The sequence below is a fragment of the Nostoc sp. CMAA1605 genome (assembly GCF_021596505.1).
In the GTDB taxonomy this organism is placed as follows: domain Bacteria; phylum Cyanobacteriota; class Cyanobacteriia; order Cyanobacteriales; family Nostocaceae; genus Trichormus.
This window is the reverse complement of the sequence record NZ_PJIZ01000022.1, coordinates 1-88,509: the sequence shown is the minus strand read 5'-3', so window position 1 is coordinate 88,509 and position 88,509 is coordinate 1. Positions and strand designations below refer to the sequence as shown.

Sequence of the window (88,509 nt, the reverse complement as noted above, 5' to 3'; positions counted from 1 at the left end):
TGGGAAGTCCAGAAATAATTAGCAAAGGAATTACAAGAAATACCACGACACAAATTAAGAAAGCATAATTCCTTTTCTTACCTCGCCATCTTTCGGCAATAAATCCGACGGGGGTAATGTTGTGTAGAATTGCAAGAACTAATAATGTCAGAGTGGCTGAAGCAAATATCCCAAATGACAAAAGTAAGCATAATATAGTTCCGAAAATTCCGAGCCGCCAGTCTTTTTTGGCTAATATTGGAATGACAAGAATAACTAGTGCTACTACACAACTTAATTCTAAAGTGATGCTTAACCAGGTGGGTATTAAACTCAATACTTGTAAACTTCGCAAACCAATGATGAGAATTAATAACTGACTCATCCGCCAACATAGATTATTTCCGAGACGTTGACGAAAGCGATTATCAACATAATGTAGTTCCGTTAACACATGAGTCAGCCCAAAGGCTGCTAGAGTACAAGTATAAGTAGCTAGAGGAAACGCTACTGATAATATGGCACTAGTTAATACTAGAGCAACAGCCGCAAATATTGACATCATCTGTAAATTAATTTTGATTTCTAAAAATTTTAGTGCGGCGATAAACTAGCATAATCCCAAAGATAGATATGCTCGGAATTATCAAGTTAAATAAATTAAATTTATGCTTGAGAGAAGGTGAAGGTCGATTATCTTGTGATTGATAAGGTTTTCTTTCGGAATTACCTTGTTGATAGGTGTAGATAATTTCCTGATATTTTAAATCCAGAGATTTAGGGGCAATAGCTGTAATTTTTAGGACTTCTGTTACTTGTTTAATGCCATATCTATCAGGTAATCTTTCTACAGGATTAATAGTATTTTTGGCAGGAATTAATTGAGATTTTCTGCTGTTAAAGTCTTTGAGTGATTCTCTATTTCCATTGATGATAATATCTTGAGATTTAACCTGAGATTTTCTGATGGCATAGATATTACTGTATTGTCTGTATCCATTTAATCTTTCACACTGCCCTGGTTTGAGAATTACATTGTATGTGCCTAAACCGGGATTGGCTGATTGTATATTAGCAATTAATAAGTAATTAGAATATTTGTTAAGATTTGCTACTTGAAAACAGTAATCTACGCGAGATGTTCCAGGGGATAAAACATCAGCCGAGGCTGTAGGTAGTTGGATAAAGGTAATAAAAGTTAGTAAAATTAAGCTTTTGAGGACGTTCTTGAGTAATTGCATAAGACTATTCAAAATAAATTCATCGTTAATAGTTATAACCTCCTCATTACCAATCGTCAGATACTCGAAACCAATACCAGTTTTCATCTAAGGAAAAGACTTGATAATTCGCCATCCCAAAAGGACTTCCTTCTCGATTAGGTTGATAAACAAAACCATAGGATGTGGTATCGGGACTAAAACCACTACCACCTGAGTAGACACGGAAATATACGCCTCCACGGGAATCAATGGCTAATTCATCTACTGTATATAAACCTAGTCGTCTATCTAGCGTCGTTTTCCTATTAACAGAGAAGGGAATTCGCACTCTGGTTTGTTCAAATGCTGATCGCGATATCATAAAAGCTAAACGACGCGGAATATAGAATTTGAGTAGGATATAAGAGACTAGAATTATAGTAGCGATCGCCCCTATCCTCCGCCAAGGAACTTGTATATCTCTCAAATTTATCCTTCGTCCTACCACTACTAAAAACATGATTCCGACGATGAAAAACCCAGGAATGCTAAGAATTGATACTAAGGTAACGATAAAAATTAGACTATCCAGTACGCCTGGATAGATGCTGATTATCAGCAGTGCGGTGCAAATGACGCAGATAATAAATAATGCTACATTAATAATAATTTTCATGTCATAAATATAAGTTTTTTAATAAATTTGGCATCATGCGAACGATAGTAGTTGGTGACATTCATGGTTGCTATGAAGAATTACTTCACCTATTAACCAAAGTCAAACTTACAGAGGAAGATTGTTTAATTTCATTAGGTGATATCGTTGATCGCGGTGTTGATTCCGTGAAAGTATACGAATTTCTCAAACAACGTCCTAACACAATTGTGTTGATGGGAAATCATGAACGTAAGCACCTACGTCAGACTCTCTCCTATTCACAGGAAATCGTCAAGTTACAATTTGGCGATCGCTATATAGAATTTTTAGAATGGGTGAGTCATTTACCCTATTATCATGAAACGGAAAACGCCATTTTCGTCCATGCGGCTGTAGAAGATGGTATACCCCTCCATCAGCAAAAAGAAGAGGTTTTATGTGGCTGTACGGCTGGGGAAAAGCATCTAGAAAAACTCTATGGTAGGACTTACTGGAGTCAGTTGTATACTGGCGCAAAACCAGTTATCTTTGGTCATCATGTTGTCGGAAATGAACCGTTAATTATCACAGGAAAAATATACGGTATTGATACAGGTGCTTGTCATGGAGGGAGATTAACTGCATTAATTTTACCTACCTTTGAGATTGTACAGGTACAAGCCCCTAAAGACTATTGGCACGACGAGATGATTAAATGGCAATTACCCGTGATGCAGGCTAAACCGTGGGGTAGTTATAAGTGGGATAAAATTCAAGCCATCTGTAATGATTTTAAAACCTCTTCTCATCGAGATGTAGCAGCTTTTATGCGTGAAAAGCAAAAGTGGGTAAATCATTTACTCAGCTTTGCTCCTACAATCATTCTGAAAGTAGAAGAAAAACTCACAGAATTGATTTCGCTTTATGGTCAAGATAATTTCAAGAAACCAGCTAGCTGTTTTAGCTACGCCACTCTTTTATATAAAGCTAACGCCAGTCATCTTACAGTAGACTTTCTCAAGGAAACATTACCAACACCAGATAAATGGTTGCAGGTAATGAATGATTTGGAGATTAGGTATTAAATCAACATAAACAGCTTCCTAATTTCTTACTTTTTTACTATAGGAATCCGCTTTGATTCCTGAAATTATTTGCGTAGGGAGAGAACAGGAAACAGGGAACAGGGAACAGGAAAGAAGGAATCAAAGTGTACTGAGTTCTTTTCAAAAATCAGATAGGAATCCTATATCTAAAACTTATTTATTTAATTACGCCTTGCTTAATCAAGAAGGTTTTAATAGTGGCATAAATTTGCTTTTTCTGCACCTTACTAAAACCTCCATGTTCTGCACCCTTAACAGTAAATAATTGATTTACTGTTCCAACGTGACGCAATGCTTGATGTAATCTAATTGCATGGCCGTAAGGCACAAAATTATCTTTTTCTCCATGTATAGTCAGAATTGGGGGTAGATTACGACGCACAAAGTTAATCGGAGAAACATTTCTAGCAATTTCCATTTCTCTTGGGGAATTACGATTACCAAACCACTGCACAGCAAAATACTTTTGATTACGACCAACTAACAAATCATTAACATCCGTAATTCCAGACCAATTAACTATAGCAGCAACTTTTGTTTGTTGACTTTCTGGACAATTTTGATTAAATTTTGTCACATCAGGCATCATTCCTGTAGTTAATGCTAAATGTCCCCCTGCGGAAAATCCAGTCAAAACAATTTTTTTCGTATCGAAGTTATATTTTGACGCATTACTCATCACCCAATTTAAAGCACATACAGCATCTTCCACGGCTGCTGGTGCTAGTGCGACATTTGCTAATCTATACTCAATATTGACTACAGAAAATCCCCAATCAAAATAAGGCTTAAAAAATAATTCATCTTCTTTTTTACCTTTGATCCAACCTCCGCCATGAATTACCATTAATGTAGGACGTAAGCCAGATTTTGGGTTTTTATAAACATCTAGTGTTAATTGATGAGAGTTGACTGTTTCGTAAGTAATATTACGCTCTAAAGCATAATTTTTTTGTTGCTTTACCTGTAAAGTGGTATTGGCAAATGCTTGTTCCCAATTCAAAAGCGTAATGGCTAGAGAGATAATGGCAGCAATTATATAAAAACGATAAGATTTTTTTTTCAGCATCATGAAACTAATTAACTTAAGAGAAGATTTTCAATTATTTTTGAGTCTGTGTTAGTGGTTTCGATTTTGGTCTTAAAACACCCTCTTCTATCATGTGTTTTTTGAGAATTTCCATCATAATTTTTGCTCCATGTTCAGTAGGGTGTAGCCCATCATTATATCTAACCCTTGCTTTTCTACCCGTACTATCAGCAGCTATAGGATAAAATTTACCATTGACAGCAAAGGTATTCCAATAATCAACAAATTCAATTTTAGGATGGACTAATGAGACTTTTTTATAAATCCGATTAAAAATTGGAAAGAACTTATTATATCTAGCCACATTAGATATAGGATGACCTATCCAGTAAACTTTTTTTACAGGATATTCATCCAGCAATTTAGCATATCTTTCCACACGCTCTTCATAAGCTTTTTCCCATCCTGGAGTTAATTCTTCGTGGAACTTCTTATTGGCATCTAAAATATTTTGATCGTCATTACCACCAAAAATTACTACCATAACATCAGGGTTATTCTGTTGAATAAGTTCTCGTGTGTGTGAATACCAATCATAAAAGTCGATGCGATTTAGTCCCGTAGAAATTTTATAAAAGACTTTGATTTGTTCCAATCCGTAATCTGATTTTTTGACGTTATTCTCAAATGCAACTCCCAGAAAACCCATAATAGAATCACCCAGAAATAAAAAACGTTTGGCTGGTTCTAGTTGCTTGACAGGCGGACTAGTCAATGATTGTTTTGGACTAGTAGTTACTGGTTTTTTCTGAATCTTAGTTTCAGTTTTGATATCCGAGGCTTTAGCTTGGGCAATTATTTGTGATTTACCGTTAATTTCTTTGATACTGTCCCAAAAATCAGATTCAACTTTACTAAACCCTTCTAACTTAATTTGTTGAGCAGCCTGTTTAATTTCTTTAGGAGCAATTTTACTAGATGCTAAACTCTTAAAAAAAGAGGCTTATTAACCATGATGAGACAGAATGAAACTAAACCACAAAGGGTTAAAAACTTTAAGTCTTGCATAATATTAGTAGAAAATAGCTAGAAACCAAAATAAACAAATGGTGGTACAGTATTTGGCCCTAATCTAAAAACTGTATAGAGAAGAGTAGATATCAAGATTGTTTGTATAATTAGATTAGATTTCGACAGGATATTTTGTAAGTAACCACTAAATTTATCTCCATAAAAGTTCATGATAAATATGATGATAAAGGTTATGTATAATTGCCAGACATTAAATTGCGATCGCACCTCTATATTTGATGACGTATTTACCATCTGCTGCAAGAACTTTAATGATGTTTCCCAGTTGGAAGTATTGAAGAATATCCAACATAAAGTCACGTAACTGAAGGTCAATATACAAGCAAATGTCGGTCTCAATATAGATGTAATTCTTTGAAAATAAAACCGTAGCCAACCAATAAATACTTGCCTGTGGCTAATCTTGGAGGCAACAATAATGTGATGATTTAATGAGTCTTGATGAGATTGTTTTTGTTTTTTAAAATTTTTAATTAAATCTTGCCAAAGGTGAGTAACAACTAAACCAATTCCGTGTAAGAATCCCCAAATTAGGAAATTTAAGCCCGCACCATGCCAAAAACCACCAATTACCATTGTCATCAGCAAATTAAAATACTTTCTCCAATAACCTTTGCGACTTCCACCCAAGGAAATATATAAATAATCTCGCAACCATTGCGACAGACTAATGTGCCATCTCCGCCAAAAATCCTGTAAACTTTGCGCGCAATAAGGCATATTAAAATTTGGAACTGGTGGAAATCCTAAGAGGCTAGAAATAGCATTTGCTAAATCAGAGTAGCCACTAAAATCAACGTAAATATAACAAGAATAAGCCAGTGCGGCGAGAATTAGGTCAAAACTGGAATATTGTTCTGGTATTTGAAAAGGTGATTGGGTGAAGTTAAACAGAAAGCTTGATAATGTATATTTTTTAAACAGCCCAGAAATTATTAATATCACGACTCTTTCTGTCTGATAGTTATATTTTTGATCACTGTTTAACTGCTGATAAAATTCTTTGGCTCTAGCTATCGGCCCTGAAGCTATTTGAGGAAAATAAGTAATATATACTAGATAATCTAAAAACTTTGGGCAGGGAAGTTGATTTTTGTAGGAGTCAATTAAATGGGAAATAATACGGAATGTGTAGAAAGAAATCCCGACTGGAACTAATACAGATAAAATTTGAATGTCGCTCGAAATTTTGAGTATATTAAAGATTTCTTGTAAAGAATCTATGAAAAAATTATAGTATTTAAAGAAGCCTAAATAACTTAGATTCAAAAGTATGCCAGAAATTAGAAACGGAAGTTTGTTTTTATTTGTATTTATGCCTTCAAGAATTAGATAATTAATGATGATGTTTATGATTAATAGTTCTAAAAATTTTAAGCCGAAAAAAGAATAAAAAATTATATTAATAAGAAGAACAAAGTATTTATAGGTATTTACGTGCTTTTTTAAAAGACTAATACAGGCAAATGTAATGATGAAGAAAACTAAAAATTCGTATGTAGGAAATAACATTTTTCAAGTGTGAATAGCTGGCTGTAATACTTAGAAAATTTAGAATAATCAAGTTACTCATGAATTATTATGAAAATTAAGTAACCGAAATAAGATAAAACTAGGTGTATCTTATTAAGAATGTATTTAATTGTATAATTAAGGATATTGCATACTAAACTTTCTATTCCTAAGTAAAATAATCAAATTATTTGAATATTCGTAGTTATCATTAGGAATGAAATGGAAGCAGGTAGAATACAAGAAATATTGCTTACATCGGAGGAAATTGGTAATTTTATGATGAAGCTATTAGTTAATATTAAGTATATTGTGATTTACACTAATAGATTTTGTCTTCCGTGTATTCACCTGATCGAAAATCACTAACTAATTAAATAAATAAATAAATTCTACTTTTGCGTGAGGATACTGCACCTATAGGATTCCTATTTGATTTTTGAAAAGAACTTAGTACACTTTGATTCCTTCTTTCCTGTTCCCTATTCCCTCCCTACCCAAATAATTTCAGGAATCAAAGCGGATTCCTATAGCTGTTGACAGTAAATATATTTAGATATAAATATATTTTTATACTAAAAAATGCGGTTTCGCTAGGGGAAAGCTATTGCCAGTGAATTTTTAATCAAGTTGTGCGTGAAAATTTCCTCAAGTCTGAACGACTCCGCAAAAATTTCTGGTGAAAAAACTGATCTGGTTGGGGAAGAAACCAGGATAATGAAGCATAATTAACCTTTATAGCTTGGAGTTGCCATCAGCCAAAATGGTTCATACTCAAAGCTTGTGATTCAACTTAATTAATTGACTATGAGTACAGCAAATATTGCGCCAGCTATACGTGTGGGAGTATTGGGTTTCGGTGGACTCGGACAAGCCGCCGCTAAGGTGTTGGCTGGGAAACGGGAAATGAATTTAGTCGCAGTCGCAGACCAAAAAGGTTATGTTTACGGGGCGACTGGTTTGAATTTTAAAGACTGCATTGCTAGCTATCAGTCTCAAGGTTCAGTGGGTTATCTAGAACCTATCGGCAATTTAACCAATAACAGTATTCAAGACTTAATCGACAGCGCGCAACCTGTAGATGGTTATTTTTTGGCATTACCTAACCTCCCCAATGATTTTATTCCTTCTGTTGCGCGTCAGTTTATCCAATCGGGTTGGCGTGGTGTACTAGTGGATGCGATTAAACGCACTAGTGCAGTAGAACAGCTAATTGCGATGAAAGACGAACTGCAAGCAGCCGGAATTACCTACATGACAGGCTGTGGTGCAACACCAGGGCTATTAACCGCCGCCGCCGCTTTAGCCGCCCAAAGCTATGGGGAAATCCACAAAGTAGAGATTACCTTTGGTGTAGGTATTGCCAACTGGGAAGCTTATCGTGCAACTGTGCGGGAAGATATTGGGCATATGCCAGGTTATACAGTAGAAGCTGCACGCGCCATGACTGATGCCGAAGTCGAAGCACTACTAGATAAAACTAACGGTGTGTTGACCTTAGAAAATATGGAACACGCCGATGATGTGATGCTAGAGTTAGCAGGAATAGTGGATCGCGATCGCGTCACTGTTGGTGGTGTAGTCGATACCCGCAACCCTAAAAAGCCCCTCAGCACCAACGTTAAAGTTACAGGACGCACCTTTGAAGGTAAGATTTCTACCCATACTTTCACTTTAGGTGACGAAACCAGTATGGCTGCTAATGTCTGCGGCCCCGCTTTTGGTTATCTCAAAGCTGGCATACAATTACATCAACGTGGCATTCATGGTATATTTACAGCCGCCGAAATTATGCCCCAGTTTGTGAAATAGATAAGTAGCATTGCTACATAAATGATGTTCTCTCCCGTTATACCGCTAGATTAACGGGAGCTTTTAATTTATGACATTTTATATTTGATTATGTCTGCCTACTTATGAGAATTCAAATAGTCAGAAAACTTAGTCGTTTTCATGAAGTAGATGGTTGACCAATTTTTAAATATCTACTTTTGTTATTTTTATTTTTTTGATAGGTGAGATGCACCTAAAGCTCGTAACGCCCTTTGCTTTGTATTTTTTGAATATAAATTAAATTGAAAAATAAAACCTCTACCTTTTGACTGGTTTAAATTTATTTTTTCATATAATTACGTCTGCCTTTTTATAGTGTTTTAAACATAGATATTTTTTTAACTTAAACGAAGTGAACACAATTATTTGGCAAATTTAATTTGGCGTTGACTTTTTTACTTAGTGAATAAAATTAAAAATGATTTGAATCCATAAAAAATTACATTTGCCTTGGTGACAAATTGATAATAGTCTTTTAGGAGGGCTTTATGACTTCTACCAATGTTAATCCCGTAGAACAAGCCGCAGCACATTTTCAGCAATTAGATATAGACGATCGCCTGGTAGTATTGGGTGCATTGTTCGACCAAGTTAGTGATACAATCTGCACCAGTGATATAGATAAATTACCCACACAAAAAGCTGCGGAATTAGTAGCCCAAATTCAGCAAGTTTCCCCAGAAGAACAGATTTTTGCCTTGCGTGATTTGCTACCGGCTACCAGAAATGATCAAGATGAAACCATGTTAGATCCCCATCCGAGTAAAGCGATGGTGGAACTAGCGCAGGGTGGCACAAAAATTCCCACAGGCGAATATGGCGCACTCAAAGCCGAAGAGAAATTAGCTTTTTGGTATTACTTAGGACAAAGATTAGGCAGCACCGTTATCGACATCCCAGACGACTACATCCCCTCAGACCAAGCTACAGAAGTTTTAAGCAGTCTGCAATCATTAGACACGGATGATTTAGTCTCTTTCTTGAAACAAGTGCTGCAAACTCAAGTCTAAACATAAAGAATTTCAGTGTTGCTGAAGACGGGGAAATTAGGTGCTTTACCTTGTTTCCCCTTTTTTTGGGCATGGGGCATGGGGCATTGGGCATTGGGCATTGGGCATTGGGAATATCATTCTTCCTTGTCCCCAGTCCCAGTCCCCAGTCCCCAGTCCCCAGTCCCCAGTCCCCATTCCCATTCCCTATTCCCTATTCCCTATTCCCTATTCCCAATCTTTTGATATTTACCCAGGGCAATTAAGGGGAAATATTGTTGGTAATAGTGGTATTTCAGATAAAAGTGACAGGGGAAGCCTGTACCTGTGAAGTCTGCTTCAAACCAGCTACCATCTGATTTTGAGTGGATACTAGATAATTAATTCCTTTGGCTAGAGATTCACGAGCAAATTTACCGGTGGCTTCTCCGGCTGCTATTAAACCAATAATTGCCCAAGCTGTTTGGGAGGCGGTGCTGCGTCCTTTGCCTTTGAGACTAGGATCATTGTAACTTTGGCAGGTTTCACCCCAACCGCCATCAGGGTTTTGACAGCTAACTAACCAAGCTGCACCACGTTCGATTTGACGTTGATATTTTGTAGGTGCGATGGTCGAAGACCCGCCTTTGGCGATCGCAGCTAATGCTGAAAGTACACCACTTGTCCCATAAATGTAATTTACACCCCAACGTCCAAACCAACAACCTTCTGCTTCTTGTTCGTTTAATAAATAATTTAACGCCCGTTCTAGGTTGTGCGGTGCAATAGATAAGTCGCATAAACCCAGCATTTCTAAAACTCTAGCGGTGACATCGGCTGTGTTGGGGTCAATCATTGCTTTTAAATCACCGTAGGGTATGGCGTTAAGCCAATCTTGGTCATTATTAATATCAAAAGCTGCCCAACCACCAGATTTACACTGCATTGACTCTACCCACTTCAAGGCGCGATCGCAAGCCATCTGTTTTAATTGTTCATTGGGTAGCTTGGCGGCGTACAGTGCCATAACTACTACAGCTGTATCATCGACATCGGGATAAAATCGATTGTCAAACTCAAATGCCCAAGCCCCTGGTTTCCCTTGGGGATTTTTCACCATCCAATCACCATAGTCGAGGATTTGCTTTTGTAATAACCATTCTCCTGCTTTAGCGATCGCTGGATGATCTGGGGCGATGCCAGAATCTATAAATGCTCGTATTACCCAAGCTGTATCCCACACTGGCGAAACACAAGGCTGCACACAGTAACTATCTTCTGTTTCAATGGCAAAGTTATCAATGGCTTGCAAACCCCGTTCCACAACGGGATCATTGACATGATAATTTAGACACCGCAAAGCCAACATAGAGTTAAGCATAGCGGGAATAATTCCCCCCCAGTCCCCTGTAGCTTCTTGGCGTTCTAAAATCCATTGTTCTGCGGCTTTGAGACCTTCTTCCCGGAAGGGAATAAAATTAAAACTTTCGGCTAATTTAAATCCTGCATCGAGAGTGAGAAATAAATCTGTCCAGTCATTATTGCGGGGTAACTCCCACTGGACATTTTCTACACCTTCGGCGTATAACTCATCAAGATTAATACTGGGATTAACGGCAAAAACAGGTTTCTGGTCAAAGACAATTAATAACGGCACAGTGCTAGAACGCGCCCAACTCGACATTTCATAGATATTCACCGGAAATTCTTTTGGTAATAGCATCACCCAAGCTGGGAGAGAAGGCAAACCACGCCAGTCATAACAACCCACCAAAGCCAAGTGAAACTTAGTAAAGATGCGAGTTTTACTAATGCCGCCCCGTTGGAGAATAAAATCTCGCGCCCGTATCATATCTGGGTCATTAGCCGGCACACCCAGCAACCGTAACGCCATATACGCCTCAACAGACGTACTCAACTCACCACCATCATCATAAAATAATTCCCAGCCTCCGTGCTGCCGTTGCTGGGAACGCAGATATGCTGCTATTTTATGCAGAGGTCTAGTTTGATCAGTTCCCCAAATTTTGTGGAGTAAAACCACCTCAGCCGTGATAGTAACATTAGACTCCAACTCAGCCCACCAGTAACCATCAGGATTTTGCAGTGATAGCAAATATTGTTGACTAGCTGCGATCGCTTCTGCAAGTTGATTGACTTGTACCCTGTCTTGTGTCTGCATTAAATACTACTCAATATTTTCGCAATGAATACGGCAGTACGGAGAAAAAATTTTTCCCGCATTTAGCAAATATTGTATTGTGTTTGAGGGATTTATTGGGGATTGGGGACTGGGGATTGGGAAGACAAGGGAGGAAAAAGTAATGAGTAATGAGTAATGAGTAATGAGTAATGAGTAATGAGTAATGAGTAATGAGTAATGAGTAATGAGTAATAAGTAATAAGTAATAAGTAATAAGTAATGACTAATGACTGTTGACTATTGACTAGGAGCAATATGGGTGCATTTATCTTGGGAATCACATTACTATCTTTATTGATTTGGTTGGGGTTGTTGACTTTGCGGGGGCAATTTTGGCGAGTAGATCCGCAGTTAGAAGCGGTTGAGGTTGTGTTAACGTCTTTACCTAAAGTGTGTGTAGTCGTGCCGGCGCGTAATGAGGCGGAGTTGTTACCGATTACACTGCGATCGCTTTTACTTCAAGACTACCCTGGGGAGTTTCATGTCTTCTTGGTAGATGATCATAGTACAGATGGGACAGCTGCTTTTGCTGAAGGGGTTGCCCATGCTGTTGATAAGGCGCAACAGTTACATATTATTTCTAGTGTATCTTTACCGCCTGGCTGGTCTGGTAAACTCTGGGCGGTAGAACAAGGGATTCAAAACGCTACAAAATTAGCACCAGATTATTTTTTCCTAACTGATGCAGATATTGAACATGATGTCAATAATCTGCGGCGATTAGTTGCCCAGGCTGAACAAGAAGATTTAGATTTAGCTTCTATTATGGTGAAGCTGAGATGTCAAAGCTTTTGGGAAAAACTGTTAATTCCGGCATTTGTTTTCTTCTTTCAAAAACTCTATCCCTTTCGTTGGGTAAATAATCCTCAAAATAAAACTGCTGCTGCTGCTGGTGGTTCTATTTTAATTCGCACTACAGCATTAGAGAGAATTGGCGGTATTTCAGCCATCCGTCAAGCTTTAATTGATGACTGTGCTTTAGCGCAAGCTGTAAAAGGGACTGGGGATTGGGGATTAGGGATTGGGGACTGGGAAAGAGGGAACAATACTCCCTCATCTTTCCCAACTCCCTCTAAAAAAATTTGGTTGGGTTTGAGTTCTTTGACTCGCAGTCTGCGCCCTTATCCATCTTTGCAAACTATTTGGGATATGGTGGCGCGGACTGCATATACTCAATTAAATTATTCTCCCTGGTTACTGTTGGGAACTATAGTGGCGATGACGTTGATTTATTTAGTTCCGCCTTTGGGTTTACTTATAGGTGCATTGCTAGGAAATCAACTTATTGCACTTACTGGTTTAATTACATGGTTGTTGATGACTTTGGCTTATTTTCCAACAGTGCGTTTTTACCGATGTTCATTTGTATTTGCTTTTAGTTTACCGGCGATCGCTTTTCTTTACACCCTCATGACTATAGATTCTGCCTTCCGCCATTGGCAAGGACGCGGCGGTGCGTGGAAAGGCAGAGTTTATCCCAGTTAACCCAAAATAATATTAATGGGGTTAGGGGGGATCAAAACCTTAACTGAACCGTATTGCCCTATGCCCGATTCCCCATGCCCAAATTATTAACCTCTAGATAGTAATTGGGCATTTAAGGCTTTGGTGATGCGATCGCTAGAAAATTGTAAGTGAGCTATTGTATAAATATCCAGTTGGGGGGCGAATTTTTGCAGTTGATAGTCAATGGCTCGTTGGAGTTGGTGTAGTTCATACCAAGCTATAGTACAAGCATCCTGGGGTAAATCATTTTGATGGAGGAGCATCGCTAGGAGAATATTCAGGTGTTCTCGTTGCAATGAACGACGCATACTAGAAATCTGCTTTGGTTGCGTGTTGTGGAAAACTTCTGTCCAAATACCCGTTTGTAAGCTGTCAAACAGTTCGGGAATAGACAAAGCTTGATTATCGGGGTTTTTTAATTCTAAATCCCGTAAGCGATGCAAGCGATCGCTAGCTAAGAGCGATCGTAACACCCTAGTTTGAAACTGCAAAATCCGTTCGTGAATGGGGTAGTCGAGGCGGTTACTAGGTGTCATGCTTCCCCAGTGTTCCCATCGTGACGGTGCTAACTGATTTAATAGTTGTGGTGAAAAAGTGAAAGCATCTTCAGCAAATACATACTCCTGTAGTTTTGTCAATGCTTGATGTTGTTTGTCTCGTGGAACTCCGACAAACGCCCAAGAATAATCATCATCTACATGGAGACGCTGAAAAGATTGTCCACCGATGTACTTTGAAAGTAAAGTGGCATTGCGAAAATAATATTGCAATATCTTATTAAATAAAACACCCAAATTACTATAACTTTCGCCCTTCGCCAAAGAATGCTCATTCAAATGCTGCCACATCACACGGGCGTTATCCATTTGCCATTGAGAATAGACTAAAACATCACTACTCATATCCCAAACATTAGCCAGGGGATTAATATCCCAAATATCTTCATCAGTAGAGTAAGATAATTCTGGTTGTGGTGAAGCTAAAGCAATCTGCTCTAAAAAATCTTTCTCTGCTTCTGGGATGTAGGGTTTAAGTGCTGCGTGTGGACTGGGTTTATAACCATACTCTATCGCCCACTCATCATAGGGGCCGACAACCCAAGGAAAATAGTCTCCCTGTTCTACTCCCTGGGGTGCAATATTCACAGGTACATAATCCATCACCGAAGCCACTAAACCTTTAGTATGGGTAATGGCAGTGTTATTTAATTCTTCAGGCGTTAACATGGTACTGCCTTGAAAGTTGTGGCGTAAACCCAGAGTATGTCCCACTTCATGCGCCACCACAGAACGCAGATATTGATGTACATATTCTTGCATCAGTTCTGGTTGCGGTGTTGTTTGAGGCAAAAGTGACAACGCCAAAGATCCAAACGCAGCTTGATTTGTAGATTCCATCCCATAGCAAAATTCTGAAGAATCCTGCTGTTTATCTAGAGTCGGACAGGAATTATCACCCAGGGATGTAGTTGTAGTTCTCAAGGCGCGATATTGCTGATTGACTGAACGCACCATATTGGCATCAATAATGATATCTGCGTCTAATATTTCCCCAGTCAGTGGGTTGACGCGAATTGGCCCCTTGGCAAAACCTGCATCTAGAGAATTAAACCAGCGAATCGTATTGTAGCGCACATCAGCAGGTTGCCAATCAGCATCATCAGGCATTTGCCGCACTTCCACCGCATTTTCAAAACCAGCTTTTGCAAAAGCTTTGTTCCACATCAGCACACCTTCGCGGATGGCATCGCGGTATTCTAAGGGAACAGCATTTTCAATCCAAAATACTATCGGTTGTTTGGGTGGAGATAGGGGTGCTTCAGAATCAGATGGTTCTAAATGCCAACGATTAATGTAGCGCACAAAGGTATCTAACCCGTCATTGTGCGAAAAATCTTGAAACGCTGTAATGAAATATCCTACTCGGTCGTCAGCCAGTCGGGGAATATAGCCGTTATTTTCTGGGAGTTGGGAAAAACTGTAATGTACCTTCAGCGTCAAGGCTCGACTATCAGGTAATGTAACTAAATTTGCTCCTTCTGCTGAGGAAAACCCATAAATGGCATCTATTTCTACATTCTCTGGAAAGCTGCTGATTTTACCAAAATAAGACTTATCGATTTCTAAACGGTAATCAGTTTGAAGTGAGTATTTTAATAAAGGTGTTAAACCTGGAAAATCCCGCATTAAAAGATCATGCAGGTTAATCAGAATATGATGATTGTAGGGATTAATACTATCTATAGGCAGGGAATACAGAACCGAATCACTAAAAGAACGAGCTAGCGATCGCTGTTCTGGTTTTGTAGCATCAGTGCGAAATTTAACATTACGCACCACAAAATGCAAGTGATTATTCACTGGGCGCAGGTAAAATAGAAAGTCCGCCAACGGTAAACCACTATAAATTCCACCTTCCCCAATTCCCGATTCCAAAGTTACCGCCGCAAGATAATTTTTATTTAACTGTTCAGGCTGAATTTCCCAGTAAATGTTTCCAGAATCAGGACTTTGATAAAAGTTAAACAGCCCCTCTTGTTTGTCTGTTGCTTGAATTATCTCCCGAAATCGCCAGAAATCACCCTTTCTACCTAACTCAAAAGCATCAGCAGCAACTAAATTTTCCTCCATTGCCATTGAATTTAGTTGCTGTGCATCAGGACTGGTAACTTCGTTAGCTACTGCATCATTAACATTAAATAGAAAACTACACAACACCAATAAGGTGTAGATTGCCAATTTCCTGAGCCAATTTTTCATATTAAGTCAAAATGTGGATTAATTTGCCAAAAATCCACCCTGGAAAGATTGAATTGCGATTTCACACTAAAAACGCCACCAGGCTTTCATTAGCGTTTATTTCATCATCGCTACTAGCGTTTTTGAGTAATTTTTTTCATAAATTAGCGATCGCTACATAGCAATATATATCTCTTAGGATAGATGAATAATTATATATAAAATTGTGTAACACATGACATTTATGGGGACTGGGGACTGAGGAAGGTAGGAGATGAGCAATGAGTGCTGAGTAATGAGTAATGAGTAATGAGTAATGAGTAATGAGTAATGAGTAATGAGTAATGAGTAATGAGTAATGAGTAATGAGTAATGAGTAATAACTGTTGACTGTTGACTGTTGACTATTGACTATTGACTATTGACTGTTGACTAATGACTAATGACTAATGACTAAATCCTAAAATTTTTCCTAGATTGCATAACATCACCCCTATTGAATGATACATAAGTAACAAACGCCCTCCTAGAAGTGAATCACCCCCTGATTTTCAGGGGGATTTTTGTTTTTTGGGTAATTTTCCCAATCCCCAGTCCCCAATCCCCAGTCCCCAATCCCCAGTCCCCAATCCCCAGTCCCCAGTCCCCAGTCCCCAGTCCCCAGTCCCCAGTCCCCAGTCCCCAATCCCTATTCCCTTGCACCACTATTGATTTAGGATTGCTATATCTTCACGATCCTCATTATGATTTTGCCTAAACCCGATTTAGAGGACATTGAAATTCAGTTGCTATTGCAAGGTTTATACCAATATTACGGTTATGACTTCCGTAACTATGCTCAGGCTTCTCTGAAAAGACGCATTCTGAGTTTCATACACTCTCAGGGTCTAAAGAATATTTCCGCACTACAAGAAAAATTACTGCACGATCGCACATCTTTGGAACAATTTTTAACTAACATCACCGTCAACGTGACATCAATGTTCCGTGACCCTAGTTTTTATTTGTGCTTTCGGAGTAAAGTTATACCATTACTCAAAACTTACCCTTTTATTCGCATTTGGCACGCTGGCTGTTCTACTGGTGAAGAAGTCTATTCAATGGCAATTCTCCTCCATGAAGAAAACCTGTATCATCGTTGTCGTATATACGCTACTGATACTAATGAAAAGGTACTGCAAACTGCCAAAAGTGGGATTTTTCCACTGAAATTAATGCAAGAATATACGCAACTGTATCTCAAAGCTGGTGGCAAGCAATCTTTCTCAGAATATTACACCGCCGCGTATGATCACGCAATTTTTCGCACTACATTAAAAGAAAATGTGATATTTGCCCAGCATAATCTAGCCACAGATAGTTCTTTTAATGAATTTAATGTGATCATCTGCCGCAACGTTTTAATCTACTTTAATCAGATATTACAAAAGCAAGTGCATACACTATTTCATAATAGTTTGTGTAATTTTGGTATCTTGGGTTTAGGTAAACAAGAATCACTCAGATTTACCCCTTATGAGCAATACTATGAAGAAATAGCTAAAGGTGAAAAACTTTACCGGAGGCTGAACTAGTGTGTTTTAAAATTGTTGTAGTGGGGACTTCGTTGGGGGGATTATCAGCTTTGCAAAAAATTCTGGGTAATTTACCAGCTAATTTTCCCACTGCGATCGCTATTGTGCAGCATCGTCATAAAGAATCAGATGCTACTCTCAAAGCATTACTGCAAACATATACATCATTACCAATTCAAGAGGTAGAGGATAAAGATGAAATCATCCCAGGTAGAGTTTATTTAGCACCACCTGATTATCATTTGCTAGTTGAACCTGGTTATTTTGCACTGTCGATAGATCAGCCTGTATCTTATGCTAGACCATCAATCGATGTATTGTTTGAATCAGCAGCCGATACCTACGGGGGACGCGTGATTGGTCTAATATTAACAGGAGCAAATCAAGATGGTAAACAAGGACTGAAAAAAATTCAGGCACGAGGAGGTATTACCATCGTACAAGAACCAAGTACGGCTGAAAGTCCGATCATGCCTGCCGCAGCTATGGCTGATCTGGCGGTAGATTGGATTTTGCAATTACCAGAAATTTCGGATTTACTCGTCAATCTTTGTTATTCCACAGGGAACTGAACTCATGCAGCCCGAACTCAAAGTTAACATCCTCTTAGTGGATGATAAGTTGGAAAATTTGCTCGCACTAGAGGCGATTTTAGAACGTTTGGGCGCAAATCTCGTGCGAGCTACCACCGGCGAGGACGCTTTAAGATGTCTGCTAAATCAGGATTTTGCCGTCATTTTATTAGATGTGCAGATGCCGGGAATGGATGGTTTTGAAACGGCGACAATGATTCGCAGTCGGGGGCGATCGCGTCAGACTCCCATTATCTTTTTAACAGCATTTAGTAGCAATGATCAAATGTTATTTAAAGGCTACGCTTTAGGAGCTGTAGATTATCTTCTAAAACCTATAGAATCTCATATTTTACTGTCGAAAGTGACAGTATTTGTGGAATTATTTAAAAAAACTCAAGCAGTCCAACGTCAAGCCGCGCAACTCACAGCCATGAATGCAGAATTGCGCCAAAGTGAGGAAAGATTCCGTTGTTTGAGTACCTGTTCTCCTGTAGGCATTTTTGAAACTGATACAGAAGGACATTGTAAATATACAAATCCCCGCTATCAGGCAATTTGTGGCTTGAGTGCGGTAGATACCTTACATACAAAATGGATCGATTCAGTTCACCTAGAAGAGAGAGCCAGAGCCGTCGCCAGTTGGAATGCTTATATTCAACAAGGTGGCGACTACTCAGAAGAATTTCAGTTTTATACCCATGATGGTAGCCTGCGATGGGTGCAGGTGCGCTCCTCTCCTATGCTTTCTAATCAGGGGGAATTATTAGGCTATGTAGGGACTTTAGAAGATATTACCGCCCGTAAACAAGCCGAAGAAATCCGCGCTCAAGTAATTCGGGAACAAACCGCAAGACAAGAAGCAGAAGCTACCAATCGCATGAAGGATGAATTTTTAGCCGTATTATCCCACGAACTGCGAACACCCCTCACCGCCATGTTAGGCTGGTCGAAAATCCTCCGCGCTAAAAAACTAGACGCAACAGCCACAGCCCGCGCCCTAGAAGCTATTGAACGCAATGCCAATACTCAAGTACAGCTAATTGAAGATATTTTAGATGTATCGCGGATTATTCGGGGTCAACTGCGCCTCAATTTATGTGCAGTGAATCCTGTTTCCGTCATTGAAGCCGCTTTAGAAGTAGTGCGCCCCTTAGCAGATACCAAAGATATTGAATTACACACTTTCTTGAATACACCCTTGGGTTCAGTGTGTGGTGATCCATCACGGTTACAGCAGATTGTCTGGAATCTCCTCACCAATGCCATTAAATTCACACCCCAAGGTGGTAAGGTAGAAGTCCATTTAACAGGGATTGAACTGGAAGGGGCTGAACTAGAAAATCAGAAAATTTCGGCTTCTATTCCTGTGGGTATTCCTAAATCTTCTATTTACGCGCAAATTCAAGTCATTGATACAGGAATTGGGATTAGTCCCGAATTTCTGCCGAAAGTCTTTGAACGTTTCCGTCAAGCCGATAGCACCACCACGCGATCGCACAGTGGACTAGGTTTAGGACTAGCCATTGTCAGGCATTTAGTAGAATTGCATGGTGGTACAATTACCGCCGATAGTCCAGGGGAAGGACAAGGTGCCATCTTTACAGTCCGACTCCCTTTAATCGGTGCAAATCAAGAGAATGTCAATCAGCCACAAGAGGTAAATTTTTGGCAAAGTTCTACACCCCTCCAAGGAGTCAAAGTCTTAGTAGTCGATGAGGAAATTGATACCTGTAATTTATTAGTTTGCTTATTAGAAGAATCCGGCGCGATCGCGGATGCCGCCAACTCTACAGAAGCAGCGTTAGCAATACTAGAAGAATCACAACCTGACATTTTAATCAGTGATTTAGCAATGGCAGACTCAGAGGGTTATAGTTTCATTCACAGATTACGCAACCTAGAAGCACACCAAGGCGGTAATATTCCCGCGATCGCCCTCACAGCATTGTCTCCTGAAGCCGCATCTCCTCCATCTATTCCACTGGGATTTCAGGAACATCTACTCAAACCGATTGAATCCGATAAGTTAATTACTACAGTCATCAATCTTTTGGAGTTAGCCGCAGTCGGGAAAATTTAATAATTTGTTTGGCTACTGTATTTTCATGTTTTAGTACAAATGTACTAAAAACTGTTAAAATGCCTAAAAAGCTTAGTAACATTGCGAACAACAATGAAAAAAATTGTAGCCAGCAACAAACAGCCTATTTCACTACCATTAGCACTATTACCAGCAAACTTAAATACTGCCATAGTGCCATTACAGCCACCACAAGACACAATCAGCACATGGGAAAGATTAAATACACTGGTACAGAACATTAATCAAATAGCAGCAGAATTAGAAGCCAAGATATTAGAATTGAAAGCGATCGCTAGCAATATCAACAGTCAAATCAATAGTCAAATCAGTTATTCGACAGCAAATAGTCAGCAGTCATATCAAAGTATTTGCCAGTATTCATCTGTAAGTATTCCCTGGGTAAGACAAAAGCCAGATTATTCCTTTCTGCTCACAACCAGAAAAATTGATTTATTTAAAGCCGAAAGAGAAGCCGCACTCCTCGCACAACAGCTGCGTCAACGCGCCCATAGGAAAAAATTAGGCAAGCAGCGTCGGAGGAGATAGGGGATTGGGGATTGGGGATTGGGGACTGGGGATTGGGAATAAAGCCACAGGGTTTTCAGCATATCCTTTATAATTTGACGGAGGAAGCAAATAGCAAATCGCTCGACGTATCTTAAGAGGATGAGAGAAGTTTTTAGGACACTTTTACTAATTACTATTGGTTTGTTCCCTTCCCTGTTTTCGCTATGGGTAATTCGTAAAACCCATTGGCGAATACGTTTACGGTTGCGCCAAGCCGCTATTAATGCTTCTAGAGCTAGGATACAACAAAGTCTTAGACCAGTAGAAGGCGATCGCTATTACCTAGAAGGGGTAGGCTTTCTCATTGGTGACATTAGTTGTAAATTTAATGCCCGTTGCGGTTATCTCCGTTGTGCAGTCAACCCCCACGGCCCCTGTAAAGGGTGTAGGTATTATGAGGCGAGGGATTAAGGGCATGGGGCATTGGGCATGGGGCATTGGGCATTGGGCATTGGGCATTGGGCATAGGAAGTAATGAGTAATGAGTAATGAGTGCTGTTAGCGGTAGAGGGGCGTTTAGCCAATGCTGACTAATGACTAATGACTAATGACTATTGACTAATAACTATTGACTATTGACTAATAACTATTGACCATCCTTGGTAGAGTGAGAATATAAGCAAAATATAAACTCGCCAGATTTTTACGGCAAAACATGGGCAGTATTTGGGAAATAGATTTTTACTCCCGTCCGATTTTGGACGAAAATCAGAAAAAAATTTGGGAAGTCTTAGTCTGTGAAAGTCCTTTAGATATTCGCACAAACTTAGATTCTCTATTCCGTTATGCAAAGTATTGTCCTAGTACACAGGTAAACTCAGTCTGGTTAAGGACAGCATTACAGGAAGCTATCGATAAAGCTGGGGAAGCACCAATCAAAATTCGCTTTTTCCGCCGCCAAATGAACAATATGATTACGAAAGCTTGCGAAGATTTGGGAATTCCTTCCCTACCTAGCCGCAAGACTTTGGTACTTAACCAATGGCTGCAAGAGCGTATGACTGAGGTTTATCCCCAAGAAGTCGGCTATCAAGGGGGGACAAATCCTTCAGTTAGGTTAGATAGTCCTTTACCCCAGAGATTGCCTGATGCACTAGAAGGACAACAATGGATATTTGTCTCCTTATCGGCTGGGGAGTTGGCGGAAATGCCAGAGTGGGAAATCGGCTTTAGTGAAGCTTTTCCCCTAGATTTGGCACAATTAGCCCCCGAAACCCGCATCCCTGGTATTTTGATTTTCTCACCCAGAGCTTTACCTTTAGCTGGTTGGATGTCTGGTTTGGAGTTGGCATTTTTGCGAATTGATGAGAAACAAGGCACGAGGTTAGTTTTAGAAACTGGTTCTACAGAAAGTTGGATTTTAGCCAATATCAAAAATTCCACCACCCTAGCGGAAGCAAAGGGTTTTGAAACTGCCAAGCAAAAAGCCAATGGTGTACATTTTCTAGGCGTACAATCTGATCCGCAAGCGGAAGCTTTCGCAGGATTTTGGCTGTTACAGGAGATTGGTTTGCCTTAAATGGGGCATGGGGCATTGGGCATGGGGCATTGGGGTTAAATCTGTTCTCATCTTTCTTGTGACTGTATTTACCGATTCCCAATTCCCAATTCCCGATTCCCAGTCCCCAGTCCCCAATCCCCAATCCTAATAAATGCAAAGAGATACCGATCATTTGGGATAATTATCTGCGTCCGTCTGCATTGCGAATTTATCAAATGCTAATTTACGCGGATAATTGCTAATGATTTGGGATAATGATCTGCGTTGAGTGGCGGTTCAAAATCCAAAATCCATCATTTACCGAGAGTCATGGGTTCTGAAAACTTGTTACAGGATACACTAGCAGAACGGCTACTGGAGTTAGCTATCAAATCGGGCGCAGAAGCAGCTGAGGTGTATCAGTCGCGATCGCTATCTCGTCCGGTTTTTTTTGAGGCTAACCGACTCAAACAACTAGAAACCAGTCAATCTGAAGGTACGGCACTGCGATTATGGCGCAATGGCCGGCCAGGACTCACGGTGGCTTACGGTTCTGTGGAACCACAAGCAATGGTAGAAAGGGCGATCGCTTTAAGCAAACTGAACCAGCCAGAAGTCTTGGAGTTAGTCAGCGATTCTCAGGGTGTTTATCCCAATTTAGGAACATCTGTACCTGTAGAAGTTTTAGTGGGTTGGGGAAAAGAAGCGATCGCCATCATCCGTGATGCTTATCCAGATGTGGTCTGTAATAGTGACTGGGAATGTGATTTAGAAGTAACAAGAATTGTCAACAGTAGAGGTTTAGACGCATATTATACTGATACTACTCTAAGTTGCTATATGTCGGCTGAATGGGTGAGAGGGGATGATTTTTTAAGTGTTTCCGATGGTCAAACCCAGCGCGACATTTTAGAACCGCAAAAATTAGCCCAGCAAATTTTACAAAGATTGACATGGGCGAAGAAAAATGTTTCGTCTCCTCATAGACGTGTTCCGGTGTTGTTCACATCGAAAGCGGCGGATATGTTATGGGGAACTGCCCAAGCGGCGTTAAATGGTAAACGAGTGCTAGAATCAGCCTCGCCTTGGGCAGAACGTATTGGTCAACAAATCATTGCTTCTAGCCTGACTTTATATCAAGACCCCTCAGCAGGCCCTTATAGCTGTCCTTTTGATGATGAAGGTACACCCACCAGTCCTTTAGTATTCGTCGAAAATGGCATCTTACAAAATTATTATTGCGATCGCACCACTGGAAAGAAACTAGGTACTGGTACAACTGGTAACGCCGTCCGTCCCAGCTTAAGTAGTTATCCCACCCCTGGATTATTTAATTTTTTAATCAAACCAGGTACAGCATCATTACAAGAGTTAATTCAAAATATTGATGACGGTTTAATAGTGGATCAAATGTTAGGTGGCGGCGGCGGTATTTCCGGCGACTTCTCCATCAACATTGAATTAGGTTATCGCGTCCGCAAAGGAGAAGTTATCGGACGCATAAAAGATACGATGGTAGCAGGTAATATCTATACTGCCCTCAAACAAATAGAATTAGGTAGTGATACTGATTGGAATGGCTCTTGTTACACTCCATCTTTGATAGTGGAAGGACTATCGACAACGGGGAGGAATTAGTGAGTGATGAGTGCTGAGTGCTGAGTGCTGAGTAATAAGTAATGAGTAATAAGTAATGAGTAATGAGTAATGACTGTTGACTAATGACTAATGACTAATGACTAATAACTAACAACTAACTTATGGACTTTCGTAGGTGGTTGCAGCCAAGAAAAGGGTTAGCGATCGCAGAAGCTTGTATTATCGGGGTGGTGGCTGCTTTCTCTGCGGTCATTTTAAAGGTGGGTTCGGGTTCGTTGGGTGCATTGCGGGTTCAGAGTTCTCATATTTTACCGGCGTGGGTGGCTTTACCTTTGGTTGGGGTGAGTTTTGGGTTTTTAGCTGGCTGGCTGGTAGAAAGGTTAGCACCACAGGCGGCGGGTAGTGGTATCCCTCAAGTTAAGGCGACTTTGGCTAATGTCCCGACGAAATTATCTTGGCGGGTAGCTTTAATTAAGCTGTTCACTGCCATTATTGTTTTAGGTTCGGGGATGACTCTAGGAAGACAAGGGCCGACGGTGCAAGTGGGTGCTGGTTTAGCGGCGGGGATGAGTCATCTAGTTCCGACTTCGCCAGATCATCGGCGACAAATGATTGCGGCTGGTGCAGGGGCTGGTTTGGCTGCGGCGTTTAATGCTCCCATCGCTGGGGTACTATTTATTATTGAGGAATTACTGCAAGATTTATCAGGCTTAACTTTAGGAACTGCAATTATCGCGGCGTTTATTGGTGGGGTGATGTCGCGGTTGTTGGGCGGTGGTAGTCTGGATTTAAGTATTGAATTAATGCACTATTCCAGTAGATTTTATTTTACAGAAATTCCCTTTTTTTTGTTGTTGGGTGTTTTAGCAGGGATACTGGGGGCATTATTTAATCAAGGCTTAATTTTAAGTATAAAATTATATCGCCGCTTGCATATCAGCTTACCCTTGAGGATGGCTTTAGCTGGCTTAATTTCGGGAATTATTGTTTCTTTATTGCCGGCTTCTTTTCGAGATAATACGGGATTACGAGAATATATTATTACTGGTGAATTACAGCCTACCATAGCCGCGATCGCTTTTATCTCTCAGTTCATTCTCACCTTAATTGCCTTTGGTTCGGGCGCGCCGGGAGGATTATTTGCACCAAGTTTGATTTTAGGTTCAGTTTTGGGTCACATGGTAGGGGTGTTGAGCTTCCAATTTGTTGATCAAGCTTCTCCCATTACCTATGCTTTAGCTGGGATGGGGGGATTTTTTAGTGCGGTTTCTAAAGTCCCCATCACCGCTATTGTGATTGTCTTTGAGATGACCACGGATTTTAATTTAGTGCTACCTTTAATGATTGTGGTAGTCACGGCTTATTTAGTAGCTGATAAAGTATTTCCTGGTTCGCTGTATGAAAAGCTTTTGCAATTAAATGGTATTACCTTAACTAAAAAAGTTTCTGTCGAAGGTATTTTAAATCAGTTAACCGCTAAAGATGTGATGCAACAACGGGTAGAAACCCTAGATGCAGACATGACTTTAGAAGAAGTCACCCAAGCCTTTTCTACTTCCCATCATCGCGGTTTTCCGGTAGTGGAGAATAGTAAATTGGTGGGAATTGTCACCCAATCAGATTTAACTAAAATTCAACATCGCCACTTACAAAAGGATACGGCTTTACGAGAGATTATGACCGCCAATCCCATGACAGTGACACCTGTGCATAGCTTGAGTAATGTGTTGTATTTACTAGATAGATATCAACTCAGTCGTTTACCTGTGGTAGAAGGGAAAAAACTAATTGGGATTATTACCCGTGCAGACATTATCCGCGCCGAAGCAGATCAATTGAACGGAAAAAACGCAATTCCAGGGCCACAACCAGAACCTTCCTATGTAGTTTACCAAACGCGATCGCCTAGTGTTGGCAGAGGTAGGTTATTAGTCCCTGTCGCTAACCCTGAAACCGCCGAAACATTATTAGAAATGGCCGCCGCCATTGCCCGCGATCGCCACTATGAAATAGAATGCGTCCAGGTTATTTTAGTATCTCGCCACAGTTCCCCCGCCGAAACACCAGTCAGAACTACAAAAAGTCGCCGTCTTCTCAGACAAGCGGAAGTTTTAGCCAAAAAATGGCACATTCCCCTACATACTCAAATTCGCGTCGCCCACGACACCGCCCAAGCTATTCTAGAAACCATCAATGAAAGCCATATAGACATAATTTTGATGGGCTGGAAAGGTAACACCTCCACCCCAGGACGAATCTTTGGTAACGTCGTAGATACCATCATTCGCCAAGCCACCTGTGACGTAGTGCTAGTTAAGCTAGGTACTAGTCCCCAGTCCCCAGTCCCCAGTCCCCAGTCCTTTAATCGTTGGTTAGTACCGATGGCTGGGGGGCCGAATGCAAGATTAGCAATTAAATTATTACCGGCTTTAGTCACCTTGGGAGATCATCCCCAAATTTGTTTAACACGGGTGTTTAAACCCTTGGAATTTCAGCCAGATATGACGGTGATAGAACAAGCTTTGCGTCAATTGATGCGCCGCCGTCAATTAGCGAGTACAGTAATTGCAACTCCTGTACAAGCTAATTCTGTGGCTGAGGGTGTAATTGAATTAGTAGAAAATCAAGGCTTTGATGTGGTGGTGTTGGGTGCTTCCCGTGAAGGCTTACTGCAACAAGCTATCCAAGGTAATATACCAGAAGCGATCGCCTCTGGTGTAGATAGTACGGTGATATTAGTGCGGGGAGCAATGACATAATTGTGGTATCACCGCATAATCAAAGATATTGATATTTAAACTTCTACATTTCCGAACAATACAAAACTATCAGCAGTTAAAGCTGCACGGTTAGAGAATAGACCAATTTGCACTTGTGCAGTCGCACCGTTACCATCGGCATCAAAGAACAGTTCACCCTTAGCTTGATTGTAGATGAAGCGATCGCCCGTCTATAAGAGCTACAACTTTCAAGTTTGCGTAATACGCCCGAAATCTTAACGGAACTGTATTATCCGATAAGCTACATATTTTGGTGGAATTACATTACAAAATCTTCGCTAAAATTCGTCTCACCTAAAGCTATTTGCACAGTAAATGCTTCTCCCACTGTACAGCTAAACTTGAGTTGGATATAAATGTCGGTGCATCTAGCTATAACTTCTCGCAATATATTACCAGAATTATCCAGCAGTATCAGTTTTAAATCAGGTGGTAAATAATTATGATTACCTGTGGGATAAATTTGTAAAAGTACGCTAACATCACCATCAATCTTGTGTAAAAATGCCACTGCTAAAGCTATATCTTTACCTGCAATCTCTATTCCTAAATCAATCAGTTTAATTCGTCTGATACCAGCAGCCTGATTTGCTGGATCAAGTTTTCGCAAACTTTCTACAGCTATCCATAATGTTTCATCATCAGCTGTGCTGCGTAACAAATTCACCAAGGCTTGAATTGCATCACTATTACCAACAGCAACCTCTCCTAAATCTTTAGCTGCTCGCTGGCGTTGTTTTTCGTCATTTGTAGATGATAATTGCTGAATAATTGCCGTAATTTCATCAGGGTTGAGGGGAGAGTGTTGTAATTCCCTAGCACTGCGGGTAGCAACTGCGAATTTTGGTAGTTGAGAAGAGTTTTGCCATTCGGGTTCAAAAATATTTTGTGTCCAGCGACTGAGAATAGTATGGGTTTTATTTAAGGCTGTCGCTAGTGAAGTGATGAATTTATGTTCAGTGGACTCAAATTCTGCTAATTCTTGCTCTATATCTATTTGCTCTTGCAGAATTTTATCAGTAAAGTTTACAGTTTTAATATAGGTATGATAAGCTGCTACGGATATTGTTAGAACGTCACTCCAGTCTTGTTCTTGTTGATGAAATAGAGTGATTTTATTGATGTCTAAAGATGTTGTAGCGTTTAATTTTAAACCTAATTTTTCAATATGATGATTTTCTAGTTGTTGATCAACTAAACCATGATAGTAGTCTCCTACTGTTAGTAAAACATCGTAAATCTTCCTTGATAACCTTTGACCAACTGGCTGTAATAAATTACTAACTAACATCGGTTGTACGTGCCAAGTTTCTGCTAATAAATCTTGTGCTGAACCAGAAATCTGAGCAGGAATTAATAAATTAATATCAGAAATAAAATTAGTTTCGGTAGACAATACCATGACAGAAACAATCTCTGCTTCCGGTTCTGTGATAATCATGACGTAACGAGGTGGAGTTTCCCCCCGTAAAAAGCTTTGAGCTGCGGTAGAGTAGAATTGATTTTCGGCAGTGGGGGAAAACTCACCATAATATTGTAAGTGGCGACTGATTTCCCAGATTTCTCCAGGTTGTGGTGCTGCTAAAGGTTTTCGCAGATTAGCAGATTGAGATTTTTCAGATTCTCTACGCATAGGTGAAAATTTCCCGATATTGAAGGGTTGTTAATTGTGTTAACAAGTCAGTGGATTATTCTATGCCAACAAATAATAAATTCTTCCAAATTGGCGAAAAAACTACCATGTGGCTTGTGAACGCTTGCGAGTAGCTTTGGTTTGAGTTTGTGCGTGTTTAATGGCTTCGGGTTGTAATAGTCCTAATTCCATAGCGACACGTCCAACTAATTCTTTCCAACGCTTGGAAACTTCACCTTGACTAATTCCTAATGCAGACGCTTGTTGGGTTTGGTTTTTTCCTGCAACCATTAGCTGCCATAATTTGAGATAACCGCGATCGCTATACCGCGAATCTAGATTGATAATTGCTTGTTTTGCTTGGATAATTAAATCGGCGCGGGTGACAACATCCCATAAATTACTATCATCAGCAATGGTATCAACCCAAAACAAATCTGTACCAGCGATAGTAGTATCGAGACTTTGGTAGTGACGCAGCTGTTCTTTTTTCACAAAGTTAATAATCTCATATCGCGCTACAACTGTAGCCCAACGCTGAAATTCTGCCATTCCCCCTTGGTGAAACTTTCCAGCTTTGACAGCTTCGTAAACTTTCATCATTGCAGTTTGCACCGCATCTTCCCAAGACATAGAAGTGCCTCTAGTATATTTGCGCGCAATCTTGGCGATTACTTCTTGATACTCGGCATCAATGATGAAATGTGTAACGGTATCTGCGATTGGTTTTGACTGCATAAGTATATTATCTCAACTTACATAAAAAGAGAGCAGATCATAAGAGGACGGCGATTGCAGATTACTCAATAGACTAATCCTTGATACGTCTGTTCCAAATGAAATTGCTATTTGTCAGATCAAAAACACTGACATATATAGGTTTGGGGATAAGATTTTATGCACCTGCTAAAGATTGCATGAGTAACGAAAAGCTTACTGAGTCTTGCTTTGCAGTCTTTTTATGATGTTGAGCAAAAATTTTTTAGCAAATTTCGGAATATTTTCTCAGCCTCACCTGTTATTGAAAGTGAGGACGAAATCAACTAACTCTCGTGATGGCAGAAAGTTAAGTAGGAGGAAATATCTATGAACAAATATATTAGATTTAAAAGCCTCATTCTGAGTTTACTTGTACCCACTACTGCTGTTTTGACTGTACAACAAAACAGTGCGATCGCGCAGCGACTCCCCTGGAGTATCGCTCAATCTCCCACAACAGAGGTTTCCGCTTTAGATGTAACCATTACTACTGGTGGTGATGATTTGCGTGGTGGTTCTGTTGTGTACGGAATTGTGGAATTAAGAGGTGGAAGGACAGAAAAAGTTAATCTAAATCGTGGTAGAAACTGGGGTAACAACTCCACCTACAGGGTTTCTCTACCTTTACCCACAGGTACAACACTTGGGGATTTAGTTTCTTTCACCCTAGAACATGATGGCGCGCCCCGGCGATTTCCTGATGGCTACGATAACTGGAATGTTGATACCCTCAAGGTTGCTACACCTAGAACCTGTTCTGCTGGGGTACAACTAGCAAACACATCTGGACGGCCATTGGTGCGTTTGACTGGAGTCAACACATTTCACGATATTACCCTCAATGCCCCATCCTCAGCCAGAAATACACCTATTTCATCCTTGCAAGTAGCCATTACCACTGGCGGTGATGACATCAGAGGCGGTTCTGTAGCCTACGGAGTAATTAAACTACAGAATGGCACAACACTGTCAAAGGTAAATCTTAACCAGGGAAGAAATTGGCCAAATAACTCCACCAATACAGTAACTATTCCTTTACCATCAGGGACAAAAATTGGTGACTTGGCTGGATTGAGAATCGAACATAGTGGCGCACCCCGCAATCCTTTTGATGGTTACGATAACTGGAATATAGATAGAGTCAGAATTGCGACACCTGAAAGTTGTTCTGCGGCGGTACAACTGGTTAATAGAACGGGACGGCCACTGGTACGTTTCACCGGCGGAGATACCTTTAGGAAATATCCCATTAACCTGCGCTAAGAAATTAGGGACTTACCACTAGAAAAATATACTATCACTTTGTAGGCAGAGGGGCAGGGGGCAGGGAGCAGGGGGAAAAATCACGATGTCTTCTCGCAGAAATTGGATAATTTATTTTTTGGAAGTCCATTAATCCTAATTGCAAGTTAAGTAAATAATCAAAGGTTTGTAGTAAGGACTAAAGTCCTTACTACGAACTAGCTTAAAAAAATCAGAGCCGCACAAGAAGGTCGTGGAGTTAGAATTCCCCAACCACAACCAGACCCATTTCCTCAATTGATTCCTGCTTCTACTAATCCCCGCAATTCTCGATAAATATATCAAGAAAAATCTCACTAATTTGCGTGAAATTTTCCGCCTGAAAATTACATGAATTTAATTGATTAGATGAGGAAAGTTAATATTTCCTCATCTTGGGTTAAGAGCGATCGCTTATTATTTATCTAACAGTTGTCTCCTGACTGTTCACAAGCTCCAATACTTACCCAGGTACTAGATAAAGCCCCATTTTCTGCACTGTACCATTCCTTTTTCCAAATGGGCGCATTGTGTTTTAAAGTATCAATTGCATAACGACAAGCATCAAAAGCTTCACTGCGATGCGGACAACCAATTGCTACTAAAACGCTAATTTCTCCTATTTGCAAACGTCCGATGCGATGATGAATAACTACACGATTTACATCAGTCCATTGATGGCGAATCTCAGCCGCAATTTGATAAAAAACTTGCAAGGCCATCGGTTCATACGCTTGATATTCCAGCGCAATCACTGGTTTACCATCAGTTTGATTGCGAACCGTTCCACTCATAATTACAACAGCACCATTAGCAGGATCATCGGCTCGATGATAGATTTCATCTATAGATAATGGTGCAAAGGTAATAGCAAAGCTATCTTCCTCTCTAGGTTTTTGAATAGCAATATGGTTAGATGTCAGCACTGATTTCATAAGTTTATTAAAAAATTATCCTAAATCTAAATCCCAATTACTAATTACTATCTCATAATTGGGCTACCATGATGATGCACTAAATACCACTTACCTCCCAATAATTGAAATATATTGGTAGCTATTGAGCGTGCCTCTAACCTTTTACCTCTAACCACTTGTAAGACATTTTCTATCACGCTTAAATAAGCTAAACTATCTACTAATTCTATATTCAGAATATCAGTATTAATTTCCATATAAGCCGTATTTTTAAATATTTGTTCCCAAGAAATGCTGATTTCTTGCCAACCCCGTAGCGCATCGCAACCAGGGTGAATACAGCAACTACCAGTACCTTTTGACCACACATTACTCATCGCATCTATATCTTTTTTTTCAAAAGCTCGATAAAAGGCTGTATTCGCTGCTAAAACTTCAGATTTTATAGTTTGGTTAGTTTGCATGACACCAGTATTCTAAGTGTTATTTCTGTTTGAAACTCCGAATTTTAGATTTTAAATTTTGGATTGAATCTAAAATTTAAAATTGATTGACTCTACTGATTGTTTGTAATAACTGACTAGCTGTATAGGGTTTTGCTAAAAAAGCTTGAATACCTATATTATGGGCTGCACTTACTTTATCACTAGTAGCCAGTCCACTGACCGCAATAATTTTGACTCCAGGGTTAATTTTTTGTAATGTGCGAATCGTCGTTAATCCGTCCATTGACGGCATGACCATATCTGTTAATACCAAAGATATTTCTGATTGATATTCTGCATATAAAGCTATAGCCTCAATACCATCACTGGCTGTGATAGCTTTGTAGTTGTGGCTTTCTAGGGATGTTTTAGTAATGTTTCTAATTGCATCTTCGTCATCTACAACTAAAATCAGTTCTCCATTGCCTAGAGGTGATTCTGCTTCTATTTCCTCCAGCGTTTCTTTAGCTTCTTGTGCTGGTAAATAGATTTTAAATTGACTACCTTTGGCTATTTCCGTAGTGACATTGATAAAACCCCCGTGACTTTTAATAATACCAAGAACAGTAGAAAGACCAAGCCCAGTCCCTTGATTTATTTCTTTGGTGGTGAAAAATGGCTCAAATATTCGGTCTAAAATTTCTGGACTAATACCGCTACCTGTATCTGTCACCGTTACCATCACATAAGAGCCGACCTTTGCATCTAAATTCATCCTGGCATAATTTTCATCGATGAAAAAATTCTCAGCCGCAATTTGTAATATCCCCCCATTTGGCATAGCATCACGCGCATTCACACACAAATTCATCAGCACTTGATGAATTTGTGTAGCATCAGCCGATACAGTCCAAAGATTTGGTAAGATTTTAGTAGCAACTTCAATTGATTTCGGGAATGTTTCTTTAATTATTTGTTGCACTTCTAGAATTAAATGCCTGAGTTGCAAAAGAGTGCGATCGCCTTCTAGTCCACGGGTAAAAGAAAGTACCTGTTTAACTAAATTTGCGCCTCGTTTAGCATTACTAATTAATATCGGCAGTAGTCGCAAAGAACGCTCATCTTGAATTTGGGATTCTAATAGTTGTGCTGTCATTAAAATAGGAGCTAAGACATTATTGAGGTCGTGAGCAATTCCACTAGCTAAAGTGCCGATACTTTCTAAACGTTGAGCGCGGAGAAACTGTGCTTCTAGTTGTTTTTTCTCGGTAATTTCTGTGTTGACTACAAGAATCGATTCGGTTTGTTCTCCAAATTCATTTACTAGCGTCCAACGACTTTCAACAATGATGTTTTTTCCAGTTTTAGTTTTTTGATTTAATTCACCTTCCCAATAGTGATTTTTTTTTAAATCTTCTAAAGCTGTATTTAATAGTTGTAAATTAGTTTCTTGCCACAGTTCATGTGTTTTCTTCCCAATAGCTGCTGCTTTCTCCCAGCCGTAAAGTAACTCGGCAGCTTGATTCCAAAATAAAATTTGTCCGGCTAAATTCTGGACAAAAATGGCATCTTTCGCAATATCAAGTAAAGCAGCTTGTTGCTTAATTTGTTTTTCTGTGTCTTTGCGTTCAATAGCATAACGAATCGCACGTTCTAATAAAGGTGCATTCAATAATCCTTTTTCTAAATAATCTGCTGCGCCTGCTTGTATTGCTTGCAGGTCGATTTCCCTGTCTCCTTGACCAGTCAGTAAAATTACGGGTGCTTTGCAACCATCATTAACTGCTTCACGAATTAATTCCAGTCCGCTATCTAGTCCTAAACGGTAATCTACAATATAGATGTCATGTTGAGCTTGAGCGATCGCAGCTTGAGCAGCTTGATAATTATCGACCCATTCTAGTTCACAGGTGATTATTTGACACTCACTTAACCAATCATGAGTGAGAACGTAATCATTTTCATTATCATCAATTAACAAGACTCTAATTGGACTCTTTTCCATTGCTTCCCATCGCTGCTAGTAGCAGTTCTTCAGTTTCCAACCAGCGTTTTGCTCTCAATTGTTTTATCCAAGCAAAATTATGAAAGTGTGTAGTTTGATAATGAAGGATTTTTAAAGTAATGATTAAATATGATATCTATATCCCTCTACTTTGATGCTGTCAAAACAATAAAAAATAACATTGCATCTTTGTCTATGAGGTCTAAATTGAGTCATCTTGAGATAAAAAATATATTTTGTCCTATGTCGTCAACAATTCTAAGACTTACTTTTACAATAAACCTTAATTTAGGGCGGTTTGGTAATCCCTCTACAGGAATAAAAGCGTTTAAACGAGGTAAAGAAGAAGACAGTTGGTCAATAGTCAATAGTCATTAGTCATTAGTCAATAGTCATTAGTCATTAGTCATTAGTCATTAGTCATTAGTCAATAGTCATTAGTCATTAGTCATTAGTCAGTACCTGCTAAACGCCGCGCTACCGCTAACAGCACTCAGCACTCAGCACTCAGCACTCAGCACTCAGCACTCAGCACTCAGCACTCACTACTCAGCACTCAGCACTTGCTGAATTAATAACCAATTAATTCCACTGCATCCTTACTGTCCCAATCTTGGAAATAAACTTTCACAACTTCCTCTTTGGCAGTGGGTAATTGCTTACCTATAAAATCTGGATGAATAGGTAATTCGCGATGACCTCTGTCAACCAGCACAGCTAAACGAATCACTTCTGGTCTACCATATTCATTGACAGCATTTAATGCAGCACGAATTGTTCTGCCTTTGAAAATCACGTCATCTACTAACACCACTGTTTTTCCTGTCAAGTCAAAGGGAATATTGGTTTTGGCTGGAGTTCGCAAACCAATTTGATCTAGATCATCCCGATAGAAAGTAATATCTAATGCTCCCACTGGTGTATCAATACCTTCTAGTGTCTCAATTTGACGGGCTAATAGTTCAGCTAACGGTACTCCACGGGTATAAATGCCAACTAATACCAACTGTGATAAATCGCGAGTTCTTTCGATAATCTGAGAAGCTAAACGCGTTACAGTACGGCGTAAATCTTCGGCAGAAAGGATTTCAACAATTTTGCTTGGTGTAGGCATAATTGGGGAATGGGGAATGGGGAATGGGGAACGGGGAATGGGGAATGGGGACTGGGGAATGGGGACTGGAGAGAATTTTTTACCTATGCCCAATGCCCTATACCCTATGCCCAGTGTATGAAATAATGACTAGTTTATTAGGATTGCGATCGCTATTCCTAACCATAGTAAAAAGCAATATCTGGTAAGCTGTAAGGCTTGGTTAATATGAATTGGTTGAATGGGATGAATGGGATCTCCTAATAGCGGCTTTGGCTTAGGAACTCCTCGATACCAATTTGTACCACCCATTTGCACACCCAAAATCGCTGCATAAACGCACTCACTCCAACCAGAATTAGGACTAGGATCAGCTTTAGCATCACGGCGACAAATGCGCCATACATATCCAGGTTTCCCTGATAATAAACCTAAAGTTAACACTGTGAGACGACAAGGCAACCAAGTTAAACAATCTTCTAGTCGCGCACTACACCATCCTATATATGTATAAGGAAGTTCTCGATACCCCACCATTGAATCTAGGGTACTACTAGCTTTGTATGCTAACGCTAGAGGTGCAGCTCCCACACCTGGAATGCAAGCACCGATGATAGCGTAAAACAGTGGAGATGTTACACCATCGGTAGCATTTTCTGTAACTGTTTCTAAAACCGCGCGTAAAATTTCTGATTCTGATAGATTTTCTGTGTCTCTACCTACATATTGACTTAATTTTTGGCGTGCTAACGGTAAATCTTTAGCTGTTAGTGGTGTTAAAACATCAACTGCTGCATTTCGCAAACTCCGAAAAGCAAAACAGCTAGCTAAAAGCATAACTTGAACAGCGATCGCTAATAATGGATGTAACCATCCCGCTATGTAAATCACCACCCAACCCACACCACCACTACCAATAATTAAAATCAAAGCCAAGATAATTCCTACTAATCTTTGGGTGAAAGGTTTATGGCAAAATTGCAGAAATAATTTACTCAAACGAGAAATCACCCATCCCATCACCTGCACAGGATGAGGCCAACCCCAAGGATCACCAATTAAATAATCTAAAATTGCCGCCAAGAGAAGGATGAGAGCAGATAGCACGTTTTTGGGGGGACTGGGGACTGGGGACTGGGGACTGGGGACTGGGGACAAGGTGGACAAGGTAGCAGAGGAGAAAAGCTAATGACTAATGACTAATGACTAATGACTAATGACTAATGACTATTGACTATTGACTATTGACTATTGACTATTGACTATTGACTAAACCACAAAACTCGCTTCTTCTCCTAAAGATGCTTGCCAACTACGAGCATCGTAATATAAATCTGCCAAAGTAATACTATACAAAGCCTCTTTCAGCTTTTGGTTGAGTCTTTGCCACAAGCTAAATGTTACCCAATCTTCTGTTTGCGCTGGTGTGGGGGTATGATGAGGTAAATTTGTGACTGTTTCTCCTACGGCTTCTAAAATTTGCCCTATCGAAATTTGCGCGGGTTTTTTTGCTAGTTGATACCCTCCTACACTACCGCGAATTGATTTGACAAGTCCAGCACGGCGCATTTCTATTAGTAATTTTTCCAGGTATGGAGCCGGAATATCTTGACGTTTAGATATTACTTTCACAGATGCAGGCCCATAACCAGGTTGTAAACTCAAGTCAAGTAATGCTTTGACGCTGTAGTGTCCTTTAGTAGTTAGTTTCATGGGGATTAGTCATTAGTCATTAGTCATTAGTCATTAGTCATTAGTCATTAGTCAACAGTCAACGGTATGTGAGTAAGTCATCGTTTCTTAGGAACTACCCTTTAGCAATTATCAGCACCATTTACCACATCTTCTATAAGCTAGCAACTGTATTGAGCGATTTACTATTGAATTTTGACTATTGACCCTCCTAATTTTAGATTTTGGATTTTGGATTTTGGATTTTTTAGGTTACAAGTCCCACCGTGGGTGGAAAAATATAAAATACTCGCTGCACTACGTCTGCTACCTTGGCGCAGCATCTCGTAGAGAAGACGGTCAATCTACAATCTCTAAGCCCCACACTCAACGAGTAATCGGTGTCAATCCGAAATCGCAAATCTAAAATCCAAAATGGGTTGACTAAGGATCAGTTTTGCTTATCACTTTTCACTCCAATGATCAATCTCAGTAAATAGACAAGTTTTTTTGCACCACTTTAGAAAACTTAAATAAATATAGTTTAGCAGTGATCAACAAACTAAAGATATTTATCATCATTATCTAAAATAGATGGTCTTAACAATATTGAAAAACTTGCAACATTTTTACCTTTGAATGTAATATACTTGGCTAGGCTGAGATAAAAACTAAAGGATAATGTTCCTATTAGCTTAAGTCAGCTAAAAGAAAATCGATTCAACTACTTTAACCATTGATTTTTGACCTAAGTTGATGCCTAAACAGAAAAAGATTGAACCCCTAGTCGGTGAAGAACTGCTCAAGAAAGTCAAAGAGCTAGAGAACCTTAGCAAAGAAGAAAAAGCAAAGCAGTGTGGCTACTATACCGTTACTAAAAATGGTGTAGAGCGCGTCAATATGATGAAGTTCTTGAATGCCCTAATTGATGCTGAAGGCATTCAGTTAGACAGCGCGCCCAATGCGAATGGACGCGGTGGACGTAGTGCTAGCTATAGAATTAGTGTGCAATCCAATGGTAACTTGTTAATTGGTTCAGCCTACACAAAACAGATGAACCTCAAACCAGGAGATGAATTTCTCATTACTTTAGGTAAAAAGCACATTCGCCTGCGTCAAGTAGATGAAGATGAAAAGTTAGGCGTAGAAGCTGAGGAAGCTACAGCATAATTAGTCAATAGTCAATAGTCAATAGATTTTAGACTCGATATTTGACTCATAAAATGAGTTAAATCAATGACTAAAGACTAAGGACTAATAACTAATGGCCATTGGCTAACCCATGAATTGCTTTACTTGTAACTGCCAAGTCATAGGTGAGTGCGATTTGCTCTCGATCTAATAAACCTAAAATCAATTCATGGTTATCCCGTGCTACCACTGGTAACTGATGCAAACCTCTGAGAGTCATTCGATCAAAAGCCTCAGATAAAGGTTCATCACGCCAAGCATAAAGTATTTCAGTGGTACAGATATCCATGATAGTTTGACTGGCAAAATTACTCTGGTTTTCGGTGGAAGAATTAGAGTAATTTTGCCATAGGGAAAGCGTGCGGTTAATGTCTTCTAGAGAGAGTATCCCAACTAATTGTTCTGCTCCATCAACTACTAAAGCACTACGGGTGCGATCGCGTGTCATTTCTTTTGCAGCTTCCAAAACTCCCAAGCTAGCAGGGAGTTTTTTCGGGCAAGAAAGCATTGCATCCTCTACTAAAATTTGCTGTAATAATTCCTCCTGTTCATCTTTCAACTCTGCTAGGCCAATTTGTTGCAGATTGGCATTAGCATCAGCATTGGGTTGAATGCGGTCTACTAGCCATACACTTAAACTGACAGCCGCCATTAAAGGCAAAACAATTCTATAGTCGCGCGTTAATTCAAACAACATTAAAATTGCCGTTAAAGGAGCGCGCACACTCCCAGCTAATACAGCCGCCATTCCCACCATTGCATAAGCTGGTGGTGCAGCCATATATTCAGCAAAACCAGGAGCAATCAGGGGTAAAATCTTGGCATAAGCTGATCCTAAAGAAGCACCCAGAAACATTGCAGGTGCGAACAAACCCCCCACAAAACCACTACCTGCACTAATAGCTGTCATCAACAATTTCACTAGTAGTAAAGCTAAAAGTAAATTGAGGGAAAGTTCTACATCTTGCAGCATTGCTTGGACTGTTTCATAGCCAGTACCCAAAATTTGCGGGAATTGCAAAGCCGCAACACCAACAATTACACCTCCGATAATGGGGTGTATGGGTTGAGGAATTTTGCCAAAAAAACTGAAGCCAGGAATTGAGCCAGCAAAACAAGCCTTTGCTAAACGAATTGATTGTGTGTATATCAGAGAAACTAAACTAGCACCCAAGCCCAAGCCCAAATAAATCGGTAACTCCAAAGGGCTACGGACTTGGTAAACCGGTAAAGCAAAAGCAGGTTGCGCCCCCAAACCAATTTGAGCAATTAAAGCTGCAACCACTGCGGCGAGTAACACAATACTCACCGCCGAAGTAGCAAAAGAAGTTGCTCCCATAACTACTTCTAGCGCGAAAAAGACTCCGGCGATCGGGGCATTAAATCCGGCTGCTAATCCCGCCGCCGCACCAGCACCCAAAAGTAAACGCCGCTTTTCCTGGGAAACCTGCAAAATTAGAGACAGCAACATCCCAAAATTCGCGCCAATTTCCACACTCGGCCCTTCTGGCCCCAAAGAAGCACCACTTCCCAAAGAAACCGATGCAGCCAACATTTTAGTCACTGGGCGTAATTGCCGTCTAATTTCTGTACCATCAGAAGCAGCAATTAAAGATGAAAGTCCGGGGCCAAAATCTTGAGTCCGCCAGCGCATCAACCCTACAACTAAGCCACCTAACATGGGGACACAAGCTAGAGTCCAAGAACCCCAAGCCCCAATTACACCCATCAAATTTTCTAGCATGAGCTGGTGAATCAACTCGATTAAATAATGAAAAGTCACCACACCCATACCAGTACCGCCGCCGATAATTAAAGCTAAAAACAGCACGACGGTTTCAGGAGAAAGTTGAAAACGGTTAATGAGATGCAATAAACGGTTAGGGGAGGAAGACAAGACAATTTGTTCCTTTGCCTTCCCCAGTTCAGCAGAGGGCAATAGAGTCATTGAAAAAACAGGTAAATCTAGGAAGAAATTTAAGTTTTTATCTGTTATCTCTTATTGTGAGACATTATTCATTCAGCAGACAAGTCAGAGTCAATGGTCAATAGTCATTAGTCAATAGTCATTAGTCAATAGTCATTAGTCATTAGTCAATAGTCATTAGTCAATAGTCATTAGTCAATAGTCATTAGTCATTAGTCATTAGTCATTAGTCATTAGTCATTAGTCATTAGTCATTAGTCATTAGTGTTTCTTACCTTCTGCCCTGTCTACCTTGTCTCCCATGCGCCATGCCCCATGCCCTATGCCCCATGCCCAATTCCCCATTCCCTAACACCTGGTTGCAAAGATTTAGTTAAAAAAATTTTGCGGCTCTAAATGTTTCTGGAGATAATGGTTAAATTAAAAGAGAAGCGATGGTTAATGAACAACACCAACATCAAGGTATGAATAATGACTACATTGATTCTCTCATAGAGAGAATATTGCCAATAGCAAATAATTATACTGCCATTATTCATATTAGAGATTCTTACCTATCTACAATATCCTTATGTTGCAAGCCTTGCATAACTTTCAGTATGGATAAGTAAGTATGTAATTAATGATTAAGTTATACACAAATTTTTAACTTACTCAGTATTGTTTGGGAATTTAATATCACCAGATCAAGAGAGTCAATTAACAGGATTAAGCGGAAGATGTAGATGAATACACACACCTTTGATCATCATTATGTTATTTGCCCTATCTGCCAAAGACATACTAGGGCAAAGGTATTGAAAACTTATATCGGTTTATTTAGTTGTCCGTATTGTCAAGAAAGACTAGTGGTTTGTCAAAGCGGACATTATGTGCGTGATCCGTTTGTGTTGAATCAAATGCTGATTTGTTCAGCAATCCGTCGTCAAAGCAGTCCTCTAGCTAGAATTATCCGTGATTTTGTTCTGTGTAAGCGTCCGTGGCTGGCTTTAGCTTTAGGGGGTGCGATTGTGTTTGGGGTGCTGGCTGTGACTCAAAAAGCTACTAATTATGAAGAGCAGAGGTTAACGCCAGAATTGGGAATGGGGGATTGGGGAACTAGGGATTTGAGGTTTTAAATTGGAGATTTTGGATTTGAGATTTTGGATTTGAGATGGAACAAGTTCCCAATCTCAAATCTCAAATCATTAAAAATCAAAGGTTGTACGTAATACTCCTACATATTGCGTATCGTTGTGACTGTTGTTTTCGGGGTTTAAAATCATCCAAACACCAGGAGTCACTGAGATATGATCGTTAAGTCGCAAGCGATAGAATGCTTCGATGTGATAGGAGTTATCCCCTTCTTCTCGGACATCACTGTGAGTAACACGGGGCGGTAAACCTAAGAGAATTCCTGGTAAGTTGCCTTTACCTCCCACATCTGGAAATGACATCCCAATCGCCCCAAACCAAGCGTTGGCGTTGTCTCCACTATTGACGAATAAGGAATCTGTGCTACCTCTACCGTTGGAAATATTACTGAAGCCAGAGTTCTTGGCAGTTGCCCAGATATAGCCGCCCCAAGCATGAACTTGGAAATTAGGAGAAAACCGATAGTATCCTTGTACACCAACCATACTATTAGAAGTGGCAATGCTATCACCAAAAGGTGCGCTAGATAAAGCACTACCTCTTCCGGCTGTGATATCTACACTGCCACCAGGGCTATATCCTTGGGAGTAAGCCACACCTACTGCACCTTGTTTACCGTAGTAAACAAGATGGGCTAAGGCGTTGTATCCGCCGTCAAATAAACCATTTTTTGGACTGGGGTTATTGGGACTGTTGGCTAAATAGCCGAGAGTTAAAATCAAGTCTTCGCTAATTTTCCAGTTAGCAGCAGCACCGCCGCCACCCTCTCAAACAGCAAACTGTTTTTCCCAAATAATGAAGGGATACCATTACCATCATCGGCGATCGCGGCGGGTGTGACATTATCTGTGATGTCGTTATAGCCGATACCTACAGGGCCAACAACGAAGGAGAGGGAATCACTGACGGGGAAGTAGTAACGAATGTGCGGCACGAATAAATCATTGTTACTATCATGATCAAAGTTTAGGCGTGTCATGCCTGTGCCTGTAGCTGTGGCTATTTGACTTGAGCCTGCATTGTTGGCAAAGTTGCCAAATTCTAATCTGACTCGCAATAAATCTTTGCCAGTAAAACTACTTTCTAAGTTGAGACGGCCACGGGTGGCAAAAAAGAGGTTAGATTCATCCCGTGTACCGCCGACTTTATTGCCAAATGTGTCGCTAACCGCAGTAATAATTTGACCACTCAGCTTGGTAGTGGTGGAAAACTGCTGCTGTTCTAACGTGGCGGTACGTGCCTCTAAACTATCTACTCGACCACGTAGGGTTGCTAATTCGGCTGCAAAGTCGGTTTGTAATTTTTGCAACACTGCTAGGTCTTCTTGATTGACTAAATTGCTAGTAGATGTGGCAATTAATTCATTGATGCGGTCTAAGCAAGCATTTATACCTGCGGCGAATTCATAACGAGTTAAAGCACGGTTGCCGCGATAGGTGGCGTTAGGATAACCAGCAATACAACCGTAGCGTTCTACTAATGATTGCAATGCGGCAAATGCCCAGTCCGTTGGTTGGACATCGGAGAATTGAGAAACTGAGGTGACTTGTCCTTGGTCGATATCTGCGGATTGAGAATTATCTACGGGTGCGGCTAGGACGGCTGGAGATGCCAACAATAGAAGCGGCAAACTCGATAAAAGGTGTTTCAGCATTGGGTGTAGTGTGATGTTTGGCTAGATATGGGTAAAAATCTGCATGAAAAATTAGAAATCTCTCGTTATATGTATCGGTGTTGGAGAGGTTTCAATTTTTGGCGTTGCTGATTGAGAATATGAATTGTCTCACGCAAAGGCGCAAAGGCGCGAAGGAACAAAGGAAAAGAAAAGTATTGTACAAGGACGGGGTTTTCAACCCAATTTTTCGATAAAAGTGCAGAGAGGAGAGAAGGAGAGTTATGAATGAACAGCAGGGGAGCAGGGGGAAAAATCACGCCACTTGCGGGTGAGGTACTTTTAGTTCCCCCTGCCCTCCTCACCCTGCCCTCTGCCTCTGATCAAACCCTCCTGTAACTGTGGTTTTTAACGTCGAGAACGTCTGCGGAGTCTGTCAATCATGACTGCGGCGATGATGACTAAGCCTTTAACGACTAGTTGCCAGAAGTAGGACATATTGAGCAGAGTTAGGCCGTTGTTGAGGACGGCAATGATTAATGCACCAAGGAGTGTACCGCCGATAGTGCCTATCCCACCTGTGAAACTTGTACCACCTAGAATTACGGCTGCGATCGCATCTAATTCATAACCCTGTCCTAAAATGCCTGTGGCACTATACAGGCGACTAGCACTCATAATTCCGGCTAAACCTGAGAGTAATCCACTCAAACCATAGACAAATAGCAATACGCGATTGACTTTAATGCCGGTTAATCTGGCGGCGCGTTCGTTACCACCAACGGCGTAAATCTGCACACCTAAAACTGTTTGTCGCAGTACAAACCAACTTACAGCTACCGTCAGTAAGGCGAGGATCACTAACCAAGGAAGAGGGCCGACATAGCTATTACCCACCCAAGCAAAATTGATGTTGCGGTTAATTACTGTCGTACCGTTGGCAACTAGAAAAGCCGCACCCCGCAAGGCAGTTAATGAACCCAAGGTGACAATAAACGGCGGTACATCCAAAAAGGTAATTAACGCACCGTTGAGTAAACCCAAAAGCAATCCCGTGACTAAAGCCGCAGGTACAGCTAACCAACCCAACGCCGGTAGTAAAGATACTAAAACTGCAACTACCGCAGATACGGCCAAGATTGAACCCACGGAAAGGTCAATACCACCGGTGAGAATCACAAAGGTCATCCCCGTTGCCAAGACAATATTAATTGATGCCTGACGTAAGATATTGACGGCGTTACCTGGTGTGAAAAAGTTGGGACTCAGCAGGGAAAATAAGATACAGATGATGACTAAAATCGGTAAAATCCCTGCTACTTGCAGTAAGTTGTTGATGGATTTGCGCCGATTAGCTGAGGAATTTTGATTGGGTCTGTTGTTGATTGGTCTTAAAGTTTGACTCATGATGCAGATACCTCCGATGCTCCAGTTGCATAGTGCATAATGTTTTCTTGGGTAATTTCCTTGCCTGGGGTGTCGTCAAGTTCACCGACTAACTTGCCTTCGCGCATGACTAAAACGCGATCGCTCATACCCACAATCTCTGGTAGTTCACTAGAAACCATGAGAATTGCTACCCCTTGGGCTGCTAAATCGCTAATAATGCGGTAAATTTCGCTTTTCGCGCCGATATCTACGCCGCGTGTGGGTTCATCCAACATCAAGACTCTAGGATTAATGGCTAGCCAACGGGCTAACAGCAGTTTTTGTTGATTACCACCGGAAAGATCCACGGCTCTAATTTCCAAATTAGCCAGTCGGATATGAAAGTTTTCGACGGCTTCCGTGGCAATTTTATTGACTGAACCCCAGTTGACAATACCTGCTTTGGCATCCTGTTTGAGTCGATTGAGTCCAATGTTCTTACGGGAACTCATTTCCAGAAATAAACCTTGGTCTTTGCGGTCTTCTGGGACGTAGCCAATCCCAGCTGCAATGGCATCAGTCGGGGAATTAATCTCTAATTTTTTGCCATTGAGGAAGACTTCACCACTGATTTTGCGGTCAGCACCGAAAATCAACCGTGATATTTCGGAACGGCCTGCACCAACTAACCCCGATAATCCCAAAATTTCGCCAGCACGCAGTTGAAAACTAGTTGGCTGCACTTTGCGTCCGTCACTAATATTTCTGACTTCTAGCACCACTTTTCCAGGATTTTTCTGCCGTTGATGTTCGTAAAAGTCCTGCATGGAACGGCCAACCATCATCTGTACTAATCGCTGGGGGGAAATTTCCTCACGGGTGAGACTGCCGATATATTGACCATCTCGCAGTACACTAATCCGGTCAGCTAGAGCATAGATTTCTTCCATACGATGGCTGATGTAGATAATAGCAATGCCATCATGGCGAAGTTTGCGAATTACCTCAAACAAACGCTCAGTTTCACGGTCAGACAGGGCTGCGGTTGGCTCATCCATCACCAAAATCCGACTGTTGTCTTTTAAAGCCCTGGCAATTTCGACTTGTTGTTGTTCTGCGATCGCTAATTTTCCCACTATAGTCTGCGGTGAAAAACTAGCTCCCAAACTGTCTAACACTTGTTGGGCTTCGAGTTCCATGCTTTTGCGGTCTAAAAACTGACCCTTTTGCAACTCACTCCCCATAAAAATGTTTTCAGTGACAGTTAAATTGGGTGCAACATTTAATTCTTGGTAGATCAGATTAATTCCCGCTTGTCTTGCTGTACCTGGATCAGTAATTTGCACAGGTTGACCATGAATGCAAATCTCACCTTCATCGGCAATATAAGCCCCAGCTAAGATTTTCATTAATGTGCTTTTACCTGCGCCATTTTCACCCATGAGGGCGTGAACCTCTCCTGGATAAATGGTGAGATTAACACCCTGTAAAGCCGGAACACCATGAAATCGTTTCGCAATCCCTTGCATTTCTAATACAGGTGTGGCAGTCGCCGGGGGGAAATTGGTTTTAATATTTGTTGTCATGATTATTAAGTGATGAGTGCTGAGTGCTGAGTAAGGAGTAAGGAGTAATGAGTAGTTGGTAGGAAATCTTACTTCTTCCCTCCCCCATGCCCCATGCCCCATTCCCTATGCCCCATTCCCTACCATCCAGTCGATGTACTAACGTTCTCTTTGGTGATCAGCTTGGCGGGAATCAATATGTTGGGTGATGCGGGCTTTTTGCCATGTAAGATGTCGTTACCTACCTGAACTGCTGTTTCTGTCATTCCTCTGGGGTTTTGGGTAGCTGTTGCTGCATAGAGGCTATCTTGAGAGGCGATCGCTTCGATGGCTTCGGGTGCGCCGTCAACTCCTACAATGAAAAAGTCTCGCCGTTTGGCTTGATTGGCAGCTAAATCTACTCCTACGCCACTAGGATCATTGATGGCGAAGACTGCATCTATCTTGGGAAAGGTGACTAGTAAATCACTCATCACTCTTAGTCCCCCATCTCGGCTACCTTCGGCGTTTTGGTCTTTGGATAGGATTTTGATATCGGGATATTTGGTTAATACTTTTAAGCAACCATCCACTCGCTGAATTACGGAAGTGACCGGTGGCCCGTTAACTATCACTACGTTGCCTTTACCTTGGAGGCGATCAACAATATATTGGCAGCTAATTTCACCGGCTTGCAAGTTATTAGTGGTGACGGTTGCGTCTACTTCTGCGTCTACGCCTGTGTCTACTGCAATGACAATTTTGCCTGCTTTTCTAGCTTGGTCAACTGCTGGTCTAATGCCTTTAGAATCAGCCGCATTGAGAATAATAATGTCAGTATTTGCAGCTACGAAATTTTCAATTTGGTTAAATTGCTGATTTAAGTCATAGCCACTAGAAACTACTGTCACTCTGACATCATCACCACCAATTTTTTTCGCTGCTTTTTCTGCACCTTTAGCCATGACGACGAAAAAAGGATTACTTAAATCGCCCAGAGTTACACCAACGGAACGTAATTTGGTAGTCTGTATACTGTTATCACTAACGTTTTTAGCTTCTGTTGGTGTGGCTAGGTCAGCATTGGGAGAAACGTTTGTACAGCCGACAAGAGAGCTACCGATAATACTTAATAAAGTTGTTGATAAAGTAATTTTATTCACATTCCTTGACATCCTATAACGCATTTTTAGTTAACAAAAGTCAACAGAATTTACATCTGTTAAATGTTCATATTCTGAAATATCAAACCAACTACCCAAGCTGAAGTAATGGGTTGTGGAGTGAGAGACACCTATAAATTTTGGTGTGATTAATTGTTAGGGGTGGTGTTTATGCACAGGTGTGCATTACTGATGTTTTTTATTTTTGCACACCTGTGCATAAAAAATATGTTAATTTTATTTACGTTACTTACAGCCATGCTGAACATGAGTAAACGGAAAGTGTCCATTGAAGATATTGCTCGCAAAGCGGGTGTTTCCCATTCCACGGTTTCCCGTGCTTTACGAGATAGTCCGTTGATTAGTGCGAGGGTGCGGGAGGAAATCAAACGACTAGCGCAGGAGATGAACTATGTACCGAATGCGATCGCCCAAAGTTTACAAAATCAACGTACCTATACTGTTGGGGTAATTGTCACTTCCATTGCTGATCCCTTTTTTGGTGAACTAGTAGAGGGAATTGAAGAAGTCGCCAAACAAGCAGGTTTAAATGTTTTATTAAATGCTTCCCACGGAGACTTTGAGCAAGAACTAGCCGCCATTGAGAATTTTCACTATCGGAGAGTAGACGGGATTGTCATAGCTGACTCCCGCATTAGTAAACAATACACAAAGCAGTTAACACAATTGACTGTACCAACAGTTCTGATCAACGTTGATACTGATGATCGCGGTGAAATATTTCACTCCGTTTCTATAGATGATCGCCTAGGTGGTTCTTTAGCCGTCAAACATCTCATAGATTTAGGACACACCTGCATCGGATATCTAGGTGTAGGTGATGGTAGCAAAGCCGAACAACAGCGTTTAGAAGGGTATAAAATAGCTCTTAATAATGCGGGTTTACCACAAAATAATCATTGGGTGGCAATTCCTGAACGCAATTCTGAAAACTATAAAAATAAAGACATTGATATTGGTAAAGAAATGCTCTCTCAACTAGTAGAGGCAGGAGTAACTAGTATTTTTTGTTATAACGATATGGTGGCAGTCGGCGCACTTTTAGCTTGTAAAGAATTAGGTGTGATAGTTCCAGAAGATTTAAGTCTAGTGGGATTTGATAATACGGCTCTCAGCAGTTACGTTACACCACCACTGACAACGGTTAGTCAACGAATGTTAGAAATGGGTCAATTGGCTATGACAATGCTACTGGAATTATTTCAAGGAAAAACTGTAGAAAACCTGCTGTTATCGCCGTTTTTAGTGGAAAGGAGCAGTTCTACAACAGTTAGTCAACGGAAAGTTTCTGTGGTGTCTGGAAGAATGTGAGGTTTGTTGAGTATTGGCTATTGTAAGGGCGGATCTCACAAAAATATCTGTTTTAAGTAGAACAAGGTAAATAATTAAAGGTTTGTAGTGAGAACTTTAGTTCTCTCTTCGTTAGCGTAGCGTGTCGTAGACAGACGCTCCGCTAACAGAAAAGGACTAAAGTCCTTACTACAAACTGAATCCTCGTATTTTTAGATTGCTTAATATAGTTTGGTTTTTCCACTCGTTCTACTGAAAGTGTGAATATCTCACAGAACCCGCCCCTACTGACACCAATTAAAAATGTGGTTATCTGCGAACATACCGGCTAGCTAATTGGATAGCGTCAGCGATATCAACATCGCCGTCACCGTCTGCATCTAGGAAATTATTTAAAACTGGATTTCCAGCAGTTTGAGCATTTTGGACATTAGATCCAGATTGCAGGAAATTCAACACTAAAGGTACAACAATCGGGAGTAATTGTTGAATTGTGTTTGCATCTAAACCAGTATGCTGGGCTGCTATACCTGCAACTTGTTGTTGTTTGTCGGGAGAAAATAGCGCGTTAACGGCTTGTGGATCAAAAGAATTACCAGCATACTGATTTACTAAAGCCTGTGCTGATTCATTGCCTTGGCTGGCTTGCTTTTGTTGTAAAGCGGCGCGGACATAGTTACCTACAACCCCGATTACAGATTGTATGGTGCCTGGATCTGTACCAGTTGTTGTACTCAAATCCTGTACAGTGTTGATAATACCTTCTATTTGACCCATATTACCTTGTAGATTTGGGTTGTTGACAGCACTGAGAATTTGATCAAAAAGTCCCATAGTGTTGATTTCTCCTTTTGTCTTAGTAAGCCGGGGCAGAGGACAAGGGGCAGGGAGCAGGGGAAGCAAGGTAGAATTTCTGAGCCGATGCCCAATGCCCAGTCCCTATTGTGCAGGAATTGTAGATGTAAAACTATAGACTTAAGGATGAGAAATAGAAAGAGCGATCGCTAATATTCCAATACAGTTCAGTTAAGAAAACAGTTTGTAGTGAGGACTTTAGTCCTCATCTAAGGACTGAAGTCCTTACTACGAACTTTCCCTTACACCCTTACACCCCTACACCCCTACACCCTTACACCCTTACACCCTCACAACGTTAAGATTAGAAGCATTGGGATAATTAGTATTTGACCAATGCCACACATACCTCTGTCGCGCCTAGTCACGTTAATTGTTGGTTTAATTGTCATTTTGGGACTCGCCTTGTGGCTGATTGATTCCCTGTCTCGTTTGTATTGGCAATTATCCTATTCGCCATTTTTGGGCAATTTGCTGCTGTTGCTGCTGATTGTCTTAGTTGGTGGTTTGGTTGCAGCGTTTGTTTATTATGTACTGGTGTTACAGGCTGGTGAACAACGTTCCCGTCGCCGTCGTCAACGGGTGACACCAGCACAAATTCCGGCGGCTAAATCAGATGCAGCTTCTTCTACTTTGCAAGCTGTCAGACAACAAGTGGCGCAAATTCAAGATGAAGTCACACGCCAAGCTTTACTCAGCCGTACCAAGGAGATTGAAGCTAATTTAGCCAGGGGTGAGATTCAAGTTGTGGTGTTTGGCACTGGGAGTGCTGGCAAAACTTCCTTGGTGAATGCGATTATGGGGCGCATGGTAGGGAGAGTAGACGCGCCAATGGGGACGACTACAGCCGGGGAAACCTACTGTTTACGGCTAAAGGGAATGGAGAGGAAAATTTTAATTACTGATACACCAGGGATTTTAGAGGCTGGGGTAGCAGGAACAGAACGGGAACAATTAGCTAGGGCGTTGGCAACGGAGGCAGATTTACTATTATTTGTGGTGGATAATGATTTACGACGGTCAGAGTATGAACCACTTCGAGGTTTAGCGGAAATTGGTAAGCGATCGCTTTTGGTTCTCAATAAGACAGACTTATATACAGACGAAGATAAGGAAGTCATCCTAGCACGGTTACGCCAACGGGTGCGGGGATTTATTGCTACAAACGATGTAGTGGCGATCGCGGCGAATCCCCAATCTGCTCAACTAGAAACTGGGGAAATCTTCCAACCAGAACCAGATATTGTCCCCTTACTGCGGCGCATGGCGGCTATTTTACGGGCTGAGGGTGAGGATTTAGTTGCAGATAATATTCTCTTGCAATCTCTGCGCTTAGGGGAAGAGGCGCGCAAACTCATCGATGCTCAACGCCGCCGCCAAGCTGATAAAATCGTCGAGAGGTTTCAGTGGATTGGGGCCGGTGTAGTATCAGTGACACCTCTACCCGTAGTAGATTTACTAGCAACAGCCGCCGTCAATGCCCAAATGGTCGTTGAGATTGGTAGAGTCTATGGTTGTGAATTAAACATGGAACGGGGGCGAGAGTTAGCCCTATCTTTAGCCAAGACAATTGCCAGTTTAGGTATAGTCAAAGGGGCAATTCAATTACTCACGACAGCTTTGCAATTAAATGTAGCAACATTTGTAATTGGCAGAGCTATTCAAGGCGTGACAGCCGCATATTTAACCCGTATTGCTGGGAAAAGTTTTATTGAATATTTCCGCCATGATCAAGACTGGGGTGATGGCGGAATGACGGAAGTAGTACAGCGACAGTTCCAAATCAATCGTCGGGATGAATTTATTAAAGCATTCGTGCAGGAGGCGATCGCTAAAGTCGTCAAACCACTCACCCAAAAAGCGGAAGTTGTTGAGGAAGATACAGAAGTACAGGGTTAATGAGTAATGAGTAATGAGTAATGAGTAATGAGTAATGAGTAATGAGTAATGAGTAATGAGTAATGAGTAATGAGTAATGAGTAATGAGTAATGAGTAATGAGTTGAGAAATGAATTCTACCTTCCAATTCCCAATCCCCAGTCCCCAATCCCCAATCCCCAATCCCCAATCCCCAATCCCCAGTCCCCAATATTCTCGTGAACAGCTAAAGTTGTACAATCATACAAATTTAGTATTAACGTAGCTTATTTCTCAAGTAAAAATACTTAACAAACCTGCTGCGAATAATTAAATCCATGCCTTACTGATTTATCTTTAAGTCATTCCGGAAACAGTAGGGAAGGGAGGAAAACTTATATAAGGACTAACTCAGTAACCAGCTCATGAACCACCACATGATCGGTAAAGTACTGCAAGCACGCTACCAAATTATCCAAAGCCTGGGTGCAGGCGTATTCGGACAAACATACCTAGCGGTGGATATTCAGTACCCACATACACCTAAATGTGTAGTTAAACAACTCAAAGTTAACCATCTACACCCTAGCTACTTAGACACTATTAGATTACGTTTTCTCACGGAAACCTCTACTCTCAAGCAACTAGGAAATCACGATCAAATTCCCGAATTTATCGCTTGTTTTGAAGAAAATGAGCGTTTCTATCTAGTACAAGAATATATCGCAGGTCACTCCTTATCGGCGGAACTCCCCATCAGTCAACAATGGGGTTGTTTGTGGACTGAGGAAGAGGTTGTGACATTTTTAGAGGATGCTTTGGAAATTTTAGAGTTTGTTCACTCCCAAGGTGTCATTCACTGCGATATTAAACCAGAAAATATCATTAGGCGTGCTGCTAATGGGAAGTTAGTCCTGATTGATTTTGGTTCTATCCAATCAATCAACTTGGGAATGGATGCCGATTTATCAATTTATCAAGCTCCAACGACTTCTTTGGGTTATATTCCAGCAGAGCAATTTGTGGGACAAACTCAGCCCAATAGTGATATTTATGCTTTGGGGATGATTGCGATTCAGGCTTTGACTGGATTAGAACCACTGCAATTAAAAATAGATCCTCTAACGAATGAAATTATTTGGCGTTCTGCGGATACACCGGTTGGTGATTATCTAGCGGCTATCTTAAGTCAGATGATTCGCTATAATTATCAGCAACGTTTTCAGTCGGCGGCGGATGTGTTGCGTGTCCTCAGACAGATGGTGTGGGAAACTGCAATCACAAAAGTTACCACAACCGAGGAAATTCAAAATTACGTAGCAGAACCAACTTCAGAATCGGCATCACCGTTACTGACAGGAATTAAAGTAGGATTGGCGGTCAATTCTATTTTGATGGGTGTGGGAGCTTATTCTTTAGTCAATACTTCACCAATTCCATCTGAGACAGATATTTTATACAAAGCAACTAAAGAATATCAAGGTGGAGATTTAAAGCAGGCGATCGCTCTAGCTAGATCGATTCCGTCTTATAGTAATGTGTATCCAGATGCCCAAGCCACTATCGAAAGTTGGCAACAGCAATGGCAAGTAGCAGCGCAAATATATTCTTTAGCTGAACAAGCGTTAGCTGAAGGGAACTGGTCAGATGTCTTCTCAGCTGCTAATCAAGTGCCTGATATTTTATACTGGCAAACTAAAGTTCATGAATTAACAAAGCAGGCTCAAGGAAATATCGAAGCTCAAACAAAAAATTTATTATCTCAAGCATATGCCAAAGCTGAAGTTAGGGATTTTTCGTCAGCATTAGAATATCTGCGTCAAATTCCCAAAGAAAGTTCGGCAGGTTCTTTAGTACAAAAGAAATTGGTCGAATACAATCAAAAACGTCAAATTAGAGCCGCCTATTTTTTACATCAAGCGCGTAAACAAGCATTAGCTGGTAACTTTGACCGTGCAGTGAAGTTTCTCCATAAGATTCCTAAAGATACCCCTGTATATGCTCAAGCTCAACTAAAGCTGAATGAGTACAATCAAAAGCTAAATCCTCAAAGTCAAAATTTAGCTTACAACGCCGCTTCTGTAGCTCGTAATCATCAGCCAGTGATTAGGGTGCAGAATGTGCAGCCAGAACATGAACTACAAGAAGTCAATATTCGTTAGGGTTAAAAATGCAACTACAAGATATCTTTAAGATATGGGCAGTATTATATTAGGTATCTATGTCTGCTAAAGATATCTTTCATGAGGTTGTGAAAATAGCTTTACATAAGGACGGTTGGCAAATCACCCATGACCCGCTTTTGTTTAATGTGGGGGGTGTAAAAATGTCCATTGATTTGGCAGCAGAAAAGCTGATTGCAGCAGAAAGGAAGGATGAAAAAATTGCTGTAGAAGTCAAAAGTTTTCTAGAGAGGTCATCTGCTATCTCAGAATTTCACACTGCTTTGGGTCAATTTATTAATTATAGAGCTGCATTAAGACTGAGAGGGTGACAAGGCAACTCTAAGCTAGATGGGACAAAACTTTGAGAAGATAGTGGAGACAAAAAATAGGGAGCATTTTTGCGGCTCCCTGGAAAAAATATGTTTCCTGAATCTTACCAAAAAACCCTGCGTACCCATCTGAATGAAACCCAGTATCTAACTTTACAGCTTTTGTTGTTATTGCTACAAGTTCATCGTCAGGTCAAACTCTCCGTTTTAGCGAGTGTTTTTCCCCAACCGATTCAATATGGCAGTCGCAAACGCAACATACAACGCTTTTTGAACTTGCCGCAACTCCATGTCAAACTTTTATGGTTTCCCTTGATAAAATATTGGATAAGACAAGTACAAAGGGGACGAAACTTAAATCGAGACCAGCGTCGTCGTCTCCAGAAACTCAAACACCATAAATATGGATATTGGCTCATCGCAATTGACAGAACCCAATGGCAGGGAAGAAATGTATTTATGGTGAGCTTAGTCTGGGGAACTCATGCTCTTCCTTTGTATTGGGAGGTTTTAAAACAGGTAGGAAACAGTAATTTTCACACTCAAAAACGTCTCCTAAAAACAGTGCTGACTTTATTGAAAAACTATCCGGTTTTAGTATTAGGAGACCGAGAATTTCACAGTCCTAAACTGGCTCAATGGCTGGATGAAAGGGGTGTATTCTTCGCTCTGAGGCAGAAAAAAGACCTGCATTTCCAAACAGCATTGAATCAGGAGTATCAAGTTCTAAAAAATCTGGGATTCCAACCGGGAATGTCTAAATTCTATCAGGGAGTGAGGTGCAATAAAGGGGATGGAATTGGACTATTTAATCTGGCTATCTATTGGAAACGAAAATATAATAATCAGGGAGCAAAAGAACCTTGGTATATCTTAACTAACCTCCCAACATTACAACAAGCATTGGCAGTCTATCGTTGTCGTTGGGGTATTGAACAAATGTTCAAGGATTATAAAACAAGTGGCTATAACTTGGAAGATACCAAGGTTAATGACACCCGTTTTTTAGCCTTAGTCTTGTTGATTGCCTTAGCTTATAGTTTGGCGACAATGCAGGGGCAACAAATGAAAAAATTAGGCATAGATATCTATGCTGGACGTATCCAATCACACAAAGACCAGACCCCACGCCAGAGTCACTTTAGCTTTGGACTCTACGGACAACGATGGCGTTATGGGATGGAATTATGGGCTGATTGGGTCTTGAGTCTGATTGCCCTCAAACCCCATAAACGACTCTATTTTCAGCGTGGCTTTTATGCCCTCTCCCTTATGCACCAACCTTTATAGGTAGCTTGTCACCCTCTGAGGCATTAAGACGGCGAGACCCAGAACGAGTTTTATATTTGGCAGTACCTTTGACGACTTACAGAACATTTTTTCAACTTGAGTTTCCCCAGGAAATGGTAGAGGAAAATCGAGTCAAAATTATTGTTTATGACGTTGAAAATGAGGTGATTGCCGAATGGAAAAGATAATTAAATATCGTCAGATTATACAAAAGATGCTTTTAGATTATGGTAATCAAAAGCCTGCTTACGGTAATATTGAAGTAGAGACAATTTTCGATACAGATCGTGATCATTACCAAATTGTTTATTTAGGTTGGGAAGGTTCGGATTGGGTACACAGTTGTATCATCCACATTGATATTAAAGGTGATAAAATTTGGTTACAATGGAATGGTACAGAAGATGATATTGCTGCTGATTTAGTGAATGCTGGAGTGCCAAAAGAAGATATTGTTTTAGGATTTCAGTCCCCATTTATGCGGCAGTTTACAGAATACGCTGTAGGTTAGTTTGTAACTATAGGTTTAATAACCACCCGATCTAGCCAAGTTTTTAAATTTGGTGAATTGCGGGTCAAATAATAGTTTTACAGTTCCAGTGGGGCCGTTGCGGTGTTTGGCAACTATGACTTCTGCAATACCGCGATCGGGGCTATCTGAGTTATAGTAGTCATCTCGATATAGCATGATGACTAAATCTGCGTCTTGTTCAATAGAACCAGATTCTCTTAAATCTGACAACATAGGACGCTTATTTGTCCGCGCTTCTACACCTCGACTTAGCTGAGATAAGGCAATTACAGGTACAGATAATTCCCGCGCTAAACCTTTGAGAGAACGGGTAATTTTTGATAACTCCTGCACACGGTTATCACCGCCACCTTCCATCAATTGCAGGTAATCTATCACGACTAAACCTAGTTCTACCCCCTGTTCTGCTTGTAGTCGTCTGGCTTGACTCCGCATTTGGGTAACAGTAATATTCGGTGTATCGTCGATAAATATGGGCATTTCCGATAGCATACTGATGGCGCGGCTTAACGGTTCCCATTGGGTTTGACTTAAGCGTCCACTCCGCAAATAACCGCTTTCAATTTGTGCTTCGCTAGCTAATAGACGTTGGACTAATTGTTCCTTGGACATTTCTAAGCTAAACACAGCCACAGGTAATCGCATAGAAGCAGCGATATTGTTAGCTAGGTTCAGGCAGAATGCGGTTTTCCCCATTGATGGTCTACCAGCGACGATAATCAAGTCAGAACGCTGGAAACCGCTTGTCATGGCATCTAAATCATAAAAGCCACAGGGAATTCCTGGTAGGGCAATGCCTTGATTTCGCTCCTCGATTTCTTGAAAATTATTAATGAGGGTTTCGGCAATGTGAATTAATCCCGACTGGGGGCGTTCTTGAGTAACACCGAAAACTTTTTGTTCTGCTTGGTCTAAAACAATGGGTAACTCAGTTTCAGTTTCGTAACCAAGCTGGACAATTTCATTACCAGCTTTAATTAATTGCCGTCGCAGGTATTTTTCCATGACCAACCCTGCTAAGGCATCAATATTGACGGCGGAAACTGTACGATCTACCAAGGTGGCTAATTTATTTCTCCCACCTATGCGGGTCAGCAAATCGTTGTCAGCTAGCCAACTGGTAACTGAGAGTAAGTCTGTGGGTTTACCTTGGGCGTGTAGCCTGATAGCGGCTTGATAGATATCTTTATGAGCCTTAATATAAAAGGCTTCGGGAAGTAGGCGATCGCTAACTCGACTAATGGCTTCTGGATCTAGTAAAATACCCCCCAAAATCGCTTCTTCCACTTCGATGTTTTGGGGTGGCAGACTGTTGCTACCACGCGATTCAAAACTTAGTTCTTCAGGCATAATTCTGGGGGATTGGGTACTGGGGATATAAGAGGCAGGGGAGCAGGCTTCCGCCGTGAGCGTCAGCCGAACGGGTGCAGGGGGCAAGGGGGAGAAAGATTTCCCTCTTTCTTTTGTGCAGTTGTTTCCTGTCTCTTTGACTTTTGTTTCCTAGTCCCCAGTACCCAGTCACCAATACCTAGTTTAACTAGCCACAACTTGAATATCGATTTGTGCTGTCACTTCAGAATGTAGTTTGATATCTGCTTTGTAAGTGCCTAACTTGCCAATATCAGGAATGGTAATACCACGACGGTCTATTTCTTGACCTGTTGCTGCTTGGATAGCATCAGTAACGTCTTGGGTGGTAACAGTACCGAAAATTGCTTCGTTTTCACCAACTTGCTTGGCGATTTTCAAGCTACCAACTTTTTCTAATGCGGCTTTTTGCTCTTGTGCTTGTTGCTTGAGTTCTAATTGGCGTTGTCTTTCGATTTCCCGACGGCGTTCTACTTGCTTAAGAAGACCAGGGGTGACGTTGGCTGCCAAATTTTGAGGAATCAAATAATTACGAGCATAGCCAGGAGCTACTTCCACTAAATCGCCAGATTTTCCTAGCTTGCTGACATCCTTAGTTAAAACTAATTGTATGCGTTTCGCCATTGTTCTCTGTTTTTCCTGTAAAATCTCATTAACTTGGGTTGCAGCTGGATAATCTACGTGAGCGTAGCTGTATCCCAACCTATACTATAATCCCAAAGACTACATATCATAGCGAAATGTGAGGGGCGATCGCAACTCCCAACTGCCAAAAATTTCCAAATTGGAGCTAAAAAGAAAAATAATTATCTGCACTTCCCCAACACCCTTAAACCCCTACACCCCCATACCCTTTTTTTACGATTCCTCACCGACTGGTAGAGGGAAGGTTTCACCTGCTAGATAGGCGGGAAAATTTTGTTGGAAGTATAACCAAGATGTCATATCTTCCCCTTCTGTATAAGCTTTGGGAGCTTGTTTATATAAAGGTACGCGATGATTAATTTCATCTTGGAGAAGTTGGGGTAATTCTGTTAAACCACTAACTTTACTACCAAATGCACTGTAGATGAGATGACCAGGGCGATCGCTCATATTCATCCAAGGCAACCATTGGCCGATCCTATCCCAACTAAGCCTCAATTGCGAAACTGATTTTAATTCTGGGTTAAATAAATCTGCGGTTGGGACTGTGAGTTTAAATAGTTCGGCTGCTTGATAAGTGGTGTAAGGACTGTATTTGGATAATTCGGGATCTGCGGCTAAAGGGTTGGGATATGTAGGGAAAATATCAAAGACAAAAGTTGTGCTTTCTCCCTCTACTTGTGCGGGAAATTTACCTTTAAAACAACCCTGCACAGGATTATTTGCCACATGAATGACTGTAACTGTTTCACCTGTCCAGGGATTTTCCCATTGGCGAAGGATTTCGTCTGTTTCTGGATGGAGATAATAAGTAAGTTCTCTAGAAGTAAAATCCCACACACCTGGTTCTGTGGGAATGCAGCGACTGACACTCAAGCCTAAAATTTTAAACAATAGTTTTCTTTTTTCCCCAGGTGTAAAAGCATAAATTTTCCCTCTCCAAGTGAGAAAAGTTGATTGGCTAGCATCAAGAGAAGAACGAGTTTTCACCCAATATTGAGCATCTAATTCTTGAGTTTGAGCAACCATAGATAGTTCCTTAGTTATTAGTCAATAGTCAATAGTCAATAGTCAATAGTCAATAGTCATTACTCATTACTCAGCACTCATTACTTCTCCCTTGTCTCCCCTAAACCCTTACACCCTTACACTCCTCAAATCGGCGAAATAAAAATAACCACAGGGGTAAGGAACTGTTAATGGCGATGAGTCGCACAAGATGACCGGTGGTGACAATTTCTACATTATGGTCTAATGCTAGGGAAACTAGGATCATTTCTGCTGCTCCTCCTGGTGCGGTGACTAATAGACAAGTCAACCAGTCCCATGAGGTTATTTGCATTGCTATTATAGTGGCGATCGCACCAGCAATTAAGGTCATGACGACAGACATTAAGGCGTAACCTAGAGTTTTTTTCCCCAGGGTGGGTTTTTCTCCCCAATATTCACCGATGGTAATTCCTAAAAGCAGTTGACCGATAATGTTGACTAGTCTTGGTGGGTCAAATTGAATATCACTCACCAATGGCAATAAATCTAGCACTGTATTAAATGTCAGTCCCAATATTAATGCACCAAAAAAATCTCCCGCCGGGAGTTTGCATTTAGTCACAAGATAAACTATGAGTGCGGTGATGGGTAATGCTATTGCCAATAATCCTATTTGTGATGGGTCAAAATTCCACCAGGAATTATTAATTGATAGGTTTGGTAAATTCCAGTAGTTCCCGACTGCGGTTCTAGCAATGCAAGGAATTAGTAATACTACTGAGGTGACGCGAATCGCTTGTACTAATGCTACTAATGTGACATTTTTATTATAGTCGGCGGCGATCGCTGACATCACACCTACACCCCCTGGGACTGTGGCTAGCATTGCTGTCAGAAGATTAGTCTGACTCAAGCGGGAGTAAATATAGCCAATACAACCACCGCATAGTAGTAAAAATAAAGTCAAAAAAATAAATATGGGAATTCCTGTAACTATCTCGGTTAAGTCAGTATTGGCGTTAGCCGCACCAACTGTTAGTCCTACTAAGGCCATTCCTACTCTTCTAGCCATGCGGTTAGGACGAGGAGAATACTGGTAAAAGATCCGACAAGTTTGCAAGATAGCTGTTCCCGCAAAAATACCCCCAAATATCCAAGAGATACCACCGAAATGTAACTTTGTTAAGACTAAAGCTAGGGGAAATGACAGGAGCATTTCCAGCGTGAGGATGATTAATTGTTTTGCTACTGCAATCTGTTTATTAATGGGTTTCTGGACAATAGAAACAAGACTTACACTTTGATTCATTGATTAAATTCATTGAAATATGCACTGCAATTTATCGGTGTTACTGGCAAGTTGTATTTATTTGTCAGTGTAAATGCGTATTAACTAATACCTGATAGTTATATCTAGAATTACAAGATAACATTAATTCAGAATAGTTTATAAATTATTAAATAACTTAATATTATATTTACTATAGATAGCCACGGCAAAATGCAGGATTGATAGTATTTCACTGACTTGAAAAAGGGGTGTAGGGGTGTAAGGGTATAGGGGTGTAAGGGAAAGACTTTTTCATGTTTTCTTGTGTATGCAGTTCATAATGGCTACTTAATTAGCCATGTGTAGATGACATTAAAATTCAGAGATAATGTCATCTACACATGGATAAGAGGTGTAAAAATGTGAACCTCTCGACAAAGTATTTAGTCTTCATCTAAGGCGGGAAAAAATTCCTCAAACTTCCATAATTCATCTTTATTGTGGAGAAACCAAATTCTAGTTGATTGGGTCAATTGTTCCCAGATAATTTCAGCAGGAATACTAGGAGAAGCGTAGCGATATTTTTGACCCAATAGTTTTAAATTCTCGGCGACATCATCGGGAATTCCAAAATCTTGCCAATCAACTGCTATATATCTTCCTGATACGCCAGAAGCTGGATCAAAAACTAATTGTGCTGTTCTAATTAAATCAGCAAAGTGGGTGGGTCTGAGAGTTGCTGATTGTTGAAGATGAAGTAATTCTTCATGTTCGTGAGACATATTCGCTGGAATAGTTAAAGGTTGATGGTGGGTGAATTTACTACCAGAGATTTTGTCCTCAATATTCCTATTTTAGCGCAGTTGATAATATGCAAAATTACTAAATCATCAGTAACATAAGTATAAATCGAATTTTGGAAGTATATTTTTATTAAATAGGAAAGTATACTTGTGTAGTTAATGTCATACTTTCATTAAATTTATGATTTCGCCGTAGCTATCCTAAATTATTGCTCAGTGCCGAATTTAATTGCTGAGAATCGAGGGTTGAGGTGATAAATATGATGGTGATGTTTTGGGTAACAGTTATTTTATTAGTCTGGCTTTTTGGCTTCTCTTTGTTAGCGGAAGCTTGGTTTTATGAAGAAGAACAGGATTTAGAGAATAGTGAGTTAGAGTGAAAAATACAGACGCAGTAAGTAGAACGGTGTAAATAATTAAAGGTTGGTAGTAAGGACTTTAGTCCTCTCATAAGGACTAAAGTCCTTACTACGAACTAAATGCAATTTTTGACATTACTTTACATAGTTTGGTTTTTTCAAGTCGTTCTACTTATATCGCGCCTGTATAGGTTATTAAGAGCGTAGTTGTGCGATCATCTGAGCAGGATTCCAGTAAGCGCGGGTGGTTTGGATTTTTCCTTCAGGATTTACTTCAAAAATAGTAATTCCTGCAAATTTGACTGATTTACCACTTTTGCTAACTCCGGTCATTGTCCATTTGACTGCGGCTTCGTTGCTAGCGATGAATATATGTTCAATTGTCGGTTCTAGTTGAGCAAATACAGCTTGTAACTGTCCGATAAATTCGCGGAATCCTTCATGAACTTTTGTTGGTGGTTCGCCAACGGGATCATAACTTACCGCATCTTCAGCAAAATTATCGACCCAACCTTCTGGGTTCATGGCTGCTATGTTACTAAAGTAAGCAGCCACAACTTTTTCTATAACTTCATTGGACATGATTCTGTTGAATGGTGATTTAGCTAACAGCACTGATAACTTTTAATCAGTTTCTACGAAAACGGTGACAGCTGCGATCGCCACTAACATTTCGTCATTTTTATCGTTAAGAGACTCAATAGCGCGTCCTTGCACTACCATACCGCCTGATTCTACCGTCAGGCTTTTGCGTCCGAAGGGTAAGACAGCCAAGACTTCGGCTTCTCTAACTTGTTCAGGATAGGGGACTGCAACTTGCACTTCCACAATCATCTCATTCGGGTCACTTAAACCCGCAACTTCCCATACTCCTGGTAAAGCATTATGCGCGATCGCGTTGCGAACAGCTCTTGCTGCGGCGACTGTCGGTTCTTGTCCGTGTTGGTCTACACCCATTCCCATCTCAATAATGAATCGTTTTCGCGCCACTGTGACATCCCAAAATCTTCACTTTATAACTATAGAACTTGAGGTACAGCCTGTACTGATACAGTAATTTTCAAGACGCTTCAAAAAATGGCACATTTAGTTTCGGCTTTTACATATTTCTGTGGAACTGTAGAAGTACGTAGGAAAGATTTTATTGAGACAGAATAGCTGTGAATTTCCAAAAATACTTTCATACTGCCAACCACCGTAAAACTATGGTTGCGATAGTCGGGTTAGCTGTATTAACTATGACTACAAATTATCAAGCGCAAGGACTAGCGCAACCAAAACCGCCTGGTGATTTTGTCTTCCCAGGTGAAAGATTAACAACAAAGCATCAAATTATGACGATAGCAGACGCAAGACCACCAGAACCGAGAACCTTGACAGGACACAGTGAAGCAGTTGTAACGGTAGCGGTGAGTGCAGATGGTAAAACCCTGGCTTCTGCTAGTTACGACAAAACTGTCAAACTCTGGGATATCACGACTTGTAACTTAATCAAAACCCTGAATCATCCCTATCAGGTAAATAGTTTAGTGTGGAAGAGTGATGGTAAAACTCTCGCTGCTGTGAATGGAAACCAAGTAATTATCTGGAATGTCAACACGGGAAAAGCACTCAAAACCCTCAAAGGTAGTGACGGTTTTTGGAGTGTAACATGGAGTCCAGACGGGAAAAAAATTGCGGCTGGGAGTTGGAACAAAACCATCACACTCTGGGATGCAAACACGGGTAAATTAATCAAAAACCTCACGGGACATACATCAGAAGTTTATAGTGTCGCTTGGAGTCCAGACAGCAAAACTCTGGCTTCTGGGAGTGGAGACAGCACTATCAAACTTTGGGATGGAACTACAGGTAAATTAATCACCACCCTAAATGAACATCAAGGAACTGTTTATGGTTTAGCATGGAGTCCAGACGGTAAAACTCTCGCTTCTGGGTGTACAGACCGAACTATCAAACTCTGGAATACAACCACAGGTAAATTAATCAAAACACTCAATGGACATAGTGACGCAGTTGGTAGTTTAGCTTGGAATGCAGATAGTAAAACTCTTGCTTCCAGCAGTGCAGACAAGACTATCAAACTCTGGGATGTAAACACAGGTAAATTGCTGAAAACCTTGAACGGACATCAGGATGTCGTCTTGAGTGTAGCTTGGAGTCCAGATGGTAAAACTCTGGCTTCTAGCAGTAGAGACACAATCATTAAAATCTGGAATCTTAATGATTAAAGGTTTGTAGTAAGAACTTTAGTTCCCTTATAACTTTAGCGTCTTTCTTTGCGCCTTTGCGCCTTTGCGCGAAACAAAAAAAGATTAATGCACAAAGTCCAAGGACTAAAGTCCTTACTACGAACTGGAGTTACTTAATTTCCAAAGTAGAACTAGCTGAACGTCCAAATTCCTCCGGCGCATATTGTAAATGCGCTTCCGCACCAGGCCAAATAAACGTACCAGGAGTTACCGAACGAACTAAGTAGTGCAGACTATAGACACCTGGTTCGAGGTGGTCAGCGTAGGCGATAATGCGATCGCGGTAGATATTCCTATAGCCAAGTTGCCAACTATCAGCCTGTGCTTGTAATGCAGCTGTTGCAGTTTGAAAACTTTGATCTACGGCTTCTAATCCTGCTGGTAATGGATCTTTAATCACTACATGATCTACAGGATGATCAGCAATAATTTCTAAACCAATATCAAATACCTGACCACTTTCTATATTTAATGGTTTATCAAAAGCGTAAATCCCTGTTTTTTGCAAAGGCTGCCTTTCTCCCACTTTGCTAATCGCTTTTGTCACCCGTAAACCATTAAATCTTCCTGGCTGATTTCCTGGTAATAGGTAACTGTAATTTACTAAATAATGTAACTTTCCATTACCAGATTTTTGCAGTGTTAAATCATGACGACCATGGGGTAATTTATCCATTGCTACATTTAGCTGTAAGCTGGGATTTTGATAACCATTAAAGCGGTTTTCTCCGAGTTTTTTACCTGCTAATTTAACTGTGGCTAAAAAGTTAGGTGGTGTGGCTTGGAGTTGACTATATTCTACTAATGCTGTTAAAGCTTGAGCATTATTGTAGTCAGTTTGCCATGTACCGTTTCGACGTTGTGCTAACAGACTTTGGAATAATTTATCGATAACTTCTGGTTTACTTTGTTTGGCGATAAATAGTCTTAAAGCCTGTGCTTGTGCTGTGGTATTGGAACTCATCCATCCCCATTGATTAGGTAAGCTAATCACGGCTGTGCGTCCAGTTTCAGAGATATTTTCTTGCAACTGGTTGAACATTTTTTGTGATTCATCTTGCCATTCAGGGAATTGCGATAAATATCGCGCTAGTTTGATTTGAGTAACTATATCAAAGTTATTGCGCTGTTGATAAATATCACTCAAGAAACTATTGCGTTTTTCTCCAAGTGCGTCTAAAGCAATTAAAGCATGGAGTTGCAGTTGATTTTTACATAATTGTTCCTTACAAAAGTCATATTGTCCTGGGTTAGCTAAGACTTTTTGTAAGTAATTCTTTAAGCGAGATAACATCGCTGCATTTACTGCATTGCGAAATACTTTTTGTGATTGGCTTAAAGATTCCGCAGCGTAAGCAGACACCCAAGGGTCTGATTTTTCTTGTCCTGGGAAGGCTGCAAAACCACCGTCGGCGATTTGCAGTTTGGCTAATTGTGTAATAGCTTGATTCGCCTGTTGTTGGGGGTTAAATTCTGCGAATGTTTGACTATATTTCTGAGATAACGTTTGTAAATTAGCCGCAATCATTAACTGACTCGCCGACGGTTCAGCGAAGGGTAAATCATTATCAGCTAATACTTGTTTGGCTGGTGCTTTGATTTCTGGTATTAAGGTACTGGCTAATTGAATATCTAAACCACCAGCTTTGGAATAGACATTTTTATCAACATTGAGAGGAATGTTGACTTGTTTATCAGTCACGCCGGTTTCCACAACCTGTTCTGTTACTTCTAACGGCTTGACTTCTAACGGCACAGCAAAGGCATCGGCGGCTGTATTATTTAACTGGGTGGTAAAGCGGACTTGCGCTACACCGACGTTTTCCGCCACCATTGGGAAGCGGTAAGCTTGCGTTGCAGACTCAGTTTTAGTTTGTAAGTTGGTAGAGTTGGGGTTTTTCTCTGCAAACTTGACATTACCCTGAAGTTCACCGTTAATTGTTAAGTTTCCTGAAGTGCCGGTGTTATTGGTGACGGATAAACCAGCTAGGATGCGATCGCCTGGACGGACAAATTGTGGCAAGATGGCATTAGTTAATAGTGGTTTGGTAGTGATAAAAGTCGCGTCACCATTCCCAAAGCGGAGATTTCCATCAGTCGCGACAACCATCACCCGCCATGTTGTTAAGTCATCCGGTAATTTAAAGGTGACTTGCGCCTTACCGTTAGCATCAGTGAGAACAGAGGCATTATAGTAAGCTAGAGGCTGAAAATCGGTGCGGGTGCGGGTATTGGCGATACCTGTGGATAAACCGCCGCTATAACCCCAGCCTTTGGGTTGTGCTATGTCTTGGGGTTGTATCACCACATCAGGACGATTATCACTGAAACGGGTAGATATTAGCTGTTCTGCATAGACTGTATCTACCAAATTTGGCGGACGATAACCAGATAGTTGCAACACCGCTTCATTCACCACCATGACAGTTAATTGTCCTTGGGTGGGGTTATTTTGGTGATCTTTGAGTTCGAGTTGTACTGTTGACTCTGCACCAGGTTCTAGGGATGCTTGCAATGGTGTCACTTGCACGTTGAGATACTTATCTTGCAAGTTGACTTTAAAAGGTGTAAACCCAATTTTGACTAATTTATCTAAACTTCCTGGTTCTACTTGATTTAAAGGTGCGCCTTGTCTGACTAACACAGCTTCCACTGCTGCATTCGGTAACATTTCCGGCGTGACTTGAAATTGAATTTGTGGCGCGCCTCCCTTAGTTTTAGTTAGTTGTTGATACAGGGGTTTATCTTTAATTACAGCAAAATATAACTCTGCATCTGGGTAGGGAGATTGAATTAAAGCCGTAGCAATTTCACCTGGTTGATATTCTTTTTTATCTAGTTTCACCTCTAGACGGTTTTCATCATCAGAACCCCAATAAACTTGATTATCTCCTGTCACCCAAATTTGACTATCTGTAGCCGTCACCTCATCTTTACTATCGCTAAAATTGGCACGAATGCGATATGAACCTGAGACAGTTGGGGTTAAATTGACAGTTTGAGAACTTTCAGATGAGGTAATTTCAGCCTGTGCAACTGTCTGATATTCCACTTGATTTTTAGCTGTGTCACTACCTTCTACTACCTGCGTCACACTGCTATATTTCATCTGTTGCAATTCTACACGCACCCGTTGATTAGTCATGGGTTTTCCTGTAGGTTCAGTGACAATTACTTCTACAGGAAAGCTTTTCCCAGCATTGGCGATGAAATCACTTTTTAACCCGATGAGACGATTACTAGGTAAAGCAGTAAAAGATTTGGAACTAGCTACAGATAAATTAGAAACATCTGCAACTTGCACATCTATATTATAAGTCATGGGATAAGGTAAATCTTTTGCCACCATCACCGTTTGTACAGTTTTACCTTGAGGATCTAATTTAGTGTTAGTTTGCAACACATCACTAGGTAAAGATGGACTTTCTTCCGGCCAAAACCATTGTCTACCAAAGCTAAATTCTTCCCATCCCTTGGGTGTAAAACTCTCCTGACGACGCGTCACAAAATATTTAGCTTCGCCTCCCTCCACAGGCGCGCCAAATAAATAATTACTCGCGGCTTTTGCTTCGACTTCCTCACCGACTAAGGCAAATTCTTTATTTAAATTGAGTTCAACTTTAAAATTCGGTGGTTTAAATTCAGCCACGCGAAACTCACCAGAAATCTCTCTCCCATCTTTCCCTTTGGCTTGAATGGTGTAGTAACCTAGTTTTTGGGTTTTACTAATTGGTAATTCTAGAGAAAACGTCCCAAATTCGTTAGTGGTTTTTGTCCCTAAATCTGTTTTCTGTCCATCAGGATTCAGGAAAATCAGTTGATATACAGCATTTTTATCTTGCTGGATACTGCCATTAATTAAAAAATCAGCAAAGCCTGTAAAAGCAGCTTTTTCTCCTGGCTGATATAACTGTCTATCTGAAAATATTACACCCCGTGACACAGGTTTATTATCGTCCCAACCTGCATCAATACCATATCCATATGAACCGCTATATTCTTCAGTCTTAGCAAATGCCCAATCTTGATTTTCACGGGCAATTACTAATAATTCTGGTGATTTTACAGACGAGTCTTTATTGCTGACATAACATGACTGTAAATTGGGGAGTTGTAGTCTTAAATTACCATCATTATCTGTTTTTCCTGTCGCGCAAGGTTGAACGGGATCACGATATTTTGCACCTAATTTTAATTGGTAAATTTCAATAGGTGCAGCTTTAACGGGTGAACCATCACTCAGATGATTAACACGAATTAAAGCCGCATCAGGAAACCATTGACTAAATACACCTAAATTAGTTAACTGCACTAAGCCGTAAGTCGTAGCTTCTCGCCACTGTTCTTGACCATTTTCTTGATATTTATTAGTACGTGCTTGTACACCGTAAGCTAACATTCCTGTTGCTGCACCGAGTTTTTCTCTCAGTGGTACATTAATATCAATTTGCTGATTTTTCTTAGAGGAAATTTTAAAAGTCTGCCATTTACTGAGTTGGGGTAATAAATCATTTTCATTACCTTGGGGATAAGCATTGCCGGCGTAAACTAAATCTGTCGGTTGAACTACGCGATAAGCAGCTTTATATTGCGACTCTGGTAAATTAACTGTATTAATATTTAGTTGTAATTTCTGTCCCGATGGGAAAATATGTAAATCTGAGGGAGTCCAAATATCTCCTGCTAAATCACCGGTATTATATTTGAGGGTGACGGGTTTACCAAAGGTTTGCCCGAATTTATCTTTTAAGTTTTTTTCGATAGTAATGGTGTAATTAGTTGCGGGATTTAAAGCATAGGGATTGAGAGTAACAAATCTATCTTCTTCACCTATTTGCAAAAGTCTAGAAATATCACGCGGTGCGGGGTCAATTTTAATATTTTCCTTGACTGAATCGGGAACTAATATATTATTAAATTCTAATTGTGGTGTGCCTTTAAGAAATCTACCATATGTACCATTAGCATCTGGTTGCCCGTAATAGTTAATTTGTTTAAATGCTAAAGGTGAATAGGTGGCTAATTTACTGACAAATTCTTTTTCTGTGGGTAAGTTACCATCGGCTGGTAATATACCAGGAGAGAATACTAGGCGGTAACTAGTGGCTTTATCTAGATTCTTTTGAGGAAATAAATCGTAAACCCAATTGCGTGTAGAAGGGTCAAATTTTTCTGTGGGTTCTTCCTCTGTTTCTGGTTTTTCTTCTTTAGCTAAAGCTAGTTTGAAATTGATTCCCTTGCTTTTACCTTCGGGAATTAATTGGAGATGTTCTTGGACGGAAGCTAAGTTTAATTCGGTGTTGGCGGTGAATTGTAATTTTGGTTGTAAATCAACTGTTTGAATGTCTGATTGTTCTACGGGATTTACGCCTGGTAAGTTCGTTATTTCTATGGGGTTGGTGTTAAATGTCCAGGCTAAATCTTTGTCTAGGCGATGATTTTTTAAGTCTGCTAAACCGGCTTTGAGGGTAACTTGTAATCTTGCGGCTTGGGGTAAGGCTTGTTCTGGTTGGAAGCCTACCATACGCGGTGTTAAAAAGCGGAATTGTCCTGGTAAGGGCGGCCAAAGTGCAAATTTTTGTAATAAATTTTGTTGTTGGGGACTGTCTAGTTGTTCTATGGGAATTAATGGTTCTTTGAAGCGGATGCGAATTTGATTGAGTGGTTGGGCGTTACCAATAGGGCTGATTTGTTCAATCCAGTCTGGTAAGTTGGGTGGGGTGAGTGGTTTGACGGTGGGAAGTTGGGGTTTTGATGATATGCCAATAAAGTTACACGATGTGATTCCTATTGTGAGTGTCAGAATAATTAGGAATCGCATGAGGGTTTTGATAATCATGCTGGGTTTATAGGGGATTTAAAATAGGATTTTTCTCACGCAGAGGCGCAGCGAAAAGTCGGAGCGGAGGTTTCCTCCGATCTGAACTTTTCAAGACAGAGGCGCAGAGAGGGAGAGACTGAGAGTTGGTACATTATATGGATAACCAATTTCTGATGGTTGTTTCCTGAAATGAACACAATTTTTAATTATTTTGTTTTGATGAATTTTTGTGAATTGATGGGTGAGGAAGCGTTAATTTGGGAAGGGGATGTGTATTTATTTGAGTTGATATGAGAGTGAAGCTAATTGTGTGATGAATAGGGAAAAAGTTTGGTGGCGGAAGACTATACAACGGCTAAAACGTAGTAAGTTTATTAAAAGTATTTTGGTTGTGCTGTTGGTGTGTTTATTTGTGCGATTTTTGCCTTATTTTGCACCAATTCGGGCTGGGGATATTGCTCAAAATCAGTTGGCGTGGGAATTTAGCGATCGCAATGGGCTACCATTAGGAACAATCCTCACCCGTGACCAAGAACATACCGCAGTTGTACCCATCAAGCAAGTTTCACCCCAGTTCATTCAGGCGATTTTAGCGGCGGAAGATGGTAGTTTCTATGATCATGGTGCATTGGATGTAAAAGCGATCGCTCGTGCTACAAAAGAAGTTATCCAAACCAAGAAATTTGTTTCTGGTGCTTCTACAATTACTATGCAGTTGGCGCGGATGTTAAAACCATCCCCCCGCAACCTCTCAGGGAAATTGCGTGAGGTTTGGTTGGCTTGGCGGTTAACAGCAGGAATGAATAAAGATGAAATCCTCGCTGCTTATATTAATCGTCTGCCAATGGGAGGTAATATCTATGGTGTGGAAGCCGCCGCTAGGACTTATTTTTCTATCCCCGCTAGTGATTTAAATATTGCTCAGGCTAGTCTTTTGGCTGCTATTCCTAATAATCCCACTTATTTTGACCCGTTGCAGCATTGGCATCGACTCCAGCAACGACAAAAATATGTCCTGAACCGTATGGTACAGGATGGATATATTACTCAAGAACTAGCTGCAAAAACTCTGAATGAAAAGGTAGTTTTTCAGTCACGACAAAGAGGAATTCTCGCCGCACCACATTTTTTATTTTGGTTAACTACTCAGTTACCTCAGACGGAAATCACTTCCCCTATCCGCACCACCATCGATAAACCATTACAGCAATTTGTGGAAGCGCAAGCACAACAAGTAATTTCCACACTCAAAGCTAACAATGTCCATGATGCAGCAGCTTTAGTTATTGACAACCACACGGGAGAGGTTTTAGCCTACGTCGGTTCACCTGATTATTTTAACGAAGCTAAACTCGGACGCAATGATGGTGTACAAGCTTTACGCCAACCTGGTTCTACCCTCAAACCCTTTGTCTATGAATTGGCTTTAGAAAAGGTGCAGTTCGCCCAAACACTATCTTGGCAGATGTCCCAACTAGTTACGCCATCCCCGGCGCAAAATTATATAGTCCCACAGATTACAGCCAAAAATTTCTCGGCCCGGTGCGAGTCAGGATAGCCTTAGCCAATTCTTTGAATATTCCAGCCGTGCGCGTTTTAGAAAAAATCGGTGTACCCACTTTTTTAGAACGTCTACATCAACTCGGCTTTACCCACCTCCAACAAACCCCAGAATATTACGGTTTAGGTTTAACCCTTGGTAGTGGTGAAGTCTCCCTCTGGGAACTCGCCCAAGCCTACCACACCATCGCCCAACAAGGAAACATCACCCCGTTAATCACCACCATTCCCCATGCCCCATCCCCCATGCCCCATGCCCCAAATCCCACCACATGGCAACTCATCACCGATATGCTCAGTGATCATTATGCCCGTGCTACGTCTTTTGGTGTAAACTCAGTATTAAACTTGCCCTTTCCCGCAGCTGTCAAGACTGGTACTTCCTCCAACTTCCGCGACACTTGGACAGTCGGTTTTACTACAGACTACACCGTCGCCACTTGGGTAGGTAATTTCAACGGGGAACCGATGCGTCAAGTATCAGGCGTTACAGGTGCAGCACCCTTGTGGAATCGCATCATGTTACACCTGCACGAACGCCAAGAACCGGACGCTTTCCCCTCTCCCGCAGGCTTAACAAAACTACCGATATGTGCTGTCACTGGGTTAAAACCGACACCAGACTGTAATTCTGTGGTGCAAGAGTATTTTTATCCCCAAGATAAAATTGCCTACACAACTCAGCAGGATTTTAATTTATCGTCAGAATACAATGAATGGTTGGCACAACAGCCAACATCGAGTTTAGTTGCTAACAACTTAAGGATTTTATCTCCCCACGATGGGGCTTTGTTCTTACTCTATCCTGGTGGGGAAGGACAACAAAAATTAGAGTTTAAATTAGCCGGAAATCAATCTACATCTGCGGTGGAATGGTGGCTGAATGGAGAGAAATTAGATAGTCAAACTAATTCTCTATTTTGGTATCTACGTCCAGGAAAATGGACATTGGAAGCGAGAAGCGGCGAAAAGCACGATAAAGTTAGCTTTCAAGTCGATGCAGCTAAAATTCACCCTTCCCGTCGGGGATTTTCTGTGGTGAGTTCGCAAATAAATAGCGATCGCAACTCTCCATGAAGATTGCTAAGATAGCGAATTATCCAGAAAAAATCTCTGTGTACCTCTGCGCCGTTACAAAAATGGAGATTTGACGCAGATTCACACAGAAATAGTAGACTTCTTGCATAAATACTTTGGTGTTGCTAAAAATGCTATTTAAAAGCTCACGCAAAGGCGCAAAGACGCAAATAAGAACGCAGAAAGATAACTCTGGAATGTATGTATTCGGAGTGTTCAATTATTCGTGCAAGAGGTCTGGTAGAAATATCACCTGATATGTGTGTAGAATATCAGGCTTGAATTACCGGAAATTGCACTTCCGTTACATAAGAATCATCATTCTGTTCACCACCACCAACAATATATACTTCACGGTTCGCCCCAGTAATCTTGTAGCCATTGGCTTCAATCCAAGACACCAAAGTAGCGTAGGCTTGACTAATGGTGGCATAACTACCATGATGAATTAAACAGGCGATCGCTTCTAGTACCGGTAACTCATACACCTTGATTCTCTCATTACCTTTAACTAATCCAGAAATAGAAATCACCGCTTCTCCATCCACATCAGCATCTTTATAGCCTGGGTCATGCCAAATCCCCGCATAATAATTACCTGAGTGGGCTTGCTGTTGTTGCAGATATTCGTGTAATTCATCGTATAATCTACTAATATCGGCGTAATTTGGCAGAATTTCGCGGATAGATACAACCTGCACTGGTTCAGCTTTTTTAATTACAACCTCATAGTTAGGCATACTATTCTCCTGTTCAATTTGCTTGAGTCTTGCTTCTACTCGTGTGAGTCTTGCTTGTTCTGCTTCCACTAACTGCTGAATTTCCGCCTGCTTGAGTCGCAGCATCCCCCGAATTTGGGAAGGTGGCAAATTCTCATCTAGTAACTGGGCAATTTGCTCTAAGGAAAAACCCAAATCTTTGAATGCTAAAATGCGATTCAATCGGGGTAGTTGTTCAGCCGAGTAGTAGCGATAGCCTGTAAAGTCGTCTACTTGTAGTGGTTTCAGCAGTCCCATTTGATCGTAGAGACGTAATGCTTTGATACTCACTTGGCTTAATTTTGAAAAGTCGCCTATTTTCAGCATTTGTTCATGAGGACTCAGGTGGCCAATTTGGAGTGTGTGTTAACTCCAGCTTGATCCCGTCAGGATCTAGGAAGTAAACAGCATAGTATCCTGGTAAATAACTATACTCAGCAGGAGGGTCGAGGATTTTTACTCCACGTTCCACTAGGAATTGATGTAGTGAATTAACTTGTTCCCGATTATCTGCACTAAAAGCCAAATGATGTAATCCTACAGAATAGCGGTCATGATTTTTATTTGATGATTCAGGGTTGGCGGGAGAAATTGTAATCACGCCGTTGTTACTAGCCCAAAGTATTAACTGATCTGTTTTTTCTTCTTGTTGATAACCCAAAAATCCTAACAGTGCATTGTAAAAAACCTCGGAACGGTTCATATCCGATACTGTTAAAGCAATGTGATTAACAGCCCCTAATTTCATGGTTTATTACTAGAATATGTTCAACTCTCTACAGTACACACTCTGCCGTAGGGGTAGAGTCAACCCCTGTGGTTAACTCAAAATACTCTACTCTCAGACAAGCCGACAAAATTCAAAATACAAAACATCCTATGGGAAAGAGTGTTAATGCTGCTTCTAAAAACGAAGCACGGGTATTGTTAGCAACTGTGTTTTTAGTGGCGGTTCTAATTTTGGCAATAGGCTTTTCCCTATCTTTTGGTGCTGTCGCCATGACTCCTGAACAATTGTGGCAAGCTATTTGGCGACGGGGAGACCAAATTTATCAGACTATTCTTTGGGATTTGCGTTTACCGAGAACTGTAGCGGCGATTTTAGTAGGTGCAGCTTTAGGAATGGCTGGTTCACTACTTCAGGGAATGTTACGTAATGGACTCGCCGACCCGTTTTTACTCGGTATTTCTGCGGGTGCGGGTTTAGTAGCGATCGCCATGTTTAGTCTAGGCGTATTCGTAGCTTGGATTCCTTTAGCAGCTTGGGTTGGGGGAGTCCTCACCACAATGCTTGTATATTTTTTATCCAGAACTGGGGATGGTGTTTCCGTTGAACGGTTGATTTTAGGCGGTGTAGCAGTTAGTTCCATGTTTGGGGCGATTCAGTCTGTGTTACTCCTATTAACAGAAGACGGCAGAATACAAGCAGCTTTAAACTGGTTAATTGGCAGTTTAAATGGTCGAGGATGGTCAGAAGTGACTACAGCCGGTGCTTATATTAGTGTGGCATTGATATTGGGATGTTTGTTAGCGCGATCGCTGAATTTATTAAGCTTGGGGGATGAATTAGCCGTCAGCTTGGGAGTGTCACTGACGCGATCGCGCATTTTCATCGGTGGAGTTGCTACACTACTAGCAGCAGGTGCAGTCAGTATTGGTGGCTTAATTGGTTTTGTTGGTTTAATTGTCCCGCATGGTATCCGTTTACTAGTAGGCACAGATTACCGTGCTTTATTACCACTTAGCGCATTAGGCGGCGCATTAGTTATGACTATCGCAGATTTACTATCCCGCCTGGGTGCAGTAGAACTTCCTGTAGGTTCAGTCACAGCTTTATTAGGTTCACCCGTATTTATTTGGTTGCTATATCGTCGTCAAAATGGCATCTAGGGCATGGGAAGAAAGACAAGGGAGACAAGGTAGAAGTAATGAGTAATGAGTAATGAGTAATGAGTGCTGAGTAGTGAGTTGTGACTAATGACTAATAACTATTGACTAATGACTATTGACTATTGACTATGCCTTTAGAAACTCAAAACTTAACTGGTGGATATACAGCTAAAACTGTAGTTAGAAATGTATCTTTGGCAATTGAAAAAGGTGAATGGTTGAGTTTAGTAGGTGCTAATGGTTCTGGGAAATCTACCCTACTTAAACTCATGAGTCGTCTATTAACTCCACAAACAGGAATTGTTTTATTAGATGGTAAGGCAATTCATACTCAACCCGCCGCAGTTGTCGCTCAAAAATTAGCTTTATTACCTCAACAACAAGCAATCCCTCCAGGTTTAACAGTTCGTCAATTGGTATCTTTAGGACGTACACCCCATCAGCCTTGGTGGCAATGGGATTTGAATACAGAAGATAGGGAAAAAGTCTCAGAAGCCTTGCATTTAACTCAGATGGTAGATTATCAAGAACGTCTAGTAGAACAACTTTCTGGAGGAGAAAGGCAAAGGGCATTTTTAGCCCTAGCTTTAGCACAAAATCCACAAATATTATTATTAGATGAACCTACTACTTATTTAGACATTCGTTATCAATTGGAATTATTAGAGTTATTAAAAAAATTGAACCAAATATCAGGAATAACTATTTTAACTGTCCTGCACGAAATCAATTTGGCTGCTAGATATAGTTCTCGCATTGCCCTACTCTATCAAGGTAATATTTTTGCATTAGGAGAACCAGAAAATGTTCTCACACCAGAAAATTTAGCTGAAGTTTTAGGTGTAGAAGTCGCAGTATTAAATACCCCTGTAGGACTACAAATTTGTCCTTTAGCACCAGTTCGTTAGGGAGCGGGGGATTGGGGACTGGGGACTGGGGACTAGGAGACAAGGTAGACAAGGTAGATTTTACTTTAATGCCCAATGCCCAATTCCCAATGCCCAATGCCCAATGCCCCATGCCCCATGCCCAATTCCCGATGAAGCCTTTATTTTTGCACCATTACATGGGATGCTGATTGATTGGGTTAGATGAGTATGTTTTAGATGTCTGTTGTTTCTTCTGTCACGGTGAGAGTCCCAGGGACAACTGCTAACTTGGGGCCTGGTTTTGACTGTATCGGCGCAGCTTTGACTATATATAATAAGTTTCAGTTCACCCGCCTGGATGAAGGTGAGTTAATCATTGATGTCACAGGTGAGGAAGCTGAACGGGTACAAACTGATAAAAGTAATTTAATCTATCAAGCATTTGTCAAGTTATATCAACATATAGAGCAAACACCACCACCTGTAAAAATTGAGATTGAATTGGGTGTACCCCTAGCTAGAGGTTTGGGAAGTTCTGCAACAGCAATTGTGGGTGGTTTGGTTGCTGCTAATCAATTAGCGGGTGCGCCTTTATCTGAGTCGCAGGTGATGGAATTAGCGATCGCAATGGAAGGACATCCTGATAATGTAGTTCCAGCTTTGTTGGGGGGATGTCGTCTAGCCGCTACTTCTCAAACTGGTTGGGCAATTTGTGATGTCCCTTGGGATAATAGTATTGTGCCTGTGGTCGCAATTCCTGATTTTGAATTGTCCACCTCAGAAGCACGGCGAGTTTTACCAACGGAATTTAGTCGTGCAGATGCAATTTTTAATACGGCTCATTTAGGCTTATTATTACGCGCCTTGGCAACTGGTAAGGGAGAATGGTTAACAGCAGCCTTACAAGATAAATTACATCAGCCTTATCGTCAAGCTTTAATTCCTGGCTACGCTGCTGTGAATGCGGCAGCGATCGCAGCCGGTGCTTACGGTATGGTAATTAGTGGAGCAGGGCCGACACTGTTAGCTTTAACCAATGTCAACAATGCCCAAGCTGTAGAAACTGCAATGGCTTCAGCCTGGAAAGCAGAAGGAATTAAAGCCGTAGTGCGATCGCTTTCCCTCGACACCCAAGGCGCGATTTAAATTCAAAATTCAAATACTCTACGAGAAGGCTTACGCCTACAAAATTCAAAATGAAAAAACTTAATCCTGGCTTGTCTTTGGAGCAAATGCAGGCGGAGATTACAGCACTCAAGTCTCAAATTCTGGTGCTTGAGCAAGAACGTACCGCGCTCACTCAGAGTAATAATGTCATTGTGCCTGAAAATGACTCTCCTTGGGCAATTGTAGAAGCTTATCGTCGCCAAGCTAGGGAAAATGCCCAATTATTTGCCGAACTCAAGGGAATAGACGATGCGATCGCCGCTTTAAACACCCAACTACAACAAAAACAAACTGAACTCACCCATTTACCCAGGAAATTACAACAGATTAGCCAAAAGCAACAGTTAGAAGAAGCCAAAGAAATCGCCAAAGCCCATGCTGAAAGAATCAATCAAATAGCCGGAGAACTAGCCACAGAAATCCGCCAGTTAAAAGCCTGCGCCGATCAACTCAGTCCCCTATATTGGCAAATCTATTACAAACCCTTCATCACCGGCTTTAAAACCATCTCCGTTCCTCACGTCCGTTCAGATGGGGAAGTGTGGACAATTGTTAATAAGATTGTTTAGGGAATTGGGCATTGGGCATTGGGCATTGGGCATTGGGCATTGGGAATTGGGCATTGGGCATTGGGCATTGGGCATTGGGCATTGAAGTAAAATCTCCCTTGTCTTCCTTGTCTTCCTTGTCTCCCTAATCTCCCAGTCCCCAGCGAAGCACTGAGCTTGTCGAAGTGTCCCCAGTCCCCAGTCCCCAGTCCCCAATCCCCAGTCCCTACTGACTAAACTGCTGTGTATAAAACTTAGCATAACGACGCTCAAGGGCTAATAGTTCTTCGTGTGTGCCTGATTCTACGATTTGCCCACGTTCTAAAACTAAGATGCGATCGCATTTTCTCACTGTACTTAAACGGTGAGCAATAATAAATACTGTACGCTGCTGCATGAGTCTTTCTAAGGCTTCTTGTACTAAAGCTTCAGACTCGGAATCTAAAGCAGATGTCGCTTCATCTAAAATCAAGATTTGTGGATTCAATAATACAGCACGGGCGATCGCAATTCTTTGTCTTTGTCCACCAGATAAATTAACGCCCCTCTCACCTACCCAGGTTTCATAACCTTCTGGTAGTTGGGTAATAAATTGATGGGCGTTAGCAATTTTCGCTGCGGCTTTTACCGCATCTAAATCATAAATATCTTGCCCAAAGGCGATATTTTGGGCTACAGTCCCCGAAAACATGATGGTTTCTTGAGGAACTATGCCAATTTGTCGGCGTAAACTCTCTAAAGAAACATCTCGAATGTCTATACCATCAATCAGAATTTCCCCTGTTGTGGGGTCATAAAAACGGGGGAGGAGATTAACGAAGGTGGTTTTACCTGCACCAGACGCACCCACAAGGGCGATCGCTTCCCCTGGCATCGCCAATAAACTAATATCTTTTAAAACGGGTTCTCCTGGTTTATAGGCAAAAGTAATCTGGCGGTATTCCACTTTCCCTTGGACTGGCGGTAAATTTATCGCCTTGGGTTTTTCTGTCACCGTTGGCTGTATCGCCATCAATTCAAAAATTCGGTCTACAGAAGCTTCACCTTGCTTAAATTCGTTGTAGTTGTTGGTAACATGACCGATGGGATCAATTAATAACCCGGCTGCGGCTAGATAACTAAAAAACTCCGCTACTGTTAAATTCCGTTGTTGAATTTGCCATGTTCCCACCAAAATTAAGGATAAGGCACTCAAGGCTTCTAAAAACCCGATAATCGGTATCTGCACAGCCTTTAAACGTTCGGCTGAGTATTTAGCTTGAAAACTGCGTTCTGCTTCCCGACTAAATCTAGTAATTTCATATTTCTCCGCCGCAAACGCCCTCACTAGGCGAATTCCACTGAAAACCTCTGTCAAAATGGCTGATAAATCGGAGACACGATTTTGGCTTTTCAGGGAATATTTACGTAACCTTTCCCCAAACCAACCAATTAAAATCCCCATCAATGGGGCAATGATAACTGTGGCTAAGGTGAGTTGCCAATTCAAGTAAATCATATAGATGGGGATGGCAATCAACTGCAACACACAGGGTAAAAAATCGTGAAACAGTTTATTAACAACTTCCCCGATGCGGTCAATATCTTCGGTGAGGCGGTAAGATAAATCACCAGCTTTGGCAGTTTCAAAGTAACTTAAATCTAATGTTTGTAAATGGGCGTATATCTGCTTGCGGAGATGAAAAGCCACTCTTAACGCGGCTTTTGACATATAAATGTCTTGCACAGATTGAAAAACACCCCTAACTAAGAACACTAAACCTAGTATGGCTGCTAATTGAGCGATCGCTATCACATTACCTTGACCAAAAGGATCGGCTAACTTGCCTGCAAAATTAATTAACGTCAAAGTCGCCAGCACATATCCTACAATGCCGACTAATCCCTTAATAATATTCTGCCACTGGGGTCTAATATAAGGTAGCAGTTGCCAGTAATTAGAGCGAGTTTTCAAGCTGTCACATCCACAACAATATTGTTCTTTGTTAGACGCTACCAGCTTTTGGGTAGTTTCTCCAAACAAAAGCTGTCAATTCTCCCTTGCACACTCCTGCGAATCTTAATGTGCAAATTAAAAGTACAGCAGCCTATTTATTCTGGCTTAAAATCATCTAAATGATGAGCATTTCTGATGATCAAAACGCCATTAAAATACAGTTTTCTCCACTGAATAAACATTAAATTTTGTTTAAAAATATACCAGTATGTCCTTTATCTTGATTTTATAAAAATTGTCTTAAGTTTGAATTTTTGATAATCGCATTGCACTTCAGGAAAATTTTGGGAACTATTAAGATTAGTAGTTACACAAATTTTGATCAATGAATTTAAATTTAAAATCAAAGCCAGCAATCAATCCCAGCCGGGAGCAGGAAAACGTATCTGAGCAGTATACGTTCAATTTCAGCTATCAAGCAGCAGTTAATGCACTAGGACAAAAAGCCCTCTCTGGCACAGAATTATCTAATTTATTCCAAGATACAGTTACTCTAGTATCTCAAATACTCCAAATCAAATACACTAGAGTTTGGCAAGTTCTTTCAGATAGTAATTCTTTACGCAAAGTTGCTAGTGTGGGGGAAAATTTCTCAGAAAGCGACCCTCAAGACATAGACATAAAAACTCATCAACAAGTAAATCAACTTTTAGAAAATACTCAACCAATTATTAATTTAAACACATCTAATCATCAGCTAAATGAATTTGCTATTCCCTCTCCTCCCGATAGTGTGACTGGTTTGAGTGTGTTAATTCCAGGTGAGAGTAAACCTTTAGGTTTTTTAGAAGTATATGCAACAGAAGCCAGAGATTTTACTGCTGATGATGTGCATTTTCTACAATCTATTACCCATGTTTTAGCAACAGCAATTCAACGCAAACGTTCAGAAGCTTTAGTACAAACCCAAAGCCAAGTTTTAGAACAAGTGGCGTTTGGCGTTAATCTCTACGAAATTTTCAATAACCTCTGCATTTTGCTAGAACAAGAATTACCTGGTGCTTATTGCTCAATTTTAGTTGTAGATGAAGACAAAAAGCGACTCAGGGGAGGTGCAGCACCCACCTTACCAGCAGAATTTGCTCAGGGCGTTGATGGTTTAATGATTGGTGAATTTTGTGGTTCTTGTGGGACTGCGGCTTACAGAGGAGATGCAGTCTTTGCTAATGATATTGCCAATGATCCTTTATGGAAAGATTTCCGAGATTTTGCCTTAAGCTATAATATTAAAGCTTGTTGGTCATCACCTTTTACTTCACAAACAGGTGAAGTTTTGGGAACATTTGCCATATCTCATAAATTCCCCTGTCATCCTACACCACATCATTTAGAAATTCTCAAAACAGCTACTCATATTGCTAGTATTGCCACAGAAACATACAGAGCTGCAACCGCTTTACAAAGGGCGAATAGTGAATTAGAAGCCAAAGTTGCAGAAAGAACATCTGAATTAAGAAAAACCCTAGTCGAATTACAAAACACACAAGCTCAACTAGTCCACAGTGAAAAAATGTCCAGTTTAGGACAAATGGTAGCAGGTGTAGCCCATGAAATTAATAATCCCATCAGTTTCATTGCTGGCAATCTCGAATATGCCAATCAATACATTGATGATTTACTAGACTTAGTGGCAGTTTATCAAGAACAATATCCCCAAGTAAATCCCACCGTAGCCGCCAAAATGAAAGCCATCGATTTAGATTATTTGCGTGAAGATTTACCGCACTTAATCGCATCGATGAAATCTGGTAGTGAGAGAATTACAGAGATTGTGCTAGGGCTACGTAACTTTTCACGACTAGATGAAGCCAACATGAAATCTGTAAATATTCATGAAGGTATAGATAATACACTGATGATTCTGAATCATCAGATGAAGTTACCGAATCCATTACCCGATATCCAGATAGTCAAAGAATACGGGCAACTACCGAAAGTTAGCTGTTATGCTAATCAGTTAAATCAGGTTTTCATGAATATTCTCAATAATGCAATTTATGCTTTAAAGGAGAATCTAGAAGCAGGAAAATCTACAAATAAGATGCCAACTATTCACATTAAAACTTCAGTTGTAGATGGCAAGAAAGTTTTAGTTAGCATCAAAGATAATGGAATTGGCATGAAACCAGATGTGCTAGAACACATTTTTGATCCATTTTTTACTACTAAACCAGTCGGTCAAGGAACTGGGTTAGGTTTATCAATTAGTTATCAAATTGTGATCGAAAAACATCAAGGTAAGCTAAGTTGTATTTCTGAATTAGGAGAGGGAACAGAATTTCACATTGAGATTCCTATCCAGATTTCCCATCAAGAGCAATAACAGGTAAATGTCTATTATTAATGGACTTCCAAAGAATAAATTACCCTTAATTATGCCTGCCTACTTAAGTATTTTTTAAATTGGAAGTCCCTAACTGATTACCAATAGAGTAGCCATTGTCCATTGTGAAATACTCCGTGACCTTGTAGAGTAATGCGCTCATCACCAGGATAAACTTGAGCGATCGCAGCAATTTGATGCAGTGAATGTCCACCATGTATTACAATCTTACCTATATTGTAAGGATGAACAGTTTTATTTCTAAAGCGTTTCATCACTTCAACATCACCTAAATAATTCGGGTCACGACCATCAATATATTCGTCATAAGTTAAATCCCAAACATTCAAACCTCCACCCAAATGCGGTAGTTTAATAGGTAAAGTAAAAGAAATTGTGCGTTGAAAATCTATGTTTTCTTTATCTTGCCAATTAAGATTTTGATATTGTAAATCAAAATGTACAGATGCTGTTGATTTAGTAAAAATCGCCGGTGTTTCCCAAATATGAAATCCTGGGAGAGCAAAATCAGGATGATAATTAACTGGTGCTTGTAGTTGTGTTTCTAGAGATTGTTTAACTAATTCATAAAGCCAACTAAAATGTTTTTGTAGCAGGGTATTATATTGTGTAGCTCTAGTGTAATAATCACCTGCAAACTCAGGTAAATTGAGAAAATCTAAATAAGATGCTGTTCCCAAGGTGAAAAAGCTAGCGGGTTCTTGTCCTCTAGTAACCCAATGTACTTTTAAACTTTGAATAGTCTCATAAACTTCACTACATTGAATCTCTGTTAATATTTCATCTGTAATCAGTGCGTCATTTGGGAATTGCTTAACAGTATTTTTTTGAGTCAGTAATGCTAAAAGTGATTCAGTAATTTTACCATCGGCTCTAATATCATAGCCATCATACCCCGGCATAGGATTAGCTTCTAAACACCAGTATTGCTCATCCTCTGTCACCTTAAAATCCCAACCAGCAAACTGTAAACCAAAAGCCGCCGTAGCTTGAATAATTTGTTGAGTCAAATACTCAGGTAATTGCCAAGGAGAATATTCTGCCTCTTGATAAGAACGGCGATAATCAACTTGAGGACAATTAATAATTTCTGCGTGAACCTGATCCCCAACGACATGAGCGCGGACATCTGCACCAGCAACATATCTTTGTAAATGTACAGGCCCTTGGGATGGATGAAAATCAAAAAACTCTTCTGGTGTCACTAGGCGACTATCAGCACGAATACCCGACGCAGGTTTTACGATAGTTTTACCCAAACTCGCAAAAGCTGCTAACAGTTCGGGATCAGAACTAGTCAGACTAGGAGGAACATTAAAACCCCAAGACTGCAAAGAATATTCATGCAATGGTTTAGAAGAATTATCAGTACGACCACCAGGACGGTTAATAACAACACCAGGAATATGTTCTAGCCACACACAAAGCGCAGCCAATAAACTCCGCCAACGCATCGCCATCGCCATATCTGACTGCACAGTAGAAAGGTCGATAATTCGGCAGTAATAAGCACCATTGGGGTCTAGAGGCAATTTTTGATCACCTACACTCACCCAACTCATACCATCATCAGGAAGCGTTAACCGCCAGTCTCCTGAAAGGATCACTTCGCGGAGATTTATGGCTTTTACCTCAATTCCACGCTGACGAGTTTGACGGATGAAATGGCGAAAAGTGCGGTCTGAGTCAATACCAATAGCGTAAATCATGGGAATAAAACCTCCAAAAGTGCAGGAGCAAAAACAGGCCAAACAAATTGAATTTGTTCCATTAAGGGGAAAGAATCAATTCGAGCAATATTTGCAGTTTCTAAATTTTCGGAAACGCTCCAAGTAATAGCAGCAAATGTTAAATCTAAATTTCTAATTAGGTTAATACTTTGTTGTTCTAATGCTAAATGTTCTAGGGGAACGTTAGTAGAACGCCAAGCTTGATCATCCAAAACCACCACAATTTCATAACCAGGATCAATATCTGCCCAGCGTCCCCGATAAGGCCCTGCTCCTTGGGGAACATTGGGGTAAGCTGTAGTGTTATAGGTCACTAAATCTTGGACATACCATTGTTTGTTAACTTGGGGTGTGTGCGGCGGTAAAATTTGCGAAGAAAAGATTTCCATATCATTTTCTCGATAGCCTGCACGTACAGCCGTTAAAACAGAAGAATAAGAGGTTTTTCCCCAAATACTATGGGGTGTGGGACGATTAATTACAGGTGATTTATTGAGTGTGGCAGCAGCCCATAAAGTTGAGAGACATTCACCATAAATAAATGAATCATCGAAACTGTTTCTAATAGTAGATGGTGGTTGAATTCTCAATAAAATTGGGATATCAGGGGTGACAAAAACCTGCCCATCTTCCATCCCAATCGAAAATAACCGAGCCGCATCACAAACATCGAAAATATCAGCAGTATAGCCAGCTTGCTGCACTAAATCGAGAACTTCCGTACAAAAGCGATCGCTGCGATCGCCTACAATGATTAAATCCATATGCTTGAATTATTGATGAGATGGGCATGGGGTATGGGGCATGGGGTATGGGGCATGGGGCATGGGGCATGGGGCATTGGTAACTGGGTAGAATTTTCCCTTACACCCTTACACCCCTATACCCCTATACCCCTATACCCCTAATTCAAAAAATTGGGTTACTACCTTTTAACAAAGACTTAGAACGAATGTTTTGTACATTTCCAGGCAGAAGTAATCTATCTGCTGGTAAAATCACTGGGTCTTTAGAATTGAAATAACCACCACAAGGATTATCACAAGCTTCTTTGTTATCAGAACCTTTATCAGACGCATCTTTACCTTTATCGGATGCTTCCTTCCCTGTACCGCCATCGTTACTAAATACGGGTGATTTATGCAAATCTAATAAAGTGTCGCGGCGGAAAGTATCTTGAATAAAGGGCTGTTTCTGATGGACGTTGACTTGGCCGGGTTCTCGCTGTTGGGCTTTAACTCCAGCTATTGTAGATAACATCATAGTCGGAACAGTAAGACTCAGCATTAACAAAAACCGAGCCGACAGCATAGTTTTGATATTCATAAATTTGCAAACCTCATTGGTTGACAAAGTTGTTAACCAGCTTGTTTTGTAAGATTTTTCAAGCTGTTAATGTCCAATAGGTTCGGCTCTGCTGTTTTATGCAGGGGTTATCAATATTATTGTTTCGGTCTGACTTACAGTCACTCTCCTGTTGTCCCAATTTCTACCTACAGAATCCAAATACCCCCTTGTTTTTTAGGCTCATATATGCAAATCTCATATATACTACGGTAAATCGGTCAATTTATCGTAGTTAATGTTTATTGTTACAGATAAACCTGCCCAAACTCCTAAAAATTGATATCAAGGAGTCAATTGTGGTCAATTCTTTCAAAGAACACCGCTTTTCGTGTCAACAGAAATACTCTGCTTGTAAGATATTGGCGATCGCAGCATTTTTGAAAAAAGAGAACTGGCTACCCAAAAATTTTGCCCAGCCTAATCTTGATAGTAGTTTAGGTGGAGAAATACTGTATCGCTCTCAGGAACGCTCATTAACTGTTTAGCACTGGAAAAATCATGCCAAATTTCACTAGACCCCAACCGCCAGTTTTTGAACGGGTGGAAGAAGAACGCCTTTATCGGAAACAACGCCTAGCTGCTGCCTTTCGGCTGTTTGGTCGTTTTGGCTTTAGTGAAGGAATAGCGGGTCACATTACCGCCCGTGACCCTGAATTTACTGATCATTTTTGGGTAAATCCTTTAGGTAAATACTTTGGTCACATCCGTGTTTCTGACTTGCTTTTGGTCGATAGAGAAGGGGAAGTGGTCAAGGGTGATGCACCTGTAAATCGTGCCGCCTTTGCGATTCATTCCCAGGTGCATGAGGCGCGACCTGATATAGTTGCAGCTGCTCATGCTCATTCTCTACATGGCAAAGCTTGGTCAAGTCTGGGTCGCTTGCTTGACCCTTTAACCCAAGATGCTTGTGCTTTTTATCAAGACCATGCTTTATTTAATGATTACAAAGGCGTAGTTTTAGATACTTCCGAAGTAGGAGAATTGCTGAATCTTTAGGAGATAAAAAGGCTGTCATCCTCAGAAATCATGGCTTTTTAACTGTGGGTCAGACAGTAGACGAGGCTGCTTTTTGGTACATTTCCTTTGAGCGATCAGCTCAAGCTCAATTGCTGGCAGAAGCAGCCGGAAAACCACTGCCAATTGATCATGAGACTGCAAATTTAACTCATGGTCAAGTGGGAACCCATTCTGGTGGTTGGTTTAGTTTTCAGCCACTCTACGACCGGATTGTGCGGGAAGAACCGGATTTATTGGAGTAGTTTAACGCCAAGCTACGCGGAGAGCTTTTCAGAAAGTTTTATCTTTTTATACCTAAAAATTAACGTGTCTACTAATTGGTTGCGACAGAATTTTTTATTCTCTCTGGGCTGTTTACTGGCTTTAGGAACAACGGCTTGCTCAGAGGTTAAGTCTACCAGTCCAGCAACGATCGCAGCAAATCCTAGTCCATCTGAAGTGGCAGCATCGAATACAACTCAATTACGTGTAGCTAAGTATAAAGGTGGTTGGGATTTAAATTTAAAGTTAGCTGGACTCGATGATTTCCCTTATCAAACTCAATTTACCGAGTTTACTGGCGGTAATTTGATGGTACAAGCGATTAATGCTGGTGCAATTGATTTGGCTTCAGCGAGTGAAATTCCGCCGATTTTTGCAATTGAATCGCAAGCATCTGTCAAAATCATCGCCACTCTCAAAGGCCCGACTGTTGGTCAAGTTGTCCTTGTACCCAAGAACTCAACAGCCAAAACCATCGCTGATCTCAAGGGTAAGAAAGTCGGTTACGTTAAAGCCACAACTGCCCACTATTTCTTAATTAAGATGTTGGAAAAAGTTGGGCTGACGATGAAGGATATCAATGCAATTCCTCTATCTATACCCGATGGACTTTCGGCTTTTCGTCAAGGTGAACTGGATGCTTGGGCTACCTACGGTTACTCTATCCCCCAAGCCCAAAAAGAAGGGGCGCGGGTGTTGGAATCGGCAAAAGATATTTTAAGCGGTAACTTTGTGATTATTGCCTCACCGAACGCGATCGCTGATGCTCAAAAGAAAGGTGCGATCGCGGATTTCTTATGTCGCTTACAAAAATCCCAAAACTGGCGAGAATCTCACCTCAAGCAATGGTCAAAGACCTATGCAACCGCCATTAATGTTGATGAGGGCATTGTTTATCAAGATGCCCAGCAAGGTCAACAACAGCGTCATCAACAAATACTTCCGGTTTCTGAGGCAGCCATAGCTTCTCAACAACAGGTTGCTGATACCTTTTTTCAAGCGGGTGTAATTCCCTCGAAAGTTGATGTTAAACAACTTTGGGATAATAGTTTTAACAAAGATATCGCCAAATGCCAATAAAACTAAGGGTGTAGGGGTTTGAGGGTATGGGGTGTAGGGAAAAGAATTCTGCGTCAGTTCTATCTCCCTTAAACCCTGACACCCCTAAACCCTTACCCCCTTACACCCCCAAGGAGTAGCTAAATGTCAAATCACCTGTTTTAGAAGCGTCTACTATCGCAACAGCCAAGTTATTGCCTAATTTGTTTGAGCTTGTCGATTCTCTGGCGGCGGATTTTGCCACCCGCGCCGCCACCCACGATTGCGATCGCTCTTTTCCCTTTGAAAACTTTGCTGCACTCCACCAAGCACAATTATTGAGTCTCACTGTACCAGTAGAGTTTGGTGGGCAAGGGGTAGGATACACTACAGCCTGTCGGGTGATTGAAAAAATAGCCAGTGGAGACGCTTCTACAGCTTTGGTGCTGACAATGCACTACTTACAACACGCTAACGCTGCCAGACACCGACGCTGGAATCCCACTGTGTATGAAAAATTATGTCGGGAGTCTGTCCAGGGGATTGCCTTAATTAATGCTGCCCGTGTAGAACCAGAATTAGGTACACCAGCCAGAGGCGGATTACCTGCGACAATCGCTCAAAGAAAAGCTGATGGCTGGGTGATTACGGGTCATAAACAATACACTACTGGCAGTCCGATTTTGCGTTACTTTGTAGTTTGGGCGCGTACAGATGATGATGAGCCGCAAGTCGGGAGTTTTTTAGTACCGCGTGACATTCCAGGGGTAAAGATTGAAGACACTTGGGATCATTTGGGGATGAGAGCTACAGGCAGTCATGACCTAATTTTAGAAGATGTCTGCATTCCCATTGAGTATGCCTTGGATGTCCGTCCTCTGAAGGCTTGGTCAAACCCTAATCCCCTAATGTTAGCAGCTGGCAGTTTATTCTTAAGTGCCTTGTATCAGGGAGTAGCGACAGCCGCGCGAAACTGGTTAGTGGAATATTTAAATGAGCGATCGCCTAGTAATTTAGGTGCAAGTTTAGCAACTTTACCGCACTTTCAAACAGCCGTCGGTGAAATTGAAGCTTTACTATACGCCAACCACCGATTAATTTACACTCTAGCAGAAGATATTGACAAAGGTGAACACAAACCGGATGTCAATTTGCACGCCCAAACCGTGAAATATTTAGCTACAAATAATGCGATTCGTTCTGTAGAAATTGGCTTGCAACTAATTGGCAATCCTGGTTTATCTAAAAAGCATCCAATTGAAAGACATTATCGGGATGTGCTTTGTAGTCGAATTCATACACCCCAAAATGATGTCATTTGTTCAGCGTTGGGTAAGTCAGCATTGAGTATTAAAACTTGAAAGTAAAAGGCGTTTGGGAAAACCCATCGCTAGGCCAAGCAGGAGGTATAAGGGAAAAGTGTTTTAAACTCATTCCATTTTATTAACACAGATACGGAGGGTAAATTAGTCATGCTTCATTTTTAGTTTTTTGGTCTCACCACGTAAATTTAGTTATGGTGACTTCATGTTTTATCAAATAGAAAGAGAATTATTAAATGGAGAACCTGGATTTGTTGAGCAACAGTCTCAACAGTTAACTCATTTACAATTATTGGATACACAAGAACAGGGAATACGTGATATATGGGAATTACCACAACAAGAATCTGTTCGTCATCAATCTGTGTCCAAAAGAAAGTTTCTCAATTTGGCAATTTTCACTAAACTAAAAACTTTTTCCTTCAAATTATTCATAAAGAAAACTGAAAGAAGAGTTCTTTGACCAAAGCATAAAATCATCTGCCCACCTGAATTTTTAGATGGGAAAATCTTCAAGATTTTCTACATTTTTAGCTGCAATCATTAATTTTGCTCAAGCACTATTTCATTATGACAATCAATACTGATCCTGATTTTGCTGCGCGGGAAGCGTTGCGCTTACTTGGTTCTGATCCCGAAAACTGGGTTTTTGATCATCCAGGCATTGACCACAATGTCACGATAGTCGGTGGTAGTGGTAGTGGCAGCACCTTTGCATTTGCCCTGCGACGTGCTGGCATCGGTCGCGTTACAGTGATTGACGAAGCTGAAGATGAAGCCCATGCCGGTGTGTGGCTGACGCGAGCGCGGATGAAAAAGCTACGCACACCAAAAAACCTGCCAGGGCCAGAACTGGGAATTCCTGAACTGTCATTTCAAGCTTGGTATGAGGCGCGACATGGCATTGAAGCTTATGCAGCGATTGATCGGATTCCGAGAATATTGTGGGCAGAGTACCTTAGTTGGTATCGACAATTCTTAGGGATTCCAGTCAGATATCGCACGAAATTAGTACGAATTGAGCCGGATACGGGTTTCTTCCGTCTCTACTTGGAAGTGAATGGTGTTCCACAGGTGGAAACTACACGAAAGATTATCTTTGCTAACGGTGTAGCCGGTACTGGCGGAGCAAACATACCGCCTGTATTGACATCTCTACCACGGACACTTTATGCACATACCGCCGATGAAATTGATTTTAGCGAGTTGCGTGGTAAGACTGTAGCAGTTTTAGGTGCTGCGGCTTCAGCCTTCGATGCGGCAGGTGTGGCACTGGAATCAGGTGCTAAAGTACATTTATTTGCCCGTAGATCACAGATTGCGTCCCTCCCCGTGATTCGAGTGCGGGGTTATCCTGGTGCTTACTATAACTATCCACAACTGCCTGATGCGGCTCGCTGGTTTCAAGCTTGGCGGTTTAATCGGGTAGGCTCTACACCACCGCAGGATGCAGTTGAACGTGTAACGGCTTTCTCCAACTTCCATCTGCACTTATCAGCACCGTGGAAAACTGCTGATCATCGAGGCGATCGCATCATCGCTCAGGTGAAT

72 protein-coding genes and 5 pseudogenes are annotated in these 88,509 nt (G+C 40.9%); 36 read left to right on the top strand and 41 right to left on the bottom strand.

The window, feature by feature from the left end:
* The 3 genes from CV014_RS10615 to CV014_RS10605 all read right to left on the bottom strand — a co-directional run.
* Positions 1-544, bottom strand: a 544-nt coding sequence (locus CV014_RS10615; RefSeq protein WP_236141991.1) for a hypothetical protein, incomplete at its 3' end; no start/stop codon positions are given.
* 7 nt (positions 545-551) lie between these two features.
* Positions 552-1,220, bottom strand: coding sequence for a hypothetical protein (locus CV014_RS10610; RefSeq protein WP_236141990.1), 669 nt, complete (start codon positions 1,218-1,220; stop codon positions 552-554).
* Positions 1,221-1,266: 46 nt separating this feature from the next.
* Complete coding sequence (locus CV014_RS10605) at positions 1,267-1,857, bottom strand: hypothetical protein (protein ID WP_236141989.1); 591 nt, start codon at positions 1,855-1,857, stop codon at positions 1,267-1,269.
* A 35-nt stretch (positions 1,858-1,892) separates the two neighbouring features.
* Between CV014_RS10605 and CV014_RS10600 the strand changes: the two genes are divergently transcribed.
* Positions 1,893-2,903, top strand: a complete 1,011-nt coding sequence (locus CV014_RS10600) for a metallophosphoesterase (RefSeq protein WP_236141988.1) — start codon at positions 1,893-1,895, stop codon at positions 2,901-2,903.
* A 178-nt stretch (positions 2,904-3,081) separates the two neighbouring features.
* On the opposite strand, the gene CV014_RS10595 is transcribed toward CV014_RS10600, so the two are convergent.
* The 3 genes from CV014_RS10595 to CV014_RS10585 form a co-directional block, all read right to left on the bottom strand.
* Positions 3,082-3,996, bottom strand: a complete 915-nt coding sequence (locus tag CV014_RS10595) for an alpha/beta hydrolase (RefSeq protein ID WP_236141987.1) — start codon at positions 3,994-3,996, stop codon at positions 3,082-3,084.
* A 31-nt stretch (positions 3,997-4,027) separates the two neighbouring features.
* The gene (locus CV014_RS10590; RefSeq protein ID WP_236141986.1) at positions 4,028-4,729 is read right to left on the bottom strand and encodes a DUF459 domain-containing protein; all 702 of its coding nucleotides are present in this window, start codon (positions 4,727-4,729) and stop codon (positions 4,028-4,030) included.
* Between the two features lie 311 nt (positions 4,730-5,040).
* Complete coding sequence (locus tag CV014_RS10585) at positions 5,041-6,315, bottom strand: MBOAT family O-acyltransferase (RefSeq protein WP_236141985.1); 1,275 nt, start codon at positions 6,313-6,315, stop codon at positions 5,041-5,043.
* A 1,050-nt stretch (positions 6,316-7,365) separates the two neighbouring features.
* On the opposite strand from CV014_RS10585, the gene bioU reads away from it, so the two are divergent.
* Complete coding sequence (gene bioU / locus CV014_RS10580; protein WP_236141984.1) at positions 7,366-8,370, top strand: (S)-8-amino-7-oxononanoate synthase BioU; 1,005 nt, start codon at positions 7,366-7,368, stop codon at positions 8,368-8,370.
* A 509-nt stretch (positions 8,371-8,879) separates the two neighbouring features.
* Entirely contained in the window at positions 8,880-9,401 is a 522-nt protein-coding gene (locus tag CV014_RS10575) for an orange carotenoid protein N-terminal domain-containing protein (protein WP_236141983.1), read from the top strand.
* A 45-nt stretch (positions 9,402-9,446) separates the two neighbouring features.
* Here CV014_RS10575 and CV014_RS29975 read toward each other — a convergent pair whose 3' ends face one another.
* The gene (locus CV014_RS29975) at positions 9,447-9,578 is read right to left on the bottom strand and encodes a hypothetical protein (RefSeq protein WP_268964623.1); all 132 of its coding nucleotides are present in this window, start codon (positions 9,576-9,578) and stop codon (positions 9,447-9,449) included.
* Between the two features lie 23 nt (positions 9,579-9,601).
* A pseudogene (shc, locus tag CV014_RS10570) lies at positions 9,602-11,541 on the bottom strand (squalene--hopene cyclase).
* A 276-nt stretch (positions 11,542-11,817) separates the two neighbouring features.
* On the opposite strand from shc, the gene CV014_RS10565 reads away from it, so the two are divergent.
* Positions 11,818-13,047, top strand: a complete 1,230-nt coding sequence (locus tag CV014_RS10565; RefSeq protein WP_236141982.1) for a glycosyltransferase — start codon at positions 11,818-11,820, stop codon at positions 13,045-13,047.
* An 86-nt stretch (positions 13,048-13,133) separates the two neighbouring features.
* Here the strand turns inward: CV014_RS10565 and CV014_RS10560 are convergent, their stop codons facing one another.
* Together CV014_RS10560 and CV014_RS10555 are read right to left on the bottom strand one after the other, a co-directional pair.
* The gene (locus CV014_RS10560; RefSeq protein ID WP_236141981.1) at positions 13,134-15,827 is read right to left on the bottom strand and encodes a zinc-dependent metalloprotease; all 2,694 of its coding nucleotides are present in this window, start codon (positions 15,825-15,827) and stop codon (positions 13,134-13,136) included.
* Between the two features lie 505 nt (positions 15,828-16,332).
* Positions 16,333-16,491, bottom strand: coding sequence for a hypothetical protein (locus tag CV014_RS10555; RefSeq protein WP_236141980.1), 159 nt, complete (start codon positions 16,489-16,491; stop codon positions 16,333-16,335).
* Between the two features lie 58 nt (positions 16,492-16,549).
* Here CV014_RS10555 and CV014_RS10550 point away from each other — a divergent pair, with 58 nt between their 5' ends.
* The 6 genes from CV014_RS10550 (at position 16,550) to CV014_RS10525 (ending at position 22,124) form a co-directional block, all read left to right on the top strand.
* Complete coding sequence (locus tag CV014_RS10550; RefSeq protein WP_236141979.1) at positions 16,550-17,380, top strand: CheR family methyltransferase; 831 nt, start codon at positions 16,550-16,552, stop codon at positions 17,378-17,380.
* Positions 17,380-17,952 carry a chemotaxis protein CheB gene (locus CV014_RS10545; protein WP_236141978.1) on the top strand — a complete coding sequence of 191 codons (573 nt, stop codon included), beginning with the start codon at positions 17,380-17,382 and terminating at the stop codon, positions 17,950-17,952. Before CV014_RS10550 ends, CV014_RS10545 begins: the two co-directional genes overlap by 1 nt.
* Positions 17,953-17,956: 4 nt before the next feature.
* Positions 17,957-20,035, top strand: coding sequence for a hybrid sensor histidine kinase/response regulator (locus CV014_RS10540; protein ID WP_236141977.1), 2,079 nt, complete (start codon positions 17,957-17,959; stop codon positions 20,033-20,035).
* 93 nt (positions 20,036-20,128) lie between these two features.
* Complete coding sequence (locus tag CV014_RS10535; protein WP_236141976.1) at positions 20,129-20,584, top strand: hypothetical protein; 456 nt, start codon at positions 20,129-20,131, stop codon at positions 20,582-20,584.
* A 120-nt stretch (positions 20,585-20,704) separates the two neighbouring features.
* Positions 20,705-21,016, top strand: coding sequence for a DUF6464 family protein (locus CV014_RS10530; RefSeq protein ID WP_236141975.1), 312 nt, complete (start codon positions 20,705-20,707; stop codon positions 21,014-21,016).
* Between the two features lie 244 nt (positions 21,017-21,260).
* Positions 21,261-22,124, top strand: a complete 864-nt coding sequence (locus CV014_RS10525) for a Tab2/Atab2 family RNA-binding protein (RefSeq protein ID WP_236141974.1) — start codon at positions 21,261-21,263, stop codon at positions 22,122-22,124.
* On the opposite strand, the gene CV014_RS10520 is transcribed toward CV014_RS10525, so the two are convergent.
* Positions 22,101-22,241, bottom strand: a complete 141-nt coding sequence (locus CV014_RS10520; RefSeq protein WP_236141973.1) for a hypothetical protein — start codon at positions 22,239-22,241, stop codon at positions 22,101-22,103. The genes CV014_RS10525 and CV014_RS10520 overlap by 24 nt on opposite strands.
* Positions 22,242-22,415: 174 nt before the next feature.
* Here CV014_RS10520 and CV014_RS10515 point away from each other — a divergent pair, with 174 nt between their 5' ends.
* Positions 22,416-23,723, top strand: coding sequence for a TldD/PmbA family protein (locus CV014_RS10515; RefSeq protein WP_236141972.1), 1,308 nt, complete (start codon positions 22,416-22,418; stop codon positions 23,721-23,723).
* 122 nt (positions 23,724-23,845) lie between these two features.
* On the top strand, positions 23,846-26,443 hold the full coding sequence (locus tag CV014_RS10510) for a chloride channel protein (protein WP_236141971.1): 2,598 nt from the start codon (positions 23,846-23,848) through the stop codon (positions 26,441-26,443).
* Positions 26,444-26,723: 280 nt separating this feature from the next.
* Here CV014_RS10510 and CV014_RS10505 read toward each other — a convergent pair whose 3' ends face one another.
* Together CV014_RS10505 and CV014_RS10500 are read right to left on the bottom strand one after the other, a co-directional pair.
* The gene (locus CV014_RS10505; protein WP_236141970.1) at positions 26,724-28,097 is read right to left on the bottom strand and encodes a DUF1822 family protein; all 1,374 of its coding nucleotides are present in this window, start codon (positions 28,095-28,097) and stop codon (positions 26,724-26,726) included.
* A gap of 102 nt (positions 28,098-28,199) precedes the next feature.
* Positions 28,200-28,835 (bottom strand): sigma-70 family RNA polymerase sigma factor, encoded by a 636-nt coding sequence (locus CV014_RS10500; protein WP_236141969.1) that lies wholly within the window; start codon positions 28,833-28,835, stop codon positions 28,200-28,202.
* 348 nt (positions 28,836-29,183) lie between these two features.
* Here CV014_RS10500 and CV014_RS10495 point away from each other — a divergent pair, with 348 nt between their 5' ends.
* Positions 29,184-30,119 (top strand): hypothetical protein, encoded by a 936-nt coding sequence (locus CV014_RS10495; RefSeq protein WP_236141968.1) that lies wholly within the window; start codon positions 29,184-29,186, stop codon positions 30,117-30,119.
* Positions 30,120-30,562: 443 nt separating this feature from the next.
* Here the strand turns inward: CV014_RS10495 and CV014_RS10490 are convergent, their stop codons facing one another.
* The 6 genes from CV014_RS10490 to CV014_RS10465 form a co-directional block, all read right to left on the bottom strand.
* Positions 30,563-31,072: a molybdenum cofactor biosynthesis protein MoaE gene (locus CV014_RS10490; protein ID WP_236141967.1), complete on the bottom strand. Its 510-nt coding sequence runs from the start codon at positions 31,070-31,072 to the stop codon at positions 30,563-30,565.
* A gap of 47 nt (positions 31,073-31,119) precedes the next feature.
* Positions 31,120-31,518 carry a YybH family protein gene (locus CV014_RS10485; protein WP_236141966.1) on the bottom strand — a complete coding sequence of 133 codons (399 nt, stop codon included), beginning with the start codon at positions 31,516-31,518 and terminating at the stop codon, positions 31,120-31,122.
* Between the two features lie 76 nt (positions 31,519-31,594).
* Complete coding sequence (locus CV014_RS10480; protein WP_236141965.1) at positions 31,595-33,484, bottom strand: hybrid sensor histidine kinase/response regulator; 1,890 nt, start codon at positions 33,482-33,484, stop codon at positions 31,595-31,597.
* A 571-nt stretch (positions 33,485-34,055) separates the two neighbouring features.
* Positions 34,056-34,598 (bottom strand): bifunctional pyr operon transcriptional regulator/uracil phosphoribosyltransferase PyrR, encoded by a 543-nt coding sequence (gene pyrR / locus CV014_RS10475; RefSeq protein ID WP_236141964.1) that lies wholly within the window; start codon positions 34,596-34,598, stop codon positions 34,056-34,058.
* Between the two features lie 129 nt (positions 34,599-34,727).
* Entirely contained in the window at positions 34,728-35,684 is a 957-nt protein-coding gene (gene cbiB, locus CV014_RS10470; protein WP_236141963.1) for an adenosylcobinamide-phosphate synthase CbiB, read from the bottom strand.
* 162 nt (positions 35,685-35,846) lie between these two features.
* Complete coding sequence (locus CV014_RS10465; RefSeq protein WP_236141962.1) at positions 35,847-36,290, bottom strand: Rrf2 family transcriptional regulator; 444 nt, start codon at positions 36,288-36,290, stop codon at positions 35,847-35,849.
* A 714-nt stretch (positions 36,291-37,004) separates the two neighbouring features.
* Between CV014_RS10465 and CV014_RS10460 the strand changes: the two genes are divergently transcribed.
* Entirely contained in the window at positions 37,005-37,418 is a 414-nt protein-coding gene (locus CV014_RS10460; RefSeq protein WP_103137815.1) for an AbrB family transcriptional regulator, read from the top strand.
* Positions 37,419-37,509: 91 nt separating this feature from the next.
* Here the strand turns inward: CV014_RS10460 and CV014_RS10455 are convergent, their stop codons facing one another.
* The gene (locus tag CV014_RS10455) at positions 37,510-39,387 is read right to left on the bottom strand and encodes a chloride channel protein (RefSeq protein WP_236141961.1); all 1,878 of its coding nucleotides are present in this window, start codon (positions 39,385-39,387) and stop codon (positions 37,510-37,512) included.
* A 704-nt stretch (positions 39,388-40,091) separates the two neighbouring features.
* On the opposite strand from CV014_RS10455, the gene CV014_RS10450 reads away from it, so the two are divergent.
* Positions 40,092-40,484, top strand: coding sequence for a hypothetical protein (locus CV014_RS10450; RefSeq protein WP_236141960.1), 393 nt, complete (start codon positions 40,092-40,094; stop codon positions 40,482-40,484).
* 69 nt (positions 40,485-40,553) lie between these two features.
* Here CV014_RS10450 and CV014_RS10445 read toward each other — a convergent pair.
* From CV014_RS10445 to CV014_RS10430, 4 genes and pseudogenes are all read right to left on the bottom strand, one after another.
* Positions 40,554-42,154: pseudogene (locus tag CV014_RS10445) on the bottom strand (iron uptake porin).
* Between the two features lie 366 nt (positions 42,155-42,520).
* Positions 42,521-43,519 carry an ABC transporter permease subunit gene (locus CV014_RS10440; protein ID WP_103137811.1) on the bottom strand — a complete coding sequence of 333 codons (999 nt, stop codon included), beginning with the start codon at positions 43,517-43,519 and terminating at the stop codon, positions 42,521-42,523.
* Positions 43,516-45,066 carry a sugar ABC transporter ATP-binding protein gene (locus tag CV014_RS10435; RefSeq protein ID WP_329608369.1) on the bottom strand — a complete coding sequence of 517 codons (1,551 nt, stop codon included), beginning with the start codon at positions 45,064-45,066 and terminating at the stop codon, positions 43,516-43,518. The genes CV014_RS10440 and CV014_RS10435 overlap by 4 nt, the downstream gene beginning before the upstream one ends.
* A 119-nt stretch (positions 45,067-45,185) precedes the next feature.
* Entirely contained in the window at positions 45,186-46,199 is a 1,014-nt protein-coding gene (locus tag CV014_RS10430) for an ABC transporter substrate-binding protein (protein WP_236141958.1), read from the bottom strand.
* Between the two features lie 216 nt (positions 46,200-46,415).
* Between CV014_RS10430 and CV014_RS10425 the strand changes: the two genes are divergently transcribed.
* Positions 46,416-47,519, top strand: coding sequence for a LacI family DNA-binding transcriptional regulator (locus CV014_RS10425; RefSeq protein ID WP_236141957.1), 1,104 nt, complete (start codon positions 46,416-46,418; stop codon positions 47,517-47,519).
* A 288-nt stretch (positions 47,520-47,807) separates the two neighbouring features.
* Here the strand turns inward: CV014_RS10425 and CV014_RS10420 are convergent, their stop codons facing one another.
* Positions 47,808-48,332 (bottom strand): DUF937 domain-containing protein, encoded by a 525-nt coding sequence (locus CV014_RS10420; RefSeq protein WP_236141956.1) that lies wholly within the window; start codon positions 48,330-48,332, stop codon positions 47,808-47,810.
* A 366-nt stretch (positions 48,333-48,698) separates the two neighbouring features.
* On the opposite strand from CV014_RS10420, the gene CV014_RS10415 reads away from it, so the two are divergent.
* Positions 48,699-50,252 (top strand): YcjF family protein, encoded by a 1,554-nt coding sequence (locus CV014_RS10415; protein ID WP_236141995.1) that lies wholly within the window; start codon positions 48,699-48,701, stop codon positions 50,250-50,252.
* On the opposite strand, the gene CV014_RS10410 is transcribed toward CV014_RS10415, so the two are convergent.
* On the bottom strand, positions 50,203-50,442 hold the full coding sequence (locus CV014_RS10410; RefSeq protein ID WP_236141955.1) for a hypothetical protein: 240 nt from the start codon (positions 50,440-50,442) through the stop codon (positions 50,203-50,205). The two genes, CV014_RS10415 and CV014_RS10410, sit on opposite strands and share 50 nt — an antisense overlap.
* A 205-nt stretch (positions 50,443-50,647) precedes the next feature.
* On the opposite strand from CV014_RS10410, the gene CV014_RS10405 reads away from it, so the two are divergent.
* The 5 genes and pseudogenes from CV014_RS10405 (at position 50,648) to CV014_RS10385 (ending at position 54,505) form a co-directional block, all read left to right on the top strand.
* Positions 50,648-52,372: a serine/threonine-protein kinase gene (locus CV014_RS10405; protein ID WP_236141954.1), complete on the top strand. Its 1,725-nt coding sequence runs from the start codon at positions 50,648-50,650 to the stop codon at positions 52,370-52,372.
* A gap of 59 nt (positions 52,373-52,431) precedes the next feature.
* Positions 52,432-52,698, top strand: a pseudogene (locus CV014_RS10400) (element excision factor XisH family protein); the annotation flags it as partial.
* A 96-nt stretch (positions 52,699-52,794) separates the two neighbouring features.
* Positions 52,795-53,994, top strand: a complete 1,200-nt coding sequence (locus CV014_RS10395; protein ID WP_236141326.1) for an IS4 family transposase — start codon at positions 52,795-52,797, stop codon at positions 53,992-53,994.
* Positions 53,995-53,999: 5 nt separating this feature from the next.
* Entirely contained in the window at positions 54,000-54,182 is a 183-nt protein-coding gene (locus CV014_RS10390; protein WP_236141953.1) for an element excision factor XisH family protein, read from the top strand.
* Complete coding sequence (locus CV014_RS10385) at positions 54,170-54,505, top strand: XisI protein (RefSeq protein WP_236141952.1); 336 nt, start codon at positions 54,170-54,172, stop codon at positions 54,503-54,505. The genes CV014_RS10390 and CV014_RS10385 overlap by 13 nt, the downstream gene beginning before the upstream one ends.
* 15 nt (positions 54,506-54,520) lie before the next feature.
* On the opposite strand, the gene dnaB is transcribed toward CV014_RS10385, so the two are convergent.
* The 7 genes from dnaB to CV014_RS10350 form a co-directional block, all read right to left on the bottom strand.
* The gene (gene dnaB / locus CV014_RS10380; RefSeq protein WP_236141951.1) at positions 54,521-55,876 is read right to left on the bottom strand and encodes a replicative DNA helicase; all 1,356 of its coding nucleotides are present in this window, start codon (positions 55,874-55,876) and stop codon (positions 54,521-54,523) included.
* A 183-nt stretch (positions 55,877-56,059) separates the two neighbouring features.
* The gene (gene rplI, locus CV014_RS10375; RefSeq protein ID WP_236141950.1) at positions 56,060-56,518 is read right to left on the bottom strand and encodes a 50S ribosomal protein L9; all 459 of its coding nucleotides are present in this window, start codon (positions 56,516-56,518) and stop codon (positions 56,060-56,062) included.
* A 234-nt stretch (positions 56,519-56,752) separates the two neighbouring features.
* Entirely contained in the window at positions 56,753-57,568 is an 816-nt protein-coding gene (locus CV014_RS10370) for a DUF1838 domain-containing protein (RefSeq protein WP_236141949.1), read from the bottom strand.
* A gap of 100 nt (positions 57,569-57,668) precedes the next feature.
* Positions 57,669-58,838, bottom strand: a complete 1,170-nt coding sequence (locus CV014_RS10365) for an AbrB family transcriptional regulator (RefSeq protein WP_236141948.1) — start codon at positions 58,836-58,838, stop codon at positions 57,669-57,671.
* Between the two features lie 404 nt (positions 58,839-59,242).
* Entirely contained in the window at positions 59,243-59,581 is a 339-nt protein-coding gene (locus CV014_RS10360; RefSeq protein ID WP_236141947.1) for a hypothetical protein, read from the bottom strand.
* A 575-nt stretch (positions 59,582-60,156) separates the two neighbouring features.
* Positions 60,157-60,543 (bottom strand): nuclear transport factor 2 family protein, encoded by a 387-nt coding sequence (locus tag CV014_RS10355; RefSeq protein ID WP_236141946.1) that lies wholly within the window; start codon positions 60,541-60,543, stop codon positions 60,157-60,159.
* 42 nt (positions 60,544-60,585) lie between these two features.
* Positions 60,586-60,951, bottom strand: coding sequence for a Lin0512 family protein (locus tag CV014_RS10350; protein ID WP_103137799.1), 366 nt, complete (start codon positions 60,949-60,951; stop codon positions 60,586-60,588).
* 248 nt (positions 60,952-61,199) lie between these two features.
* On the opposite strand from CV014_RS10350, the gene CV014_RS10345 reads away from it, so the two are divergent.
* Complete coding sequence (locus tag CV014_RS10345) at positions 61,200-62,192, top strand: WD40 repeat domain-containing protein (RefSeq protein WP_236141945.1); 993 nt, start codon at positions 61,200-61,202, stop codon at positions 62,190-62,192.
* Positions 62,193-62,322: 130 nt separating this feature from the next.
* Here the strand turns inward: CV014_RS10345 and CV014_RS10340 are convergent, their stop codons facing one another.
* The gene (locus tag CV014_RS10340) at positions 62,323-68,034 is read right to left on the bottom strand and encodes an MG2 domain-containing protein (protein WP_442946901.1); all 5,712 of its coding nucleotides are present in this window, start codon (positions 68,032-68,034) and stop codon (positions 62,323-62,325) included.
* A 313-nt stretch (positions 68,035-68,347) separates the two neighbouring features.
* On the opposite strand from CV014_RS10340, the pseudogene pbpC reads away from it, so the two are divergent.
* Positions 68,348-70,671 (top strand): annotated as a pseudogene (gene pbpC / locus CV014_RS10335) (penicillin-binding protein 1C).
* Positions 70,672-70,943: 272 nt separating this feature from the next.
* Here pbpC and CV014_RS10330 read toward each other — a convergent pair.
* Both CV014_RS10330 and CV014_RS10325 read right to left on the bottom strand, forming a co-directional pair.
* Positions 70,944-71,756: a MerR family transcriptional regulator gene (locus tag CV014_RS10330; RefSeq protein WP_268964619.1), complete on the bottom strand. Its 813-nt coding sequence runs from the start codon at positions 71,754-71,756 to the stop codon at positions 70,944-70,946.
* Between the two features lie 4 nt (positions 71,757-71,760).
* Positions 71,761-72,177: a VOC family protein gene (locus CV014_RS10325; protein ID WP_236141942.1), complete on the bottom strand. Its 417-nt coding sequence runs from the start codon at positions 72,175-72,177 to the stop codon at positions 71,761-71,763.
* 131 nt (positions 72,178-72,308) lie between these two features.
* Between CV014_RS10325 and CV014_RS10320 the strand changes: the two genes are divergently transcribed.
* The 5 genes from CV014_RS10320 to CV014_RS10300 all read left to right on the top strand — a co-directional run bounded on the left by CV014_RS10320 (position 72,309) and on the right by CV014_RS10300 (position 75,924).
* Positions 72,309-73,319: a FecCD family ABC transporter permease gene (locus CV014_RS10320; RefSeq protein WP_236141994.1), complete on the top strand. Its 1,011-nt coding sequence runs from the start codon at positions 72,309-72,311 to the stop codon at positions 73,317-73,319.
* A 128-nt stretch (positions 73,320-73,447) separates the two neighbouring features.
* Entirely contained in the window at positions 73,448-74,227 is a 780-nt protein-coding gene (locus tag CV014_RS10315) for an ABC transporter ATP-binding protein (RefSeq protein WP_236141941.1), read from the top strand.
* 11 nt (positions 74,228-74,238) lie between these two features.
* Positions 74,239-74,397: a histidine kinase gene (locus CV014_RS10310; protein ID WP_236141940.1), complete on the top strand. Its 159-nt coding sequence runs from the start codon at positions 74,239-74,241 to the stop codon at positions 74,395-74,397.
* A gap of 28 nt (positions 74,398-74,425) precedes the next feature.
* The gene (thrB, locus tag CV014_RS10305; RefSeq protein ID WP_236141939.1) at positions 74,426-75,334 is read left to right on the top strand and encodes a homoserine kinase; all 909 of its coding nucleotides are present in this window, start codon (positions 74,426-74,428) and stop codon (positions 75,332-75,334) included.
* A 50-nt stretch (positions 75,335-75,384) separates the two neighbouring features.
* Entirely contained in the window at positions 75,385-75,924 is a 540-nt protein-coding gene (locus tag CV014_RS10300) for a hypothetical protein (RefSeq protein ID WP_236141938.1), read from the top strand.
* Here CV014_RS10300 and CV014_RS10295 read toward each other — a convergent pair.
* Together CV014_RS10295 and CV014_RS10290 are read right to left on the bottom strand one after the other, a co-directional pair.
* Positions 75,883-76,164, bottom strand: a complete 282-nt coding sequence (locus CV014_RS10295; protein WP_236141937.1) for a hypothetical protein — start codon at positions 76,162-76,164, stop codon at positions 75,883-75,885. The genes CV014_RS10300 and CV014_RS10295 overlap by 42 nt on opposite strands.
* Complete coding sequence (locus CV014_RS10290) at positions 76,130-77,857, bottom strand: ABC transporter ATP-binding protein (protein WP_236141993.1); 1,728 nt, start codon at positions 77,855-77,857, stop codon at positions 76,130-76,132. The genes CV014_RS10295 and CV014_RS10290 overlap by 35 nt, the downstream gene beginning before the upstream one ends.
* Positions 77,858-78,224: 367 nt before the next feature.
* Here CV014_RS10290 and CV014_RS10285 point away from each other — a divergent pair, with 367 nt between their 5' ends.
* Positions 78,225-80,222, top strand: coding sequence for a GAF domain-containing sensor histidine kinase (locus CV014_RS10285; RefSeq protein WP_236141936.1), 1,998 nt, complete (start codon positions 78,225-78,227; stop codon positions 80,220-80,222).
* Positions 80,223-80,320: 98 nt separating this feature from the next.
* Here the strand turns inward: CV014_RS10285 and CV014_RS10280 are convergent, their stop codons facing one another.
* The 3 genes from CV014_RS10280 to CV014_RS10270 all read right to left on the bottom strand — a co-directional run bounded on the left by CV014_RS10280 (position 80,321) and on the right by CV014_RS10270 (position 83,299).
* Positions 80,321-81,952 carry an ATP-grasp domain-containing protein gene (locus CV014_RS10280; protein WP_236141935.1) on the bottom strand — a complete coding sequence of 544 codons (1,632 nt, stop codon included), beginning with the start codon at positions 81,950-81,952 and terminating at the stop codon, positions 80,321-80,323.
* On the bottom strand, positions 81,949-82,737 hold the full coding sequence (locus tag CV014_RS10275) for a hypothetical protein (RefSeq protein ID WP_236141934.1): 789 nt from the start codon (positions 82,735-82,737) through the stop codon (positions 81,949-81,951). The genes CV014_RS10280 and CV014_RS10275 overlap by 4 nt, the downstream gene beginning before the upstream one ends.
* 145 nt (positions 82,738-82,882) lie before the next feature.
* Entirely contained in the window at positions 82,883-83,299 is a 417-nt protein-coding gene (locus CV014_RS10270; RefSeq protein WP_236141933.1) for a hypothetical protein, read from the bottom strand.
* Between the two features lie 317 nt (positions 83,300-83,616).
* Between CV014_RS10270 and CV014_RS10265 the strand changes: the two genes are divergently transcribed.
* The 6 genes and pseudogenes from CV014_RS10265 to CV014_RS10240 form a co-directional block, all read left to right on the top strand.
* Positions 83,617-83,805: a hypothetical protein gene (locus tag CV014_RS10265; protein WP_236141932.1), complete on the top strand. Its 189-nt coding sequence runs from the start codon at positions 83,617-83,619 to the stop codon at positions 83,803-83,805.
* 13 nt (positions 83,806-83,818) lie between these two features.
* Positions 83,819-84,579, top strand: a pseudogene (locus CV014_RS10260) (class II aldolase/adducin family protein).
* 64 nt (positions 84,580-84,643) lie between these two features.
* Positions 84,644-85,678, top strand: a complete 1,035-nt coding sequence (locus tag CV014_RS10255; RefSeq protein ID WP_236141931.1) for an ABC transporter substrate-binding protein — start codon at positions 84,644-84,646, stop codon at positions 85,676-85,678.
* 173 nt (positions 85,679-85,851) lie between these two features.
* Positions 85,852-86,997 (top strand): acyl-CoA dehydrogenase family protein, encoded by a 1,146-nt coding sequence (locus tag CV014_RS10250; RefSeq protein ID WP_329608366.1) that lies wholly within the window; start codon positions 85,852-85,854, stop codon positions 86,995-86,997.
* 166 nt (positions 86,998-87,163) lie between these two features.
* Positions 87,164-87,421: a hypothetical protein gene (locus tag CV014_RS10245; RefSeq protein ID WP_236141930.1), complete on the top strand. Its 258-nt coding sequence runs from the start codon at positions 87,164-87,166 to the stop codon at positions 87,419-87,421.
* A gap of 107 nt (positions 87,422-87,528) precedes the next feature.
* Positions 87,529-88,509, top strand: a 981-nt coding sequence (locus CV014_RS10240; protein ID WP_236141929.1) for an NAD(P)-binding domain-containing protein, incomplete at its 3' end; no start/stop codon positions are given.

Coding starts and splice junctions, on each gene's coding strand:
- CV014_RS10610 (WP_236141990.1), bottom strand. CDS start 1,220: ATGCAATTACTCAAGAACGTCCTCAAAAGCTTAATTTTACTAACTTTT.
- CV014_RS10605 (WP_236141989.1), bottom strand. CDS start 1,857: ATGAAAATTATTATTAATGTAGCATTATTTATTATCTGCGTCATTTGC.
- CV014_RS10600 (WP_236141988.1), top strand. CDS start 1,893: ATGCGAACGATAGTAGTTGGTGACATTCATGGTTGCTATGAAGAATTA.
- CV014_RS10595 (WP_236141987.1), bottom strand. CDS start 3,996: ATGATGCTGAAAAAAAAATCTTATCGTTTTTATATAATTGCTGCCATT.
- bioU (WP_236141984.1), top strand. CDS start 7,366: ATGAGTACAGCAAATATTGCGCCAGCTATACGTGTGGGAGTATTGGGT.
- CV014_RS10575 (WP_236141983.1), top strand. CDS start 8,880: ATGACTTCTACCAATGTTAATCCCGTAGAACAAGCCGCAGCACATTTT.
- CV014_RS29975 (WP_268964623.1), bottom strand. CDS start 9,578: ATGGGGACTGGGGACTGGGGACTGGGGACTGGGGACTGGGACTGGGGA.
- CV014_RS10565 (WP_236141982.1), top strand. CDS start 11,818: ATGGGTGCATTTATCTTGGGAATCACATTACTATCTTTATTGATTTGG.
- CV014_RS10560 (WP_236141981.1), bottom strand. CDS start 15,827: ATGAAAAATTGGCTCAGGAAATTGGCAATCTACACCTTATTGGTGTTG.
- CV014_RS10550 (WP_236141979.1), top strand. CDS start 16,550: ATGATTTTGCCTAAACCCGATTTAGAGGACATTGAAATTCAGTTGCTA.
- CV014_RS10540 (WP_236141977.1), top strand. CDS start 17,957: ATGCAGCCCGAACTCAAAGTTAACATCCTCTTAGTGGATGATAAGTTG.
- CV014_RS10535 (WP_236141976.1), top strand. CDS start 20,129: ATGAAAAAAATTGTAGCCAGCAACAAACAGCCTATTTCACTACCATTA.
- CV014_RS10530 (WP_236141975.1), top strand. CDS start 20,705: ATGAGAGAAGTTTTTAGGACACTTTTACTAATTACTATTGGTTTGTTC.
- CV014_RS10525 (WP_236141974.1), top strand. CDS start 21,261: ATGGGCAGTATTTGGGAAATAGATTTTTACTCCCGTCCGATTTTGGAC.
- CV014_RS10515 (WP_236141972.1), top strand. CDS start 22,416: ATGGGTTCTGAAAACTTGTTACAGGATACACTAGCAGAACGGCTACTG.
- CV014_RS10510 (WP_236141971.1), top strand. CDS start 23,846: ATGGACTTTCGTAGGTGGTTGCAGCCAAGAAAAGGGTTAGCGATCGCA.
- CV014_RS10505 (WP_236141970.1), bottom strand. CDS start 28,097: ATGCGTAGAGAATCTGAAAAATCTCAATCTGCTAATCTGCGAAAACCT.
- CV014_RS10500 (WP_236141969.1), bottom strand. CDS start 28,835: ATGCAGTCAAAACCAATCGCAGATACCGTTACACATTTCATCATTGAT.
- CV014_RS10495 (WP_236141968.1), top strand. CDS start 29,184: ATGAACAAATATATTAGATTTAAAAGCCTCATTCTGAGTTTACTTGTA.
- CV014_RS10490 (WP_236141967.1), bottom strand. CDS start 31,072: ATGAAATCAGTGCTGACATCTAACCATATTGCTATTCAAAAACCTAGA.
- CV014_RS10485 (WP_236141966.1), bottom strand. CDS start 31,518: ATGCAAACTAACCAAACTATAAAATCTGAAGTTTTAGCAGCGAATACA.
- CV014_RS10480 (WP_236141965.1), bottom strand. CDS start 33,484: ATGGAAAAGAGTCCAATTAGAGTCTTGTTAATTGATGATAATGAAAAT.
- pyrR (WP_236141964.1), bottom strand. CDS start 34,598: ATGCCTACACCAAGCAAAATTGTTGAAATCCTTTCTGCCGAAGATTTA.
- CV014_RS10465 (WP_236141962.1), bottom strand. CDS start 36,290: ATGAAACTAACTACTAAAGGACACTACAGCGTCAAAGCATTACTTGAC.
- CV014_RS10460 (WP_103137815.1), top strand. CDS start 37,005: ATGCCTAAACAGAAAAAGATTGAACCCCTAGTCGGTGAAGAACTGCTC.
- CV014_RS10455 (WP_236141961.1), bottom strand. CDS start 39,387: ATGACTCTATTGCCCTCTGCTGAACTGGGGAAGGCAAAGGAACAAATT.
- CV014_RS10450 (WP_236141960.1), top strand. CDS start 40,092: ATGAATACACACACCTTTGATCATCATTATGTTATTTGCCCTATCTGC.
- CV014_RS10440 (WP_103137811.1), bottom strand. CDS start 43,519: ATGAGTCAAACTTTAAGACCAATCAACAACAGACCCAATCAAAATTCC.
- CV014_RS10435 (WP_329608369.1), bottom strand. CDS start 45,066: ATGACAACAAATATTAAAACCAATTTCCCCCCGGCGACTGCCACACCT.
- CV014_RS10430 (WP_236141958.1), bottom strand. CDS start 46,199: ATGTCAAGGAATGTGAATAAAATTACTTTATCAACAACTTTATTAAGT.
- CV014_RS10425 (WP_236141957.1), top strand. CDS start 46,416: ATGTTAATTTTATTTACGTTACTTACAGCCATGCTGAACATGAGTAAA.
- CV014_RS10420 (WP_236141956.1), bottom strand. CDS start 48,332: ATGGGACTTTTTGATCAAATTCTCAGTGCTGTCAACAACCCAAATCTA.
- CV014_RS10405 (WP_236141954.1), top strand. CDS start 50,648: ATGATCGGTAAAGTACTGCAAGCACGCTACCAAATTATCCAAAGCCTG.
- CV014_RS10395 (WP_236141326.1), top strand. CDS start 52,795: ATGTTTCCTGAATCTTACCAAAAAACCCTGCGTACCCATCTGAATGAA.
- CV014_RS10385 (WP_236141952.1), top strand. CDS start 54,170: ATGGAAAAGATAATTAAATATCGTCAGATTATACAAAAGATGCTTTTA.
- dnaB (WP_236141951.1), bottom strand. CDS start 55,876: ATGCCTGAAGAACTAAGTTTTGAATCGCGTGGTAGCAACAGTCTGCCA.
- rplI (WP_236141950.1), bottom strand. CDS start 56,518: ATGGCGAAACGCATACAATTAGTTTTAACTAAGGATGTCAGCAAGCTA.
- CV014_RS10370 (WP_236141949.1), bottom strand. CDS start 57,568: ATGGTTGCTCAAACTCAAGAATTAGATGCTCAATATTGGGTGAAAACT.
- CV014_RS10365 (WP_236141948.1), bottom strand. CDS start 58,838: ATGAATCAAAGTGTAAGTCTTGTTTCTATTGTCCAGAAACCCATTAAT.
- CV014_RS10360 (WP_236141947.1), bottom strand. CDS start 59,581: ATGTCTCACGAACATGAAGAATTACTTCATCTTCAACAATCAGCAACT.
- CV014_RS10355 (WP_236141946.1), bottom strand. CDS start 60,543: ATGTCCAATGAAGTTATAGAAAAAGTTGTGGCTGCTTACTTTAGTAAC.
- CV014_RS10345 (WP_236141945.1), top strand. CDS start 61,200: ATGACTACAAATTATCAAGCGCAAGGACTAGCGCAACCAAAACCGCCT.
- CV014_RS10340 (WP_442946901.1), bottom strand. CDS start 68,034: ATGCGATTCCTAATTATTCTGACACTCACAATAGGAATCACATCGTGT.
- CV014_RS10330 (WP_268964619.1), bottom strand. CDS start 71,756: ATGCTGAAAATAGGCGACTTTTCAAAATTAAGCCAAGTGAGTATCAAA.
- CV014_RS10325 (WP_236141942.1), bottom strand. CDS start 72,177: ATGAAATTAGGGGCTGTTAATCACATTGCTTTAACAGTATCGGATATG.
- CV014_RS10320 (WP_236141994.1), top strand. CDS start 72,309: ATGGGAAAGAGTGTTAATGCTGCTTCTAAAAACGAAGCACGGGTATTG.
- CV014_RS10315 (WP_236141941.1), top strand. CDS start 73,448: ATGCCTTTAGAAACTCAAAACTTAACTGGTGGATATACAGCTAAAACT.
- thrB (WP_236141939.1), top strand. CDS start 74,426: ATGTCTGTTGTTTCTTCTGTCACGGTGAGAGTCCCAGGGACAACTGCT.
- CV014_RS10300 (WP_236141938.1), top strand. CDS start 75,385: ATGAAAAAACTTAATCCTGGCTTGTCTTTGGAGCAAATGCAGGCGGAG.
- CV014_RS10295 (WP_236141937.1), bottom strand. CDS start 76,164: ATGCTAAGTTTTATACACAGCAGTTTAGTCAGTAGGGACTGGGGATTG.
- CV014_RS10285 (WP_236141936.1), top strand. CDS start 78,225: ATGAATTTAAATTTAAAATCAAAGCCAGCAATCAATCCCAGCCGGGAG.
- CV014_RS10280 (WP_236141935.1), bottom strand. CDS start 81,952: ATGATTTACGCTATTGGTATTGACTCAGACCGCACTTTTCGCCATTTC.
- CV014_RS10275 (WP_236141934.1), bottom strand. CDS start 82,737: ATGGATTTAATCATTGTAGGCGATCGCAGCGATCGCTTTTGTACGGAA.
- CV014_RS10270 (WP_236141933.1), bottom strand. CDS start 83,299: ATGAATATCAAAACTATGCTGTCGGCTCGGTTTTTGTTAATGCTGAGT.
- CV014_RS10245 (WP_236141930.1), top strand. CDS start 87,164: ATGTTTTATCAAATAGAAAGAGAATTATTAAATGGAGAACCTGGATTT.